The sequence below is a fragment of the Acinetobacter indicus genome, assembly GCF_009914475.1.
Classification (GTDB): Bacteria; Pseudomonadota; Gammaproteobacteria; order Pseudomonadales; family Moraxellaceae; genus Acinetobacter; species Acinetobacter indicus.
On record NZ_CP045198.1, the window covers coordinates 2,132,746 to 2,248,088 of the forward strand.

The following is a 115,343-nucleotide window of genomic DNA, read 5'->3' on the forward strand; positions in this document are numbered from 1 at the left end:
CTCTCCCATACATTTCCAAGCACCACCACTATTTCCACCAGTTAATGGATTTGTCAAATTTGAAGAACTCACATTACAAGAAAAGTTTGTATCCGGCGGATTAAGAACTGGAGATGACAAAGCATTTATCATTTGAGTTTGAGCCGCAGCATCAGAAGAGTCATTAGGTTCCCCATCCGATAAAACATATACACCTTGACCATCACAAGAAACTTTATTCGTTGGTAAAGGAGACTTGTAGTGTTCTATTTCATTAGTTGTAGTTTTGCTATCTAAAACTGAGTTAGAAAAACCACTTGTATTACTCTGATTTTTTTCTACTTTTATAAGTGTCTTGATATTTGTTTTAATGAAGTAGGAACGTGGATTACTTTGGTCAGTATAAAAATCATAGCTCTTACCTTCGAATGCTGTTGCAGTTATTGGCGAAAAATTTAAACACTCTTGATAATAGTACGAACCAATTCTACTTATATTAGAGCTATAAGAAGTACATTCATTATATTTTCTATTAGATGAATTACCAGTTCGTTGTAAATTTTCTCTATACACATCCGCTTGCTGCTCCTCTATATAAGAATTTGTTCTAGTCCCCATTAAATATGATGCAGCTTCTGCATAACCATGAGAAGTTGGTGTACCACCTACCGCTGCAAGCTGGTTATTAACAGCCCAACGAAGAGCTTGGCGCTGTGCAGATTCAGGCTGTCCATTTCGTGCAGGCGCACCAAGTTTTGCAGCAGGAACAAGAATAACTCCCTGCTTACTACCGCTTGCTCTAGGAAACTTACCTAAACCCATCACCACATTTTCAAGTTTTGGATCATCACTATCCAATACTGCACGGATCCCATTTTTTAATTGTGTAATACGCTTTAAACTATCGTTATTAGTCGTGCTACCACCCATGGTCCAGGCCATGCTCCCTGAAACATCCACCATCATTACAATCGTTTTTTGACCTGCTGTTGGCATCGCATAAATCTGTAAATCGCTTGCCTGTACAACTGAACTACACATAAGTGCGGTCAATGCTGCACTCAATACAGATATTTGAATTTTTCTGAGTTGCATTATAATATCCTCAACTTATGGCGCGACAGTTTGTTCAAGAAAAGAAGCCAAGTTAAACTCTTGTACTTGGCTCACTACTGGTACATTAAAATCCATCAAACAGTCTTTTAATGTTCGCTTAGTACTCATTTCTGCGCTTAAATTATCTGAAATAAAAACGTTATTGCTCGATAAACAAGCGGCTTGCAAATTTGTAATTGTAGTATTGGCATAAGCTGGCAAAAATGCCGTAGTGGTTACTCGAATTGCTTGACTTGAAATAAGGTTTTTAGGTAGACCTGAGCCTATGCTTAAATTTGTACCACGCACTAAATGAGATCCTACTTGTTTTGTAGGGTCCCTTTCACGAGGTATGGTAATTGCCACTTGAGTTACTACAGCCTGACGAGCACTACCAAAATCTTGAGTTAAATCACAGAGACCATTGATACCACTATCAACCAATCTAGCCCCATCCTCAGTCTCATTTGCGGCAATGACAGAAGTATCTACAATTGAGCCAAATACCCGCCCTACACGTGGTTTGTAGCAGAAAATGAATTCCCGATTGGGTGCTTTTTCATCAATTGCAGCACCTACTGCAGTTGAATAACTCATTAAGCGTGTTAAATCCACGGTATTGAGATATTTATTTAATGGCGTATCGGCAGCCTGAGTTAATAACTGGTTTATTTGTGCATTAGTTGAGATACGTAATGACGTTATCCCTGTTTTAATTGCATATGTTCCCACAATCATAATGATCAATAACAAAAATAAAACCACTACCAATGTTGAGCCTTGCTCTTTATGAATATTTATATGTATCGTTTGCTCAGTCATCATTTTCCCCTAATCCATTCCGAAGAGCCACCGTTGCGATATAAACCTGTCGAGGAATACGGTTTGCTGCTGTTTGATCTGACAAGGACCCGGAAAATCCACTTAAGCTTTCAATACCGAATAAATTAAACTCCTGAGCAGGATTAATATTTTGACTCGAGACTATATTCTCCGCTCGGACTAAAACACTTAATTTAATTGCTACTGCTTTTAAATTAGGTTTTGTTTTAAAAGTTGGGATATCGTAATAAGCAATAGCCCCATTATTATCCATACCTCCTATCAACACCTTAAACTGGTCAATACGAGGAATAACGACTTGAGCATTTACCCCCAACCCATTCAATATTGTGGGTTTTTTTTGGGGAGGATTATCTATTTTTCTTGATTCTTCACTACCATCACTATTGACAATTATTTCATCTATTTGTGCTGGAGTTGGTATATTCGCATCGCATACTAATGATAAATGTGTAGTATCATCCCGAATAAAATAACGCTGAACAATTAGATCTCCAGCACGAACATTTACCCCCTCACAATTTAACATTTGTATTGGTGCTACAAATTGTATAGTCAGCTGATCACTCTCTATCTCTTCCATATTAGATAGCCCATTAGATTGACTCACTAAATCAGCAACTGGAAGTCCATTCACAGTTGTTGCAACTATATTCGCAGTATTTAAAACTAAACCGCCATTTTCTGTATTTGCTCTAATTTCAAATTTATTATCATTACCATAATTAATTAATTGAATATCTTTAACAATATACTCCAGCCCAAATAAGCCACTATCTTGAATTTGAGCATTCGCATCTTGAAGTTTAGTGGTAATAAAACTACCTAAGATCAGTTGGATAGCTGCCGCTGTAATGATCAACCCTAAAGCCAATGCAATCATTAGCTCAAGTAAAGTAAAGCCTTTTTGTATTTGATTATGGAATATTTTCATTAGTATAGCTCCATCATCAAACAGCTTGATCCAACCACATAGACACCTGTTGCATTCATACATGCTGTTGTATTCGCCGTTATATTTGTTGCTCCCCAAGCTGCATACAGACACATACGTGTCTCTTCACCCGTCACATTGGCTACGCCTGGACATACCTCCATGCGTAACTGCATCCCAAAGTTTCCAGCATTAGCTTGCGCTTGAGCCACATCTGCTCGAGCGAGATTTTCTGCCGTACATAAGTTATTAGAATTAATACATGCTTTCGCATGCACCGATTCCTGAGCTGTATTTACTAAATTTTGATAGGCTGTCCTTCCTGTATTATTTGCACGAATGCTCTCAGCCAACCCTTTAAGTACAAATAAAGCATGAGACCTTTGGGTTGCTTCCGTACTCGCCTCAACCGCACGTACTTGCAATGCGGTATAACCCAACACACCTATTGCTAAGAGGAGAAGGGCTACCAAGACTTCCATTAGCCCAACACCACGTTGATAAGCTGTATTCATGAACATACCCCTTCCTCAATAGAATCAAAAGTCCCAATGACAGAGTAATTAATTGTTTTAGATACTTTTAGTTTTTTAGAACATAAAATAATATTTCTTGAATAACTCTCCAATTGATCGACCATACTGCCATCGATATTGATCTGGTCAGCTACCCAAATTTCGTCACCCTCAGAATTTGTTTCTCGCTTCATTTTGACAAAATGACGAGGCATATATATACCTTGTGCATTAAATACAATATCTGGAGGAGCAATATGGCCATCAGGTATATTCTTAATCAAAATTCCTTCAGATTGAGGCTTCCAAAAATAATTTGTTGCAGTATTCGAAGAAGATGAATTAAGCCCCACCACAATATTAGTTTTTAATAAAACAGCCTGACTTCTTGCCTGACTTAAAATATGGATAAGATCTTTAACTTCACTTTCTAATTTACGTTTTTGCAACATATCTGTAAAAGAAGGCGCCGCCATCATCGCCACAATCGCCAGTACTGCAATCGTGACCATCAATTCAATTAAGGTAAATCCCTGACTTTTTCGCATGCTCTCCCCCTAGGCAAAAATGTTGGCCCAGTTAAAATCATACTTATTAAAGTTACAAAAACTACACAGAACAGATAAAAGGCATAAAAAAGCAGATGACTGTCATATCACAATCATCTGCTTATTTTTAAAAGAAAAATTAGACTGTTATCTACTTCTCAGTTTAAGCCTGAGTTACAGGAATACGTAACTCTTTCGGTAAACTAAAGGTAATGTTCTCTTCACGACCAGCAAGCTCGGCAGGTGCGGTTGCCCCCCAGTCCTGCAAACGCTGAATCACCTGTTTAATTAAAATTTCCGGAGCAGACGCACCGGCAGTCACACCAATTTTCGTTTCAGGATTAAACCAGGCCTGATCCAGCTGATCGGCATTATCGACCAGATACGCCTGTTTACCCATGCGTTCGGCCAGTTCACGTAAACGGTTCGAATTCGACGAGTTTGGCGACCCGACCACCAGCACTACATCACACTGACTAGCTAAATCACGCACCGCATCTTGACGGTTCTGGGTGGCATAACAGATATCATCTTTACGCGGTCCCTGAATCTGCGGGAATTTCTGGCGCAAGGCATCAATCACTTTGGCAGTATCATCAATCGACAGCGTGGTCTGCGTAACAAACGCGACTTTTTCAGGATGACGCACGCTTAAAGCCGCAACATCTTCTTCATCTTCCACCAGATAAATTTCACCACCATTTTTCTTGTCATATTGACCCATGGTGCCTTCCACTTCAGGATGGCCTTCATGTCCAATTAAAATCGCCTCGACCCCTTCACGGGCATATTTGGTCACTTCAATATGCACCTTGGTCACCAGCGGACAGGTGGCATCAAACACTTTCAGGCCACGGCGCTCAGCTTCCTGCTGGACTGCTTTCGACACGCCATGTGCACTAAAAATCACAATATTGTCGTCTGGCACTTCATCCAGCTCATCTACAAAAATCGCACCACGCTGACGTAAATCATCGACCACAAACTTGTTATGCACCACTTCATGACGTACATAAATTGGTGGATTAAAGCATTCAAGGGCACGATTCACAATCGCAATTGCACGGTCCACACCCGCACAAAAACCACGTGGATTAGCCAATACAATTTCCATAGAACCCTCGATATTCATTTCAACTTTTGCAGACAGATGCGAAATTAATGCAAACAAATAGATGCTTAACTATTTTGTTTAAGCCAGCTCTGCTCTAAAATAGAGAAGATATTTTATCATATCAGGAAAAATATCATGTCGGGTCTCTTGTTTGTCGTTTCTGCAGCTTCAGGAACAGGCAAAACATCCCTTGTTAAAGCCCTGCTTGAACGTGTTAACAATCTGCACGTTTCTGTTTCCCACACGACCCGTGGTCAACGTCCTGGCGAACTGGACGGCGTTCATTACCATTTCACCCAGAAACAGGATTTTATTGACCTGGTGCAACAAGGCGGTTTTATTGAATATGCCGAAGTCTTTGGCAATTATTATGGAACAGCCCAAGCCACGGTCAAAGAGCAACTGGCCAAAGGTCACGATGTCCTGCTGGAAATAGACTGGCAAGGTGCGCAGCAGGTGCGCAAACTTTTTCCTGAATCGAAACAGATTTTTATTTTACCGCCAAGCCAGTTTGACTTGCGCCAGCGCCTGTCCAATCGCGGCACCGATGCTGTCGATGTAATTGAACATCGCTTAAGCTGTGCAGTAGAAGATATGCAGCAATATGTCAACTTTGACTATGTGATTATCAATGATGACTTTAATAAAGCCCTGCATGACCTGGAAGCCGTGATTATTGCCAACCGTCTGGTGTTAAGCCAGCAGGCCAACCGTCATCAGGAGTTAATCCAGAAGCTGATTACCCCTACAGCACCCTGATTAAAACTTGAGTCTTCAGGCAAAGCACCTTATACTGCACAGTCTGTTTAAATTTACCATTCAAACGAGAACTCTTATGGCACGCGTCACCGTTGAAGATTGTTTAGACCATGTAGACAACCGCTTTGAGCTTGTACTAGTGGCAAGCAAACGCGCGCGTCAATTGGCACGTCAAGGAATTGAACCTACCGTTGAGTGGGACAACGACAAACCTACCGTTGTTGCTTTACGTGAAATTGCAGAAGGCCACGTTTCTAAAGACATTTTGAAACAACGCGATCAGGACTACCAAGCCTCTAGCCTTGACCTTGCACTTTCAGCAAATAACTTGAATTTAGATGGTTTTTCTTTCCAATAAGAAAATACATCCTGAAAAGCCTAGTTTTTTACTAGGCTTTTTTATTATTTGAACTTTAATATTTGCGCAATAACCGTTATAACATAAGCATCGGAACTCGTAATTACAACGAGCTTTTATTTCGATATTTTCGGTGAAAAAAATTGACAAGTCATGCAATATGTTTTTCATTAGAAGATCAGTTTTTGTGATTGTTACGAGCATTGTAGTTAAAGGTGGTATATGCCAGGCGCAGAGGTCAGCCAAGCCAAACAGCAACTAAATATGATTATCGACGCTTACTTGAGTGAAAGCGATAGCGAGCGCGTGCTTGCGGCCTGTGACTATGCCGATCTGGCGCATGATGGCGTGACCCGTAAAAGCGGCGAGCCTTATATTCTGCATCCGATTGCAGTCAGCTGCATTCTGGCGCATATGCGTCTGGATACCGAAACCCTGATGGCGGCGCTGCTGCATGATGTGATTGAAGATACCGAATTTAGCAAAGAAGATATTACCGAGAAATTTGGCCGAACCGTGGCCGAGCTGGTCGATGGCGTCACCAAACTCAGCCATTCCAGTGATAAAGAATATAATAAAGCCGCGTCCTTCCGTAAAATCCTGCAAGCGACCCTGCAAGACCCGCGTGTGATCATTATTAAACTGGCTGACCGCTATCACAATATGACCACGCTAGATGCCTTGCGTCCAGATAAACGCGCCCGCATTGCCCAGGAAACTTTTGATATTTTTGTGCCGATGGCGCGTATTGTCGGTATGAATGAAATGGCCGACAACCTGGAACATCTGTGCTACCAGAATCTTGACCTAGATATGTTCAATAATGTTCAGGCCGCCCTGCTAGAAACCAAGCCGAAACGCTGTGAATATCAGGCCAAATGGGAAAAGAACCTGGCCGAGCTGCTGCAATATCATCAAATTAGCGGCCGGATTAAAAAGAAAAATAACAATATCGAACTGCTCCGTTATTTCGTCAAAAACGACATCGATCTGCAAGAGCTGACTCACAGCCACGCCTTTGAAATTATTCTGCAAAGCATCGCCGACTGTGACCGCTTAGCCGATATTTTACGTGAACATTTTCAGGTGCTGCATTTTGCCGATCATATTCGCCGGCCCTTACCGGGTGGCAACCAGTCGCTGATGCTGCGGCTGAAAGGTGAAGAAACCACCTTATCCTTAACCATTCAAACCGAGCTGATGCGTAAAGCAGCCCGTTTTGGCGTGGTTCTCGGTGAGAATGCACCGCAAGCCTGCCGCTCGGCGATTCAGGCCTCGATGCAAAACCTAAACGTGCTGATTGATGGCGCCTGTGCCAAAACCACCTTTAGCGAACTGCTGGATTATCTGCATCAGGAAAAAATCTGGGTTTATACTCCGCATGGCCATCTGCATGAATTACCGCAAGGCGCTACCGCAGTTGATTTTGCCTATTCGGCCAGCCTGTTCCTCGGTAACCATGCGGTCGGTGCCAAAATTAATGGAGAAATCAAACCGCTCTCTACTCCGCTGACCAGCGGCCAGGTGGTAGAAGTGATTACCGATGTACTGGCCACCCCAAACCCAGATTGGCTCAGCTTTATTAACACCCAGAAAGCACGCCGTGCCCTGCAAAACATTCTGCGTGATCAGGATATTGACGAGCAGCGTCTGGTGGGTGAGCAGGCCCTTAACCGTGCCTTAAAACTGTTTAACTGTTCGATTAAAGATTTAAGCGAAGACGACTGGATTAACCTGTTGCAATGGCGTCATATCGACAGTAAAGAACGCCTGTTTGAACAGATTGCAGTCGGTGACCTGTTACCGCAACTGGTGGCCAACCATCTCTATTCACAGGACAGCAGCTCGGAAGTTTCGGATCGTCTGATTCAGGGCACCGAAGGCATTGATGTTAAATATGCGCATTGCTGTAATCCGGTGCTTGGCGATCCGATTCAGGGCCATTTATCCCGCCGTGGTTTAATTGTGCATCGCGCGCGTTGCCATAACCTGCTGCATGAACAGCATCTGCATCCGGAAAATATCATGCCGCTACAGTGGAACTCGGATGATGTCGATGACGTCAGCTTCACCGCCTATTTATGCATTGATATTGAAATGAATGATGAGCAGATTTCTGACCTGATCTATCAATGCCGTAAAGCCAAAACCGGGGTGGAAATGGTCCGTAGCCACGATGCCAAGACCTATGTCAATATTGTGGTAAATAACCGTAAGCAGATTGCCCAGATTATTCGCGACCTGCGCATGCATTTTGGTTTCCCGCGGATTATCCGTCTGGAACTGCCGCCCAATATTGCCGAAACATCCAAAGCCTGTTAATCATGATACGATAGGCCTGAGCCTGCCCGGCTAATCGTTTATGCTGTCCATACTTATAAAAGGAGAAATCGATGTCCCGCCAAGTAATCCATACTGAAAATGCGCCTGCTGCCATTGGTACATACTCTCAAGCCATTTTAGTTGGCAATACCGTGTACCTGTCAGGACAGATCGGCCTTGATCCTTACAGCATGGAACTGGTTGAAGGCATTGAAGCGCAAATCCGCCGTGTTTTTGACAACCTGAAAGCCGTTTGTGAAGCCGCAGGTGGCACGCTGGCTGATATTGCCAAACTCAATATCTACCTGACCGACTTATCCAATTTCCAGTTGGTGAACCAGATTATGGGTGAATATTTTGCCCAGCCATATCCAGCACGCGCCGCTTTAGGTGTGGCCAGCCTACCCAAAGGTGCACTGGTTGAAATGGATGGCGTGGTGATTGTTAATCAATAACTTAGCTGCACAAAAAAGATACCATCGATAAGATGGTATTTTTTTATTCAAAAACCCAATCACAACAAATGAATTTTCAAATGATTTTTATTGACAAACGATAATAATTATCAATAATAACACTTATCTTATTTAATTCTTCATGGTTGTATCAATGTACGTTTGCTTGTGCCGTGGTATTACAGATCAAGACATTAAAGACGCCGTAGCGAATGGTGCTGAAAGCTATCGCGAAATTCGTGACCTGCTGGATCTGGGAACCTGCTGTGGCCGCTGTGCCCCTGAAGCACGTGCCATTATTAGTGATGAAGTGGCTGAGCTTGCCGGTCGGCTCGCAGTTGCTGCCTAATTCCAATAAGAATAAATCCTTCGGTCCGTGGGCCGACTCTCCTCCCCCGCTTCTGACTCAGGCGGGTTTTTATTGCCCGACCGGGCATTGCTGCCGAATCGCATTGATGACGATTTTCATTTGCTGTTCAATAAATTACTCGCCATCGTCCATCATCTTGTTTAAGATAAAGCTCTAGATTGCCTTAAAACTGTTTAGGGCAGAAATTGTGAGATGGAGTAGTGCAATGAAAGGCAATCGTGAGGTGATTAATCAGCTGAATCAGGTGCTGTATCATCATTTAACCGCTATTAACCAGTATTTTTTACATTCACGCATGTTTAATGACTGGGGCATTGAGCAACTCGGTTCGGCGGAATACAAAGAATCAATTCGTCAGATGAAACATGCCGATAAAATTATCGAGCGGATTTTATTTCTAGAAGGTCTGCCGAATCTGCAACATCTGGGCAAACTGTATATTGGTCAGCACACGGTTGAAGTGCTGAACTGTGATGTCCGTAAAGTCAAAGAAAATATTGAAGCCATTCAGAAAGCCGTCGTTTTGGCTGAACAGGAAATGGATTATGTGACCCGTGATCTGGTTCAGGAAATTCTGGAAAAAGAAGAAGAATATCTGGACTGGGCGACCACGCAACTGGATTTAACTGAATCTGTCGGTATTGAAAACTATATTCAGAGTCAGCTCTAAGCTCAATTAAAAAGATTAACTGTATAAAAAAGACCGGAAGTCCGGTCTTTTTTATTTCTTGGATTTCTTTAAAATCCCAAACAGCAGCCTTAAAAATCATAAGATGATTTATGGTTCCTGTCTGATTTCTACTCCATCCAGCAAGCTGTCATAATCCACCTCGACCTTGCGCAAGACCTTTAACAGCTCCAGCTGCTGTTTGGCTTCTGCTTCATAGCCATTAAATGCCAGCACCCGGGCATATTTAAGCAGGTCATACTGGGTTGGATAATTCAGCACAATTTCATGAATCTGCTGTAATTGCTGCGGGCTTTGCTGGCTATACGGATTCAGACGAATCCAGGCAATACGACGGTTAAATTCCTCGAGCAGATAAATCTGATCCTGATTGGTGATTTTTTCCGGTGTCTTTTCATAACGCACCGATTGATTCAGCTTTGGCACCATCACTTCATAATCACGATAAATTAGCAGCAGCAGGACTAAGCCCACGCCAAAGCCAACCCGCATGAATATTGGCGATAACTGCACGCCAGCACCTAGACGTTGTGATTGTACAATCCCCAAGATAAAACCGGTGGGGAGCAGAAAATAAGCATAGTTCTGCGGGAATTCCAGCATGGCATGAATCAGGAAGGCACCGAGCATCAACAGGCCAATCACCGAAATAGTTGAATTCACCTGCCGATGTAGCTGATAGCCCCAATAGACCAGATAAGCCAATAATGGCAGGCCAATCAGCAGACCATTCCAGAGCAGAAGATCGAGCACCACATTGTGGGCGCTACGAATCCATACCGGTCCCTGGAAAAATTCACTAATCGTGGTGTAAGCGACACTGGTCTGATGCCAGCCATAGCCAAACCAGGGCTGATGAGCAATTGCGTGTAGCATTTGCTCCCAGATTGCCAATCGTGACATATCACCGGTAGCGCGCTGTACCACATCACGAGATTGTACCGCTATATCTGCGCTTTGTGAGAGTAGCTGACTTACGGAAGGTGCAATAAAGATCAAACCAACAAAAGTTGCAAACCAGAGCACGCTATAGAACCATTTCAGGCGGATATAGCCTTGGTATTGCTGATAACCAAGATAAGCCAGAATACACAGCGAGGCGACCCAAGAGGTACGCGACTGACTCAGCACTACCCCGCTTAAGATCACCAAACCAGCTACAACTAAGAGCATGGTTTTCAGTTTCTGTTTTTCATATAGATATAAACAGGCCATCAAGGACATGACTAGAAAGGTCGCCATATTGTTCGGCTGGGCAAAGTTGGCATAAGGACGCTGATCGGTACGGATATCCACCATAAACGGGAAATACTGGTCGATGGTGAGCCATTGGCAAATAGCCATGAGACCAGTTAGGGTACCGACACCTACAAAGACATAACTTAAACCCGTAAATATTTTTTCTCGCTGCGCGGCATCTAAGGTCAGGTTATAGCCCAATACGATTGCCAGCCAGAATCCAAAAATATACAGACTGCTAAATAGCGCTTTATCAAAAAAGAATAGCAAACCACAAGCCCATTGGATAAATGGGACAGCGGTTAAGGCCAGCAAAGGCAGGCTTATTTTTGGAAGAGTCAGTTTTTCTTTTAGAAAAATAGCCGCTAAAGCGAACAGCGCAAGAAAAGCATATAGCTCGCCGGTATAGGTGACCCAAGGCCTATAATGCACGGGCATGAGCCATGCAATGGAGATAAGAAGTGCTGCGATGAGGGCGAGCGTGAATTTCATGTGGTCAATGAATCATAAAAATTTAGCACATGATAATCAAAAAGTAGATTATTGGGTAATCTGCTTTTTAGTTAACTAACCCATGGTGAGTTCAAAAGGTGTAAGTTAACGATCTTAAAAAACTTAACTCGCTCCCTCTTAATCAACCTGCTTATTCTTTCAATTTTGTGCTATTAAACACCTTAGCTTATTTAACTGTAAGAGAACCGGTTCAAACTTATAGCTTTATAGATCGCATGCTCAGACCTAGTGGCTATTTTACTTGGTTAAGTATTCACTACCCATTCACATTGCTCATCAAGTCAGCCAATATCCAATAAAATCGTGCGCATGCTGATATGCCTCAACTAGTTAGAGTTTAGTTTTATAATACTTTAACAACTGTTTATAAATTTGCTCTCTAGACGCATTTAAACTAATATGTTTTGCAGTAGTCGCACCGCGTAAAATTACCAATACTCCACCACGATCATCGACAAATAGATCATGCCCTACTCCAGGGAAATAGCCAGAACGATGATAGACTGTAAAAGTCTGCCCTGTCGCTTGGTAAGGATCCATAGCATAGCCATAACACCCATCCCAAATATGATTAGCACATGGTATTTTACTATGTTGCAAGATATTGGCATTTTGCTGGTCTAAAATCTTTTTGATTAAACGCAACAATTGTGTTGCGGAACCTGACAATCCTCCTACTGCAGATAAGGAATCTTTAAAGTCAAATTCTGAACGCCAAAACTCAGTATAGAAATTTTCATTGCGATAATCATATTGAATTTCGTCTGGCAAAAAATCATTGTTGATGAATTTCATCTGATACGAAGACAGTTGATACTTTTGCTCGACAGCAGTTCGATACGACAATCCAGTCACTTCTTCGATGATCGCGCCCAACAAACAATAGCCAAGATTAGAATACTTAAATTGGGTATTAGGTTCAAAGTCGAGTTTAACATTTGCCAACTCATTCAACTGTGTTGGGCACCAAGGTTTTTGGCCCATATTCATCATTGGGGTAAGCGTCTTCTGACGATCAAATCCAGCGCTGTGCTGCAATAACATTTCCACTGTAATTTGTTCTATGCGTGGATCTTGTGGTGGCTCTGGTACAGGTAAAATTTCTAAAATTGGTTGATCCAAATGAATTTTTTCTTGATCAATTAAGTCTAGAATCATTGCCGAAGTGACCACTTTCGTGAGACTGGCGTAGAGAAAACGTGAATGATCTGTAATCTTTCTTTCGCCCATAAAACCATCTTCCCAACCACTTTCACAATGATGCAATTGTCCATTCGGACTTAAATATGCCACTTGATTCGACATGGTTTTTTGTTGCTTGATCGTATCAAGCATTATCTCATGCATAAAACTTGGCGCTTGATCTGAACAGTGTATGCTACGTTTGATGAGCGGATATTGCACCCAATACCATGCCCGTTCGACTTTTAATGGGTAATTCGTCCACCAATAAGTACCCACCACCAACAAGATGATTAGCAGCAATAAAATTAGAACATCTTTTTTTTGTAATTTCATCGACTTAGTAGACATCCACTTCCCCTTAAATTGATGCTACTGACTCGGTATGAAACAGCACATCTCAATATTTAAAATATGTATTTAAAAAATCAGTAAAGTGCTCAGTTAAGACAAAAATTTATTTTTCTCACGTTGTAACAATGGCTTTTCAATATAACGATAAGATAAATAAGCACATAAAAAGGTCAGTGGTAGCCCCACACCTACTACGACGTACCACGGATAATCTGCTCTAAGAAATCTTACAACAGGATAATGCCAAAGATACAAACCAAAAGACAATTGTCCGATCCAACGTAGTATTCTGCAGGACAGAATACGATTTACAACCAAATGCTGATCGTACGAAAAGTAAATGAGAATCGCAATCCACAAATTACTCAAAAATGCCCAGTAAAAATTATTTTTATTGATACCGTATAGTGAAATAAGCAGTAAAAGTAAAAATGCTAAGCCTGATAAATAGTGTACATAAACAGGCTTAAAAGGAATTTTGCAGCGGATTTTATCTATATGGATAAAATATAAAATAGCACCTAATAAAAAAGAAGCCATTCTTGTATCAGTACCATAGTAAATCCGTCGAAAAGACCACTCTACATGAAAAAAATGCCATTTATAACAAAAACACAGTATAAAACACAGCAATAAAACTCTTGGATAACGGGCAAAAAGAATCAATAACCAAGGAAAAACAAGGTAAAACTGTTCCTCCACAGCCAAACTCCAAAGATGAGTAAGATAATTACTGGGCTCAATATTGAAAGCAAAGATCCAATTGGAGTAAAAAAATACTGAAGCAAATAAAAAAGGGCTGCTATATGCAATGTTTAATAAATAGCTGACAATCAAAAATACAAAAAGAAAAATAAAGAGTGCAGGTAAAATTCGTAATGCTCTCCTTTTATAAAAGTAGACATAATCGTTATGTTGTAAGAGTGTCCCTGTAATCAAATAACCACTTAAAACAAAAAAAATTTCTACACCTGTCCAAGCCACATGTAAGTAGCTTGAGAAAATATGTCCGATAAAAACAAATAATATTGCAATTGCTCTCAGACCATCTAAGGCTGGATTATGCCTCATTTCTTTTCGATCTCTTTAAGCAACCAATGATAATAAAAGACTTATTTTTTATTCAAAATAAAAGTTTAAACGACGATATAAAACAAAATCTCCCTTTAAAATTTAATAAAGAATGAATAATCCACTCTAAATAGAAAAAAATTATTTCGATAGAAATGAAAAAATTGCAATTATTCTAAAATTATCCATTAAATAAGAATATTTATTTTCAATCGATGCCAATCTTATCCATTCCTCTCACTATGCTTAAATTATTCGGTCTATTTAAACAAATTCAGCACTTATGATTTAAAAGTCTTATTAACTCACTGTAGCTATGCGTCAAATTAGTTCCATGGACGGAGGTCAACGATCTCAAGCACCGCTGCATTTTTTTTATCAATGAGCACCACCATATCAATCCCACCTGTTCTTAATGGCATCCATGCACCTGCATTTGGAAACTGCTTTAAGGTCGTATTAATATCATTGGGTGGATTAAAATGAGTCAGATGCTTTAAATCTTGTGAATATTCTTGTAAACGTGCTGACTCATGTGATAAAGACGTATATCTATACGGCTTTATAGACGTAGGAATACCTGCTATAGCATCTTGAACAAAAGATTCATCTTTCTGAGCAAGTGATTGAATTGCCACCCATTGCGGTCTAAACCATGGAGGGCTTTGATATTCGTCAGCAATCTGATGATCTTCATCTATAAGGATTTGGTTATATCTTACCAATTCAAAGACATCGCCATTTTGCACAATCCACGATGGCCTTGATGAGACAATATTATATAAGCCATAGATAAGTGCTGTGATTTGCAGCAGAATAATAATGAGTAAATCTTTTTTTAAGGTTTTTTTACCAACTTTGTAGACCAAAAGAGACAATAATGGACCAATAATAACATCCACCGTAATCAAAATTAAAATAATCTGTGTCACGCCCACAGCTTTCGCCAATGGGAATGGATACCAAACAAAAAAAACCATTCCGATTAGCATCAAACCTACAAGAGTAGATATGCATAAATGAGCTAAAAAATATCGAATTCGCTGAGACATAGTAAAATTGAACACCTTTATATTATTTACAAATCCTTAAAATAAAAATCATCTAACTGCATCATAGAATGTTTCAATTCATGCTCACTGCAATATTTTTCCTATGTCGAAGCGATTCTATCATGGCAGACCAACCGAGAAAATTCATGGTATTCCCACACAAAAATGCGCTTATGAAAAATGGCACTTAAATTGAACCACTGTGTAGCCATGCAAAATTTATTTTGCAATTTCAAATTCAATTATTGGAATCTGTGACTCAAAAAATGTACTATCCTCGCTCGCAATAATTGGTGGATCATGATCACCTACCACGATCACTTTGGTACCTTTGAATTCTTCTTTTTGTATCAAGTTAGACAGCGTGTCAAAGAATTGAGCTTGTAGTTTCAGGTTTCTGCATGCAGCACTTCGAACGCTTACCCCCATTTCCTTACAATCGAACACATCAACTTCTAGATCTCTTAAGTCAAAAATAGAATGTGTATTTAAGGTCAACCAATATAAAAATAATTTGTCATTTTTTTCAAATTGTTCAGCAACCCTCACTGCAATATCTCGATCACAATTCCCTGGGAAAGAATAGCAATTAGACTCAGGCAAATCTAAATTCACATCTCTAAACATTAAAGTATTAAAGCCCGCTCTTGGGTACCAAAAAGCACGATCATACATAATACTTAGTGCCCCATGTACCGCTACGGTTTCAACACCGCGTTGTTTATAAATATTTGGTAAACAATGTTCAAAACCTTTCTGCTGTTCTCTTAAATTAAAATGTATCGGTGCTTTTTGGCACAATTCTCTTAATTCGCCAGCCAGTGTATAGCCTTCAAAATCTAAGGTTTTATATTGGTAGTTGATGACATTTTTATTTTCACGGATACCTTTCATCATCTGCTGATTAATATTGTCATCAAACGGCACTCCCCAAGATTCATTGACAATGAGTAGTACTTTTTCATGTTTTTGATTTTTAAATAAATCTTGAGTTGCACTTTGGGTTTTACCTTTTTGAAAAGCCTCACCTTCGATATCATAAGTTTCAAGAAAGGCTTTATTGGTATAGTCTCTGTACTGCAACAATTGTGAATAAACCACTCTTTCACCATAAGGTTTCCAGAAGCCATTGGACATATAATCTCTAAAATATTCCTCATAGGCGAATAAAAAAATAAGAATATTAAATGCACACAGCAGAGAGGTTTTCTGTTGCTCTTTGAATAATTTTGTAATCAACCAAATTTCAAGTGCTACAAACACAAATAATAGAACTGAATAGAGCTGATAACTTTTAGAAGATATAAAAGAAAATTTTAATAGGTAGGCAATATCCTCTAAACGAATAAATGGAAAGATTTGCGCAAAAACCATTAAAAAATCAAAGAAATAAACAATTAAAAATAAAACAATATAAATGATTTTTTTTCTAAAAAACAAACCCAATAAGGGTAAAAAATAATCAATATTAATAATTGAACGCTCAGTACCTGTCCACCATGCCAAGGTAGCAATTGAAAAGTTGGCAATGGCAATAATCAGCACACAAATGAGAATATTTTTAAAATTATCGTTCATAATCATCTATAAAAATAAAAGCGAGATAAAAAATAAGAGGGCATATGCCCTCTTATCGATACTTAGGAATTAAGCACCAGCTTTTGCTGCTTCATCACCAGCATCTTGAGCTGCTGCTGCTGAACCAGATGTTGCACAACCTGCTGGACGATATTTTTGGTCTACAGTTGTAGCACAGCTCCAAATACCATCAGAATTACGACCCCAAGAAAGTGTTTCACCACGCACCGCAGACGCTGCACTACCACCGAACTTAGCCGTAATAGCTGCTGTATTTTCATCTAAATCATATTTCGCTGTTAAACCAGTTTGAAGGTTTGTAATCTCACCTTCACCACCTTCAGCAGCAGGAGTGTCTTCACCACCAAGAATATTACTGTTGGTCCAACCTACATTACACGAAGCTGGAGCAACACCATCCATCATACATGTTTCAATCGCAGTTTTGATTGCACCTGTTTCAGACATTACACGGCTTACTTGAGACTTCGCAATGTAGTTTTGGTATTGAGGAATCGCAATCGCTGCAAGAATACCAATGATCGCAACAACGATCATTAATTCGATAAGAGTAAAACCCTTTTGAACTGATTTCATAACATTCTCCACAAATGTTTTTGTTTATTTATAAGCCTAAAGACAAAGCTCATTTAGCTTAATTTTATATTTAGCACTAAGTATGCCAAGTTTTATTATAATAATTTTGAGAGAAAAAACAGCACTTTAAAAAAATATTTTTCTTTTTGTAATTTTTGTGTTTTATTTTGTGTAAATAACTGACAAATTTTGTCAGTTAGTTGACTAAAATCACCCCAGAATAATTGGCTTATTTCCTAATTCATTATTTAAATCATCTATTTTACGATCATAGTACTGATCTAGAACCTCTCCAATCTGCTTAACCCCTTCAATGACACCTTCTTTATACTGCTGCTGAGCCAGATTTTGAATGATGCTTTGACAGATTTCATCCCAGACTTGCTGGGTGGTTGCATTCTTAATTCCCCGATCAATCACAATTTCAACCTTGTGCTCGCACAGATTCAAATAAAGTAATACCCCACTATTATATTCGGTATCCCAAACCCCAATTTCAGCAAAGAGTTGCCGGGCACGACAAAGTGTATCCTGATAATAAGCAGATCGTGAAGGCAAACAGCCTTCAATCACTACCTGAATCTCCCCGACATGTCCATGCTCGGCTTGTTCAACTGCAAGCGCAATTGCATGCTGATCCTGCTTGGAAAAAAAGCGCTTGGTTGCCGGCATATAAAAGAAATGCTTGAGCCAGCGCTTAAAACTCGGCTGTGCATGTTCTACGAGCTTGGGCTGTGTGACAATTTCTGTCGTATCTGTAGTTGTTACCATGAGCCTGATGCTCCTCCCCCGCCAAAACCACCACCGCCTCCACCGAAGCCGCCGCCAAAACCACCACGACCACTACTACCACCCCGGCCGCCACCAGCCAGGAAGGCATGTAAAATCAGCTGGGCAATAGAAGTGATCAATAAAAAGAAAATACCTGCGCCAATCATCAAACTTGCAAGCAGCCCCATGCCATTGACCAGACCTGCAGCCGTCCCTACAACTGCGGCAGTCACAGCGCTCAGTTTTCTGCCGAAAATCATGGATCCCACGACACCTGCGACAATAATAAACAGCACGCTACTGAACGTCGCCTTACTGGCTTTTTGTGCCTGATAAGCCTGCTCCTGACGCTCTTTCAGTTCATCCGCCGCCTGTGCTGCAATTTCAGGATCTAAATTTAAAATTCTTTCAATTTCGGTTAGTCCGGAATCAATGCCCTGAGCATACTGTCCCTGTTTAAAATACGGAGTGATATTGTCATTGATAATCCGACCCGCCACGATGTCAGGCAACACACCTTCCAGACCATAACCGGTCAAAATCTGAATGCGGCGATCATTAATCGCAATGGTCATCAATAAACCATTATCACGTTTGGCCGAACCCAACTGCCAGGCCTCAGCCACGCGCATAGAATAACTAAAGATATCTTCTTGCCCCGTGGTCGGCACAATCACGACTCCAATTTGTCCTTTGCCTTCATTATAAAGTTTTAGAATGCGCTGACTGAGTTGCTGTTTTTCAGCAGTACTAAGCAAGTTCGCCTGATCAATCACCGGTTCATTCAGACTCGGTAAATCGCGCTGAAGCTGCCCTTCTGCCATATCATTGGCAATTTGTGGCTGTGATGCTGCAGTTTCTGTATTTTGAGCCGGAGTATTTTGATTCGTTTTAGGCTGTAAGATTTCACGAGCTACGATGACTTCTTCAGTATCTGTAGCCGTCGCCGTTTCTGCTGAAACAAGTGTTGTCATTCCCATGCCCAACATAAGAATTAAACCAGCACCGTATTTCAGCAGCATCTCAGACATCTGATTCCTCACTTATTTATACGTTATAAGTTATTCAAAAGACACCGTTGGAGCTTTCTGTGCACTTTGCTCGGCGCTAAAGTTCGGTTTGGTGTCCATTCCAATCACTTTGGCGGTCATGACTTGTGGAAACTGACGCGCATAAGAGTTGAAGTCCTGTACTGTGGTAATATAACGGTTACGCGCTACGGCAATCCGGTTTTCTGTACCTTCTAGCTGTACTTGCAAATCACGGAACTGCTGATTAGCTTTCAGGTCTGGATAATTTTCAGTGACCGCCAATAAACGTGACAAAGCACTGGTCATTTGTGACTGTGCTTCCTGATAACGCTGGAATAGTTCAGGATTTTCCAGTACTTCCTGATCGACTTTGAGGCCTGCTACATTGGCTCGTGCCTGAGTGACTTCTGTAAGCACCTGCTCTTCATGCGCGGCATAACCTTTTACGACATTCACCAGATTTGGCACAAGATCGGCACGACGCTGATACTGGTTCTGTACTTCAGACCAGGCTGCCGTTACTGCTTCATCCTTGACTTGCAAAGTGTTATAGCCACAGCCACTCAGGGTTAAGGTACTGGCCAGCATCAAGGCGATAAGAGATTGTTTGAATACACGCATGATATCTTGTCCTCAATTCTTTATTAATATTTATATAATTAATTTGATTTTAAACAGTATTTTCTAAAGTTTTGTTACTTTTTATAATCTTTTTTAATGGCCTCTTTTAAGTTAGACAATATCCAAAAATAAAAAACCCGCCGTAGCGGGTTGTTTGAATGACTTCAGTGAATTTTCAACTATTAAACCTCCAGATAATCCAGGATTCCTTCTGCTGCCTGACGGCCTTCCCAGATTGCTGTCACGACTAAATCAGAACCACGCACCATATCACCACCGGCGAAAATTTTCGGGTTTGAAGTCTGGAATTTAAATTCCTGCTGTTCTGCAGCCACCACACGACCTGAACCATCCAGGTTGATGTTCACATCGGCAAACCAGTCGGCTGGGCTGGTACGGAAACCAAAGGCCAACAATACTGCATCTGCCGGCAGAATTTCTTCTGAACCCGGAATTGGTTCAGGGCTGCGACGGCCACGGCTGTCTGGTTCACTCAGTTGAGTGGTCACGAATTTCACGCCAGTCACTTTGCCATTTTCGCCAACAATTTCAATTGGCTGACGGTTAAACTGGAATTCAACCCCTTCTTCACGCGCATTGGTCACTTCACGACGTGAACCCGGCATATTGGCTTCATCACGGCGATAGGCACAGGTCACCGACTCGGCACCCTGACGGATCGAGGTACGGTTACAGTCCATCGCGGTATCACCACCACCCAGGACAATCACTTTTTTGCCTTCCACAGAGATGTATTCTGATGGATCTTTTTCCCAACCCTGACAACGATTCACGTTGGCAATCAGGAAATCCAGCGCATCATACACACCATCTAAGTCTTCACCGGCAAAACCACCTTTCATGTAGGTATAAGTACCCATGCCCATGAATACCGCATCGTAGTCAGCCAGTAACTGGTCAATGGTGACATCTGTACCAATTTCAGTATTTAAACGGAATTCTACGCCCATACCGGTGAAAATTTCACGGCGGCGTTTCATCACATCTTTTTCCATCTTGAATTCTGGAATACCAAAAGTCAGCAGACCACCAATTTCCGGACGCTTGTCAAACACCACCGGTTTTACACCATTACGCACCAGAATATCGGCACAACCCAGACCTGCCGGGCCCGCACCAATAATCGCGACTTTTTTATCGGTCCATTTGACATGTGACATGTCTGGACGCCAGCCCAGCGCAAATGCAGTATCATTGATGTATTTTTCTGCATTACCGATGGTCACGGCACCAAAGCCATCATTTAAGGTACAGGCGCCTTCACAGAGACGGTCTTGTGGACAAACCCGGCCACAAACTTCTGGCAAAGTATTGGTCTGATGGCACAGTTCTGCCGCCTGAAAAATACGGCCTTCTGAAACCAGTTTTAACCAGTTTGGAATGTAGTTATGTACCGGACACTTCCATTCACAGTACGGGTTACCACAGCCTAAACAGCGATGGGTCTGGTTGGTCGCCACTTCTGCGGTAAATGGCTTATAAATTTCCACAAACTCAGATTTGCGGACGTCAATCTCTTTTTTCTCTGGGTCTTGGCGTGCAACATCCAGGAATTGAAAGTCATTACTTAGGCGTTCTGCCATGTCTTTACTCCGTGGCTAGATGCAAGGGATTCACAGTTGCCTTGCATCTGGCTTCATTTCTGCAGTCGTGGAATTATTGAGGATCAGCTTGAGTTGTCTTTAACAAAGTCAGCAAGTTGGCTGCTTTTGGTTTTACCAGCCAGAACTTGCGGCTGTAGTAATCAAACTCATGGCGGATCTTGTACGCCCAGGCACTACCCGTTTCTTGAATATGCTCATCTAAGATACGTGACAAGAACTCTTTGTGTTCTTCCATCGACTCTGTAGAAATACGGTTTAACTCGATCAGCTCATGGTTGTAATGGTCAACGAAGTCGTTGTCCAAATCAAGTACATAAGCAAAACCACCTGTCATCCCGGCACCAAAGTTGTGTCCGACTTTACCCAGTACCGTTACGATACCACCGGTCATATATTCACAGCAGTGATCGCCTGCGCCTTCAATCACAGCAAAGGCACCCGAGTTACGCACCGCGAAACGCTCACCTGCAGTTCCGGCTGCAAACAGTTTACCGCCAGTGGCACCGTATAGACAGGTGTTCCCAATAATTGCGGTATTCTGGGTCTGGAACGGCGAACCTTTTGGTGGGAAGATCGACAGACGACCACCAGCCATCCCTTTACCGACGTAATCGTTGGCATCGCCTTCCAGCTTGATGTGTAAGCCACCGGCATTCCAGACACCCAGGGACTGACCTGCAGTACCGGTCAGGTTCATTTTCACCGGATGGGCTTCCATACCGAGGTTGCCATAACGGCGGGCAATTTCACCAGAAATACGCGCACCGATTGAACGGTCACAGTTGCCAATGGTGTAATTAAATTCACCACCGGTACCGGCTTCAATGGCTGGCAGCATCTCGCTAACCATCTGCTCGGCCAATACACCTTTATCGAACGGCTCATTGCCCTGTACTTCACAGTACTGCGCCTTACCTTCCGCGGCAGGATGCGATTCCAGCAAGGCACTTAAATCCAGATGGGCATGCTTGTCGGTTTCACCCGGCAGGATTTCCAGCAAGTCTGTACGACCAATCAGGTCTTTCAGACTGGATACACCCAGCGCCGCCAGCCATTCACGGGTTTCTTCAGCAATAAAGGTGAAGAAGTTGATCAGCATTTGCGGCTCACCAATATAGTGTTCCTGACGCAAGTGATCCTGCTGCGTCGCCACACCGGTCGCACAGTTGTTCAGGTGGCAGATGCGCAGGTATTTACAACCTAAAGCAATCATTGGGGTAGAACCAAAACCGAAGCTTTCAGCACCGAGGATGGCCGCTTTCACCACGTCCAGACCGGTTTTTAAACCACCATCGGTTTGTACGCGAACTTTACCACGCAGGTCATTCACACGCAGTGCCTGATGTGCTTCAGACAGACCGAGCTCCCACGGAGAACCGGCATGGTGAATAGAAGAAAGTGGCGAAGCCGCTGTACCGCCATCATAACCAGAAATGGTAATGAAATCGGCATAAGCTTTCGCAACACCGGCCGCAATCGTGCCGACACCTGGCTCAGAAACAAGTTTCACCGACACCATCGCCTGTGGGTTCACCTGTTTTAAATCGAAGATCAACTGTGATAAATCTTCAATCGAGTAAATGTCGTGATGCGGTGGTGGCGAAATGAGGGTTACACCTGGTACAGAGTAACGTAAACGCGCAATGAGACCGTTTACTTTACCGCCCGGCAACTGGCCACCTTCACCTGGTTTTGCACCTTGCGCGACTTTAATCTGGAGGACTTCTGCAGAGGTTAAATACGCAGGCGTCACACCAAAACGGCCCGATGCAATTTGTTTGATTTTCGAGTTACGAATCGTACCGTAACGCGCTGGATCTTCACCGCCCTCACCCGAGTTTGAACGACCACCAATGGTATTCATGGCAATTGCAATCGCTTCGTGCGCTTCAGGTGATAAGGCACCTAAAGACATCCCGGCTGAGTCGAAGCGCGGTAAAATCTCTTCAACTGATTCCACCTGTTCCAGTGGAATCGAATTGTCTGTTTTCAGTTTGAATAAATCACGAATGGTCGCGATTGGACGCTTATTCACAATCTCGGCGTATTCTTTGAAATCGGCATAATTGCCTGAACGTACCGCCTTGTGTAAGGAGTTGATCACATCCGGGTTAAAGGCATGATATTCCTTGCCAAATACGAATTTCAGCAAACCGCCCTGATCAATTGGCTTACGCGCTTTCCACGCGGTATCGGCCAGTTTTTTCTGGTCATTTTCCAGATCAACAAAAGTCGCGCCCTGAATACGGCTTGGTACACCGCTAAAGCAGGTATTCACCACTTCGGCAGATAAACCGACCGCTTCAAACAGCTGACCACCACGATACGAAGCAACAGTTGAAATACCCATTTTTGACAGGACTTTCAGCAGGCCTTTTTCAATCCCTTTACGGAAGTTCGATTGTGCATAGACCGGATCACCGAGCAATTCACCTTTAGCCACCAGATCATTGATCACATCATAAGCCAGATATGGATAGATCGCGGTGGCACCAAAACCAAGCAACACTGCAAATTGATGCGGATCGCGGGCAAAACCGGTTTCCACAATCAGGTTGGCATCGGTACGTAAACCAGTATTAATCAGGTGGTGATGCACCGCACCAGTCACCATCACCGCATTGGCCGGCAGATAGCCTTCACGGATTTTCTTATCGGAAAGTACCAATAAGGTTTTGCCATCACGAATCGCTTGCGCAGACTGCTCGCAAATACGTGTGATTGCCGCTTCTAGACCTTCAGTTTCAGCATAGTTCAGGTCGATATCGGCAATTTCATAGCCTTTACGTCCTAAAGTACGAATCTGGTGCATTTTCGAGTTTGACAGTACCGGGCTGGAAATGATCAGACGATCAGCATGTTCCGGTCCCTGTTCAAACACATTTTGCTCACGGCCCAGACAGGTTTCCAGCGACATCACAATTGATTCACGTAACGGGTCGATTGGCGGGTTGGTGACCTGTGCAAACTGCTGACGGAAATAATCCGATACATGACGCACCTGACGCGACAACACGGCCATTGGGGTATCATCGCCCATCGAGCCAACCGCTTCCTGACCGCTTTCTGCAATTGGACGCAGTAACTGGTCACGTTCTTCAAAAGTGACCATAAACATTTTTTGTGCCGCTTTCAGGCCATCGCCTTTTAAGCCCTGATCACATAAATATTCTTCTAATTCCGGGCTGCCTTGAACGCGAATTGAATTTTCACGTAACCATTCACGGTAAGGACGCATTTTTTTCAGGTGCTGGTTTACATCACTGGTATCCAGCACTTTGCCAGTCATGGTATCCACCACCAGAATCTGACCCGGACCGACACGGCCTTTCGACACCACCTCTTCCGGTTCATAACCCCAAACCCCAATTTCAGAAGCCAAGGTGATGTAACCATTTTTGGTGATGACCCAGCGTGCCGGACGTAAACCGTTACGGTCCAACATACAGATGGCATGACGACCATCCTGAATCACCAGACCTGCCGGACCATCCCAGGCTTCCATGTGTTTCGAGTTAAATTCATAGAAGGCACGCAGGTCTGCATCCAGGGTTTCCACGTTTTGCCAGGCTGGTGGTACCAGCATACGTAGCGCACGGAACAAATCCATACCGCCACCCACCAGAATTTCCAGCATATTGTCCAGGCTGGATGAATCCGAACCGGTACGGTTCACAATTGGATTCAGCTCGGTTAAGCCCGGCAATAACGGGTTTTCAAATTTAGGGGTACGCGCCAGCGCCCAGTTACGGTTTGCCGTAATGGTGTTGATTTCACCATTGTGCGCCAGATAACGGAACGGCTGCGCCAGCGGCCAGCGTGGCAAGGTATTGGTCGAGAAACGCTGGTGGAACACCACGATATGTGACGCTAAACGCTCATCAGCCAGGTCGGTATAGAAGTCAGCAATCGCAGCTGGCATCATCAGACCTTTATAGCTGATCACAGTTGAGCATAACGTGGTCACATAGAAATACGGATCATTGTTGAGTTGCTGCTCGGCACGGCGACGCGCCAAAAATAATTTACGGTTAAATTCAACTTCAGTCACGCCAATCGGGCAGTTCACGATGACCTGTTCAAAGGCAGGCAAAGACTGCATGGCAATTGAGCCTAAGGCATCGTTATTGGTTGGCACTACACGCCAGGCAATGACTTTACAGCCTTCTGCTTCAATTTCTTTGGTCAATGTCTGTTTGGCATGCGCAGCTAAGGCCGGATCGAGGCTCAGGAAAATGGTGCCCACAGCAAACACTTCACTTAAGGTAATGTCACTTAAGCGTTTGGCTTCTTCACGGAAGAACTGCTTTGGCATGGCAAGCAATAGACCGCAACCATCGCCCGTCTTGCCATCTGCGGCAATACCACCACGGTGGGTCATACAACTCAAACTATGAATGGCGGTCTTGACGAGATTATGGCTTGCATCACCCTGCATATGGGCGATTAAACCGAAACCACAGTTATCTTTAAACTCATCCGGTTGGTATAAACCTTGAGCGGGAGCTACAGTATTAGGCGATGGCATGTGCATAGCGTACCCTTCTTTCAACGCGCCCTTGCTGGGCATTAACAATCTACTTTCTTTTGCGACCTGGTCCGACTGACTTAGCTTAAGATCCATGTTGAGCAAGTTCATTTCTCCTGGCTTTGATCTTGAGTGATCAAGATGACAAGCTGAGGAAAACCGTGACTGCCTTTACGCACTTAAATCAAGCATAAACATTTGACGATTTCGCACAATCATTGAATCTTTCTTGCTCCAAAATAGGGACATTAACTCAATTGATGCACCAATAATGCAAAAATGATGCCAACTTTATTGTGCTATTTTTAAATGACTTAATTTGGGCAAGTTTCAGTGAGAGCGGTGCGCTTTCAGGGAAGTTTCGCTTATTTTATACGCACTGTTTTTGTGCATATCTTTATTTTTATACACCAGCCTGCGCTATTTTAGAACGGCAGTTTAATTGAAAGGATCGCTAATTTCTTGTTCTGTGGTGGTGTTATTCGATGCTGGTGCAGGTGGAGCGACACCACTTTGTGATTTTTGCACATCCACTACGTTTCCGTCCTGATCACGGCGGGTTACGGTGGTGGTTGTGGTGGAGCGTTGCGGACTGGTTGCGCTCTGTTTTGGTGCAGCCAGCAGACTTTCATCAATTTTCGGCAGCGCGGCCGGCTTTAAAGCCACTTCATAGAGTTTATTGTTCAGGCTCACTTCCTCTGCACCCAGGTCATTCACAAACGGTAGATAGTCCATAAAGCTGGTCACCACCGGTTTGATCGATGCAGGTAATTGCAGCGCTAGCTGTTCTAAAGCACTTTGCGCCTGACTGGTATTTTTATAATTGCCATACAGCAACACATATTGCTCGGCGCGGTTTTCACCACTCAAGCGAATATAAAGAAAATTCTGGCGATCAGCCTGTTTTTTCAGAAAGCCCTTGATAATATCTTCTTCGCTCACGCGAAACAGCTCAATGGTCTGGTTTTTACGCTGCTCGGAGATAAATTTGGTGCCGCGAAATTCAGGCTCATGCAAACCGGAAGCGGTTAAACGCTTGGTTTGTTCCAGCGGTTTGACTTCGTCGATCAGGGCACCCAAATGCGCGGTTGCCGCGACTTTTGCCGGCTGAATCTGTAATTCAACTTCTGATTCCGGGGCTTTTTCGACTTCAACCAGCTCATCACGATCGTTAATGGCCCAGAAGATAATCGCCAGCAGCAGACACAGCGCACCACACACCAACCAGATGGAATTCTGAACACGTTGTTTGACGCTTTGTGATGCTGCTGCCATGGGATCCCTTATTTATGCTGCCTGATGCGCAAGAATAGACTGTTTCATTAATTCCGGATCAAATTCCCGGGTAATGATGGCCTGTCCCAGACGCTGCATTAATACCAGTCGCAACTGGCCATTCAGCACTTTTTTGTCATGGGCCATAAAACCGAGAAAATCATCCAACGGAATTTTAGGACATACTATCGGCAATTGGGCACGAGAAATGATTCTTTTTGTACGCTCAACATCGTCTGCAGAAATCCAGCCCATCCGATGCGATAAATCGGCAGCCATCACCATGCCGGTCGCAACCGCTTCACCATGCAGCCATTCGCCATAACCGAGATAAGACTCGATGGCATGACCAAAGGTATGACCCAAATTCAGCAATGCGCGTTCGCCCTGCTCTTTTTCATCATTGGCGACAATACGGGCTTTGTGCGCGCAAGAACGGTACACCGCTTCTGCCAGTAAAACCGGATCACGCGCCACCAAGGCATCCATATGCTGTTCTAGCCAGTCCAGAAACTCAATATCACCCAGCAGTGCATATTTAATCACTTCGGCCAGACCGGCAGACAGTTCACGATCGGGCAAGGTTTTTAGCTGTGACATATCGGCCAGCACCACTTGCGGTTGCTGGAAGGCACCAATCATGTTTTTACCTAGCGGATGGTTAATCCCGGTTTTCCCACCCACACTGGAGTCGACCTGAGACAGCAAGGTGGTCGGTACCTGAATAAAATACACGCCGCGCTGGAAACAGGCTGAGGCAAAACCGGCCATATCGCCAATCACACCGCCGCCGAGTGCCAGCACGGTACAATCGCGGTTAAACCCGGCCTCTAGCAGGGCATCAAAAATCAGATTGAGATGCTGAATATCCTTGTATTTTTCACCATCGGGCAAAATACATGTTGCCACCTGTTTACCCAGTGCTTCTATGGCAGTTTGATAGTGCTCTAAATACAAAGGCGCCACGGTACTGTTGCTCACAATCATGACTTGCTTGCCTTGAATATAAGGTTCCAGTAAGGTCTGAGGATTTAAATCACTGCCAATAAAAATCGGGTAACGGCGATCGCCGAGTTCAACATATAAGGTTTGCATGGTTTTAAAACACTATACTCAATTAAATTGATTTCTTCGCCACGATCACATTCAGGATTTTTTGCGCCAGATCACGGGCTGCACCCTGATTGGTTTCAATAATATGATGCGCCACCTCACGATATAATGGATCGCGTACTGCAAGCAAATCTTTCAGTTTCTGTTCAGGATTTTCAACTTGAAGGAGAGGACGGTTTTTATCGCGGTAGGTACGTTGCAGCTGGATTTCCACCGGGGTATACAGATACACCACAATACCACGCTGTTTGAGGAATTCACGATTCGGGGCCTGGGTGACTGCACCACCGCCGGTGGCAAGAACCAGTTGAGTACGAGAGGTCAGCTCGTCAATGACGGTGGTTTCACGGTGACGGAAACCACTTTCCCCTTCTTTTTCAAAAATCCAGGGAATGGTGGCCCCGGTACGACGCTCGATTTCATGATCGCTGTCCAGGAACTCGCGTCCGAGCAGCTCTGCCAAATGTCGCCCTACCGTGGTTTTTCCGGCCCCCATCGGCCCCACCAAATAGATATTTGGCAGGGCGTTAAACTCTTTGCTTGGCAAGGAGTCACCTATTTATTTTGTTAAATTGAAAATATATTAATGATTTCTTGAAACACTGTCATTAACAATTCGTGGTGTCACAAAAATCAGCAACTCAGTTTGAGTATTGGTTTTCACATTATTTCTAAACAAGTTACCCACCACTGGCAATTCCCCTAAAAATGGAACCCGCTCATTCTGGTTCTGCTGAATATCATCAAAAATACCACCGAGCACGACAGTTTCACCATCATTGACTAACACATTGGTTTCCAATTCATTGGTATTGATGAGATAACCTGCTTGAGTCAACTGCCCTACTGTATCTTTTTCAATTCTTAATTCCATTTGGACTTTTCCATCTGGAGTAATGCTTGGGGTCACTTCAAGTTTTAAGTTGGCGTCAACAAAACTTGTGGTTGTTCCAGATTCTGCACTCCAAGTCTGATATGGAATTTGATCACCTCGTAGAATATAGGCTTTCTGTTTATCGCCTGTCAGGACTTTAGGTGCAGACAATACTTCCCCATGCCCATCCGCCTGTAAAGCAGTTAACTCCAGATTCAGCATATAATCTGAAATTTTCAATAACCCAAAGTTAAATGTCCCCGCAGAGCCTGTACCTAAATCTACCCCCAAGTCAAAGCTTGGTTGGAAGTCTCCTCCCCATACCGGGCGATTATTTAATTTATTGGCACTCCAGCGAATCCCCAACTCACGGGAAAAGTCAGTTTGAGCGGTAACAATACGAGCCTCTACCATGACCTGCTTGACCTGAACATCTAGCAAATCCACCATATTTCGAATTTTATCAATAAAGTCTTGAGTATCATTCACAATTAAGGTATTGGTACGGGCATCAATCGAAACTGACCCTCGAGAACTCAATAAACTTTCTCGCCCATCATTACTGCCTGATCCGCTAGAGTTTGAGGCGCCTTTATTCTGAGTAATCAGTTTCTCGATATCAGCAGCCTTGGCATAATTTAACTGAATATATTCGGTTTGCAGCGGCGCCAGCTTGACGCTTTGTGCAATCGCTTTGGCTTCTTCTTCTTCGGCCTTGATCAGCTCTGCGACGGGTGCAATCCAGATCACATTGCCATTACGGCGTTTATCCAGATTTTTGGTTTTTAAAATAATATCCAGCGCCTGATCCCACGGCACATCTTTGAGACGTAAGGTGATATTGCCTTGTACTGTATCGGCGGCAACCATGTTAATTCCGGTAAAATCAGCCAGTAACTGCAGCACACGACGCACTTCAATATCCTGGAAATCTAAAGAAATCTTTTTGCCGGTATAGCTTTGTGCTGCACGCGGTTTGAACGGGTTCTTATCTACCGGACGTTTCAGACTGATGGTCAGTTTATTTTCTGCCTGGTACGCCATGTATTCATAGCTTCCCGCAGACTGAATGGTAATTACCCCATTACCGCCATCATTTTGTGCATCAATGGTAGATACCGGGGTGGCAAAATCATTGACGTTTAAACGGCGTGCCAGATGTGCAGGAATTTTATTGCCCAAGGTACGGACAATAATTTTACTGCCTTGCTGTTGTACATCGACCGGGGTGTTGCTGCCTGCCAGGTCAATTACCACCTGACCTTCCCCTTCTGCACCGCGCTGAAAGCCGATATTCGATACACCTTGAGCCGTCTGCTGTACCGTCACTGGCGTTACGGCTGCCTGAGTGCTGTTAATTTTAAGAATAAAAGTATTGCCTTCAACACGGGTAGTAAAAGCACCCGCTTCAGCCAGATTAACCGTTAAACGTGCACGCTGGGCATCGGAACTGACATCAACCGAGCTGGCTTCCCGAGTCGCAACCGGAATGCTGGCCTGTTTTAAGGTCTGCTGGGCTTTATCAAAATCCAGCACCAAACGTGATGGCTGCTCAAGCTGATAGGCTGCAGGCTGAGGTGGCAAGCCATTGAACATGACACGAATTTCAGTACCTTGTCCTGGAATTTGCATTGGTACAATATTGGTAATGCTGACCTGCGCATTGGCCACTTGCATGACGGCCATCGCAACAGCGCCCATTGAAAACTGACGGAACAAATTGTTCATTGTAATGCCATCCCCAAAAATAAAATCTTTCACAGTATTATTCATTTTTATTCCTTTAATTTATGGCGCCGGCCCAATCAGTACTAGACTTCTTGGACGTTCAACATACCCTTCGCGACCATCTGGAATAATCTCAATTAAGTCAATTTGTGTCGGTGTGATATTGATGACCCGACCATGATTCAAGCCCATATAGCTGCCGCGCTGAATCCGTTCAATTTCCCCATCTGGAGTTTGAATCAGGGCCAGAATCTCGCCGCGTTGCCCGCGCATGCTACCTTTCATGCTTAAGGTTTCCAGTGCATAGCTTTCTAAAGGCTGCAACTGGCGCGACAGGTTTGGATAAACCCGTTTACCCGCCATAATTTTCAGCTCGGCCGCCAGAGAACTTGGCATAAACGGGCTTTTCAGCTGATGTGCTGCATAGTTAAATACAGGTGCCGGCTCAAAAGTCGGTGCCGGTTCAATCGGTAACGGCGGCTGATTACGGATTTCTGCCATTTGTGTATTCACGGCATCAATACGTGAATCACAGCCTGCAGCCAGTAGGCCCAACACCAGAACCAACGAAAGTTTTTCAAATTTCATCATTGTGCTGCTCCTGTGGCTGGAGTCGTGCTATTCCCGGCCTGTGCATCGGTATTCCCGACATAGCGATAGGTCTTGGCTTTCGCGACATAGGTAATTTGTGGAATATCGGTTTTCTTTTCCTTGTTTTCACCGGCAGTAATAGTGAAATCATGCATGGTCACAATTCGCGGTAAAGCGGCTGTACCGCTCACAAAAGAACCAAAAGCATGATAATCACCGGTGGCTTCAATCGAAATTGGCTGCTCGATAAAGAACTCTTGCTTGATTTCATTTTCCAGACGGATATTTTTAAATCTTAAGCCTGAATTCACGCCCGTAACGTTGACATCTTCAACCAGACCTGGAATTTCGGTTTCTTTTGGCAACTGTTGTAGCTGCTGGTTAAAGTTGGCTTCCATTTCCTGTAACTGTGCCTGATATTGCTGCAAGTTACGCAGTTTGGAATCTTTTTCACGAAACTCATTCAGCAGGTTCTGCTCTTGTGCACGCGCATTGGAAATTGCATCCAGCTTCGGCTTGATGGCCAGGAAATAGCCCAGGAAGGCAATTAAAATAATAATAAAGATCCAGATGGTCAGCTTGACGGAAAACGGCCAGCTGCCATAGTTATTCGGATCTAAGGTATTCCATTGCTGCAGGAATTTATCCAGCGTCATTTTTTTCTTTGGCGCAGCAACAGGATCCTGATTCATTTCTTCATATTGATCGAGACTCATTGTACTGCCCCCGCTGTTGCTTGAGTACCAGACGCAGGTGCTGTGCCTGGAAGTGCAATTTCATCCAAATCTGCCGTTACCACGAAGCTGCCATAGCTTTCTTCTACCCGTGGAACAACCGAACTTGGTGCCTTGTTTTTATTTTCTTCAACGGCCAAGAAAGAATTCATGAAGGCGTTACGATACCATGGCGATGCTTCCAGATTACGCAGGAACTCTGCTACCGTGTTTGGACTTTCGGCCTTGCCTTCAAAGGTAAATTTATTGCCAATACGAGCCACTTTGGTCAAATACATGCTACTTGGGGTAACGCGGACCAGCTCATCGACCAAACGTACCGCGACCGGACGCTGACTTTGCAGACCCTGAATCAGCTTCATGCGCTCGACAATGGCATTACGCTGCTCTTGCAGACCCTCCAGCGACTTTAACTGTACATCCAGATTCTGATTGGTACTGATCACCAGCTGATTGGCCTGTTCCTGATCCTGCAGTTTATGGTTGTAATAGAACCATGCCAGCGTGACGGCCAGCACCCCAATTAATGCAGCCCCAATACAAACCGCAATAAATTCTTTTTTTCGTTTTTCTCTTAGCTCATCACGCCAAGGGAGTAAGTTAATTTTTGCCATTAATCAAAACTCCTCAATGCCAAGCCACATGCCACCATCAATGAAGAGGCATCGCTTTCAATTCTTTTAATATCAATTTTGGAGGAGAAACCCATCTGTAAAAACGGATTGGCAATGGTGACGCGGTAACCCAGTTTTTGCTGTAGTAGCTTGGCCAGGCCTGGAATATTGGCATTCCCACCGGCCAGCAGAATATGGTCAATTTCATTAAACTGCGATGAGGAGAAGAAGAACTGCAGCGAACGTGCCGCCTGCTGCACCACCGCCTCAAGGAATGGCTCCAACACTTCAATATCATAATCATCTGGCAAGGTACGGCTTTTCTTGGCGCGGCCGGCTTCTTCAAAGGACAGACCATAACGGTTCTGGATTTCCTGGGTCAGCTGCTTGCCACCAAAGACCTGCTCGCGGGTATAGATAATTTTATTGTCTTTGAGTACCGACAGCGTGGTCATAGTATGACCAATGTCTAACACACCAATGGTATTTACCCCCATCGGCAAGGTATCGGCGAAGACTTTAAAGGCATTTTCAATGGCAAAGCTTTCGACATCTGCCACTTTTGGGGTTAAACCGGCCAGTTCAATCGCTTCACAGCGACTCTCGACATTTTCCAGTCGTGTCGCCACCAGCAAAACATTGACCCGGTTTGGATTGGCCAGACGATCAGGCAGCACCTCAAAGTCCAGGCTAACTTCATCTAATGGGAAAGGAATATATTGCTCTGCATCCATCCGGATTTGAACTTCACGTTCGTCATCCGTCATATCGGCATCCATCTCAATGGTCTTGCTAATTACCATTGAGGTTGGAATCGCTAAAGCGGCAGCTGTTGTCGGTGTATTGGCCAAATTAAAGGCACGCTCGAGCGCATCCCCTACAGCTTCAGGATTCAGAATATTTTTCTCAACCACACTGCCCTCTGGGAGCGGTACCAAGGCGTAACTTTCCACCCAGTAACGATCATTCTTTACAGAGAGCTCCAATAACTTAACAGAAGTAGAACTAATATCTACACCTATTAACCCCTTACTCGGTTTACGATATAACCTGCGCACAATAAGTTTTTCCTATTATTTTTTTATCCCCAAAAAAAATGCCATTCACTAAGTTGCTTTGTGGTCTATATTTTTGTACGGATACAATAACTCATCTAACAATCCGTATGGGTAAAGGCTATACTGACCAGCAATTAGTTTGCCATTAGCTCTTATTAAAACTTACTTGTTATGAAAAAGCTATCTTGTTCGGGCCGTGTTCATCCATTTTTTTTGCTCATAATTATTGTGTTAGTTTCCATTCCGATGGGTTTTTATGGCATGTATCTCTATATTGCCCCATCTTTGCCGGAAATGACCACTCTAAAAAAAGCGCCTCTTTTGAAGCCTTTACAAGTTTATAGCACGGATAATCAGTTAATTGCAGAGTATGGTGGCAAACTTTCTGTACCTGTCGAGTACAACCAGATTCCCGAAAAGTTTATCTATGCCTTTTTAGCGGCTGAAGATTCGGCCTTTTTCGAACATAGCGGCATCAGCTTTAAAGGCCTAGGCCGTGCGGTGAGTGAAGCGGTGACCGGTTCTAATGTGCAAACCGGTGGCTCGACCATTACCATGCAGGTGGCCAAGAACTATTATTTAAGCCCGGAACGCACTTTAAGACGCAAACTGACTGAAATTTTTCTAGCCCGAAAAATTGAACAGAACCTGTCCAAAGAAGAAATTCTGACCCTGTATGTCAATAAAATCTTTCTCGGTAAAAATGCTTACGGGATCGCGGCAGCAGCCAAAATTTACTATAACAAAAGCTTGGAAGAACTGAGTATTGCGCAAATGGCGATGATTGCTGGTCTGCCAAAAGCGCCATCACGTTACAATCCAGTGGTCAATCCGGAACGTGCCTTAGAACGTCGCAACTGGATTCTGGGCCGGATGCTGCAACTCGGTTATATCAACCAGAATGAATATCAGGGTGGGATTGCCGAGCCAATTAACCTGGATATGCCGGATCGCAGTATCAGTAATATTCACCCCTATGTTGGGGAAATGGTCCGAGCTGAACTGGTCAAAAAATTCGGCAAGCAGGCGGTTGATTCTGGTTATAAGGTTTACACCACCATTGACAGTAAACGTCAGGCTTATGCCGAACAGGCGGTGCAAAATGGTCTAGAAGCATATGACCGCCGTCATGGCTGGCGCGGTGCCGAAGCGCATGACCAGCCACTGAGTGACTTTCGTGCCTTTGCCAACACCTATCCCGCACAAGTCACCAAAGTCCTGAACAATTCTTTTGAAGCTCTGATGCAGGATGGTTCTACCGTCACTGTCCCGTGGTCTGGCATGTCCTGGGCGCGTCCCTATCGCAATGCCAATAGTGTTGGCGCAGCACCAAACCGGGCAGCTCAAATTGTCAAAGTTAACGATATTGTCCGTTTACGCCCCAACCAGAACAAAAGTTCCTGGTCACTGGTGCAAGTTCCCAAAGTTCAGGGGCAGCTGATTGCAATTAACCCAAACAATGGCGCGATTGAAGCCATTGTCGGCGGTTATAACTTTTATCAATCGACCTTTAACCGTGCCTTGCAAGGCTGGCGCCAGCCAGGCTCAATTATCAAACCCTTTGTTTATGCGATGGCGCTGGAACGCGGCATGACACCGCATACCATGGTGAATGATGCGCCAATTACCATTGGCAAATGGTCACCACGTAACTCGGATGGCCGTTATCTGGGCATGATTCCTTTACGCCGTGCGCTGTATTTATCTCGAAATACCGTTTCAGTCCGCTTACTTCAAACCGTCGGTCTGGACCGTACCCGCCAACTATTTATGGATTTTGGCTTGCAGGAAGACCAGATTCCACGTAACTACACCATTGCCTTAGGTACGCCACAGGTGCTGCCGGTGCAGATGGCCACCGGCTATGCCACCTTTGCCAATGGCGGTTATCGGGTACAACCGCATTTTATTCAGCGTATTGAAGATGCGTATGGCAAAACCATCTATCAGGCCAATCCTGAATATGCCTGCATTGCCTGTATCAGTGAAGATGAAAAAAATCCTGAAACAGCTGAAGTAAAAACGCCAGATGATGAAGTGATTGAAGTCACCAATCAGTCAATCCAAACTGCAGATGCAGCGCCAGCCAACAAGATTGAACGCAGTCAGTATCGTCAGGCACAGCGTATTTTAAAATCCAGCTCGGCCTATGATATGGCCAATATTCTACATGATGTGATTCAGTACGGTACCGGACGCGCTGCCCTGCGTATTGGCCGTAATGATATTGGTGGAAAAACCGGAACCACCAACGATGCCAAAGATGCCTGGTTCGCCGGCTTTAATGGTAAACTGGTGACCATTTCCTGGGTCGGTTTTGACCAGCCAACGACTTTGGGTCGTCGTGAATATGGCGGTGTCGCAGCCCTGCCGATCTGGACCGAGTTTATGGGTAAAGCCCTGCAAGGTACACCGGAAGCCTGGGTCAGTCTGGACCGTAAAGGCAACCAGCTAAGCCGCGATAGTGCCAGCAATGACAGCATGGACCAGGAGTTGCAGCAGCGCTATCGTTCATCACCGCCATTGGCCCGTCCGCTGTATCGTCCTGCGCCGGCACCGGTCGCGCCTGCGCCACAGCATGATTTTGATGATTTGCCGGGTGAGGAAATCCTGATTCCGGATGAGGCGACTCCACCACCAATGCAGCCTCAGCCACAGCAACCGGCACAGCCGCAACAACCAGCGCAAAATCAGCAGCAGAATTCTCGCCCTGATGCGATTGAAAACCTGATTGATGAAGTCTTATAAACGCACAACAAAAAGCCCTCAGTTGAGGGCTTTTTTAGGACTTACTTTTTCTGAAACAGATATATCTGGTATTGCGCATTCAGCGGGAACTGATCCTGCTGCTCCAGCGCCTGACGGCGTTCCGGTTTGGCCTTATAGGCATATGGCGTCATCGCAATCAGATGTTTTAAATCGCTCTGATTTAAGCACATTGCTGCATCAACCACATCTTCACTGACCAACTCAAACACATCTTTTAGCTGTTCCACAAACTTCTGTGGTTCATGCACTTTAACTTCTTCAAACAAGGCTTCGCGCATCGCAAACAGATGCTGCGGTCCCGGGGTTACCACCATCAGATAAGCTTCCGGTTTCAGCACCCGCAGAATTTCCGCTTTTGGAATCGGGCTAAATAGACTGGTACACAGATCAATTGATTTATCCAAAACCGGCAAAGTCGCACCGGTTCCCACCACCCAGGTCACGTCTTTATTCAGTTTGGCGGCCACTTGTACTGCATTTTTGGCAATGTCGACGCCCACACATTGCAGCACTTCAGCCTGTATGGCGTTGGTGTAATAGCCTTCCCCACAGCCAATATCAAGCAGGTTTTCAATACGCAGGCTGCGAATTTTCTCTACCACCGCCTGCTGCAGCGGTGCATAGTGTCCTGCACTTAAAAATGCCCGGCGCGCCTGTACAGACTCCGGAGTATCGCCCGGATTTTTACTGTGCTTATGTTGCACCACATGCAAATTGACATAGCCCTGTTTGGCCACATCATAACTGTGCTTGTTGTCACAGCGCCATGTTCGGTCGGTCAGGCTTAAGGGCTGACGACAGACAGGACACATCAGCAGGTTCATGTTTTTCTCCCAAGCTTGCTGCCATAAAAAAAGCCGGCAAGCGCCGACTTTTCAGTTCAATTTGCTTAGCGCAATTTTAAGGTCATTAAGCCTAAAACCACCAGCATAATTGTAATAATCCAGAAACGAATCACCACCTGGGTTTCACGCCAGCCTTTCTTTTCATAGTGATGATGCAGCGGCGCCATTAAGAACACGCGTTTATTACGCATCCGCAGTGAGCCGATTTGCAGGAAGACCGATATCGCCTCAACCACAAACACGCCACCCATAATCGCAAAGACGATTTCCTGACGCACCATCACCGCAATTGTGCCGAGCATCGCGCCTAACGATAAAGCGCCGACATCACCCATAAAAACTTGCGCCGGATGCGCGTTGTACCAGAGGAAGGCCAGACCGGCACCAATCATGGCGGCACAGATCACCACCAGTTCAGAGGCGTATTTGACATAAGGAATATGCAGATAATCGGCAAAGCGCACATCACCGGCCAGATAGGCAAATACACCTAAACCGGCCGCAACCAGTACAATTGGCATGATCGCCAGACCATCCAGACCATCAGTCAGGTTCACCGCATTGGAAGCACCATTAATCACCAGATAGGTGAAAATAATAAAGCCAATACCCAGTGGAATCATGGATAACGGAATGCTGAAATCTTTAAAGAACGGAATTAAGACATCCAGCATATCGGCGGTTTGCGCCGGGTTCGGCTGCTGTGTGGCAATATAATACAGCGCAATACCTGCGCCCAAAGAGGCCACCGAAGTCCAGAAGAACTTCTTGCGTGCCGGTAGTCCGGCATTGTCTTTATAGCGGATTTTAATCCAGTCATCGGCCCAGCCAACCGCACCGAAGATCACCATAACCGCCAGCACAATCCAGACATAGGGGTTGGAAAGATCGGCCCAGAGCAGGGTCGAAATCCCAATCGACAGTAAAATTAGCACACCGCCCATGGTCGGGGTACCCATTTTTTTAGCATGCCCTTCTGGCGCAAACGAGCTGACTGCCTGACCGTATTTTAATGCCTGTAACTTACGAATCATCACAGGTCCAAGCAAAAGACCAATCCCGAGCGCTGTCAGGACACTCAGCAATGAACGTAATGTTAAATAACGAACCACCTGAAACGAGCTGTGATAGCCCCCAAGCTGTTCAAACAACCATAACAGCATTTAAAGTTTCTCCATCAATGCAGTCATCAACGTTTCCATATGGGTATAACGAGAACCTTTGAACAGGAAACTCATGGACTGAGGTTGATGTGTTTCGACTAGACTAATTAAAAATGGCAAGGCCTGTTCCTGATTCAGGAAGGCCTGGAGTTTTTTGCCGTATTGGGTACTGCGTGCCCCTTCCTGGCTGGCCGGAGCAAACTCGCCCACCGCCACCACAAAGTTCAGGCCTTTGAGCGACACCAAATCTCGGCCGAGCTTATAATGCTCAATTGCCGCCGATGCACCCAGCTCGCCAATATCACCGATGACCATGACCCGAATCCCCTCCTGCTGCGCCAGCACTTCACCGGCCGCCCGCATTGAGGTCGGGTTGGCATTATAGGTATCATCAATCAACAGATGCGCACCGTGCTGAATAAAATTCAGACGACCTTTGGCACCTTGGGCCTGTTCCAGTCCGACAACAATATCATCCAGACCAATGCCAATCGCCAGCGCAAACGCCGCTGCGGCTGTAGCATTCTGGATATTATGTTCACCAGCAAACGGTAAATCGACTGCACGCACGCCTTGCGGGGTATGCAACTGGAAACGGGCCGATTGGGGTTGGAGTTGAATGTCGGTGGCAAACACATCCCCGCCGTTACCAAAGCTGAGGCACTGTTCAGTGCGAACCGCCTGACGGATTGTGTCAACAAAGTCATCTGCGGCCGGTACAATCGAACATCCATCTGCCACAATATGCGCATAAATTTCAGATTTGGCCCGGCAAATACCCTCACGACCACCAAACTCGCCCAGATGTGCGGTGCCGATATTAATGATCCCGGCTACCTGTGGCTGTACCAGCTGTGAGGTATAATCAATTTCACCCTGATGGCTGGCCCCAAGCTCCATCACCGCATATTGATGTTCCGGACGCAGCTCCAGCAACATCATCGGTACGCCTAAATCATTATTCAGGTTACCGCGGGTAATTAAGGTCGGCGCCAGACGCGATAAAATACTGCCCAGCATTTCCTTGGTGGTGGTCTTACCGCTGCTACCGGTCAAGGCAATTACTTTCAGATCGGGATATTGAGCACGACGATAAGCACCCAAATGACCCAGTGCCAAGCGGGTATCCGGCACCACCAACTGAAAAATATCGGCATCGACCGGCTGGCTGACAAGCGCCACCTGACAGCCGCTGGCCGCCACTTGCGTCACAAAATCGTGGGCATCAAAACGCTCACCTTTCAGCGCCAAAAAGGCATCGCCGGCTTCGGCATGACGGGAGTCGGTTAAAATTCGTTTAATTCCAGTGCTCGGTGCGCGATCATTCAGCCAATAACCCTGGGTGGCCTGTTGTAACTGCGCTGCGCTCCACGGCGTTAGGACCGCAGTACTGGTGGTTGAAGTATGCATAAGAATTCCTGATTAGGCGGGATAGGCAGAGCTGGTAGCATGATGCTGGGCATCAATTGCAGCCTGAACTTCAACGACATCATCAAACCAGTGTCGCACCCCATCAATTTCCTGATAATTTTCGTGACCTTTACCGGCAATCACCACGATATCGCCCGGCTGGGCCTGCTTCACCGCAAACTTGATCGCTTCACGACGATCACGGATTTCATGATAGCTGTGGCCGCTAAAATCAATGCCCTGCTGCATGTCAGCAAAAATCTGGTCAGGCGATTCAGTCCGTGGATTGTCCGAAGTGAGCAAGGCGATATCGGCCTGCTCTAGCGCGGCTTGGGTCATTAACGGACGTTTGCCGCGGTCACGATCGCCGCCACAGCCAAAGACAGCCCAGAGCTGCTGCGATACATGCCGTTTCAGGGTAATTAACACCTGTTTCAAGGCATCTGGTGTATGCGCATAATCGACCACAAACAGACGTTCGCCATCACGAATCACCTGCATCCGTCCCGGTGCACCTTGCAGCTGTGGCGCGCTGGCAATTAAATCCGACAAGTCAAATCCGGCCTGCTCAACGGCAATCAGACTGGCCACCAGATTTTCCACATTAAAATGGCCCAGTAACGGACTGTGTACACGATAACGCTGCTGGGCGCTGATCAGTTCAAACTGCGCACCAGCCAGACTGTATTCGATATTCTGCACCTGATAATCCGCCGCTTGCGTGGTGGAATAAGTCAGGATTTTTGGTTGTGCCGGATTCTGACGCGCGGCGGTCAGCATAACTTCAGCAAAGGCATCATCCAGGTTAATGACCGCCACTTTTAAGCTGGCAAAACGGAACAGCGCGGCTTTGGCTTCAGCATAGGCCTCCAGCGTACCATGATAATCCAGATGGTCACGGCTTAAGTTGCTGTACACGGCAATTTCAATGCTACAGCCATTTAAACGACCCTGTTCCAGTCCGTGCGAACTGGCTTCAATTGCCGCAAATTCAGCGCCTTGCTGGGCATAGCTGTGCAGGGCCTGCTGGAGCTGTAAGGCATCTAGCGTGGTATGCGAAGAGGCTTCCAGATTCGGCAAAATGCCATTGCCGGTGGTGCCCATCACCGCACACGGTTTGCGCTGTAACATCAGCAGTTCTGCCATCAGACGGGCGATGGTGGTTTTGCCATTGGTACCGGTAACCGCCAGAATACGTGCAGCCTGCAGCGGCTGCGTGGCATGCAGATACTGTTGTTGCCACTGCCCCATTAAGTGACGTACCTCCGGTACGATCAGCTGATTCGGCAGACCCAAATCGGTTTCTGCAATAATGGCCAACGCGCCACGTGCCAACGCTGCTTCGGCAAACTGGACGGTTTTTTCAGGCTGCGAAAAACTGGTCAGGGCAATAAAAATTTGCCCTGCTGTAACTTTGCGGCTGTCCAGTTCGAAACCCTGAAAGGATTGTCGCATCCATTCAGCGCTATCTTGAACGGCGTAAAGATCTTCAAATGTTATCGACATTGATCACCTGTTTACTGGACTTTGGGAGATTCTAGAGGTTTGTCCAACGGGACATTGAGCAGGCGTAAAGATTCCTGCATCACACGGGCAAACACCGGTGCAGAGACTGTACCGCCGTAGTAGGTACCTTGCGGATTTTCAACCACCACAAACATGGCCAGACGCGGATCGCTCACAGGTGCCACCCCGGCGAACAAGGCACGGTATTCACTTTGCGAATAACCTTTACGGTCGGCGCGCAGCTTATGCGCGGTACCGGTTTTACCGGCCACGCGATATCCCTGTACAGCAGCACGGGTCGCGGTTCCACCCGGCAAGGTGGCTGCTTCCATCATCAGCAGAACCTGCTCGGCAATTTTTGGATCAATCATCTGTTCGCCTTGTGGCTGCTCTTCCAGCTTGAACAGGCTGAGCGGCATCTTGACGCCTTTATTGGCCAGCATGGCGTAGGCATCGGCTAGCTGCAGCACGGTTGCATTCAGGCCATAACCATAGGACATGGTTGCGACTTCAGAGACATTCCACTTACTCGGCGGCAGAATCAGACCGGCACTTTCACCCGGGAATTTCACAGCCGAACGCTGGCCAAAGCCCAAGCGTTTATAGAAGGTGGGCAAGGTTGGATAGGGCAAAGACAGGGCAATTTTCGCCACGCCGACGTTAGACGATTTCTGGATAATGCCAGCCAGGGTCAAATTGCCATAATTGCGGGTATCACGGATGGTATGGTTACCAACACGCATCGAACCACCCCCTAAATTGACCACAGTATTGGCCGAATATTTACCACTTTCCAGCGCCATGGCCACGGTAAATGGCTTCATGGTCGAGCCCGGCTCAAAGGAATCGACTGCCCCGCGGTTACGCATGGCATCTTTGTTCTCCAGGCCCTTTTTGTCATTCGGGTTATACGATGGCCAGCTGGTCATGGCTAGAATTTCACCGGTTTTCACATCGACTGCAATGGCTGTGGCAGAACGGGCATTATTGGCCACGCCGGCAGCGGTCAGTTCACGATACATGATGTATTGCAGGCGCGAGTCGATACTTAAAGTGATATTTTCACCGTGCTCGACTTCTTTAATCACTTCCGGATCTTTAACTCGGTTACCACGTTTATCACGGATAATTTGCTGTTCGCCATCGACCCCAGCCAGACGGCTGTTCAGCTGCATTTCCAGACCTTCAATCCCGGTGCCTTCACTATTGGTCAGGCCAATAATCTGGGCATTCGGCTGTGGCTGCGGATAATAACGCTTATAGTTTTTCTCGGTATAGACACCCTGGAAGTTGCGCTTCAGGATCAGCTCCGCCTGCTGTGGCGGTACTTCTTTTTGCAGCACCAGATAACGCGAACGCGGACGCTCATGCATTTTCTGATGCAATTCCTGACGGTCCATGCCCACCGCATCGGCCAGTTCATCCAGATTCAGGTTTTTATTGGGCAGTTGACGCTTGAGTTTGCGGTTATTCGGGTCTTTGGCCAGCTCGGCCATGGTGTCGTCATACAGCTCTTTGGCCTCAAAATAATCACGCGGATCAATCACCACTTTCATGATGGGGGTACTAATCGCCAAAGGCACGCCATGCCGGTCGTAAATCACGCCGCGCATGGCTTTGAGTTTTTCAGTTCTTAGAATATTGGCATTGGCCTTATTCTGCAGAAAATCATGATTGATAATCTGCACATAAAAGGCCCGGCAGACCAGCGCCACAAAGACCAGCAGCACCGTTCCCCACATCAGGTAGAAGCGCCACATATCGACATTTAAACTGCTTTTTTGGGTAACAGACTGCTGTTTTTTACCTGTTTGCTTCTTACGCGAATTTACCATGTACAGCCAGCCCTATTGTTTCTGTTCTGAAGTCGTCGGCAATGAAATCACCACAGTTTGTGCGGTGGGTGGTGAATACATGCGTAACTGGGTTACGGCACGTGTCCCGATCTGGGCGGTGGCACCAAAGGTCTGCTGTTCAATCAGCAGACGGCCCCACTCGGCATTGAGATCATCGCGCTCACGCATAAAAGAACTGAGCTGACGATAATCATGTCGATATTCAAACACCTGAAAGACCACCATGAGCGCACTGATAAACACCAGGGCCAACAAAATCAAATAGACGACCATTTTTTTCAGTCGTGACTGTTCTGTATTGTTTTCAACTGCTTTGGTTTTCATTCTTCGCCTGTTCAAGCTAACTTTTCAGCCACACGCAGCCACGCACTGCGTGAACGCGGATTGGCTTTGACTTCCTCTTCACTCGCACGGATACGAGCAATCTTTTTTAAACGGCGGGTATCTTGTTGTACTTGCGGCAGCCCCCAACCGGTATCTTCTGCCAAGCTTGATTCTTTTTGAATAAACTGTTTAATCAAACGGTCCTCTAAAGAGTGGAAGCTAATGACCGCCAGACGGCCTTCTGGCTTCAGCACTTCCACGGCCTGAGGCAAGAAAATATCAATATCTTCTAATTCTTTATTAATAGCAATACGAATGGCCTGAAATGTTCGCGTTGCCGGATGTTTATGCTTTTCCCATTTTGGATGGGCAGTTTTTACAATTTCGGCCAGCTGGCCGGTGGTTTCAATCAAACCGGCGTTTTTAATGGCTTTAGCTATACGGCGGCTATAACGTTCTTCGCCATATTTAAAAATAATATTGGCCAGTGCTTCTTCTTCAATCTGCAGCAGCCACTCTGCCGCGGTTTCACCTTGCGAGTTGTCCATACGCATATCCAGCGGGCCATCCTGCATAAAGCTAAAACCACGTTCAGCCTGATCCAGCTGCGGAGACGATACGCCCAGGTCGGCCATCACGCCATCGACCTGTTCAATACCACGTGCGGCCAGTTCCTGCTTTAAATCGGCAAAGCTGGCATGAATAATTTTAAACCGCGGATCTTGCTGTTCCAGTTCTGCTGCAACCGCTAAGGCTTGTGGGTCTTTATCAAAGGCATACACACGCGCATGTTCATCTAATTTGGACAGCAATAAACGGGTATGCCCGCCGCGGCCAAAGGTGCCATCGACATAAATTCCTGTATTGCGTTCTGCCAGCAAGGCATCAACAGTTTCGTGGAGTAATACAGAAATATGCGACATAGGGATTCAATCAATACAGCCAAAATTTAACTGCACATTATTACCTTGTTTTGACAAAGCTCCAAACGACTTTTTGTACAGAAATATTACTTTTCATAGAGAAAACCGTTTTGTGATTTTGCCAAATATTCAAAAAGCCTCACAAGGAGGCTGTTTGAATTTATTTTTAACCAGTATGCAGACAATTAACGTTTGCTGCTATAAATCTGGTCGAAGATGGCGCCGTTCGCAAAGTGGGTTTGCTGCGCTTTGGCCCAGCCACCAAATACTTCATCAATGGTGAAGGTTTTCAGTTTCGGGAACTGATGCGCATACTTAGCCAGTACCTTTTCATTGCGTGGACGATAGAAATGTTTGGCTGCCATTTCCTGTCCCAGCGGTGAATATAAATAGTTGATATAACCGGTTGCCAGCCACTTGTTGCCATTGCGCTCTACGGTACGGTCAACAATTGCCACTGAAGGCTCGGTTAAAATCGACATCGATGGATAAACAATATCAAACTTGTCTTTACCCAGTGTTTTCAGGGTCACCAGCGCTTCGTTTTCCCAGGTCAGCAGTACATCGCCAATGCCGCGTTCTGCGAAAGTGGTCATTGAGGCACGTGCTGCAGAGTCCATCACTTTAACGTTGTGATACATCTTGCTGACAAAATCTTTGGCTTTGGCTTCATTGCCACCCGGCTGTTTCAATGCATAGCCCCATGCAGACAGGTATACCCAACGTGGCAGACCACCGGTTTTCGGGTTTGGGGTAATAAGCTGTACGCCCGGTTTGGTTAAATCGGTCCAGTCTTTGATGTGCTTTGGATTGCCCTTACGCACTATAAATACGATGGTTGAGGTATATGGTGCCGAGTTATGCGGGAACTCTTTTTGCCAACCCGGCTGGATTTGACCCGATCTGACGATTTCTTCAATATCGTTGGCCAGTGCCAAAGTCACCACATCACCTTTCAGGCCATCGACCACTGAACGCGCCTGTTTGCCTGAACCGCCATGAGACTGCTTGAAATTCACGCTTAAACCGGTGCGCTTTTTCCAGTAATCACCAAACGAGGCATTAAATTCATCATAGAATTCGCGTGTCGCATCATAAGACACGTTTAAAAATTGACGATCTGCTGCCTGGGCAGAATTGACTGTTGCCGCAAGGCCGGTTGCCAGCAAAGCCGCTGAAAATAAAGCTTTAATTTGAGATTTCATGACAGCACAAATAGGTTATCTACATTAATGCTAACTATATGAAATAAAATCATAAATCGCAATTCAGAAAAATTTTTACTTTCGTTTTAAGATGGGCAATTTTTTCTTTTAATCATTTGTTTTTCTTTTAAAAAGCAGCATAACCGATGGGCCAAAATCAGGTTATAGCTTTTTATGGAATAGATATTCAAAAATATGAATAAACCCGGCTTTCAGACGCTTGGCAAACCGTGCTGATTTAAAGCAAGATTAAGATGAGATAGCCCGCACTTGATCCATTCACCAAAACACCCAGTTACATATCAATAAAATGCGAAACTTGCATAATTATATATAAAAAAATATGATATAAGATAAGTTTTGTTGCTGATCTTCACTTTCTCTTCACAGTTATTTGCTAAAACATGTACTCAACAGCGAAATGTGAATAGAAGTAACCAGCAGCCTGACATTTTTTATATTTTTGTAAAAAGTGTGATGCAGTTCTTACTTTTTACATTTTATCTGTGGTTATATAGTAGCCACAACGTAAAAAAATTAAATCCAAAACCAGTTTGGGGGAGTATCAGGATGAAACAGTCAGTCTATGTACTGTGTTTAAGTTTAGGATTGGGCCTGATGGCGCAAACCAGCCATACGGCAGTGGTTAAAAATACCCATACTGCGGTGAAAATGACGCCAGCAAAACCTTCCCTCATTGAAAAAGCCCTGTTGCAGCAAAAAGAACAGTTAGGCACCACCAAAACAGACAAGCTGCAAGCCGATAATGACCTGAAAATGATGACGTCAATTAAAGCAGCGCCAACCCAGAATTTCTTTGCTTCACAAAACCAGCGTTTTAGCCGTTTTGTACAATCCTTCTTCAGCTCGAACCAGTCTTAATTGACCGGATTGAACTGAACCTGCGCGCGACTGACTCCCCCTCAAGCCGCGTGCTGTTGCAGCCTGATCATCGAATGCAGAATAAAGCATTAAGTGATCAGGCTTTTTCGTTATAATAGATTCCAATTTACATTCTGACTCATTACTGATTATGACTGTTCGTACCCGTATTGCTCCTTCTCCTACCGGTTTTCCGCATGTAGGCACTGCATATATTGCCTTGTTTAACCTGTGCTTTGCCAAACAGCACGGCGGCGAGTTTATTTTGCGTATTGAAGATACCGACCAGCTGCGCTCGACCCCTGAATCTGAACAAATGATTCTTGATTCTTTGCGCTGGTTAGGCCTGAACTGGTCAGAAGGTCCAGATGTGGGTGGCCCACATGCGCCATACCGTCAATCGGAGCGTATGGACATCTATAAACAGTATGCCCTGGAACTGGTTGAAAAAGGTCATGCCTTCTACTGCTTCGCGACTGCAGAAGAACTGGACCAGATGCGTGCTGAACAGCAAGCACGTGGCGAATCTCCACGTTATGACGGTCGCGGTTTACAGCTTTCTGCCGAAGAAGTTCAGCGTCGTCTGGCGGCAGGCGAACCACATGTAATCCGCATGAAAATTCCAACCGAAGGCATCTGCAAATTTAACGACATGCTGCGCGGTGAAGTGGAAATTCCTTGGGCGCAAGTCGACATGCAGATTTTGCTGAAAACTGATGGCCTGCCAACCTATCATTTAGCCAACGTGGTCGATGACCATTTAATGCAAATCACCCACGTCATTCGTGGTGAAGAATGGATTCCATCAGCACCAAAACATCAGTTGCTGTATCAATACTTTGGCTGGGATATGCCAGTACTGTGCCACATGCCGCTGCTGCGTAACCCGGACAAATCCAAACTGTCAAAACGCAAGAACCCGACTTCAATCAACTACTATAAAGACATCGGTGTACTGCCAGAAGCCTTGCTGAACTATCTGGGCCGCATGGGCTGGTCAATGCCAGACGAGCGTGAAAAATTCACCCTGGCGGAAATGATTGAACACTTTGACATCAACCGTGTGTCTTTGGGCGGTCCAATCTTTGATGTGGAAAAACTGAACTGGCTCAACGGTCAGTGGATTAAAGCCCTTTCTCCGGCTGAACTGCTGGATACCTTGTTAGCCTGGAAAGCTGATCGTGCCAAACTGGAAGAAATTGCTGCCGCGATTCAGCCACGTATCAACTTATTATCTGAAGCCGTGAACTGGTCTGCGCACTACTTCAACCATTTCCCGACACTTTCAAAAGAACAGTTTGAAAGTAAAAAACTGTGTGAAGAACAGGTTCGTCAAAGCTTGCAGTTTGCCATCTGGCGTCTGGAAAGTCTGTTCACCTGGAACAATGACACCGTGAGCCAGACCTTAATGGACCTGGCCGCACAAATGGAAATTAAACTGCGCGACTTTATGCCGGCATTCTTTATTGCCATTGCCGGTTCAACTGCATCTACGCCAGTGATGCAGACCATGGTTACCATTGGCCCGGATTTAACTTTTGCCCGTCTGCGTCATGCACTGGAAATTGTGGGCGGACCAAGCAAAAAAGAGCTAAAAGCCTGGGAAAAACTCAATGAAAGCTTAAAATTGCCGAAAAATGATGCAGTTGATGCAAGTTAATGCAGTTTTTTGTTGACGTGTGAGCATTATCTTCATAATATAGCGCTCACACAGACTGGGGCCATAGCTCAGTTGGTAGAGCGCTACAATGGCATTGTAGAGGTCAGCGGTTCGATCCCGCTTGGCTCCACCATGGTTTCATAATTGTGTTGCCTCAATAAGTCCCTATCGTCTAGAGGCCTAGGACATCGCCCTTTCACGGCGGTAACCGGGGTTCGAATCCCCGTAGGGACGCCATATTTAAGCTCACTTTTAAAGTGATCTGATAAAAAACCCAAGCATTATGACTTGGGTTTTTTTATTGCCTGTTGTTTTATTTTGCTGTGCTTTTTTGCTTTCTGATGTATTCCGATTAAAATAAACCACAGATTAGAATTTTGGAGTTGTAATGCAATACCGTTGCCCGAAGTGTCAAAGCCCGAAAATCATGCCTGTTGCGCAAGCAGGCCAAGCAGCTCCACGTCCGGTGGTGCCAAAAAGCCTGGTATTTCTGATTCCAGCTATTTTTATTTTATTGCTGCTGGTGCTGATTAGTATTGCCATGTGGATTTTTGGGGATGGTGCGGGCACCACCCTGCAAACAGCAACCGTAATTGTCTTTGTGATCTGTTTAATTGCCGGCTTCATGTTCTATCGTGATTTGCCAGATTTTAAAATTTCAATGCAGGCTTTTATGCAAAACCAGAAGAAATGGAAATGCCGCGAATGCAACCATGAGTGGGAAATCTGATTTTTCTCATTGATTCAAACAAAGCTGCATCTGGCGTTGATCAGGATAGCTCCCAACGCCAGCCCATGATTATAAAAAGATCAAAATCATCTCCTTCAATGAAGTGCTAAAAGTATTGCACCACTTCCTGCGATCGCTGCACGCCTTCCTTCTATATCTATATAGCGCGACCAGGATAATACCCATCTCTTTATAGCTCTCTATTCAAACTACATCAAAAAACCAGCCCGAAGGCTGGTTTTTTATTTAGATGGGATTAACCACCAATTTTGCGATATTTCTGACGCTTGGTAATCAGGTCATCACCATCACGTTTACGACGGTATTCTTCAAATTCAGCATAGTTACCAGTGAAGAATTCAGGAGTTTCACCTTCGAATGACAAGATGTGTGTTGCAATACGATCCAGGAACCAACGGTCATGCGAGATCACCATCACGGTACCCGGGAACACCAGAATTGCATCTTCAAGCGCACGTAAAGTTTCGATGTCCAGGTCGTTTGACGGTTCATCGAGTAAGATGACGTTGGCGCCCATTTGCAGAATTTTCGCCAGTTGTAAACGGTTACGCTCACCACCTGACAATTGACCAACACGTTTTTGCTGATCTTGGCCTTTAAAGTTAAAGCGACCAATATAAGCACGTGACGCAATTTCGTATTCACCAATACGTAAGATGTCTAAACCGCCAGACACTTCTTCCCACACGGTTTTGTTGTCATCGAGCGTGTCACGAATCTGACCCACGTAAGCGACTTTAACCGATTCACCCAGTGTTACCGTACCGGTATCTGGCTGCTCTTCACCAGTCATCATACGAAACAGTGTGGTTTTACCTGCACCGTTCTCACCGACAATACCGACAATTGCTGCAGGTGGTACAGTGAAGGTTAAATCTTTATACAGGGTACGATCACCAAATGACTTGCTGATGCCTTCAACCTCAACCACCTTGTTACCCAAACGTGGACCAGGTGGAATGTAGATTTCAGAAGTTTCGTTACGCTGCTGGAATTCGCGTGAGTTCAGCTCTTCAAAACGCTCCATACGCGCTTTGTTTTTCTTTTGCTGACCTTTGGCATTTGAACGAACCCATTCAAGTTCTTTTTTCAATGCCTTCGCAAAAGATTCTTCCTGCTTCTGCTCTTGCTCTAAACGCGCGTTCTTTTGCTCTAACCAAGACGAATAGTTGCCTTGATATGGAATACCATGTCCGCGGTCAAGCTCCAGAATCCACTCGGCAACGTTATCAAGGAAGTAACGGTCGTGCGTAATCGCCACGATGGTGCCCGGGAAGTCTTTCAGGAAACGTTCTAACCATGCTACAGATGAAGCATCTAAATGGTTCGTCGGTTCGTCCAGTAGCAGCATGTCTGGTTTAGACAATAGCAAACGGCACAGTGCCACACGACGGCGCTCACCACCAGACAGTTTGGTGACATCGGCATCCCATGCTGGCAGGTTTAATGCAGCAGCAGCTTGTTCCAGCTGGTTATTCAAGTTGTGTGCATCCCAAGTCTGAATAATCGCTTCCAGCTTTTCCTGCTCTTTTGCAAGCGCATCAAAGTCTGCATCTTCAGCCGCATATTCAGCGAATACTTCGTCCAGACGCGCTAATGCATCAAGGGCTTCACGCACGCCATCTTCCACGTTACCACGAACGTCTTTGGTTGGATCGAGCGGTGGTTCTTGCTCAAGGTAGCCGATTTTAATTCCTGGCTGTGCACGTGCTTCACCAGAGAAATCTTTATCTACGCCCGCCATAATACGAAGCAAGGTCGATTTACCTGCACCGTTTAGACCAAGCACACCAATTTTTGCGCCTGGGAAAAATGATAAAGAGATGTCTTTTAAGATTTCGCGCTTCGGCGGAACCATCTTCGACACTCGGTTCATCGTATAAATATATTGGGCCACGTAGGACTCCTCAATAGAAAAACCAATTTCGGGGGCAAAACCGCCACCCCTACTCAAATGAGCGAAAAAATAATCGGCTATTATACCTGAAAGCCAGAAAAAGATAAGGGATCGGCCTCATCTTCCACGCTTTGTTACAACTCTTTAAAGTGCCCAAAATTCAGGCATACATTGCAGCCTTATCCGCCGTTGAAATTTTAAAATGAGGGCGTCTTTATGAAATTTAAAGATAATTATTGCAGATATTTCCCTCTTTATTTCATAAATAGACCTGCTACACTTGATCAAAATATAACTCACGCAAGATGAACGAAAAATGACGTATAAAGCTGAAACTTTGGCCATTCATGCTGGCTACACCCCTGAACCGACCACCAAAGCTGTGGCAGTACCCATTTACCAGACCACCTCTTATGCCTTTGACAATACCCAGCACGGTGCCGATCTGTTCGATTTAAAAGTACAAGGCAATATTTATACCCGTATCATGAACCCGACCACGGCAGTGCTGGAACAACGCGTGGCAGCGCTCGAAGGCGGGATTGGTGCGCTGGCACTGGCCTCGGGGATGGCTGCAATTACCTATACCATTCAGACCCTGGCCGAAGCCGGCGATAATATTGCATCGGTTTCAACCCTGTATGGCGGTACCTACAACCTGTTCGCACATACGTTGCCCAAACAGGGCGTCGAAGTCCGTTTCTTTGATTATCAGAACCCGGAAGCCTTACGCGAACTAATTGATGACAAAACCAAACTGGTTTTTGTGGAATCCATTGGTAATCCGCTCGGCAATATTATTGATTTAGAAGCCATCTCCCAAATTGCGCATGAATATGGCATTCCGGTGGTGGTGGATAACACGGTGGCCACACCGGTGCTGCAAAAATCCTTTGATTTTGGTGCCGATATTGTGGTGCATTCACTGACCAAATATATTGGCGGCCATGGCACTTCGATTGGTGGAATTATTGTCGATAGCGGTAAATTCCCGTGGGGTAAATATCCTGAACGTTTTAAATCTCTAAATACCCCTGACCCAAGCTATCATGGGGTGAATTATGTCGAAGCCTTGGGCGAAGCGGCCTTTATTGCCCGCGCCCGCGTGGTGCCACTACGCAATACCGGTGCAGCGATTAGCCCGCATAATGTTTTCCTGATTCTGCAAGGACTGGAAACCTTGAGCCTGCGCATGGAACGTCATACCGAAAATGCCCAAAAAGTAGCGGAATATTTGCAGCAGCATCCTAAAGTAAAATGGGTCAATTACGCCGGCTTAAAAGATCATCCACAACATACGCTGGCGCAAAAATATGTCAAAGGCAAACCGTCTGCGATTCTATCCTTTGGTGTGCAAGATGGCCGTGAAGGCGGCACCCGCTTTATTGATGCGCTGCAACTGTTTACCCGTTTAGTCAATATTGGCGATGCCAAGAGTCTGGCCTGCCACCCGGCTACCACCACCCATCGACAATTAAATGATGAAGAGCTGAAAGCGGCGGGTGTAAGTGAAGATATGGTACGCCTGTCAATTGGTATTGAACATATTGATGATTTGATTGCCGATCTGGAGCAGGCGCTGGCTAGCGTTTAATTATTGCAATTTCACGACAAACGGTCTGCTTTTGCGCTGCAATGGCAGACTTTTTGCTTTTTAAACATAGAAACAAGGACTTGCTTTGTCGAAAAATTTTAAGCAGAATTTACCAATCCACCAAAACACCCCATTAGAGCAATTACTCTAAAATAACTTTCAATTTCAATCACTTATTTTATAGCTTTTTTTTAAACTTCGGTTATTATAATGCCCATCATAACAGCCCGAACCAATGAGATTGGGCGCAAAAATTCAAATAACAAAGACCATTGAGTCTGATCTTTTAATCAAGCAGGGATACGAGTGTGAAGGCAAAACTAGAGAAACTTTTCAAGAAAAAAGTAAATGGAAAAACCGTACTGATTACCGGTGCATCCAGTGGTATCGGACTGAACACCGCTTATCGTCTGGCAGAGGCGGGAGCGCATGTGCTGCTGGTGGCACGTACCCAGGAAACCCTGGAGCAGGTCAAAGCAGAGATTGAAGCCAAAGGCGGCAAAGCATCTATTTTCCCATGTGACTTAAACGATTGGGAAGCCATTGACCAGACTTCAAAAGATATTTTAGCGTCTGTCGATCATATTGATATTTTGGTTAACAATGCCGGACGTTCAATCCGTCGTGCCGTGCATGAATCTTTAGACCGTTTCCACGATTTTGAACGCACCATGCAGCTGAATTATTTTGGTGCCGTGCGTCTGGTGATGAATATCCTGCCACAAATGATGGTACGTCGTAGCGGCCAGATTATTAACATCAGCTCGATTGGCGTATTGGCCAACGCGACCCGTTTCTCGGCTTATGTTGCCTCTAAAGCCGCATTGGATGCTTTTAGCCGCTGTCTATCGGCCGAAGTACATTCACACAATATTGCAATTACCTCCATTTATATGCCGCTGGTGCGCACTCCAATGATCGCACCGACCAAGATGTATAAATATGTTCCTACCCTTTCACCGGAACAGGCGGCCGATTTAATCTGCTATGCCATTGTGAAACGTCCGAAGAAAATTGCCACACATTTAGGCCGTTTGGCTTCAATTACTTATGCGATTGCACCGGATATTAACAACAAGCTGATGTCGATTGGTTATAACCTGTTCCCAAGTTCATCGGCTTCGGTGGGTCAGCCACAAAAGCTGAACTGGGTACAAAAAGCGTATGCCCGTTTGTTCCCGGGTGAACACTGGTAAAATAATCCTTTTTAAAGACCTGTCTAATGACAGGTCTTTTTATGTTATAAAACCCCTCATTTTGAACAGTTAAAGTAAGACTATGCGGACCTTTTCCCTTATTCTGCAATATGGGTGTTTTGCCTTTGCCCTGTTTCTGGGCTATCAGGTGGCGATGGCGCTATATCATCAGGATTATGAGCTGATGGAATTGATTGCCGATGTGGGCACGATTCTGATCTGTATTGATTTAGGTGTGTTTTTATTTTCCAGTAAAGCTGCCAATAAGCTGAGTTTGCAGGAATATGCCAAACAGCTGGAACAGCCGCCTACGCCACTGGTGAGTTTTACCCGCAAGCTGGGGCATTTGGGTATTATGCTGATTTTATGTAGCTGGATTGTGCCGATGGTCAATTAAATAGGGCAATAAAAAAACCTCCCAATTGGGAGGTTTTTTCAGAGCTAAAGATTACTTCGAACCTTTAATCCCGGCTTGCAATAACAATGCACCCAAACCACCAATCTTATTGTCTTGTGGTTTTGCCGCTTGTGGCTTTTTGCCCTGCGGACGATCACCCTGCGGACGCGCCTGTTGCGGACGTTTACCCTGCGGCTTACGTTCAGTACGCTGTTCGTTTTGGTCACGGCGTGGCTGACGTGGTGCTTTCGCTGCTGCAGCACCTTCCGGACGCATCGACAGGTTCACACGGTTACGCTCAACATCTACCGTTAAAACACGCACCTGAACAATTTGACCCGGTTTCACCACTTTATGCGGATCAGACACGAATTCATTGGCCAGTTCAGAAATATGGACTAAACCGTCCTGATGTACACCGACATCTACAAAGGCACCGAAGTTGGTGACATTGGTGACCACACCTTCTAGCTGCATGCCTTCAGACAATTGTGATACTTCAGTAATATCATCACGGAATTTAGCGGTACGGAATTCCGGACGCGGGTCACGGCCCGGCTTTTCAAGTTCGCTCAGCACGTCCTGAATGGTTGGTAAACCAAACTGGTCATCTACAAATTCTTCTGCATTGACCTGACGGATAATTTCAGTATTGCCAATAATATCTTTGACTGTGGTCGCTTTGGCTTCGACAATTTTAGACACCAGCGCATACGACTCCGGGTGCACCGCAGAGGCATCTAAAGGCTCAGAACCATTTTGAATACGCAAGAAACCTGCCGCCTGTTCAAAAGTACGCTCACCTAAACGTGGCACTTTTTTCAGGGCCTGACGATTATCAAAACGGCCATTTTCCTTACGGAAGTCCACGATTTGCTGGGCAATTGATTTGTTCAGACCAGCGATATAACCCAGAATTGCTGCAGATGCCGTATTCACATCCACACCCACCGAGTTCACACAGTCTTCCACCACCGCTTCCAGGGTTTTGGCCAAACCAGTCTGGTTCACATCGTGTTGATACTGACCCACACCAATTGATTTCGGATCAATTTTCACCAGCTCTGCCAATGGATCTTGTAAACGACGGGCAATGGATACTGCACCGCGAATCGACACATCCAGTTCTGGAAGTTCTTGTGAAGCCAGTTCAGAAGCTGAATAAACCGAAGCACCGGCTTCAGACACTGATACACGGGTCAGTTTCAGGTCGCTGTTCGCGGCCATCATTTCAGCCACTAACGCTTCAGTTTCACGGCTTGCGGTACCGTTACCAATCGCGATTAAATCGACGTTAAATTCACGGCAAAGACGCGCCAGTTCCGTTAATGAACCGGCTTTATCATCTTTTGGTGCAAATGGATAAATAGTGCTGTGTGCCAATACATCGCCTGATTCATTCACTACCGCCAGTTTCACACCGGTACGGATGCCCGGGTCAACGCCCAGCGTCGTACGTGCGCCAGCAGGTGCAGACAGCAGCAGATGACGGAGATTTTCAGCAAACACCTGCATTGCTTCTGCTTCAGCCGCCAGACGTTTTTCAGTCAGTAAGGAATGCTCAATGGTCGGGCGAACTTTACCCAGCCAGAACAGTTTTGCGGTCTGCTTTAAATAGTCCTGACGCGCTTGTGGCTGCACGGTATCTAAGTTGTATTCGGTTTCAATACGTGCCAGTGGCGCTTCATCTTCACCATCAACTTTTAAGCCCAGCACGTTTTCCTGACGGCCGCGCAGCATGGCCAGCAAACGGTGTGATGGCACTTTGTTTAGGCTTTCAGAGAAATCGAAGTAATCACGGAATTTTTTACCGACTTCTTTTTTCTCATCACTGGCCACCAGACTTTTCAGCACAGCGGTTTTGGCGAAGGTTGCTTTCAGTTCTGTGGTGAGTGCAATATTTTGCGCCCAGTCATCAATTAAAATGTGCTGAATGGCATCGAGCTGGCTTTCCAGGTCTGGATAATCTTCATGGCTAAAGCCTGCAAGCGCTTCTACTGGATCAATCGCTTCTGCAAAGATTTTCTCTGCGATTGGACCCAAGCCGGCTTCTTTGGCTTTAAAAGATTTGCTGGTACGTTTTGGACGGTACGGCGCATAAATTTCTTCTAAGGCATTTTTAGTTTCAGCCGCATTCACACGTGCCAATAAATCATCAGATAATTTATTTTGTTCTTTTAGTGATTCAATCACTTTTTCACGGCGTTCAAACAAATCACGCAAATACGCTAAACGTGTATCGAGCTGGCGAAGTTGCGTATCGTCTAAGCCCTGCGTTACTTCTTTACGGTAACGTGCAATAAAAGGAACACTGGCACCTTCATCAATGAGTTTGATGGCAGCTTCTACCTGATTTGGACGTACGGCAAGTTCTTTTGCCAACTGCTGAACTAAGTCAGTCATCGTGTTTGATCCCACAAGGATAAGTACTAAATGGCATGATTATAAAGACCAGGCCCATAAAATCCACAATTGTTTTATGAAATTTACAGATGGCGATTCTTGCCAATTCGCAGATATTTCACATTTTTGCGGTAAATTCATCATTTCAGGGCCTTTTCTTCCCCAAATTGTGGGATTTATCTTCTATCATAGATGTATATATTTGGTATCTATGTCTTGATTTTAACTGCAATATTTGTTGCTTTAGAGCATAGTCAAGGCATACAGATGAATCGTATACTCAAAGTCAGTGAAAGCTTTGCATACGACCACAATAAAGAATAAAGGAGCACATCATGAGTTTAGTTGTACCTGCTGAAAATACAGATGCCGTACATACCGAAACTGACCGCGTTGAACGCATTCTGGTTGTCGATGATGATGTGCGTTTGCGTACGCTGTTACAGCGTTTTCTGGAAGATAAAGGTTTCGTGGTCAAAACTGCCCATGATGCTACGCAAATGGATCGCCTGTTACAACGCGAGCTGTTTTCCCTGATCGTGCTCGATTTCATGCTGCCGGTTGAAGATGGCCTGAGCATTTGCCGCCGTTTACGCCAGTCCAGTATTGATACGCCAATTATCATGCTGACCGCACGCGGCAGCGACTCAGACCGTATTGCCGGCCTTGAAGCAGGTGCCGATGACTATCTGCCAAAACCGTTTAACCCGAACGAACTGTTAGCGCGTATTCGTGCCGTATTACGCCGTCAGGTACGTGAAGTCCCAGGCGCACCAAGCCAGCAGATGGAAGTGGTCAGCTTTGGACCGTGGGCGCTAGATCTTTCGACCCGTACCCTGACCCGTGAAGGTCAAGTCGTGACTTTAACTACAGGCGAGTTCGCAGTGTTAAAAGCGCTGGTACAACATCCTCGTGAACCGCTGACCCGCGATAAACTGATGAATCTGGCGCGTGGCCGTGAATGGGGCGCAATGGAACGTTCGATTGATGTGCAAGTGTCTCGTTTACGTCGCCTGATTGAAGAAAACCCGGCACGTGCGCGTTATATTCAAACGGTGTGGGGTGTGGGTTATGTCTTTGTTCCAGATGGTGCGGAATAAGTCTGCATTTCAATAGTTGATTAGACCAATACCTGACCTCACCTATTGTTCCTAAAGACTATTCATGTTATTGAATTACGTGACAAATCATTCGCAACTGTCTGAGGCAGGAGGTATCAATCTCTAATGTTTCTGCGATCTATTCATCACGTGCAGATATTTGACGAGTTTTGCGAATGAAAATGGTTTTGCCTACTTTTGCCAAAACAAAAGTAGGTCGAACCGAAGGTTAAACCCGGCATCTAAACCTAAACATATATGACGCCGCAGTGATAATTCCAGCTATAGATTATTAGCTTAGTAGGTCACAGCATAGGATTGCTTAGTGAAACTCGACCCCATCGATCCACAAGACTTTACCGACTATGAAACCTATTCAGAACGCAAACGCACACCGTGGGAACGCTTTCTGGATAAAATCAAACCGCGCTCGGCTGCCATGCGGACCACCGTGCTGGTGCTGTTTGTGGTGATTTTCAGTCTGTTTATGTCACTATGGTTCTTTTGGCGTACCCTGTATCTGCCGGAAATCCAGCAACATGCCCGTTATCTGGCGGTTGAACTGGAAATTCTAAACAATCCGGAATTACGGATTTTCCATAATGATGCCGAAGTCGATGTCGATGCCTGGCTAAAAAACCGCGTCGGGATTGAATACATTACCGATCCCAAGGAATATCCAAATGTCCGCGACAAAGTTATTGCCGAATTCTTTACCCGACAAATCGAGAAAAAACTGGCCAATGAACTCAAAGCCGATGATGTAACCGTGTATTTCCAGTTCAAGCCCAGCCCACGCATCTGGATTCAAACCCCGGAAATGAACGACCACTGGGTTCGTGAACCATTAAAAACCTATGCCAACTACAGTCCGGAACTGGTGTTTGGCTGGCTGCTCGGCATTCCGCTGCTGTCTGCGATTATTATTCTGACCCTAGTACGACAGCTAAACCGGCCGTTACGCCGCCTGCAGGAAGCGGCCAACACCTATAGTCAAACCGGCAAAGCGCCTTATTTAGAAACCAATCATGGCCCACTGGAAATCCGTCAGGTGAACCAGGCCTTTAACCAGATGATTTTCACCCTGGAGCAGACCGAGCGCGACCGCCGGATTATGCTGGCCGGAATTTCGCATGACCTGCGCACCCCCCTGACCCGGATTCGGCTGAGTGCAGAAATGATGCCGGATGAAGACTTTTTAAAAGAAGGCCTGATTTACGATGTTGAAGATATGGACGCCATTTTGGACCAGTTCATTTCCTATATGCGTGATGGCTCGGATGAAGAACTGCAAGATACCGACTTAAATGCACTGTTACAGGAACTGGTGATTCAGTTTAAACCGCTGGACATTCGCTTTAGCCCGGAAGAATTACCAATTCTGCAGGCACGCAGCCTGTCGCTGAAACGTTTAATTGGCAACCTGATTAACAATGCCAAACGTTATGGCACCGAACCGATTGAGCTGTCTGCCAAGGTGCAGGAACAGTTTATCTGCATTAGTGTGGCCGATCATGGTGAAGGTATTCCTGAAGATCAGATTGAATCTTTAATGCAGCCTTTTGTGCGTGGGAATGCCGCACGTACCGTCCAAGGTAGCGGTTTAGGTCTGGCCATTGTGAAACGGATTGTCGATATTCACCAAGGCGAGCTGATTATTCGCAATCGCGAGCACGGTGGACTGGAAGTCATCATCTCTTTACCGCTGCCCGAACAGCCAGATGATGAAAAAAACAACAGCAGCACCTTGGAAAAAATTAAGCAAAGTATTACAGAACATTTCTAAATCATGCTTAAACATTGATCAATCAGTTCTTGGTGAAGATTTGGCTTTTAATTTTTATTATTGAATTTTCAACAAGATAAAAAGCATCAAATATATTTATACCTGCATTTTTTGAAAAAATTAGACCTTAGCCTAACAGGTATGCAAAATGGCTTTTTTGATGGGTACAATCGCCATCAGTTCTGATTTTTCAAACGAGAGTAAACCATGTCCCTAGATCGCATCCGTTTAGCTTCCCTACATGACAAGGTTATGAGTGCGGAGCAAGCTGCTCAATTCATCCAAGACGGTATGACTGTTGGTATGAGTGGCTTTACACGTGCCGGTGAAGCGAAAGCTGTTCCTTTGGCTTTAGTGAAACAAGCACAAGCGAATCCTCTAAAAATTACATTAATTACTGGTGCGAGCTTAGGGAACGATCTCGACAAACAACTGACTGAAGCCGGTGTACTGGCACGTCGTCTGCCTTTCCAAGTGGATAACACTTTACGTAAAGCCATCAACAAAGGCGAAGTCATGTTCATCGATCAGCACTTGTCTGAAACAGTTGAGCAAATGCGTAACCAGCAGCTGAAAAAGCCAGATGTAGCGGTAATTGAAGCCGTTGCGATTACTGAAGATGGCGGCATTGTGCCAACCACTTCTGTAGGTAACTCTGCAAGCTTTGCAATTTTCGCTGAAAAAGTCATTGTTGAAATCAACACCAACTTAAGCCCGGCATTTGAAGGCTTACACGACATTTATATCCCGACCTATCGTCCAACCCGTCAACCAATTCCATTGACCAAAGTTGACGAGCGTATCGGTACTCAAGCAATTAACATCGATCCTGCAAAAATCGTTGGTATCGTATTTAACAGCGAATTACATGACTCTCCATCAACTGTCACTGCACCAGATGACGAGACTCAATCGATTGCCAACCACTTGATCGCATTCTTTGAAAAAGAAGTAGCTGAAGACCGTTTACCGAAAAACCTCGGTCCTTTACAAGCAGGTATTGGTTCAATCGCTAACGCAGTATTGACCGGCTTGAAAGAATCAAACTTCGAAGACCTGATCATGTACTCAGAAGTACTGCAAGACTGTACTTTCGAACTGATTGATGCCGGTAAAATGAAGTTCGCTTCAGGTTCATCTATTACCCTGTCTGCGAAATACGGCGAAAAAGTATTTAACAACCTAGAACAGTACAAAGACAAATTAGTTCTGCGTCCACAGGAAATTTCAAACCATCCTGAACTGGTACGTCGTTTAGGTATTATCGGCATCAACACTGCGCTTGAGTTCGATATCTACGGTAACGTGAACTCCACTCACGTATGCGGTACCAAAATGATGAACGGTATTGGTGGTTCAGGTGACTTCGCGCGTAACGCTCACCTGGCCATCTTCGTGACCAAGTCTATTGCCAAAGGCGGTGACATTTCATCTGTCGTTCCATTTGCATCGCACATTGACCATGCAGAACACGACGTTGACATTCTGGTGACTGAACAGGGTCTTGCCGATCTTCGTGGTCTGGCACCGCGTGAGCGCGCTCGTGCGATTATCGACAACTGTGCACACCCAATGTACCGTGATGCATTAAACGACTACTTCGACCGCGCATGTGCAAAAGGCGGCCACACTCCTCACCTGTTACGTGAAGCGTTGGCTTGGCACAGCAACTTCGAAGAAAACGGTCACATGCTGGCCCAAGAAGCAGCGGTAAAAACGGCTTAATCTCGGCCTGAATCAGATCTAAAAAAACGCTCCTCTGGAGCGTTTTTTTATGGCTGGACAGTTTCCCCTGTCACGTCATCTATTATCGGGTCGGGTTGCGTAACTGTGAGCTAATATCGGGGAACAAGCTATTGCCCAGATTCATCTCATAATCGACCACGCCTAACGAAACATTGGGTAAATCAAGCTGGATCTGTCCATCCGGGCCACGAAATGGCGCCAGCAGGGTTTCCAGGCCACGTAGCGGGTTATCCGACTGCAGACCGGCGGCAATCGCCAGAATATGCTGCTGCAACGCGGGAGAAAGGTGATCCATATTGACCGGTTCTTTGGCCGGCATGGTAATGAGAACAGGCGGGTCCGGGTCAATGACCCGGTTTTGAGTGTCCTGCTGAATTTGCATGATCCGGTGCTGTAATGCCTTACGCTTTGCACGATCTTCCTGATACGGAATAAAGCCCACTTCCTGACGTAGTTCAGGTTCTGCCATGACCTGAAGCGTTGCTAGACGCTCGGGTTGCGCCCAGACCGACGTTGAGCCGATTCCCAGCATAATCATTACAGTCGAGGAGAACATCTGAAAGCGCGTCATACACGGCCTCCTGAACAGTAATGAAACATGTCTCTCTATTAAGCGCCAGAATGCAATCTTATTCAGCAGGATTCGTGTTATTGAGCTGTTATTAGCGTAACTGTGTTCCCGATCTGATCAGACCCAGTGAATCTTGAAGATGAAAGATGAAAGATGAAAGATGAAAGATGAAAGATGAAAGATGAAAGATGAAAGATGAAAGATGAAAGATGAAAGATGAAAGATGAAAGATGAAAGATGAAAGATCATGCTGCCATTTTTAAATGCCATAAAAAAAAGCCCCTGCAATGCAGGGGCTTTTTGAATATGGTGGCGAGACCCAGGATCGAACTGGGGACACACGGATTTTCAATCCGTTGCTCTACCAACTGAGCTATCACGCCGATGCCGTGTATTAAGCCGCATCTGGGGAAATTAGTCAATATAAATCATGACATTTTTATTTAATCGAGTATTTTTTATCCAAAAAAAATCCCTGATGGGATCAGGGATTGAAAACGTTTAAACGTTTGAATATGGTGGCGAGACCCAGGATCGAACTGGGGACACACGGATTTTCAATCCGTTGCTCTACCAACTGAGCTATCACGCCGATGACGCGTATTAAACAATCTCCGCCCGGTGCCGTCAAGCAGCTTTTGCATAAATTCAAGTATTTGTTTACTTTTACAGCATTTTGTACGCTGTCTGCTTATTTTTTAAGTGAAACGCCCATGATTCCAGTCATTTGCAGGCCAGCAGATAAAAAAAGAGAGGCAATTAGCCTCTCTTGAATTTCATTTTAACTCGCTTAGAGCTTGTCCAGATGTGCCAGACAGCGGTGAATTGCGCCACAGCCCGGTTCAAACTGATTCACGCCTTTGGCTTCTTCCATGCGGCAGACTTCACTGACCAGACGCTCGGCCACACCGCGACCACGATTGGCCGGATGCACCACAATATATTCCAGGGTCCTGCTTTCGCCCTGCCCGGTACACCAAATTGCACCAATTAATTTTGTATTAAATTCTGCGGTATAAAGTAGGGTATACTGGTTCAGATGTTGCTCGAGTTGCTCTACCGCATCCTGGCCATCACCAAACTCTGGACTGGTGTCATACAGTCGCTCAAGCTGGCTGCGCACTTCATCATTTTCCAGTGAAGTATAAGCATGTACGGTAATAGGCATTGATTAACCCTCCTGAGCAATCTAATATGCTGGGACTTCGTCGCAGCGAAACATTTTTACATCCATCATTTTTAACGTTTTTTGAGGAACGTGTCCATGACAGAGCGTATCAGTGAAGTGGTAAGAAACACTAACGAAACCAAAATTCGAGTTCGTTTAAACCTCGACGGTACCGGTCAAGGCACACTCAACACTGGTATTCCATTTTTAGACCATATGATTGATCAAATCAAGCGACACGGTTTGTTTGATATTGATATTCATTGTGATGGCGATCTGGAAATTGATGACCACCATACCGTAGAAGACTGTGGTATTACCCTGGGTCAGGCCTTTGCACAGGCACTGGGCGATAAAAAAGGCTTAAAGCGTTATGGTCACTTCTATGCCCCACTCGATGAATCCTTAAGCCGTGCCGTGGTGGATTTATCTGGTCGTCCGGGCCTGTTTATGGATGTGCCATTTACTCGCGCCACCATTGGCCGTTTTGATGTCGATTTATTCTCTGAATTCTTCCAGGGCTTTGTGAACCACTCGCTAATGACCGTACACATCGACAACCTGAAAGGCAAAAACAGCCACCACCAGATTGAAAGCGTGTTTAAAGCCTTTGCGCGCGCACTGCGTATGGCCTGTGAAATTGATCCACGTGCTGCAAATACTGTGGCATCGACCAAAGGTACCCTGTAATGACCCGTATTGCCCTTCTTGATTATGGCATGGGGAATTTGCACTCTGCCGCCAAAGCTTTGGAACACGTCGGTGCTACGGTGGATGTCACCAATGACCCGAAACTGATTGCCCAGGCCGATAAAATCGTGTTTCCGGGTGTCGGCGCCATGCGCGACTGTATGCAAGGCATGCATGAAGCCGGGATTGATGACGTGGTACGTCAGGCGGTGTTTAATAAACCGGTACTGGCCATTTGTGTGGGTATGCAGGCGCTGATGCAACATTCCGAAGAAAATGGCGGTGCCGATGCACTGGGTATTTTTGAAGGGGTGGTAAAACGCTTCCCGGAGGTTGAAGGTCTAAAAGTGCCACACATGGGCTGGAACCAGGTGCATCAGGTTGACCCGAGCCATCCAATGTGGAACAACATTGAACAGGATGCACGTTTCTATTTCGTGCACAGCTTCTATGTCGAGCCGAAAGACAGCACAATTGTGGCAGCGACCTGTGACTATGGGCTGCAATTCTGTACCGCCCTGCACAAAGACAACCTGTTCGCGACCCAGTTCCACCCGGAAAAAAGCCATACTGCTGGTCTGCAACTGTTAAAGAACTTTGTCGACTGGAAGATTTAACACCCTTCCTCTGTTGCGCAAGATGTATAGAGCCGGGTTCGTCCCGGCTTTGTTTTTAGCTATTTTTTATTTCTTTCTTTTTTAAGCAATTTTTAGTAATATTTGACTGCTTTTTATACAACTCAATAAAAATAAAACAGGTAATTCAAAAATGCATAGCACCACTCATACCCAACACATCACGACACAAGATTCGGCACTCAGCGCGGCGGGGCGTTTTGGACGTTTCTCCTATCTGGCCTGGAACTGCCTGATTGCACTGTTAATGATTCCGGTTTTTCTGGTTTTGACCCTGCTCTTTCCCGGGCTGATGAATATTGACCCTGCTGGCGGTATTCCGCTCACCCCACTGGTGCTGGGCGCACTGATTTATCTGGGGGTGTTATATCTGATGTTTATTTTCACCATCCGCCGTCTGCATGACCGTAACCATACCGGCTGGCTATCGTTACTGATGCTGGTTCCGGTGGCCAACCTGCTGCTGATGCTGTATCTGTTTTTCGCCCCGGGTGATCAGCGTGTTAACAGCTATGGCCCACCACGTGCCACGGCTGGCTGGGAAGCGGCGCTGGCCTGGATTTATATTATCCTGTTGGTGCTGCTATTTGCTTTCGCCATTTTTGGTGCAGTACTGGCCTAAAAGGTCTCACTTGCTTAAAATAGGGCCTGACAATTCAGGCCTTATTTTTTATCGCCAGCCCAAGGAAAAGATGGCATGAGCTTATCTTCAACATCACCCCATATGCCCTCTTCCAGCCAGCTGGAACAGCTGCCGCGCTTTCAAAGTCTGCCACCCTCTAAAATTCATCTGATTCAAACGCTGGCCGAATGTCAGCACTATGCGCATGAACTGAATATTGCAGCGGTACTCGGCTTTGATTCGGAATCCAAACCAATTTTTAAAAGCGGCGAAGTGTCGGATGGCCCGCACCTGATTCAGCTGGCCACACTAGATCGGGCCTATCTATTTCAGATGAATGAGGAAATCTGGAACTTTCTTAAGCCAATCTTCGCCAACCGTGACCAGATTAAAGTCGGCTTTGGCCTGAAAAATGATGCCCATCTGTTTCGCAAAAAAGGCGTAGAACTGAACAGTGTGCTGGAACTGTCCAAATGCTTTCACAGCTTTGGCTTTAAAAACCCGGTCGGATTAAAACATGCCATGGCGCTGCTGTTTCAGGTCTATTTTCCCAAAAGCAAACGGCTCAGCACCTCGAACTGGGCCAATCCGGTATTAAGCACAGCACAAATGGAATATGCCGCCGCCGATGCCTATGCCCCGGTTCTGGTCTTTGAAGAATTGTTGCGTTTGGGCCTGTTGCCGAAACAGATTCCCAATACCTCGCTCAAACTCAGAATCCGGCCATCTAAAACCCCGCCCTAAACCGCTTTGAAGATCAAGCTGCACAGACAGCCGGATTTTCTTCATCGAACCTTTGTTGACCGCCTGACACAGCACAGGCTGTTTTTATTTTTGCATGCAAATATGGCATTTAGAAAATTTTCGTTTATTGCTAAGATGGGCGGCAAGAAATTTAACCGATGAAGCAAGGAGCGAAAGCATGCTGATCATCCCTGCAATTGACCTGAAAGATGGAAAATGTGTCCGTTTAAAACAAGGTCGTATGGAAGACGATACCGTATTTTCTGATGATCCGGTGGCCACTGCACAGCATTGGGTCAATGAAGGTGCGCGTCGCTTGCATCTGGTCGACTTAAATGGCGCTTTTGCAGGTACCCCAATCCATAAACCGGTGGTCGAGGCCATTGCCAAGGCACAGCCAGACCTGCCAATTCAGATTGGTGGCGGTATTCGCTCATTTGAAACCATTGAACATTACCTCGATGCAGGCGTATCTTTTGTGATTATTGGCACCAAAGCCGTTCAAGAGCCAGAATTTGTCGAACAAGCCTGCAAAAAATTCGCCGGGCATATCATTGTGGGCATTGATGCCATGAATGGCATGGTCGCGACCGATGGCTGGGCCAACGTGACTGAAGTGAAAGCCACCGATCTGGCCAAACGTTTTGCCGATGCCGGTGTCTCAAGCATTGTGTATACCGATATTGCCCGTGACGGCATGATGCAAGGGGTAAACGTCGAACAGACTGTCAATCTGGCGCAATATTCCGGTTTACCAGTGATTGCTTCAGGCGGCGTAACCAATCTGGATGATGTCCGTAATTTAAAAGGCCAGCCGGGCATTTTAGGTGCGATTACCGGTCGTGCCATTTATGAAGGCAGCCTGAATTTGCGTGAAGCGCAATTGCTGCTGGATGAGCAAGCCCTCTAAGTGCTGCTGTCAGAAAGAGGTCTTCGGGCCTCTTTTTTTATGCCCTCACCGGGTTGATGTCTTTTTTCGAATACTCGCTGATCTGCCATGTCTGATGCCCCTGTGAACCTTAAAACCACACTTAACAGCAAAGCGCCACAACTGGCCCTGATCATGATTACCATGCTCTGGGGCGGTACCTTTGTGGCAGTCAAGCTGGCGCTGAATTATGCCAGCCCGATGTTTTTTGTCGGCTGCCGTTTTGCCGCCGCTGCACTGGCAGTCGCACTAATTTCGCTGCCGCATTTACGCGCTGTGCAAGCCAAAGAGCTCTGGGCCGGCGCATTGATTGGGGCCAGCCTGACCGTTGGTTATGGTACGCAAACCGTGGGGCTGCAAACCATTAGCAGTAGTGAGTCGGCATTTTTAACCGCATTATATGTGCCGCTGGTGCCGATCTTACTGTGGCTGCTGTTCCGGAAACGGCTGCATATCATGATCTGGCTGGGCGCTAGCTGTGCCTTTATCGGGCTGGTTTTACTGACCGGCAATGGTTTGGGGCAGCTACAGCTGAGTTTTGGTCAGCTGATTACCCTGCTCGGCGCCATTGCGATTGCACTGGAAATTATCCTGATCAGCCATTTTGCCGGACGGGTCAATCTGCAACGGGTCACGGTGATTCAACTGCTGTTCGCCTCCCTGTTTGCCTTTCTTGCCATGCCACTGGTCGGTGAGCAGCAACTACCACAATTTTCCTGGATGCTGCTGCTCTTGGCGGGCGGTTTAGGTCTGGCCAGTGCACTGGTTCAGCTGGTGATGAACTGGGCGCAGCGTGCAGTCAGCCCGGCACAGGCGGCAATTATTTATGCTGGCGAACCGGTATGGGCGTCGCTGTTTGGCCGTCTGGCCGGCGAGCGTTTACCGTTTATGGCTTTGGTCGGTGGTTTTCTGGTGGTGCTGGGCGTGATTATCAGTGAATGGAAACCAAAATTTCTGCGTCAGAAACAGCAGCACACCCCAGCAGCGAGCGATCTTCCGGACTAAATTTCGGGAAGATCGGTCTGATGATTCAGATATTTAAGAATACATCGGCTCATTGTCATTCAGGCGCATAATACCGCGAATAGCCCGATAGACAATCCACAGCCAGGACAGGCCAATCACCGCCAGACAGAAGGCCGAAGCACCAAAAACTACTTGGGCAAAGCGGGTCGGGTCTTCATCAATAAAGAAAATAAAAAAGAACGGTACAAAGGCCACAATATTCCAGAACAGATACCACCAGAAGCTGCGAATTTGCCAAGTAAAGTGGCTTTCAAAAATCGAACCGCGTACCGCGCCGCGTTTTACATAATTGATGATTAGCGCGACGATTGCTAGCAAGCCGGCACTAAAAATCGCCACGATATACAGAAGATACAGAATAAAAGTCAGACTACGATTCGGGTCACGGTCAATGGAAGTATTCATATTGTTGTCCTGCACTCCCCGCCCCGCTATGCTCAGAGCGTCAACAGATTAAAAGGAGAAATAAACCATAAAATCAAAAGAATGTTTAAGCCGATTGTACAAAAATAAATTTTACGAAAAGGTTGTTTTTGTGTTTTATGTCGCATTTTTTCCTGTGCCAGCCAGGCCGCCGGCCAGCCCCCCAGAGCCGAAACCAGATGCAGGCTCTGTTCCGGAATCCGGCGGTAACCGAGTTGGGCCGCTTCCTTGTCTTGTGCATACAGCCAATAGCTGAGTGCATTCATCAGGCTGATCAATAACAGCAGCAGGCCGTGCAATAAACCGGTCAGGGTCAGTACCGCCAGCACGAGAATATAGGCCACACACAGGATTTGCATGGCCGGACGTTTGGCCGCAGGACGCTGCCGCGGCTTGCTCACCACATCAGCACGCGGCTTGACCTGCGAGGCTTTTAAATACACCACCTGCTGGGCCCGATAGCGGCCGCGTTCATCTAAAATGACCTGATAATCCAGTGCACAACCGACAATCGGGCGCGGCCCCGGACGGGCAAAATCCTTGATATGCAAAAATACGCGGTCTTTGTCCGGATCATTGGGCTGAATAAAGCCATAGCCCTTGTCATCAAACCATTCAATTAACCGGCCCTGATCGCGCATTTCCCTACCCTTTATGTTTAAGCTGTGACGAACTTTAAGCGTTCAATCAACATATTACGCATCTCGAGCGGATTTTTCTGCAAAATTGCGTCACCGCTGCGTCCTTGCAAAGCATTTTTTTGTGCCACCTGTAAACGCATCATCCAGAAACGGCCAGCAGCCATTGCCAGATACAGCTCCAGACAGGCTTTTTCATCTTCGGTTAAAGGACGAATGCGGTCATAGGCTTTTAAAAAGGCCATGGCTTTGTCTTCATTCAGGCTGACTTCGGGATACTCGGTACAGAAGTCATTTAAGGTAATGGCAATATCAAACAGCCATTCATCCTGATTCAGCTCGTAAAAATCCAGAATGCCCTGCAGCTGATCGCCTTCAAACAGGGTATTATCGCGGAATAAATCAGAATGGATAAACCCTTTTGGACGGTCCGGATAAATCGCGGTAAGCGCTTCATACAGTCCCAGCAATTTGCTGAGCAGGACTTTATCGGCCTCGCTCAAGCTGGGTTTAATTTCCTGGGATACCGCCAGCCAGTACGCATGATCGCGGACAAAAGCGCGTTTTAAAGGAAAATCTTTTAAGGCCACATGCATTTTGGCCTGTGCCACGGCAATCGCTTCCACCTGAGCGATGCTGGCCGGCATTGGATGCTCGCCGATTAAACGCGGCGCAATCTGGGCCGGTTTCTGTTTAATCGAGTGGATGGCCTTGCCAGCATAACTGAGCGGCACCGCCACAGCCAGACCTGCCTGACCCAAATGTTCCAGTACCGGCACCAGTTCACCGGCTGCCTGTTCATCCATGTCTTCAAACACGGTCAACACATAGTGTGTACCGTCCTGAGCCACCAAAAAGTAATTGGTATTTTGAATACCGCCTTGAATCGGAATCAGATCGACCACCTCAAGTCCATAAGGGGCTGCAAAATCCTGAACTTCCTTTAAAGTCAAAGGCGTATAAACCGACATAGAAAACCTGCGAAAAATCTTACATAAGTTTGATAGAATAGCGTGTCCATCTGCCAAGGTGTAGCGCTTGTGTGGGTGAGTTTCATAATCAGCTGAAATGACTGGAAAAAATTATGCTTGCTAAACGTATTATTCCTTGCCTAGACGTAGATAACGGCCGCGTGGTGAAAGGTGTGCAATTTCTGGATATTCGTGATGCAGGTGATCCGGTTGAAGTGGCGCGTCGTTATAACGAACAGGGCGCTGATGAAATCACCTTTTTAGATATTACCGCTACCCATCATGGCCGTGACACCACCTACCGTACCGTTGAGCGTATGGCAGAAACCGTGTTTGTTCCACTGACTGTGGGCGGCGGCGTGCGTAAGGTCGAAGATATCCGTTTATTACTGAATGCCGGTGCCGACAAGGTCAGCATTAACTCGGCTGCGGTGTTTAATCCGGAATTTGTGCAGGAAGCCTCACAACGTTTTGGCGCACAATGTATTGTGGTGGCGATTGATGCCAAAAAAACCGGCGACAACAAATGGGAAATTTTCACCCACGGTGGCCGCAAACCGACCGGGATTGATGCGATTGAATGGGCCGTGAAAATGGCCGATTACGGCGCGGGTGAACTGCTGATTACCTCTATGGATGCCGATGGTACCAAAGCCGGTTATGACCTGGCACTAATGCGAACCATTAATGACCACGTCAATATTCCAACCATTGCTTCTGGCGGTGTTGGCAATTTACAGCATCTGGCAGACGGAATTTTACAAGGCGGCGCCGATGCAGTTCTGGCGGCCTCAATTTTCCACTTTGGTCAGCACACCATTCCGGAAGCCAAGCAATACTTGGCGGCACAAGGTATTGAAATGCGCCTTTAAGCCCGCTGGCTCAAAAATTTCAGAACTGAAAAAGAGTGTAGTCATACACTCTTTTTTTATGCGGCAAAGCAAAACAAATAAAAAATGAAGATAAAAAAAAGGAGTCCTGAAGACTCCCTATAAACCAAGAATTGCTACAGCGCTTGGCATTAAAACGTACATATTTCAACAGAATCACCTTCGATGTAGGCAGAAGTTCTGCCGCTATCTTCAGCTTCTTTACTATAGAAAACTTCCCTGAACAGATATTGACCATCAACGCCAATTTTATTGACAATTCACGACAACAGCTTGCAAAGCAGTTGTTTTCAATCAGTTTTATTTGATCTCTATCACATAATTGATCCAGTATTATTGTTCCGCGAATATACTGACTTTGGGCCAATCAACGATGAATTTGCTCAGCAGATAAACAACCCTCTCATTAACTGGCTTTAGGTAGTGGCTCAAGATCTGGGGATGGCTTTTCATTCCGGTCGACCCATTTGGCCGGGAAGAATTTTTCCGCGCCGCGGTTTAACAGTGCTGACAGCGGCTGTGGCAAGGCAATCCCGAGCGGATTCTGCTCCTGCAAATCCGGTGAAGATATAACCCGGGTGCCCAGAATATAGTCAAACCAGGGCTTGGTCACACACCAGTTGGCGTCCTGATTGCTGTTCATATGGTGGTCATAGTGCCAGGGAATTTTTGTTCTGGCCCACTCTGGCTCCAAATGGGCACGGCGGTGAATATAGTAATAATTCAGGGCACTATACATGCTGCCGGCCATCATGCCTTTGGAAATCGGGAAGAACACCAGCCCAAACACACCCGCGGCAGCAGCCAGCGAGATAATCTCGTTTTTATTGCGCCAGTGCGACCAGCCAATCACATAGCTTTCATCATTAAACTGATTTTTCCGCACCTCACGATGATGCTCCCAATGCGAACGCATACTGCGTGGCACCGGACTGTGACGCGGCTGCCCCGGCCGATGGGTACCATGTAATACATATTTATGTGCCACCCATTCAAAGGCATTGGCCACCAATAAACCTGCAATAAATCCTTTTAACATGCTCCAGTCCTCCTGTGCTTTTCCTTCACTATAAGCGTCGGCACAGGCTAGATATTGACGGAAAAATTGAATATGATTGACAAATCACGACAAGAATAAAATGACAAGCTATGCAACGGATAAAGGATTATACCGGCTCGATTTATGGCGGCTTGGCCCAGTTGCTGTACGACTTTTATCAAGCACAACAGCTGCCGGTTCCAGAAAAATTACAGCAGGTTCAACATCAGGAACGTTTTGATTATATTCTCTGGCGCGACTTGCTGACCGAACTGGAACAGCAGCTACAGCGTCCGGCGTTGGGACTAGAAATTGCCGCGCTGGTGCAGCCCAAACATCTGGGCATTATTGCCTATATTGCCCTGTCCTGTGACAATCTGGGTGAAGCGTTGCAACGCTATCATGACTTTCACCGGCTGGTGTATGACGGCAGTCCGTTACAGGTGGAAGTGCAAGGCAATTATCTCTCCATTCGCTGGGCTGATCTGCCGCCGACCATGACCACGCAACTGACCAATGAAATTGCCATTGCGCTGATGGTGGAATTCCTGAAACATTTTATGGAGTTTCAGGATATTTGCCTGCATGAAGTACATTTCCAGAATCCGGCGCCACGGCATGTGGCGCTGTATGAGCAGTATTTTCATTGCAAGGTACGTTTTTCCCAGGAAAAAACCCAGGTGCTGATGCCATTGCAGGAACTGTCGAAACCCTTTTATCAGGGAGATCAGACCTTACAGCATTTATTGCTTCAACAGGCCAAGGCACTGCTGGAAAAACTGCCAAACTCCACCCAGATTGATCACCGTTTACAGCAAGCGATTCTGACCGGTTTACAACGCAATATGTACCAGATTGAGCATATTGCCCAACAGCTGAATTTGTCAGTACGGCAGCTACAACGGCATTTACAGCAACAAGGCACCACCTATCAGCAACGGATTCAGGAAGTGCGCTGCTTACTGGCCGAACAATATTTAAAAGATCCACATTTAAGCCTGCAGGAAATTGCCCTGCTGCTCGGCTATTCGGAACAGAGTGCCTTTCAGCGTGCCTTTAAACAATGGACCCAACACACTCCACAGCAATGGCGTCAGAACAACTTAATCAATCTTTCATCTTTTTAGTTTAATTTGAAGCGTATAAAAAAAGAGTATTTTACAAAAATAGTGTGATATATTTCACACTTTATAATTTTCATCACATAAATAAAATTCTGAAGACATGAAAATGAATAAATATTGTGCAGAATTTCTGGGGACCTTCTGGCTGGTATTCGGCGGCTGTGGTAGTGCCGTGCTGGCTGCAGCCTTCCCCTGAACTGGGCATTGGCTTTGTTGGCGTATCGATTGCCTTTGGTTTAACCGTTTTAACCGCGGCCTATGCCCTGGGGCATATTTCAGGCGGTCACTTTAACCTGGCGGTGAGTCTGGGCTTATGGGCCGGCGGCCGTTTTGAAGCCAAAGAACTGCTCCCGTATATCGTTGCCCAGGTATTGGGTGCTGTCGTCGCGGCCTGGATTTTATACCTGATTGTCCAGGGTCAGGCCGGTTTTAGCGGCACCGGTGGTTTTGCCAGCAATGGTTTTGGTGAATTATCCCCGGGGCAATATTCACTCGTTTCAGCACTGATCATTGAAATTGTCTTAACCGCCTTTTTCCTGATTATTATTTTAGGCGCTACCGATCAGCGTGCGCCGGCCGGTTTTGCGCCAATTGCAATTGGTCTGGCCTTAACCCTGATTCACTTAATCAGTATTCCGGTCACCAACACCTCAGTCAACCCGGCCCGTAGTACCGGTGTAGCGTTCTTTGCAGAAACTGCAGCCTTAAGCCAGCTCTGGTTATTCTGGGTTGCACCAATGATTGGTGCGGTAATTGGCGCGGTGATTTATAAAGTGGTTGGCAAGAAGGACTAATCTTGCTGCACGTCCTACAAGCTCACTTCGGTGGGCTTTTTTATATTTTAAATGAACAGTTTATTAGTTAGAGCGTAAAAACCCTGTCCTCTAAGACAGGAAGAATGTCAAAGAAAAGGATTTTCGATTTCCCGTACTTCGGTACGCTGGACTTTTTCAGGCAGATTTGGCTCTTTTTCCAGAGCCGCAACCACCTCATTCAGCAGTGCCTGCAAGGCTTTAGCCGCAGCCAGACCCGCCTGGTCCTTGGTGAGCTGTAAATTGCCATAGACATTCACGCAGTCCAGATCATTCTCGACAGTCAGATCATGAATGGCATGAGATTCTGTCCCATGTTGAAACGGTTTAAACATACCCACCTCGGCCGTAATGCTGGTTGTTGTGGCAGGATCAATTGCTCATCCTGCCGTTTATATGTGCTGATCAGCTTTTATTCATTAACTGTAAGATATAGTGCAACAAGGCCTCAATCAACTGCTTAATGATGGCATCCTGGGTTTCGGCATCCAAGGTTGTACCACTGGCAGTGGCCGTGCTACCTCCCGATTTAAACTGACGCTGTAAGGCCTGTAGCTGCTCCGGAGCAACATCTTCAGCACACTGGCTTTCTGCATCCCAATGCGAATATTCCAGTGGTTTATTGGCTTTTACCGCGTTGGCGGTCAGCGGCAATTTATAGGTATTGCGTTTTTGCTCTTCGGTCAGCTGCGGAAACAGGTTAATGCCCAACTGTTCTTCTAAATAACAGACGCTGACCACCTTGACCTGCAGGGAATTGTCATTCGGTGCATAGTAGGCGCCAATTGCGCCGGTTTTAGGTAAGTAAATGGCTTTATACACCGAGGTTGGAACAATCACCCCATTACCAATCGCTTTCAGTTTTTTGCCACTAAAAGTCGGCCCGGTAATGACATACACATCCTGTTTATGCTTGGTCACCAGCGCACGGGTGGCTTCTTCCAGTTCACGCCAGACCTGCTGATTATTCTTCGGCGCTTGCGGCACCATATTGGCCAGCGAGAAACTGTCGTATTGCGCCGCTTTATTGGACATATCGGCATTTGGCGCCATATGTCCGCGGTCATAGCCTGAACCGCGATAATCCGCTAAGGTCGCGCGGTGCTGCTCTCTCACCCGCTCTTCTTCATGGAAACTGTCTTCACGGGGAATTTTCTGGCTTAAACGCGCCGGGGTCAGACTTTCAGCCACCCACAGCGGGGTTTTGGACACGCCGGAATACATCACGTTAAAACCATTAAAGCACAGCGGATAACTGTCTTTGCGCAGGCTGTCTTTAATTAAATACGGCGGCACATCACGGTAAAATTGTTCCAGACAGGCACTATTCGAAGTGCTTGGTGTCAAGGACATCCACTGGCTGATTTTTTCCTGTCCAAAGGCAATCGCGAAACTGCCAGCGGCCACCACACCTAAAACAACTTTTAAACTTCCTTGATGAAAAAAGGGAAAGAGAGGCGGATTTGTACTGCGCTTTTTTCTGGCCATTACACTGCTAAAAACTATAAGAATCACATATTGGCCGAGCTTAACAAGGGGTCTGCAGCTTGTATATGTTCTGGCTGTTGTTCGCTTAACAATTAGACAATAAACCGCTGTACAGGCGGTGACTGTGTAACAGTCTGTCAGAGTTTTAACACAGTTTATGATAAGTCTGGATGGCTTTCAGTGTGCTGCGTTGCGTCAGGCCAGTGTTATATGCCAAGGTAGTTCACGAAAAAATCGTGTGATAAAAATTTGATGGAGGAATCTATGTATTCCAAATTACTGGGTGCCGGCCTGATTACCGGTTTAATGAGTGCAACTGCCTTTGCCGAACCTCCCATTCAACCGGGTGATACCCTGGAAAGCTTATCGAAAGCCAAAGTGGTGACCACGGTTAATGGTCAGCCGGGTTCATTGCAGGATATCGTGGCCAGCGGTCAGGTGCGCATTGTCTCTGAAGCCAATCCGCAAGTGGTTCAGCCGATGCCGACCAATCCGCAGCTGGATGTGATTCCGGCAGATGCACCCGCCCAGGTACCAGGCCATGATGCTCCGGTACAAGCGGTTGCACCCGATGCATCAGCGCTGACCTCACAACCGGTACCGGCTGGCCAGTCAACTGATCCGTTGGCCCAGGGCGCACAGCCTATTACTGAACCACCCGCAGCAGAGTTGACTGCACCTGCAGCGGAAGCCGCCCAGAATGCAGCGCCCATGATGGACTCCTCAGCTGAAGCGCCGGTGAATGGTATAGAAGCCGAAACCGATGTTACCCAGGAAGCCTTAGCCGCTGCACCAGAAGCAGCACCAATGGCAGACCCTGCTATTCAGGCCGCACCTGAAGCTGGCGCCGAGCAAATGCAAGCGCCTGTTCAAGCCTTACCTGAAGCCCCAAGCCTGAATGAAGCCAATTAAAGACCTGTTTTAGGCTTTTATCCTCCAAAAAAACCAGAGCTATGCTCTGGTTTTTTTATTGCAGTTGCGTTGAGACCACGCCGTTGCATCAGATCTGGATTTGACTGCCCAGCTCCACAACCCGGTTGGTCGGAATCTGGTAGAAGTCACTGACCGGACTGGTATTGCGCTGCATCGAAATAAACAGCTTTTCCCGCCACGGTGCCATGCCTTCGCCGACTGTGCTGATAATGCGTTCACGTGAAATAAAGAAGCTCATTTGCATCATGTCGAATTCAAAGCCCAATTCATCATAGGCCTGCTTTAACGCGCGCGGAATATTTGGCTGATCTTTAAAACCGTAATAGATAAAAATCCGGTAAAAACGTTCATCCAGCCGTTCAATCTGTACCCGCTCTTCTTGCGGCACATACGGAATATCACGTGTCACCACCGTGACCATAATATTACGCTCATGCAGCACCTTGTTGTGCTTGATGTTATGCAACATCGCATGTGGCACGATATTCGGCGTACCAGTCAAGAATACCGCTTCACCCGGCACAAATTTGGTGTCATTGCCCATGCTGATACTTTTAATAAACAGCTCAATCGGCAAGGCATCTTTTTCCAGATGATGAATCAGCAAGGCACGGCCATCTTTCCAGGTCATCAGGAGGGTAAATACAATGGCACCAATTAAAATTGGTACCCAGCCACCGGCGACAATTTTCAGTGAGGTTGAACCGACAAAAATCAGATCCAGAATTAAAAAAGGCAGTGCAAACAGCAGCACTTTCCACACCGGCCAGCGCCAGAAACCATAGGCCAGAATGGAAATTAAAATGGTGCCGCAGAGCATGGTCATGGTCACCGCCACGCCATAGGCACTGGCCAGATTGGCACTGTTTTCGAACAGCAGAATCAGAATCACCACCGATACAAACAGTACCCAGTTAATGAACGGCAAATAAATCTGGCCCTGTTCCACTTCTGAGGTATGCTTGACCGATAAACGCGGCAAATAACGCAGCTGAATAGCCTGATTGACCATCGAAAATACACCGGTAATTACCGCCTGTGAGGCAATCACCGCCGCAGCCGTGGCCAGCGCAATCATCGGATACAGACCCCAGTCCGGCACCAGCAGATAGAAAGGATTGGTAATCGCATCCGGATCACGCAGCAACAAGGCGCCCTGTCCGGCGTAATTCAATAACAGACATGGCAGCACAATCACAAACCAGGCCATCCGGATCGGCAAGCGGCCAAAATGCCCCATATCGGCATAAATCGCTTCACCACCGGTCATGGTCAAAATGACTGCGCCCATGGTTAAAAAGGCCACATAAGGCTGTTCCAGCACAAAGTTAATGGCCCAGTGCGGACTAACCATCGCCAGCACATACGGCGTCTGGATAATACTCCACAGCCCCATCCCACCAATCGACAGGAACCAGAGCAGGGTCAACGGCCCAAAGAAGGTGCCCATGATGCCGGTACCATGACGCTGCACCAGAAACAGTCCGGCCAGAATCCCGATAGATAAGGGAATCAGCCACTGGTTAAACATCGGGGTGGCAATACTCAGCCCTTCAATCGCCGACAGCACCGAAATGGCCGGGGTAATAATCCCATCACCAAAAAACAGCGATGCACCAATAAAGCCCAGTGCAATCAGGTAGATTTTCTTCTGTTCAGAAATACGGGTGGTACGCAGGTTTAAGGCCAGCAGCGACATGATTCCGCCTTCGCCGTTGTTGTCTGCGCGCATAATGATGGTGACGTATTTAAAGCTGATGGTCAGCATCATGCACCAGAAAATCAGCGATAAAATCCCCAGAACACTACCTTCAGAAATGGCCAGATGTGCGGTCAGGAAACATTGACGCAAGGCATAGAGTGGACTCGTTCCAATGTCACCAAAAACTACGCCCAGTGCCGCGAGGGTAATCACAGGCAGGGCGGCTTTTTTTGCAGTACTTTGCATAGAATGTCTTCATGGATAGAGCGTATTTTTGCGCATAATAGCACCAGCCCAAAAGTTTTTCCGCAAATCAATTGTTTCAGCTTGGCAGAGTGACTTTTTTTGGGTATTATCCACGGCCTATGGTGAGGTGTCCGAGTGGCTGAAGGAGCACGCCTGGAAAGTGTGTATACGTTGACGCGTATCGAGGGTTCGAATCCCTCTCTCACCGCCAGAATGTTTAAAAAGACTCAAATTGTAAAATTTGGGTCTTTTTTTATGCTTCGACTTTTCTGCTTTTTCAAAATTATTCAGTTCCAGACAGTGAAATTATCTGATTGTTTCTGGATTAGATTTTAAAATAACAACAGTACTTTTATTTTTTTGAATTTAAAAACTTGAGCCTGAATACATCCGCTAAGTTTTAAATTCATCAGCTTTTGAATTTAAATTTATAGTTGAAAAAGCAGAGCCTCTATCGCATCTGCTTCCCTAAAATTTAAATGGATGGTCAAGTTTTTAACACAGATAAAATAGGAAACCTGAGATAGACTTTTTCTATCAAATTCAAAACTATATTGATAAATTCATTGACTTGTAGCGCTTATTTTTCCAGCACCATCTCAGGCTTTGCTGAAAATAGCATCAATTTTTCTGACTCCCCGTTCATCTCTTGGGTTGTTAAGCATGATCTTCGGGTTATGCCATCCTGCCCGCATATATGTGAAAGTTACAGCCTGCCACAGTTCCAACCTGTTTTTAAACCACAGATGTCAACAAAAAGTCATCATCTCATGCTAAAACAGTAAAAAGTGGCATAGAATTCGCAAGCTTTACAGCAGCAAGCATTGTGCTATGTTAAACACAGACCTAAACAGAACAAGGAGAACAATAGGCAAAATAAACAACTGTTTAAAACTATTAACTTAAAAAATATTCTTCATTTAATCGTGCCAAAAAAGATGTTTAAAGCCAATCAGTCAAAAAACTGCTATTCGGGAGCGAGCATGAATAACAGCGCAAATTATGTCAAACAAATTAAAAATGCCAAACGTGGTGGTTATACCCCCACCATCGCCAAAGACCTCAATCGACATAAAATTCAAAAAGCCCTTAAACTTATTGAGCAGTGGAGATCTCTCGCCAACGAACTCAAACCACAAATGCAACTCGATATGGCTTTTACCCTTGAAGAATGTGCACAAGATTTAGACCGTATTTTAAGGAGCAAGTAGCACGCCTCTGCGGCACTTAACCCCCCTTTATTTTAAATTCAAAACAATAGCTCGCCCTGAACGTGAGCTATTGTTGTCTTGAGCAGAAACTTGCCTCTTCCACGATGTTTAAGCGCGAAAACAAGAGCTGGATAAAAATAAAACAGCGCCTGTCGCCTACTTTTAATTGCTTATTTTTTCGCTTGCGCCCGAATTAAAAATCTGTAAAATGCAACTCCACAATGCCGGCATAGCTCAGTTGGTAGAGCAACTGACTTGTAATCAGTAGGTCCACAGTTCGAATCCGTGTGCCGGCACCATTTTCTTAGGCTCGCTATTTTAGTGGGCCTTTGTTGTTTTTATGGCGCTATTTTTTCTGCTTTATTGCGTGTGTGCGGTCACTTGCACATATCTCACCCAGCCATCTTTATATAAACGTCGGCACAGCTTTGCGGTCATGGCAATCTTGATCCGGTCCAGACCTGGACTGTGCTGCGGCCAGTGCAGCTGCTGGATATATTCGGCAAATCCGTTTAACACTGGTGCAGATAAATCTTCAATCTGAATCTGGGTAAAACCACGTTCCTGCAAACACTGCTCCAGTTGTACTGCGGTTTTCAGTTCCGGCAACGACACATCCGCCGCCTTTAATAAAGCGCGATAAGAATGCTGTTGTAATGTATTTGATTTTAAAAACTGCGGTGACAATATCAGGGTGTGAAAACCCAGACGGCCTTTTGAATTTAAAACCGGTTGCACGGCATCCAGAAATGAATTCAAAGCATGATGATAGGCCGCATCAATACACAGCACCACATCAAATGGCGCCAGAGGTATGAGATTTTTTAAATTTAAAAAAGACTGCGCATAGATGGGCAGCTCTGGCCAGCGCGCTTGAATCTGCTCGACACAGGTCGTTTGCAGTTCAACGGCGGTAATATTTGAAAGTTGATAATGCTGTTGCCAGTGCAACAGGCTGGCGCCCTGTCCACAGCCTAAATCGAGCAGACGATCTGTGGATTGCAACTGAACGGCTTCGGCCAAATGATCGGCCAGCTGCTGGCACGCCGCCGGATAGTCCTGTGCAGATGAGTGCCAATAGCCCAGATTGCTCCAGGGCAACTCGGCAGGATCTCCCAAAAGCGCTGCATTGATTGCATATTTATGGGAAGGAGCCTGTCGAAAAATTGCCTGAAGCCAGCGCATAGATTAGTAGCCGAGTTGGGGAGCAACCTCTACTTTAGGTTTTAAGCCCACAAACGGCAACGGTGCACCAAAAATTTCTGCAATATGCATGGCTGAAGTCACGGCTGATTCTAAAATTGGCAAGCCGTCACATGACCATGAACCACAGAAGAACACCTTGCGATCAGCCACTTTATGACGCTGTTGCAATTCTTTGTTCAATGCCACGGTTTTTGAATCCACCACCGCACGGGTCAGGGTGACAGAAGAAATAACTTTCTTCGGATCAATAGGCGTGACCGGACGCCAGGTCTGGAACACCGGCGTTTTACCGACCAGCGATGGCTCAATCGAGTTTAGCCAGACAGTAAATTGCTGACGGGTAAACTTGCGGTCCATCATATAGCTCAGTACCGACCAGTCTTTGCGTTTTGGCGGCATCACTGTGCTATCGGTATGAATCACCAGTTCGCCCTGTTCAAACTTGAACTGCTTTAACAAGGCAATATCTTCGGCAAACTGTTCACGATCGAGGAAGTTCTCGATATTGGTGGTTGGGGTGGCCACCACCACACGGTCAAATACCGCAGTTTCGCCTTCGGCATTTTTGACATAGACCTGATCATCTTGCTGGCTAATATGGGTGATGGGTGAACCACTCTTGATATGAATACCTTCAATCAGCTTATTCACCAGCGCCGGAGTGCCACCCTGAATACGCAACAGCGCATCACCATCGGTCAATTGACGCAAGAAGGTCAACAGCGGCTTCGCTGGCCATTCGCCAATGGTTTTCGGGTTACAGGTACAGATGGTGTACAGCACCGGCATTACCGCGCCATGCCAGAACACTTCTTCAATTTCATTCTGGTTGATGAACTCAGCCAGGGTAATGTCCTGATTCTTCGACCGGAAGAATTTGGCAATTGCCGTTTTTAACTGCAACATGCCTTTAACCAGACGCCAGCCGTATTGCTGCAAGCCTTTACGGTTATTGATAATCGGGAAATTCCCGATACGCGTACGCGAGGTGGTTAACCAGGTTTCGGTCCGGTCTTCAAATAACCAGCTACAGGCCATATAGGTCCGTACCGGGAAGGTCGGAATACCCAGATAGGTGGCTAAACTGAGTGTGTTTTTCCACAAATGCGGATTCATGACCCGCAGCGGTGCGTCAATTAAACCGCCTTCAAACTCAGTACTGTGGCTGTCCATTCCACGTCCAGGCAGAGCTTCAAAAATTGTAATGTTATGCCCTGCATCTTTAAGAATTCTTGCGGTAGCTAGCCCAGCCATGCCACTACCGATGACTGCAATATCCAAAACGTCTTATCCGTTAATGAAAACATTGACCGAAATTATGAACCATGCCTTGCCAAAATGAGCTATTAAAAACTACCAGATTCACCCTTTTTACAAAGTGTAATAAAGTTCTAAAATGCCACTTCTGTTACATTTTTTAACGTATTTTCAAGCCCCGTGTAAATATAAGAAATACCTGAAATTTTATTTATTAATTTTTAAAAATCATTTAAAAACAATAGGTATAAATTAACCAGTTTTAGAATAGTTGTTTTACAAAGTGCGTGCTTTCCGCTAGTATACGCTCCACACAAGAATGACAACCACATCACATAAAATCATTACAGATAATGATACAAATGAGATAAAACAAGAAACTTAACAGCGCAATAACAAGAAAGCCTCTGATTTTTATCAGAGGCTTTTTTCTTTTCGCAGCAGGATCGCTGAATGCTTAGCTTTGCAGCGGAATTTGGCCAAACTTACCAGAATGAAAGTCCTCAAAGGCCTGAATAATTTCCTGTTTGCTGTTCATCACAAAAGGACCATGGCCTTGAATTGGCTCATTTAATGGCTCACCGGTCAGAATTAAAAACTGTGTTTCCTGCTGCGCCTGCAACTGAATGATCGGCTCGGCATCGCGGGCAAACATCACGATAGAACTGTCCTGCACCTGTTGAGTGCCATTCACCAGCAGCTCGCCTTTTAGCACCACCAGCAGGACATTGTGAGTCACCGGAACATGCACAAAGGTTTGCGCATCTTTGTGCAAGCTACCATCCCAGACATTGACCGGACTAAAGGTCTGTGCCGGCCCGGTGTGACCTAAATAGTTCCCGGCAATCACCCGGAGGTGCCCGGCGGCATCGTCCAGTTCAATTCGGGGAATATCGGCAGCGGCAATGGCCTGATAACGCGGCGTGGTCATTTTGTCTTTGGCTGGCAAATTGACCCAGAGCTGGACCATTTCAAACAGTCCACCGGCTTCGGTAAAATCGGCAGAATGAAACTCTTCATGCACCACGCCGGCACCGGCTGTCATCCACTGCACATCACCCGTCTGAATGGTGCCCCCGCCACCGGCCGAATCTTGATGGGTGACGGCGCCCTGATAGGCCAGAGTCACGGTTTCAAAGCCACGATGCGGATGTGAACCCACACCACGCTGCGCTGTCGTTGCCTCAAACGGATAAGGCGCAGCATAGTCGAGCATTAAAAACGGGCTGATGGCCTGACCTAAACGGTCATAAGCAAACAGGTTCTGTACCGGAAAACCATCACCGACCCAGTGCATGTTTTTATTTCGATATAAACCAATTATTTTTTTCATACTGTCCTGCGCCTGCAAGGAGAATTGATCGTTTCATGTTAAGCCTTTGCGGTGCGGCCAGCTAGCGCAAATCTGGCATACTGCATTGCAAGAATAGAATCATCCAGGCGCATCCGGATTCTGCTTGGTTTCTCTTTCAACAGACAAAAAAAATCCAGAAGCGGAGTTCTGGATTTTCATCAGAAGATAAATGCAACTGGATTAGATTTTACCGACCAGGTCGATTGACGGTGCAAGCGTTGCTTCACCTTCTTTCCATTTTGCCGGGCAAACTTCACCTGGGTGTGCATGGACATATTGCGCTGCTTTGACTTTACGTAGCAGTTCCTGGGCATCACGGCCAATACCGCCAGCGTTAATTTCAACGATCTGGATGGTACCTTCCGGATCAATCACGAAAGTACCACGGTCAGCCAGACCTTCAGCCTCAATTAACACTTCAAAGTTTTTTGCCAGAGTCCAGGTTGGATCGCCAATCAGCGGATACTGGATTTTACCAATCACGTCTGAAGTATCGTGCCAGGCTTTATGGGTGAAGTGGGTATCAGTGGATACGCCATAAATTTCAACGCCCATTTTCTGGAATTCAGCATAATGATCAGCCAGATCGCCTAATTCGGTTGGACAGACAAAGGTAAAGTCTGCAGGATAGAAAAATACCACCGACCATTTACCGATCATGTCCTGCTCAGACACTTCAATGAATTGACCATTCTGGTAAGCAGTAGCGTTAAAGGCTTTCACTTGGGTATTGATTAAACTCATTTTGTATTCCTCAGTGCGTTGTGGGGATTGCTTATCTTGTGAAGCTAGAATACAAAACTGATGTAAATCGGTAAAACAGTACTTTTTTATAAAAATAATCGGAAATACAGATTTAAATATTCTATCTCCATTGAAGTTTTTATCGTTTTCCTCAATTGATCTATCCTACTTTTCACACAGGCAATAAAAAACCCTTTGCCAAAACAAAGGGTTTTTATCAATTTCTGCTTTAGAGTGTGTCAAAACGGATATACATACCAAATTATAATTAATATATATATTTCAAAAACTTAATGTATTATGTATTGTATTTTGTAAAAATTCAATAAAAAATACTTAAAAATTTACACTTTTTATCTCACTGAAATTTAGTGTTAATTCGGAAGCTATGAAAAATAAATATACTAAACTGGAACATAAGCCTGAGCTAAACGCTTTTCTGTAGATGCTTGTGTTGTGTAAAAACGCTCTTGGATGGCATATACAAAATTCTTTAAGGACTCTTCGTCTGTAATCGTGTATTTACCATTTGCATCCATAGGTAAGCCCAAGGTTTGGATATAGCTATGTAAGTTTTTTTTAACTTGAGGGCTATACGCATTGTAAGTATCTAATGCTTTAGCAATATTCTTACGATTTGGAATGCCTACTTTATCTACAGTATATGAGGGGTGGTAATCCTCCCATAAATAACCGAAGTTAAAAGTAGAGGTTAAGCAGCCATTAGAGGTGGCCTTCCTTTGTTTGCTTGGTGTGGTCTTTCATGGTTGTAATGCCACAACCAGTTTGTTGCATAATCTTGTACTTCATCCAAAGTATCAAATAAATGCTTGCTCAGCCAACTATAACGTATGGTCCGATTATAGCGTTCAATATACGCATTCTGCTGTGGCTTACCCGGTTGAATATATTCAATACGAATACCGTGCTCAGTCGCCCAGCGCACAAATTCGTGACTGATAAATTCGGGACCATTATCGCATCGGATCACTAACGGTTTTTCTCTCCACTCCAGCAATTGATTCAACGTACGAATAACCCTGATTGTGGGCAATGAGAACCCTGCTTCAATGGCTAGGCCTTCGCGGCGGTAATCATCAATCACATTCAATAATCGAAACTTGCGACCATCGGAAAGCTGATCATGCATAAAATCTAATGACCAAACCTGATTTTCTCGGATTGGTTCCTTCAATGGTTCAGGCGCATGCCGTTTTAGTCTTCTTCTCGGTTTAATACGCAGATTCAGTGCCAACTCACAGTAAATGCGGTAAACCCGCTTGTGATTCCAGCAGCAACTCTCAACATGCCGTAAATACGAGAAGCACAAACCAAAGCCCCAATCGGAATTTTCCTCAGTGAGTTCAATGAGCTGTTCAGCAATGAGTGCATTGTCATCGCTGAGTTTGGCTTGATAGCGGTAGCAGGTTTCACTAATGCCAAATGCTTTACAAGCCAAACGAATACTAATGGCATGCTGGGCAACTGCCTGTTGTGCCATCTTACGCCGGCAAGATGGCTTTACCCTTGCGCAGCAGTGCTGCTCATTGCCATCGCTTCCTGGATGATTTCGGCCTTTAATCGCTCTTCCGCATACATCTTTTTAAGTCTGGTATTTTCGGCTTCTAGCTCTTTCAGTCGAGCCATTAATGATGTATCCATACCACCATATTTGGCACGCCATTTATAAAAGGTAGCATTACTCATGCCGTGTTCACGGCAAAGGGTCGCTACAGGTGTGCCAGATTCTGCCTGTTTCAAGATGGACATGATCTGACTGTCAGTAAATTTAGATGTTTTCATGCAGAATCTCCTGCTCGTATCTTAAGAGAAAATTCTACTTTTAGATCCTATTATTTTTAGGGGGGATTACCCTATCCTAATTAAAAACAGTTTTTTAATAATTTGGAATATAAATAAGATTTAGGTAAAATTAACATTATTCATATAAATTAACATTATGTATTACATTTACTAATAATTTAAAATAATTAGTAGAAAAAAATTATGTTTTAATTATTTCTTTGATTATATAAATTGAGAGTAAAAAATGATTAATACGGAATTTTCAGAGTGTATTTCTGCATGTACAAACTGTTCACTTATTTGTACTGAATGTGCAACTTCTTGTTTAAAAGAAAAAGATTTAGAGATGATGCGTGAATGTATTCAACGTTGTCTAGAATGTGCAGATATTTGTCAGTTATGTGTGCGTATGCAACAACATAACTCACCTTTCCTCAAAGAGATTTGTGAGCTTTGTGCTAAGATCTGTGAATATTGTGCGGAAGAGTGTGAAAAACATTCACATGATCATTGTAAAAAATGTGCTGAGGCTTGCCGTCAGTGTGCAGAAGAATGTCGAAAAATTGCCATGTAAAATACTTCAATAATGTTAATTATATGGCTCTAGACTAACATAATCATTCTGCTAGTCTAGAGCCTTTCCTAAAATTAACATAATACACCTTATACGAAGCCAAAAATGGGAGCTTTAAGCTCCCATTTTTAGTCTTTAATTCGCTTTTTCGCTTCGTCATAAACTATGCTATCAGCTCGTTTTCCGACGGTAATGAGCAGGATAACTACCTGATCATCTTTAACTTGATAGACAAGTCGGACACCAGCTTTTAATAATTTGATTTTATAGCAACCTGCAAGATCGCCTCTAAGCATATTCTTTGGAATATGTGGCTGCTCTATGACTTTGGCTAGTTTCTTTTTAAATTGATCTCGTATAGCAACAGGGAGTTTTTCCCATTCTGCTGTAAAGTCCTTGTGACGTAAAAGCTTATAAGTCATCTAATGTGACTTCCTCAAACATCTCTTTAGGATCATTAATGCGCTTACGGACAAGAGCTAATAATTCTTCATCTTCTTCTGAAAGCAAAGCTTTTTTGACAGGCAGTTTCCCAGTCGTAGCAACATACTCAAGAATACTAGTGAAGAAATCCGTAGGTGTAATACCTTGCTCTTTAAGGATTGAATAAGATTTTTCTTTAAGGGCTTCATCGATCCTGAAGTTAACAGTAGCCATCATATTTCCCAAGTATTTAATGTACTAGGAATATTGTAATGCAAATTGCATTACAAGTCGACTTCGCATAACAGCCATTATGTTAAATGGAAGGAAGCAAAATAAGTTAACATTTTGCTTCCGGCCACATTAAGCTAGAGTTTTATTTAAATAAAGCTATTTAGTAATCATTAAATTAATTAAAATCTAAATCTAACACCAGCTCCATATAACCAACCTTTCTCAGAGTTTGATTCTATTTGCCACGACGTTTCATCATTACCTTTTGAATACTCATAGGCAATGTCGATATACGGCATGATCTTTTTACTGATTTCATAGCGAGTTTCAAACCCTGCGGTTGCACTGCTTAAACCAGTTTTTTTCGCATATTTAGAGTCATCACTAAAGATAGCATCCAACTCTAAATAAGGTTGAATAATCAACTTTTGCGTAATCAGAAAATCACGTTCCGTTTCTAGGCTAAAGCCCGCATAATTGTCTTCTCCCGCATAGAGATAAGCATCAGTTTCAAAGAAATATGGCGCCATACCATGTAAGCCAATCACCGCATCAACATTTTCTTCGGTGTCTTTGCGATGATCATTGAGTTCAACTTTTTCACTACGATAACGTGCACCAATCTGTGCATCCCAAAAGTCTGAAATCATACGGCTATATAAAAGTTTGGCATCATAATGTGCATCATGCGATTCTTCTTTATCGGCATGAATTTTAATAAAAACCTTATTTTCATCTGTGCCAATACGGGTTTCAAACTCTGACTTTAAATCACCTGTGCCATCTTCATTGACAAGCCACTTATTGTCCACTGTCGTAATCGCATAAATTTGCGCACCGTGTTCTGAGCGATGATCATAATGCGAACTCTGCTGAGCATTCGCATCTGGTACATGATGTAAATGATTAACCGTAGATGTTGCCTGATGTTGTGCCTGATTCATTTGGCTATGGTTCATTTGAGAGCGATCCATTTGCATCGGCTGATTTTGACTAGAAGATGTAGCAACTGTCATTTTTTCAGGCGCACTATGATCTTCACCATTATGTGCCAAACTCACTGCACTGACCATCAACAAAGAGCTTGCTAAAACAGTTTTAGAAAAAAGATTAATGGTGCGCATGTTGATCTCCTTTCTGTACTTTTTGATCTTGCTGTTTCTCTGTTGATTTGTGATGCATTGGCTGATGACCTGCATGTTGATGGTTCATCGGTGCTGAATGTGCAGTATGATTCATTTTCCCCATCATCTGCATGTGTTGTGCATGCTCTTGTGGAGAATGCTGTGAATGATCCATCTCAGACATCGCTTGATGATTCATTGATGGTACATTTTTTCCATCAGTCTGAGCAGTTGAATGATGCCCTTCGTGCGCCAAACTTAAGCTTGTTAAACTCAATACCGCAACAGAAAAAAACGCTTTAAATACAAAATTAGTGATGTGCATGTCCAGCTCCTTTTTGCTCAGTTACTTGGTGAGTTTGAGTCGAATTTGTACCTTGAATTGGCGTTGTAGACACTTGTTCATCGCTAACATTTGCCACGATCAACTTGTTCATCATTCCTGCACTCATGTGATACAACAAATGACAATGGATTGCCCATTCGCCCAACTCATCCGCAGTTAATAAAGCAGTCACTGTTTTACCCGGTGGTACAATCAATGTGTGTTTATTCGGCATATCTACCGACTCTTGACCATTCTCCAACTGCATAAACATGCCATGTAAATGCATGGGGTGCGCCATCATACTATCATTAATAAATTTGATACGGATACGCTCGCCATACTTCACTTTTAATGGCTCAGCATCGCTGAATTTTTTACCGTTAATCGTCCAAATATAACGCTCCATAGTACCGCCCAAACGCACTACTAATTCACTGCTAGCTTCACGAGTATCTTTTTGCGGTTCTAAAGATTTTAAATCACTATATTGCAAGGCTTTATTGCCCGCAGGTGTAGATGCATTTGCCCAACCATAAACCACTTGATCATTTTCTTGTGGTTTTGCTGTGCCATGCTGTGAATGATCCATTTTCGAGTGATCCATGCCTTGCATATCGCCATGGTTCATTTTTGAATGATCCATTTTCGAGTGATCCATGCCTTGCATATCGCCATGGTTCATTTTTGAATGATCCATTTTCGAGTGATCCATGCCTTGCATATTGCCGTGGTTCATTTTCGAATGATCCATTCCTGCATGATCACCGCCACCATGTCCCATATCTTCCATGGTCAAAAGTGAGCGTGGACGTGGTGCAGGCATATGAATGCCATGTGTCATAGGATTTAGTTCATTGTGCAGTGTACCAATCGCATAGCCTGAACGGTCAATTGACTCAGCTTCAATTTGATAATGTCCGCCTTTTGGCTCCACAATCACATCATAAGTTTCAGCTGTGCCAATACGAAACTCATCCACAGCAACAGGTTTTACAGGCTGACCATCAGCACTGACCACAGTCATTTTCAAGTTAGGAATACGGACATCGTAGAAAGACATCGCAGATGCATTCACAAAACGTAGGCGAATTTTTTCATTCGGTTTAAACATTCCTGTCCAATTTTGTTCAGGTGTTTTGCCATTAATGAGGAAGGTATAACCTGTAACATCCGACATGTCGGTTTTTAGCATACGCATCTGATTCCACATTTTGCGGTCAGACCATGTCGCTTTTATGCCATCACGTTTAACCTGCTTCCAAACATCACCCAAGGTTTCACGCTGATCTTGATAATATTCAGCTGAAATTTTAAGATCTTTCTGAATTTGATCACTGGTTTTTTCATGAAAATCTGACAACATCACCACATAGTCACGTTCAGCTTTTTCATGTGCTGCCAATGGTGTTTTACCTTTTGGATAAATCACAAAAGAACCATATAAGCCGTCCTGTTCCTGTCCTTTAGAATGAGCGTGATACCAATAAGTCCCGCTTTGGCGAATCTTGAATTTATAAACATACTCGCTTTGAGGCTTAATACCGTTAAAACCATTAAATCCCGGTACACCATCCATAATGCCCGGCAACAACAGTCCGTGCCAATGAATAGAAGAATCTTGGTTTTTTAAATTATTTTTCACGCGAATGATGGCTTCATCACCCTCTTCAAACTCAAGCAAAGGCGCAGGAAATTGACCATTTACGGTAATGCGCTTTACAGGCTTTCCAGTTGGGCTGACCACTGCTTCATCAATAACAAGCTGATATTCACGCACTTCGGCAAAAACCAAAGGCGACGATGCAAAACAAATACCTGCTAATAGGTACGAACTAATTTTATGAGACATAACTTAACCTTAATTTTTGAAAAATAAATAAATTTTAAAAAAATTGGTTAAGCTTTAGGGGGACGTGAAATTTCTTGCCAATACCCATTTAGATATTGGTTGGGGTAATAAAAATTAGGCTGATCTATAGAATAGAAGGTATCTAGGGGATCTAGCGAGCTTTGCAAAGAATGAAGACATGAGATCTGTGTCTGGCAGGATAAGCTAGAACATTCCTGACACTTTTTGTGATCTATATTCTGATTAAGAGCTAAATGATTATGGCAATCGGTATTCGTCTGTACTTCGTGATTAATACCATGTTGAGTGACTTGCTGTGCTTGATCTAAACAATGATCTTGGCTCATTTCAGTTTGCATATTGATATGCATTATCTTTACTGATGCAACAGACACACTACTCCATCCTATGGCAAAAATCATAAGAAAACAAAACCAAAGTTTTTTGGAGAGATGAGTCAACACGAATGCTATCTAGCAATAGAATTTAATCCAAAATATCTTAACGGAATTTTCAAATATTTACAACTCAATATAATTTAGTAGTTTCTCTAAAATTAACATAATACACCTTATACGAAATTCTTATATTTTTTCTTTATTTTTCAATGGTATAATACAATCTTTAAAGCCCCTTTTCTCCAATCTGGGCTTTTTTATGATTTATTACGTTCCACGCTTACTATTTGATCAATGTTCCACGATTTTAATAAGTCAAGGTGAACAATCAGATCAGCCATATGGCCTTAAAGGATAAATTTCGTCATTTTATTATGGCCAACATCAGGGTGAAGTGTGTCTAAGCTTTTTTGAAGCGAATATCATCGACTTAGGTCCCTATTTGCAACAGTACCCTCTTTCTACCATTTTTATAGATCGCTGGTATTAGCCTTCCACCCTCTGCTGTTGAAATTCACTTGACCCAGTCTGTTGTTGTGCCTTGAAGGCTAAAACCAGGGCTATAAGTTTAAATTCTTCCAAACGTAACTTTAAAAATGATTCATGAATTCGGGTATGACCGAATGCTTCTCCATAATGATTGATCAGGATAAAGTCATCTTGTAGTGCCTGAATAAACAGGTCCACAGTGTCATGGTCTAATTGGGATAAATACAGATCAGCTTTACTGTTAAACACATGAGTAACCAGAGCGATGGCAGAAAGTTGGCGATTTTCTTCGACATACTCACATTGCCCCCCGTGCTTGCTGCAATGGCATTTTTTATTTTACAGCGGACTTCTTTTAACTGCCGCGCGGCATGAATCTCCCCATAGCCCGAGAGATTTTATGTTAAATAATAAAAATATCCTTGTAGTGACTTATATCTAAGGCTTAGGGAGATTTCTAATATATTCATAGGCAATGTAACACTCCCCTGTTTCAGATGCATGTCTTAGCTTTGCCTCCAATAAGACAGGAAAAGGTATCTTTGATTTCAGACATTGATGTATATCTCTACCTGAAATACAAACAATTCTATTACCATTTCCAAAAGCAGTTAAACCATCACTACTAAAACCTTGCCAACTGATAAAAACACCTCTAGTCCATGAAGCCTTTCCATTAAGCTTACCTTGGAATGCGTGTAGATCACTAGCTGGCGTTTCTTTACTATGCCATTTTGCTTCCATTAAATAGTAAGCCCCATCCACTCTAAAACTACCGTCTATTTGTTCCCCTGTATTTCTAAAGCTCCCTTTTGGATCCATTTTGAATACTTTAAATAGCTCATTTAACCATAGTTCAAATGCATATCCACGAGGATGAGGGGGTAACAGTTTAATCCTATCCATTTCGGATATTAAATGTGTGTAATCAATGTCACTGAATGAGTTTTTGGGTGGAATTACCGATGGCAATCTAGCTGATAAATTTTTATCTAAAGATTTTATACTTACGATCAGAGCATTGTATTCAGCTAGATCTCTAGTTGCACTAGACGGATCTAAAGACATACGGTATGACCATAATTTATCTAAAACATGCAAAGCGGTATCTGCATCGACTTTTTTGAGAAGACAGCGCACACGCTTAGCTTTACTTGTCCCATCTTCTTTGTACTGTTCATTATCAATGTCAATATTTAACTCTTCATCAAAGAAATGGATAAGGGTTCTATCACTAAAATCTAGAAGATATCCACCTTCTGCACCAAATATACGATTAAATATCGTTATGTCTCTAAGTTTTAACTTCATAAATATCCGTAGTTGAGCTAAAAGCCACCTTTTACTATATTTTAAAAATTCATATAACTACCATTATTTTAAAGGAAGCTAACTTATAATTAACTCTAATCTATAAGTGGTTTAATATCAGAAATATTTAAATATCCTTTTATATCAATATTATCTTTATTTAATTTTACTAATACCCATCCTGTAGGTAAATTATCAGTTTTATATACTTCAATTAATGTATTTTTTTCAATTTCTAAAATATTTTCTCCATCGGGTGTCGCTCTTAAGAAGCTGTTAGATGTTAATACCGCATGACCTTTAATATTATTTATGGAATTTACTATCTGATTTTTATTAGATTGAATAAGTTCTATTTCTGATGAGATCGACATAGCTATTGTTAAAATTATTGGTATAACAAAATTAATAAAAATATTATTTCTTTGTGGTTCAGGTGTGTTTTTAAAATAATCATAAATAATTGATCCACTTGATGTATCAAAAATTCCTATATCAATTAGTTCAGACGCTATATTTAGTGCATCTGTATCATGGATAACTGAATCTATAGCTTGAGCTGCATCTTTATCTATATGGAGTTCTTGTCCGTATAACTGGTTAAAATTATCAGTAATGTTTTTATTATTCTGAATAAAAGTAGAATCTCTATTTATTAAATTTTGTCTTTCTAACCATAAATCATTTGAAATTTTATGATGAAGACTTTGAATTTTAGTTTTTAAATCTGGCATTAGAGTAGTTGCTGCTAGAATTTTTTGTGTATCCGCTTCTAGACCTAATGATTCATTAATTGTTATAGATGAGGCATATTTTTTTATAGCTTCCATGGCAGCACTTTTATGATCCCACGGTCCTGCTACGTTGGCCATAGCAGCGCCAATAACACTGTTTCTGTTCCAAGGCTGAGTAGCTTTCTCAAGAGCTTCCATAGCAGAACTTTTATGATCCCACGGTCCTGCCACGTTGGCCATAGCAGCGCCAATAACACTGTTTCTGTTCCAAGGCTGAGTAGCTTTCTCAAGAGCTTCCATAGCAGAACTTTTATGATCCCACGGTCCTGCTACGTTGGCCATAGCAGCGCCAATAACACTGTTTTTGTTCCAAGGCTGAGTAGCTTTCTCAAGAGCTTCCATAGCAGAACTTTTATGATCCCACGGTCCTGCCACGTTGGCCATAGCAGCGCCAATAACACTGTTTCTGTTCCAAGGCTGAGTAGCTTTCTCAAGAGCTTCCATAGCAGCACTTTTATGATCCCACGGTCCTGCTACGTTGGCCATAGCAGCGCCAATAACACTGTTTCTGTTCCAAGGCTGAGTAGCTTTCTCAAGAGCTTCCATAGCAGCACTTTTATGATCCCACGGTCCTGCTACGTTGGCCATAGCAGCGCCAATAACACTGTTTTTGTTCCAAGGCTGAGTAGCTTTCTCAAGAGCTTCCATAGCAGAACTCATAGCACTATATTCATTCCTAGGTTTTGTAATTCTAGTGATAGTTTTATGGAGCTTTTCTATTCCACAAGGATCTAATAATTTATCTAAGTCGTATTTGAATGACATGATTTTTTAATCCCCTTATGGATTAGTAATAACTTTTAATTTTCCTAAAAAACATAATACATTCTATTAAAAATAAGATTAATATCAATAACTTATATTTTAAGGTATCCAAACTATAACCGATTGACGTCTTTTTAGGATATTTCACCTATAGGTTATTGGAGGTAATCTAACTTATCAATATTTGCAAAATGGTGCCTGTAAAAAAAAAGAGTTTTCACAAAAATTCTGCATTACAAAATATATTATTAAGAAAAATATGACACCTACAATCAGGAAGGTAAGGCCACTTAACTTCCAATCAGTAACATCATCATTACCGCACTTACCGCAGTAGTAATAGTAACCCTTGATTCTTGCCCCACATTCGGGACAGTTTTTATGATTAATAAAGAAACTACTCATTTGCATTCCCTCAATTGTAATAATGTCGTTTTGAGAGAAATCTATCACAGTTTTTAATAAATGTCTTTTTTTAAACATCAAATGATGTTATAAAAAGGTCATTCGCTACTCTTTAGGATATTTCCGTTATGAATTTTAATCTTCTTGATGAAGAATCGATCCAGCCGTCTGAACCCACACCATGTGACTTCTTTACTGGTACAGAAGCAAACCTTATAGTGAAAAATCTCGGTTTACCTGATCTTGATTTAGTAAGAGAAGCTATTATGATTGGTGATGCTGACTTTAGAACCAATACAGTTTTCAATAAAGCCAGATTTATTAGCCGTTGGGGTAAAATTGGTGAACAGCTAGCTCTACTACTTAGAAAATCTGATCCGGGTTGGGTTTTCCATAACGAAAGCCAACCTCGTATTGAGAATACAGCCAAGAAGATACAAATTATCTTTATGACCGGTAACCTAGCATTAGGTCATCAAGATCAGGTTCTATCAGCCTATTGTGAAAAAGGTTATATGACCTTAAAAAATATAAAAGATAACTATTCTACCTACGATGACGAGACAAAATTACGCACCTGGATTGTTTACTTTCCTTCAGCTTCGCATCCAGCATATAAAGATAGTGATCTTCCAACAATTCCATTTGAGATCGCCTACCCTACGAGTTTTGTACAGACCCCAACCAAGTCAAAAATTTCAATTTTGCCAAGCAACCACACTTGCAGAATCGCATTTGAAATAGATAATACTCTCCCAATCAAAACTGATCCAAAGCCAGTATTGGAGCCATCTGATGAGATCAAACCAGATGATTTCGATATTCAGCTTGTAGTTTAATCTGAGGTTAATGTGTTTAATAAAGATCGTTTACGTATTGCTAAAGAACTGCGTGGACTTAGCAATATCGATTTCGCAGAAAAATTAGGTTGCTCTATCTCTAAGGTAAAGCAACTTTTAGATGTGGATAAAGAAATCAATGACAATGATCAGCTCGAAATTAGCAGCACATTAAATTTGCCTATGTCATTTTTCATGAGGAATGACACGCAACCTCATGAAACCGATCAAATATTTTATAGATCCGTTGCTCGCATTAAAGCACAGCATAAAAAATCCAATGAGGCATATACTCTTTTGGCTGTAAATATTAATAAGTATTTAACTCAGAAAGTTAAGTTGCCTTCATTCCAGCGCCCGGACCTAGATATTACGGAGTGCTTGGGGCAGCATAAATATGCAGAATATTTAGCATCTGAACTAAGAGGCTTATGGGCTTTAGGTAATCAGCCTATTAATAATGTGGTTTCTTTGTGTGAACTAAAAGGAATCCGTGTCTTTAGATTGCCTACAGAAATTAAGGAAATCGATGCACTTTCATTTTTTGATGATGAAACTGGCAGTCCTTTCATATTTCTTAATACATTTAAGTCAGCTGAAAGAGCACGTTTCGATTGTGCGCATGAACTTGGACATATTGTTATGCACACGCATAATAAGAAAATTCGTGTTGAAAAGGACAACAGAGTTCTTGAAACTGAAGCAGATCAATTTTCTTCAGAGTTCTTAATGCCAACAGATGCATTCTTTGCAACGGCCCCTCGTTATTTGTCACTTGAAAATATGATTGAATATAAAAAGGTTTGGCGAACTTCTTTAAAGGCAATTAACTATAAAGCTCATAAATTGGGCTTAATTAGTGACTGGGTTAATCGAAGTAATTTAATGAAAATTAACTCTTTAGGTTTCAACATTAATGAACCAGAAGAAACTCACCGTGATGAGAGTTTAATGCTTCCAAAAATTATGTCTGTCCTCGCCTCTCACCCCTCATTTGATAAGAATAAAATGCTTGATGAAATCGGAATCTCTGAAGATGATTTCAATCAATTAACATTTGATTCTTTAGCTAAAATTGATATACCAAAGAAAAAATCTAAATTGTATATTCTTGAATGATAACTATGCTGGCCACTACCAGCATAACTTCTTGTAGGATTATGCTAGCGGTCCAGTGAACTTTAATTTATTTCATCACTTGCTGCATTTAAAAATCCGTTTTGCAAATAGCGATACACAGCCTGCCGGCTGATACCAAATGCTTTTGCCAGCTCAACTTTGGATGAATACTTCTTTTCGTCCCAAGCTTGTCGCAGGGCTTGAGCCTGATCAGGATTTAATTTATGGACACGACCTTTATATTTTCCTTGAGCAGCTGCGATCTTAATCCCTTCTTTCTGACGTTCTAGGATAATCTCTCGCTCAAATTGGGCAAAAGCACCCATTAACTGCAACATCAGGTTATCCATCGGAGTAGCCTGAGCGGTGAAGGTAATATTTTCTTTGACAAACTGGATGGCAATTCCCCTCTTTATGAGCTGATCAACTTCAGTAACTAAGTCTTTCAGACTACGAGCGAAACGATCCATGGAATGAACAACAATCATGTCTCCTTCACGAACATAGCTGAGCATTTCCTGAAATTTCGGTCGGACAGTGTTTTTTCCAGAAGCCTTATCAACAAAAATCCGGTCAACGTCAATTCCTTCAAGTTGTCGCCCAATATTTTGGTCAACAGAGCTCACTCTGACGTATCCCACCTTATGACCTTTCATTTTGCACTCTACCAGACGTTTATTTCTATTTATTGTAATAAATAAATTTAATATTTAAAAGTTACATGTAACGTATGGTCACTTTTCATTTAAATGAGACACAAATTCTGGGGCATTTCAAATGTTACTTTAGGGTGTACTTTAAAGTTACACAAAACATCTATATGAAGACTAAAGTCCAAATTAGTGTTTATGTTGGTTCAATGTATTACATTTCGTATTTTCTATTTGTAACGTAATTTCAGTAATATTATGATTATGTTTTAGAACTTCTAAGGCCTTTTGATAGAGTTGATCTGTATTGCTATTCGGAGCAACCAAATGAGCAGTTAAATGAATATTTCTTGAGGATATAGCCCAGACTTTCAACTGATGAATCCCTTCAACGCCCTCTAGCTTCAATAAATCATTTCTTAACGACTCAATATCAATCTCATCAGGAACTCCTTCAAGCAGAATATGAATACTTTGTTTTAATAAAGTCCAAGTTCGAGGTAAGACCCAGAAGCCAATTAACACAGCGATTACGGTATCAACCCACATCCACTGGGTAAAATAAATAACTAAGAGATGGATCCGTAAATTTGAACAACTCCTATAAGTGATATTCTGCTCCTCAAATGATGTTATAAACATCAATATATGGAGTATTTTATGGCACGTAGACCAAGAAGAAATCATTCAAATGATTTTAAAGCTAAGGTAGCACTTGCTGCGATTAAAGCAGAAAAAACACTTGCTGAATTGAGTGCTGAGTTTGATGTTCATCAAAACCAAATTATTGACTGGAAAAATCAATTGATCTCAGCTTCCTCGCAAGCTTTCGATCAATCAAAAGCTCCAACAGAACCACCCATCGATCTAAAAAAACTACATGCAAAAATCGGTGAGCAGGCATTAGAAATTGATTTTTTAGAAGGTGTGTTGAAGAAACTGGGCCGCTTCAACCACAAAAGTTAATCGACGACTCACTTCAGATTTCAGTATCTAAGCAAGCTAAGCTGCTGAAAGTCTCCCGTGGTTGTTATTACTATCGCCCAAAACCTGTGAGTGCATCAGATCTGAAGCTGATGCGATGTATTGATGAATTACATATGCAATATCCTTTTGCAGGCAGTCGTATGATGCGTGATTTGTTGAATCGTCAAGGACATCATATAGGACGACGTCATACACGTACTTTAATGAAGAAAATGGGTATTCAGGCGTTATATTGCAAACCAAATTTAAGCCAGGCTAATCAAGCTCACCGTAAATATCCATATCTGCTCAAAGGGTTGGCTATTCAGCGCAGTAATCAAGTGTGGTCTACGGATATAACGTATATCCCTATGGCAAAAGGCTTTGTTTATTTATGTGCTGTGATTGATTGGCATAGCCGCAAGGTACTTGCGCATAGGGTATCGATTAGTATGGAGGTGGATTTTTGTATTTCGGCTTTAAATGAAGCGATTGAAAAATATGGTCGACCTGAAATATTTAATACAGACCAAGGCAGCCAGTTTACCAGTGATGCATTTATTGATGTATTGAAATCAAATGGCATTCAAATCAGTATGGATGGTAAAGGTCGATGGGTAGATAATGTGATGGTTGAACGATTATGGCGGAGCGTTAAATATGAAGAGGTGTATCTCAAAGCTTATAGCAGTGTCACAGATGCGAAAAAGCAATTAAGTGCATATTTTGAGTTTTATAATTTGAAACGACCTCATTCGAGTCTAGACAAAATGACACCAAATGAGTTTTACTATGATCAGCTACCCCAACAAAACAAGGTGGCTTAACTAGAGCGGAATATCACTTATAAATACGCTTTTAGTTGTTCAAACAAGTGGGACCACCTCTCTATTCCTCCGATAATCACGCCTATCGATCCTAGAGCATCACTAAGAACTTCTAAATATGCACCTTTTATATTTAGACTTCCTTCAGCACTAGCAGAAAGGATTTTCATTGAAATCAAATTTATGACCAAACCAATGACCGCGACAATCATCATTCCAACACTTTGAATTTCAGCAGGATTCGTAAAACGTTGATAAGCTTCATATACAATATATATTGCTACCACAAAAAGCATCACCGCATTAAACAGAGCCGCTAAAATTTCAAATCGCTGATAGCCAAAAGTTCTTTTATCATCTGCGGCTTTTTTACCAATTTTGATAGCGGCAAGAGCAATAGCTAAAGCGGCTACATCAGTAAACATATGAGCTGCATCAGATAACAAAGCCAAACTTTGGGTAATAAAAGCAGCGACAACTTCTACTATTAAAAAAGTAGTCGTTAAACCTAAGGCAACCATTAACTTCTTACTATTTTCTTCAGTAACAACCGCATGGCTATGATCATGATGTTCTGACATAAAATATTTTCCTTATTCTATTTATGATGAGCAGAGATATTGGATAACAGCCAATATCTCTGCTGTAAATCGACTAATCTATTGGATTAAGAAACTTTCTTTTCATTTATCCAACGATAAAGCACGGGTAACAGCACCAAAGTTAGTAATGTTGAAGAGATAATCCCGCCAATCACTACGGTTGCCAGTGGCCGTTGAACCTCAGCCCCTGTTCCGGTTGCCAGCGCCATTGGTACAAAACCCAGTGAAGCCACACAAGCTGTCATCAACACTGGTCTTAAGCGCAAAATAGCCCCTTGCCACACGGCTTTATGCACTGGATATTTGTACCTTAATTCCTTAATAAAGGTCAGCATTACCAGTCCATTGAGGACTGCAACACCAGATAAGGCAATAAAGCCAATTCCAGCTGACATCGATAATGGAATATCCCTTAGCCAAAGGAACAGCACACCACCGGTCAAGGCAAAGGGTACCCCGGTAAAGACCAATAGACTTTCTTTGACATTGTGAAAGACCGCCATCAGTAAAATAAAGATAGTGATTAAAGCCAGTGGAATCACGATTTGCATCCGTGCTTTGGCTGAAGCCAAATTTTCAAACTGACCGCCATATTCTATCCAATAACCACTTGGCAAAGTGTATGCTTTGAGCTGTGTCTGTACATCAGAAACAAAAGACCCTAAATCACGCCCTTCAACATTCGTTGTAACCACAACTCGGCGTTTACCATTTTCTCGACTGACTTGGTTGATTCCTTCAATGGTCGAGACTTGCGCGACATCCGACAATAAAATACTGCCACCATTTGGAAGCTGAATAGGTAACTGGGAAACAGATGCGACACTACGGTCTTGCTCTCCAAGACGGATAACAAAATCAAAACGACGATCGCCTTCTAAAATCTCTCCCACGCTTTGTCCACCAATACTTGCAGCCACCACATCCTGAATAGATTTCACACTCAAGCCATACTGGGCAGCTAAAGCTTTATCAATCTCTACATTGAGTAAAGGCAGACCCGAAGTTTGTTCAACTTTCACCGCACTGCTACCTGCGACTTGCTGAATGATTTTCGCGATTTTTGCAGCCTCAGTATTCAAAACCTGCATGTCATCACCAAAAACCTTCACCCCCACATCACTGCGTATACCTGAAATCAGTTCATTAAAACGTAGCTCAATAGGCTGAGAAAACTCACTGTTATTGCCGGGAATTGTCGCAAGATAAGCTTCCATTCGGGTTCGAAGTGCATCTAGGCTTTCTTTTGAATCTGGCCATTCCTCACGTGGTTTCAGCATGATATAACCATCGGAAATATTCGGTGGCATCACATCTGTCGCCACTTCAGCAGTCCCGGTACGGGCAAATATAGCTTTAATTTCGGGAAAGTTTTTCAGTAAAAGCTTTTCGGTATTTTCCTGAATACGTAAAGACTCTTCCAAGCCTGTGCTTGGAGAACGTAATTGCTGTACCGCAAAATCACCTTCACTCAGCTGGGGTGCAAACTCACTGCCAATCTTCGTGCTGAGCAGACCCGTAATGACCAGGAGACAAATGGCAAAAGTTAAAACCACCGCTTTGTAATGATAGGCTCCATCCAATATCTGTTGATATCGGGTTTTGAGCCAGATCATCCAACGGCTTTCCGTTTCTTTGATCTCCCCTTTAACCCATAAAGCAACTGCAGCGGGCACAAAGGTGATCGATAAAATAATAGCTGCCACCAGTGCGAGAACAACGGTTAAAGCCATCGGATGAAATAGTTTTGCTTCTACACCACTTAAAGCAAAAATCGGCAAATACACCACCAAAATAATAAGCTGACCAAAAATAAGAGGACGACGTGCTTGGCGGGCAGCCAGAAAAACTTCCTTAAAGCGTTCACTTTGTGTGAGAGGTCGTTTTAACAGTTGCTGTGTATGGGCTAAACGCCGGATACAGTTTTCGACAATCACCACAGCACCATCGACAATGATGCCGAAATCGAGTGCACCTAAACTCATCAGATTGGCACTGATATTTTTCTGTGCCATCCCGGTTAAGGTAAACAGCATAGAGAGTGGAATGACACAGGCAGTAATCAAGGCAGCACGGATATTCCCTAAAAACAGGAACAGAATGATGATGACCAGGATTGCTCCCTCTACCAAGTTTTTCTGAACGGTTTTAATCGCCTTCTCAACCAAGGTAGTACGGTCGTACACCGTTTCAATCACTACCCCTTTAGGCAAACTATTCTGAATATCTTGAAGCTTGGCATCCACAGCTTTAGAAACAGTCCGGCTATTTCCACCCATCGCCATCATGGCAATCCCTAAAACGGTTTCTTTGCCGTTATAGGTTGCCCCACCGGTTCTTAAATCATGCCCAATAGAGACTTGCGCAATATCACCAACCCGAATTGGGCTGCCATTTGGGCTACCCAGCATGGTGTTCTCAATATCAGAAAGCCCATTGAATGTACCCGGTACACGTACCGTCAGTTGCTGACCATTGTCTTCAATATAACCTGCACCTCGGTTCTCATTATTTTGCGCTAAAGCCTGTTGCAGTTGTTCTAATGAGATATTCAGTTGCTGCATCCGGTTTAAATCGGGAGAGACCACATAGGTTTTTTCAAAACCACCAATACTGTTGACCTCTGCAACTCCCTTAACACGTTGCAGTTGAGGACGCACAATCCAGTCCTGAATCTCACGCAAATCCATCGGCGTGTATGCAGTTCCATCCGGCTTTTTCGCATTCGGATCTGCCTTCAGTACCCATTGATAAATCTCACCGAGACCCGTAGAAACGGGGGACATCGTCGGTGCGATTTGTGCAGGCAACTCAGATTGCGCCTCCTGTATCCGTTGGTTAATCTGCTGACGGGCCCAATAAATATCAGTCCCATCTTTAAAGACAATGGTGACTTGAGAGAGTCCATAACGGGATATGGAACGGGTAAGCTCCAGATCCGGAATGCCAGCCATGGCATTTTCAATGGGATAGGTAATCCGCTGTTCGACTTCAAGCGCAGTAAAACCCTTGGCTTGAGTATTAATCTGGACTTGGGTATTGGTAATATCGGGTACAGCATCAATCGGGAGTTTCTGATAGCTATACACCCCGACCGCAATCCAGGTACAGACAAAGAGCAACACCCAAATCGCATTTTGTATGGAAAACTGAATGATTCGTTCGAATAAACCTTCTGGTTTTGGCAGATCAGAATTAATGTTCATGGCCTGCCTCGTCTTTTTCTAATTCAGATTTCAACAAGAAACTGCCTTGAGCGATATACTTCTGCCCTTCAGTCAGCCCAGAAATCACTTCAAGCCATTGTCCATCACTTGAAGCCTGCCCCAATTGCACTTTCTGTGCTTTTAAGTGGACTTGACCTTTTTGTTCTGAATCTACGATGAAAATACTGTCTTCACCTTCAATACTTTGCAGCGCAGACTTTTGAATCCGAAGGGCTGATTTTGCTGTAGCTTCCGGAATCAACACTCTCACTAACACATTAGAACGCAACTCAGTAGCTTGCGCATCGAGTTTTGCGCGCACCACCAGACGCCCTGTTTGTACATCTGCCTGAGAGGTTAAGCTTTGTACAGTAGCTTTATAGATTTGATCTGAATCATTCACTTTAAAGTCAATTTTTTGCCCGGCTTGCAGTTGACCTGAGAATTGATTCGGCAAATTAAACTCAAGCCATAAATCTTTCAGCTGTTCAATGACAAAGAGCTGATTAGCCAGTTGCACATTTTCACCGACCACAATATCTTTTTGACTGATCACCCCAGAGATCGGTGCTTTAATCAGAAAACGCCCATTGTTATTGCCACTTGCACCTAATGCATTTAAACGTGCTTGTGAGGACTGGACAGTAATCTGCGCTTGACGGTAGGCATTTTCGGCACGCTGGTAATCCTGTTTGGCAGAAATCCCCTGTGACCAGAGTTGCTGTTCGCGCTGGTAATCTTTACGGGCCAAATCCAGATTCACCTGTGCCATACGCAGATTTGCCTGTTGGTCGATCAGTTCAGGCACGATTAGTACAGCCAGCGTTTGTCCTTTTTGCACGCTCTGTCCTAAAGCCACATTGACCTGCTCGACATGACCACTAAAATTAGGCGATATATGCGCTTGTTGATCGGTATTCACCACCAATTTACCTGGCAGGGTTGTCAGCTTTTCAACCAATCCTGTGGATGCAACAGCAACTTTTAAACCTTGTTCAACCATTTGTTGGCTGGTCAGTTGTATTTCGCCTTCTTCAGCATGTCCTTCTTCAGAACTATCTTCATCAGAATGTTCGGCATTTCCCTCATCATGACCATGCCCCTCAGATTCAGTTTTTTTTGAACTTAACCAAATAACCAGACTGACCAAGACCGTAATCAGAATCAAAATTGCAATCATGAGAGACTGGGATATTTTTCCGTTTTGCTTGGCGTTCATTTTATCGTGCTCCCCCATTGATTAAATTTTGCGATGCTTCGACTGCCTTTTTATTCAGTTGTGTATAGGCATCCGAACGGCTAATTTCTTCATAACTTGTGCCAATACTGAGTGCCTCAGCTGCGAGGGCAGTTTGCCAAGCTTGACGTAGAATTTGTAATTGACCCAATCGAAGATTCTGCAGTTGGGTGGTTGCTTGCTGAACGTCGGTAATGGACAGTTTCCCTGCCTGAAACCCTTGTAAAGTACGGCTCTGAACTTTGGTCGCCAAAGTAACTTGTGCTGTTGTGGCATCGAACTGGCTACGTAAACCTTTGAGCTGATGCATGCTGTTGGCAATATTGAGTATTTGTTGCTTCAGCTCACGCTGCTGCTGTTGGTTCAGCAATATTTGCTGTTGCTGGACCATCGGGATCGCATATTGCTGGCGGTTGAAAATATTCAGTGGAATAGCCACGCCGATTGCCAAAGTCGTATCGTTGCTTTCATTAGGGGTTTTGCTACGTTTCATGCCTACATTTAAAGTCGGATTGGGACGTGCCTGAATTCTTAAATTTTCAATTTGATGATCCGATTGCTGAATGTTCAAGGCATAGAATTTTTCTAGCCACCCTTCAGCAATATACCGTTGCACAGTTTGGAGACTTTGCTCTGGCCAAGGGATAGCGGTTTTATTCAATTGAAGATGTGAAGATGTTTCTCCCCCCCACAAATTAGACAGCTGACGACCGGCAGCTTGTTTATTCAGCATCGCTTGCTGATAAAGTCGTTGGATTTCTAGCGCTTCAATTTGGGTACGCTCAAAATCAACCAGGGCAATACTGCCTGCCTGATAGCGTTTCTGGGCACTGTCCAGATTGGCTTTACTTGTTTTTAACTGTACTGAATAAGCAGACTGCTCAACCTCAGCAAGTGCAAATTGCGACCATGCAAATTTAACAATCAGTTGGCTTTGTGCCTTCCATAATTGCTGTTGCAATTGGATTTGTTGATTCGAGGTATTGGCAATCACCCGGTTCAGCTTACGCTGACCAAATAGATCTAGAGGTTGACTAACGCCAACATTGAATTCCTGTTCTTGACCTGAGCCAAAGCCAGACTGTTCTAAACTTATACTTGGATTCTGCCATAACCGACTTTGCTGAATATTCAATTCAGATATTTGCTGAACTTGTTGCCACAGCTTGTCTTGAGTCTGGTAACTTTGTACTTTTGCTAAAGCGGATTCAAAGCTGGTAACGTTTTCAGCATAGCTATATTGCATAGCCGCTGTACATATACAAGCAACCAAGCTATGACGCAAGAGTATAATTGATTGTGAAGACATGATTTTTCCCACTTATTTAAATAATAAAAGTGGTGGGAATGTTTTAGGCTACCCCACCATGAGCGGGGAAAATTCGGGAGGTGGGCTTTGTTGAAACAGGTCAGGAGCCTGATAGCTGTTTTTCCAATGAAATTGTGGATTCACTTTAACTTCAGAGCTTGGATGAAACACATCTACTTTTTCATTTTGTACAATCAAATGCGTCATCGATGGTAGATGATCTTGATGATCTTCACCGATTTCTAAATCGCTACTGAATGTTTTTATGTTTTCTGACTGTCCATTATGATCGTGTTGACGACTATCGCTGGCACACAAGGTATTTTGGTGATGACCAAAATGATAACTCTGCTGTGATTGAGGCTGTTGTTCATGGACACAAAAGGCCGCCGCCACATTCCAAAAGCTTTGGAACATGAACAATCCAACCAAGACTGTAATCCATGTAGTAGAACGCATCATCATAACAATCGAAAAATTTGTACCAAGTATAAGGCTTAGAGCCACTCCAAGGTCAAGCTTAATAAATTAAATTAAACATTCAATGAACACTGAATAGCCGGCACTTTTGCAAATTTACCTTGTCTCTATAAGCTCACATCAATTTCAGGTAAGAATAACAATAGATAGTGAACCGTACCGGGTTTGTCGGAGACTTTTTATTTAAGTTAGGCCACCGGTAATCCCCCCTAAAAATAATAGGATCTAAAAGTAGAATTTTCTCTTAAGATACGAGCAGGAGATTCTGCATGAAAACATCTAAATTTACTGACAGTCAGATCATGTCCATCTTGAAATAGGCAGAATCTGGCACACCTGTAGCGACCCTTTGCCGTGAACACGGCATGAGTAATGCTACCTTTTATAAATGGCGTGCCAAATATGGTGGTATGGATACATCATTAATGGCTCGACTGAAAGAGCTAGAAGCCGAAAATACCAGACTTAAAAAGATGTATGCGGAAGAGCGATTAAAGGCCGAAATCATCCAGGAAGCGATGGCAATGAGCAGCACTGCTGCGCAAGGGTAAAGCCATCTTGCCGGCGTAAGATGGCACAACAGGCAGTTGCCCAGCATGCCATTAGTATTCGTTTGGCTTGTAAAGCATTTGGCATTAGTGAAACCTGCTACCGCTATCAAGCCAAACTCAGCGATGACAATGCACTCATTGCTGAACAGCTCATTGAACTCACTGAGGAAAATTCCGATTGGGGCTTTGGTTTGTGCTTCTCGTATTTACGGCATGTTGAGAGTTGCTGCTGGAATCACAAGCGGGTTTACCGCATTTACTGTGAGTTGGCACTGAATCTGCGTATTAAACCGAGAAGAAGACTAAAACGGCATGCGCCTGAACCATTGAAGGAACCAATCCGAGAAAATCAGGTTTGGTCATTAGATTTTATGCATGATCAGCTTTCCGATGGTCGCAAGTTTCGATTATTGAATGTGATTGATGATTACCGCCGCGAAGGCCTAGCCATTGAAGCAGGGTTCTCATTGCCCACAATCAGGGTTATTCGTACGTTGAATCAATTGCTGGAGTGGAGAGAAAAACCGTTAGTGATCCGATGCGATAATGGTCCCGAATTTATCAGTCACGAATTTGTGCGCTGGGCGACTGAGCACGGTATTCGTATTGAATATATTCAACCGGGTAAGCCACAGCAGAATGCGTATATTGAACGCTATAATCGGACCATACGTTATAGTTGGCTGAGCAAGCATTTATTTGATACTTTGGATGAAGTACAAGATTATGCAACAAACTGGTTGTGGCATTACAACCATGAAAGACCACATCTAGCTAACAAAGGAAAGCCACCTCTAATGGCTGCTTAACCTCTACTTTTAACTTCGGTTATTTATGGGAGGATTACCATATGAAAGAACTGCGTGTTCAACATCGCGGTAGACCCTTAAGAGCTTTCTTCGCATTTGATCCCTTACGACAGGCTATTGTTCTATGTATTGCTGATAAAGGCGGTAAAAAGCGTTTTTATAAAGACATGCTGGATATTGCAGATGAACAATACCAACTTCATCTCACTACCCTAGGAGATAAATCTAATGGCTAAGACTCTGCAAGAATTGTTAGCTAGCCGCTCTCCAGAGAGCCAAGCCCGTATTCAAAAAATGGCTGATGAATTACTGCTAGAAAATCAGCTTCATCTTATTCGTGAAGAACTCGAAATTTCTCAAAAAGAGCTTGCTGAAACTTTGGGAATAAAACAGCCATCGCTTTCAGCAATAGAAAATCGTGGCAATGATCTTAAGATTTCAACCATGAAAAAGTATGTTGAGGCAATGGGTGGGAAGCTCCGTATTGATGTAGAGCTTCCAACAGGAAAACATATAGGATTCAACGTTTAACAATAAAAATGGGAGCTATAGGCTCCCATTTTTAGATTCGTATAACGTTGAACCCAACGGTAAATAGTCGTGTGATCAACATTCACACCCCGTTCGGCCAGCATTTCCTGCAGTTCACGATAGCTAATGCCATATTTACAATACCAGCGCACAGCCCAAAGAATGATTTCGCCCTGAAAATGCCGACCATGGAAAGGATTCATATGCTGCACCTTTAGCTAAAACAGTCTTCAGCTTACCATTCGTGGTTATTTGCAACAGTGCCGATTTTTTGAAAAAAGCATAGGTCTAGATAATCAAGCTAGATTTTTTAAAACTCCACATTGGTCAATTGTACATAAACCATCACAAGTACCTCTTAAATCAGATAGTTGTTCAATAAGCTTTTGTTGCTTGATTATATTTTCTCTGATAGCACTGACATGTAAGTCAATTAATTCATTCACATCTGAACAATTTTTCTCAGGTTTGTCTTTATAGGTAAGTAATTGACGAATTTCATTCAAACTCATATTTAAAGTTCGGCAATTCAAAATAAATTTAATTCGCTCAACATAGCCTACATCGTAAAGGCGGTAATTTCCTTCCGTTCTTTCCGGTTCCGGAATTAAACCTTCCTTTTCATAAAACCTAATTGTTAATACTGAACATGAGGTTTTTTTAGAGAGTTCACCAATTTTTAAATGCATTGAGTTAGTATTTCCAAAGATTCTTGACTCTATAGTAACTATAGGGATTCTAATATTCAAAGTTTATAATTTTTTTAATGGGTATAATTATGAGTGGTTGTGGATGTAGTAAAGAAACACCATGCGAAGATAAGAAATCTCAACAAGAAAATCATCCATCAATTGCAGAAGCAAACAATTCAAAGAATTGTGATAATACGCTTAGCTGTTGTGGTGAAGAGGAAGAAAAAAAATCTTCATCTCCTTGCTGTAACACTTCAAACAGTTGTGAAGATACCGCTCAATCCTGTTATGGTTCTGATCCCAAAGAAAATTTAAGCACTGAAGATATTTTAAAAGATTCGCACTACATGAGTGAATACTTAGTTCCCAAAATGGATTGTTCTGCGGAAGAACAGATGGTTCGTATGGCGCTATCTTCAATTGATGGTGTTCAAAAACTCATCTTTGATTTACCTAACCGTTCTTTAAAGGTTCTACATAATCAAAAAGATGAAAATATAACCACCAAACTTGAAGCTTTGGGTTTTGGTGCAAAGCTTGTGAAGACTGAAACTTATATAAGCAATCAACAGGCTAAGCAAACAAGTACCTACACCATTCCTAAAATGGATTGCTCTGCTGAAGAGCAAATGGTCCGTATGGCTCTTGCAGATATTGAAGCAGTTAAAGGTCTTACTTTTGATCTTCCCAATCGAAAACTGAAAGTCTTCCATAATGAAGGGATTCAGCAAATTACGGCTAAACTCGAAGGACTGGGTTTTGGGGCGAAACTTGATGAAAAGAGGTGGTCCCACTTGTTTGAACAACTAAAAGCGTATTTATAAGTGATATTCCGCTCTAGTTAAGCCACCTTGTTTTGTTGGGGTAGCTGATCATAGTAAAACTCATTTGGTGTCATTTTGTCTAGACTCGAATGAGGTCGTTTCAAATTATAAAACTCAAAATATGCACTTAATTGCTTTTTCGCATCTGTGACACTGCTATAAGCTTTGAGATACACCTCTTCATATTTAACGCTCCGCCATAATCGTTCAACCATCACATTATCTACCCATCGACCTTTACCATCCATACTGATTTGAATGCCATTTGATTTCAATACATCAATAAATGCATCACTGGTAAACTGGCTGCCTTGGTCTGTATTAAATATTTCAGGTCGACCATATTTTTCAATCGCTTCATTTAAAGCCGAAATACAAAAATCCACCTCCATACTAATCGATACCCTATGCGCAAGTACCTTGCGGCTATGCCAATCAATCACAGCACATAAATAAACAAAGCCTTTTGCCATAGGGATATACGTTATATCCGTAGACCACACTTGATTACTGCGCTGAATAGCCAACCCTTTGAGCAGATATGGATATTTACGGTGAGCTTGATTAGCCTGGCTTAAATTTGGTTTGCAATATAACGCCTGAATACCCATTTTCTTCATTAAAGTACGTGTATGACGTCGTCCTATATGATGTCCTTGACGATTCAACAAATCACGCATCATACGACTGCCTGCAAAAGGATATTGCATATGTAATTCATCAATACATCGCATCAGCTTCAGATCTGATGCACTCACAGGTTTTGGGCGATAGTAATAACAACCACGGGAGACTTTCAGCAGCTTAGCTTGCTTAGATACTGAAATCTGAAGTGAGTCGTCGATTAACTTTTGTGGTTGAAGCGGCCCAGTTTCTTCAACACACCTTCTAAAAAATCAATTTCTAATGCCTGCTCACCGATTTTTGCATGTAGTTTTTTTAGATCGATGGGTGGTTCTGTTGGAGCTTTTGATTGATCGAAAGCTTGCGAGGAAGCTGAGATCAATTGATTTTTCCAGTCAATAATTTGGTTTTGATGAACATCAAACTCAGCACTCAATTCAGCAAGTGTTTTTTCTGCTTTAATCGCAGCAAGTGCTACCTTAGCTTTAAAATCATTTGAATGATTTCTTCTTGGTCTACGTGCCATAAAATACTCCATATATTGATGTTTATAACATCATTTGAGGAGCAGAATATCACTTATAGGAGTTGTTCAAATTTACGGATCCATCTCTAAACACAGCTTTCTTCAGGCGATATACCTAATGAACCTGATCCTGTGAGACAAGCTAAAGTACTTAAACTGTTATTAGGTATTAATGCTCTACTTTTCTTTATAGAATTCATCAGCGGTATTATTGCTGCGTCTACAGGATTGATTGCTGATTCTCTAGATATGTTTGCCGATGCAGCCGTTTATGGTATTGCGCTATATGCCGTCGGAAAAGCTGCGAAATATCAAATAAAAGCAGCCCATTTCGCAGGTTGGATTCAGTTATTACTTGCTGTTATCGTGATTGTTGATGTCATTAGACGATTCATGTTTGGAAGCGAGCCAGAATCAACGCTCATGATTGTTATTGGCCTGCTCGCACTTATAGCTAACGTGACATGCTTATATCTTATTTCTGGTCATCGAGAAGATGGCGCACATATGAAAGCCAGTTGGATTTTCTCGGCGAATGACGTTGTCGTAAATATGGGCGTTATATTTGCCGGTGTACTCGTGGCGTGGACGGGATCAGCTTATCCAGACTTAATCATTGGCATACTGGTTTCTTTATTCGTACTTAATGGTGCCCGAAAAATTTTGGCTTTGAAGTAAGGGCACTGTTGCAAATAACCACGAATGGTAAGCTGAAGACTGTTTTAGCTAAAGGTGCAGCATATGAATCCTTTCCATGGTCGGCATTTTCAGGGCGAAATCATTCTTTGGGCTGTGCGCTGGTATTGTAAATATGGCATTAGCTATCGTGAACTGCAGGAAATGCTGGCCGAACGGGGTGTGAATGTTGATCACACGACTATTTACCGTTGGGTTCAACGTTATGCTCCTGAAATAGAAAAACGTTTACGCTGGTATTGGCGTAATCCTACAGATCTGAGCTCGTGGCATATTGATGAAACCTATGTAAAAGTGAATGGACGATGGTCTTATCTGTATCGTGCAGTCGATCAACGTGGCGATACCATTGATTTTTATCTTTCTTCTAGACGTAATACCAAATCAGCATATTGTTTTCTTGGAAAAATTTTAAATAATGTGAAGAAGTGGCAAATTCCACAAGTGATCAACACGGATAAAGCACCCACATATGGACGTGCTTTATCACGGTTAAAACGGGAAGGTAAATGTCCACCAGACCTTGAGCACAGGCAGATTAAGTATAAAAATAACGTGATTGAATGTGATCATGGCAAGCTAAAGCGGATCATCAGGGCCACATTAGGATTCAAATCTATGAAGACGGCTTATGCCACAATTAAAGGTATTGAAGTCATGCGTGCACTACGTAAAGGACAAGCATCGTCATTTTATTATGGTCAGCCTCAGGGTGAAGTGTGTCTAATCAACAGGGTTTTCGGTCTCTAAGTACTTTTTAAAGGGAACATCATCGACTCAAATCTCTATTTGCAACAGTGCCATAATAAGTGCAGAAAGCAAAGAGTTACTAATTTTATACAATATAAGTTTCTGATTTATAATTAATTAACTCGATTGCAATCTAGCTTTTTCAGCAACGATTTATCTTTTTTAAAATAGTATTAATTTATTTTTTTGAGAACAAACCTTAACAAAATTACAAGTTTGTAATTTTGTTGTCATTCTGATGTATATATTTACTCATTATTATAAGTAAAGATTTTTTTGCTCAGTTCTATGTTGTAAATTCCAGCAATTATCATAGCCACGCGGCTGTTACTGAAGAGAATAGTAAGAAGTTAATATTTGCTGTAGGTTTGACCACTACTTTTTAATCGTAGAAATTATAACCGTTTTTATTACTCAAAGTTTAACTTTTGTGATTGTCTAAAAACACATAGCGGTCGAATGGCCATATTAACTGACTTAAAATCAGTCGCATACTTTAATGTAGCGGTTCTGATAGCACAAAAGTTCGCAGCATGAAAACGGAACCGGCATAATTGATTTATAGTGAACCCATACACTAAGCATAATGATTTAGAGGACGATAATCCCAATGAAAAAATTCCTTTTAGGAGCTGTTGCCGCATCTGTTTTGGCCTTTTCAGGTAGTGCTATGGCCAATTTTGTGGCAGGTCAGGACTATCAGGTGGTCGCAAAACCAGTCAAAGTCGAAAAACCGGGCAAAATTGAGGTACGTGAATTCTTCTGGTATGGCTGTGGTCACTGTTTCGCGCTTGAACCACATATGCAGGGCTGGTTGAAAAAATTACCAAAAGATGTACGTTTTGTACGTACACCTGCTGCAATGAACCCGCTTTGGGAACAGGCTGCACGTGCTTATTATGTTTCAGAAGCCCTGGGTGTGCGTCAAAAAGCACATTTACAATTATTCCATGATATTCATGATAAGCAGCGTCCAATTTTAGAACAGGCGCAATTGGCCAAGTTCTATACCCGCTATGGTATTCCTGAAGCGAAATTTAACAGCACTTATAAATCTTTCCCGATCACTTCGAAAATTGCCCAAGCCAAAAATCTGGCTGCTCAGTATCAGTTAAGTGGTGTTCCGGCAGTGACCGTGAATGGTAAATATATTGTGCAGGGCAATGATGCCAAAGTAATTCAGGTGGTGAATTACCTGATTGAAAAAGAGCGTAAAGCCAAATAAGACGCGATTGATTATCTCTAAAAAAAACCTGCATCGAATCTGCAGGTTTTTTTATTTAAACTGGAGGAATGGTTATTTACGTCCTGACTGCCGGATCTGGTGTTTCTATCGGCGGGCGATACCAGTGTAAAATTCCTCGGAATAAGAGCTGCATCTGCAACACGCTTTGCGCTTTAAAGTCATGGGATTGAATATGAATCGTGGATTGTATCTTTACCAGTTCATACCTGATATCTTCATTCAGAAAATGAATTTTCCTTTCTATTTCAACACGCAGAATTGCCGAGGCGCCCCGACGCTCTAAAACAAACAAAGGTGGTGTTTCAAAAAGTATGCTGAAAAAAACAATATGGCTTTTGATAAAATAGAGGTATGAAAATAACGCTACAAATCAAATGTCCTACCTGTCTAAGTAACAATATTGGGATAGTTTTATCACAGCATTTCAATGTTGCAAGCAAGTGATCGGTAAGTTTTTTACCGTCGGTATTGAAGGTAACAATTGTAGAATTCGTCATCGAATCAGGCGTGGATTTAGGAGAAGTTGCAACTTTTCTAAAAAGCTCGAAAATCATTTTAAAGCCTTTGATTTGACTTTCTTTTACCTTAATAACGGATTTGTTTAACGCTAGCATACTTTTTGAAACACCACCAAAGTGGTAAGGAATTCCCACTGTTACTCTAACAGAGATTAAGCAGGATCAGCTGTAAATCCACGCTCACTGAGAGTTGCAATGACTTTATCCTGACTCACTGTTGTGTTGATTTCAACGATACGGTTTTGTAAATCAATATCGAGTGAGGCATTCGAGTCGAGCTCTTTAATTGCGGTAGTAATGCCGCGTGCACAACCACCACAAGTCATATTAGCGATGTGAAATTTCATATGTTGCTCCTTTTTAACAAAACATTTGTTTAAAACATTAGAACAGTAACTCTAAACTTTCACCATACAACCAGCCTTTTTCTGAATCAGTTACTCGCTGTAACTTGGTCTGTTTACAACCTTACAGTTTTCTTCAGAGTATTCCAAAGAAGAGTGTTCTAATGACTACAGTAAAAGTACTTAACCAACATTAATGTGACTTTAAAATGACATTTTTGTCATCTACGATCACTCTGAAATTTATAAGATTAGTTATTTCAATCAATGGTAGTGAACTGAATAGATGAGACCGTTATGGGTTGAAGATAAGCTAAAAACCGGTGACTACCTTTATGTATAATGCCTCATGATGCGATTTTACTGTTCTGATTGTCGTAAGTTGACAGTCCAGTAGAAACTTTATTGCTCAGCTACAAAAGATAAATGCAGTAATGTTAAATTTCCTCAATTCCCTTATTTTGAAATTCTCTTATTCAATACCCACGACAGTGGTTATATAGCCTGTTGTTAATAGAATTGATAGACCTAATAACATCTCAAATAAAATGGCATGACTAAGGTGTTTAGCAAATTTAGGATGTTGAAGATGCGGGGTGAAATACCATTTGTTGAAGGCAGCTAAAAGTAGAATACTTATAACAAAAAACATTTTAACCATGAAACCATAGCCATATGCAGTATTGATTAAGGTATTAAAATCTTTAATTAAAAGAAGAGCTACACTAGCGCCACAGGCGATTAATATCCCAACAATGAAAGCAGCAATACGTCCAAATACATGCATGCGATCTTTTAAAGGTAAACCACTTATTTCCCGGCTGGTTTTCCATAACGGATATAAAGACCCCATCCATAACGACATAACTAGAATATGGATTGATAATAAAATTTGAGCAAGTAAGGTTAAATTAGCGACATGTCCGAGCTGGGAAAAACTAAAAATAATCGGGAGAAGTAAAACACAAAATATTGAACTTTCAATTATAGAAAAATGACCTTTGTTCCTGTTAAGTTTAACCACCATGAGAAGAAGTAAAAGAGCAAAACTAATAGAACGAAGAACGTATATATACCCCGTCGGAGTATTAACCAATATATTAATATACGTGGGGTCCACCATACCTGTAATACCAGTATTGGCAAAACTACCAATCAGAATAAAAAATCCCAAGGTACTGGAAATTAGGCCTAATCCAGCGCCAATTGTAATATATTTAAGAATCGATTCTTTTAGTTCAAGATATTGTCTAAGTAAAAAATAGCAAAAGGCTCCACCAACGACAAAAGCTACACTTAAATATAAAATAACCTTAGTTAACCAAGTGGCCCACATCCAATATTCAGAAATCATTATTTTTGTCCATTCTAGAACAACATGCCAGCACCTCACTGACATGTTGAAAGGTAATCAATTCTTATTTAGTTGATTTGATAGTGAAACTATATTCACCATTCATGTTGTGACCATCTTTCCCCATTGTTGTCCAGACAACGGTATATTTACCTTTTTTCAGTTTCGGAAGAGCGACA

General features: G+C 43.9%; 100 protein-coding genes, 6 tRNA genes and 10 pseudogenes (2 of these 116 only partly in view). 43 read left to right on the plus strand and 73 right to left on the minus strand.

What is annotated here, in order from left to right; genetic code table 11:
- From GA693_RS10590 to ispH, 6 genes are all read right to left on the minus strand, one after another.
- On the minus strand, positions 1 to 1,074 hold the beginning of the coding sequence (locus tag GA693_RS10590; RefSeq protein WP_160240918.1) for a PilC/PilY family type IV pilus protein. It extends 2,796 nt beyond the left edge of the window; the window shows 1,074 of its 3,870 coding nt (coding positions 1-1,074); the start codon lies at positions 1,072 to 1,074; its stop codon lies beyond the left edge, outside the window.
- Positions 1,075 to 1,089: 15 nt separating this feature from the next.
- A complete protein-coding gene (locus GA693_RS10595) occupies positions 1,090 to 1,896 on the minus strand; it encodes a PilX N-terminal domain-containing pilus assembly protein (RefSeq protein ID WP_160240917.1) in 807 nt (268 codons plus the stop codon).
- Positions 1,889 to 2,851, minus strand: a complete 963-nt coding sequence (locus tag GA693_RS10600) for a prepilin-type N-terminal cleavage/methylation domain-containing protein (protein ID WP_160240916.1) — start codon at positions 2,849 to 2,851, stop codon at positions 1,889 to 1,891. Before GA693_RS10600 ends, GA693_RS10595 begins: the two co-directional genes overlap by 8 nt.
- Entirely contained in the window at positions 2,851 to 3,366 is a 516-nt protein-coding gene (pilV, locus tag GA693_RS10605) for a type IV pilus modification protein PilV (RefSeq protein WP_104472464.1), read from the minus strand. Before pilV ends, GA693_RS10600 begins: the two co-directional genes overlap by 1 nt.
- Entirely contained in the window at positions 3,363 to 3,914 is a 552-nt protein-coding gene (locus GA693_RS10610) for a pilus assembly FimT family protein (protein WP_160240915.1), read from the minus strand. The genes pilV and GA693_RS10610 overlap by 4 nt, the downstream gene beginning before the upstream one ends.
- A 163-nt stretch (positions 3,915 to 4,077) precedes the next feature.
- The gene (gene ispH / locus GA693_RS10615; RefSeq protein WP_045795274.1) at positions 4,078 to 5,028 is read right to left on the minus strand and encodes a 4-hydroxy-3-methylbut-2-enyl diphosphate reductase; all 951 of its coding nucleotides are present in this window, start codon (positions 5,026 to 5,028) and stop codon (positions 4,078 to 4,080) included.
- Positions 5,029 to 5,163: 135 nt separating this feature from the next.
- Here ispH and gmk point away from each other — a divergent pair, with 135 nt between their 5' ends.
- From gmk to bfr, 6 genes are all read left to right on the plus strand, one after another.
- Complete coding sequence (gmk, locus tag GA693_RS10620) at positions 5,164 to 5,787, plus strand: guanylate kinase (RefSeq protein ID WP_045795273.1); 624 nt, start codon at positions 5,164 to 5,166, stop codon at positions 5,785 to 5,787.
- Between the two features lie 76 nt (positions 5,788 to 5,863).
- Entirely contained in the window at positions 5,864 to 6,145 is a 282-nt protein-coding gene (gene rpoZ, locus GA693_RS10625) for a DNA-directed RNA polymerase subunit omega (protein ID WP_005013174.1), read from the plus strand.
- A gap of 222 nt (positions 6,146 to 6,367) precedes the next feature.
- Positions 6,368 to 8,467, plus strand: a complete 2,100-nt coding sequence (locus GA693_RS10630; RefSeq protein WP_160240914.1) for a RelA/SpoT family protein — start codon at positions 6,368 to 6,370, stop codon at positions 8,465 to 8,467.
- Between the two features lie 71 nt (positions 8,468 to 8,538).
- On the plus strand, positions 8,539 to 8,922 hold the full coding sequence (locus tag GA693_RS10635) for a RidA family protein (protein ID WP_104513240.1): 384 nt from the start codon (positions 8,539 to 8,541) through the stop codon (positions 8,920 to 8,922).
- A 154-nt stretch (positions 8,923 to 9,076) separates the two neighbouring features.
- Positions 9,077 to 9,271 carry a bacterioferritin-associated ferredoxin gene (locus GA693_RS10640; RefSeq protein WP_034597991.1) on the plus strand — a complete coding sequence of 65 codons (195 nt, stop codon included), beginning with the start codon at positions 9,077 to 9,079 and terminating at the stop codon, positions 9,269 to 9,271.
- 226 nt (positions 9,272 to 9,497) lie between these two features.
- Positions 9,498 to 9,962: a heteropolymeric bacterioferritin subunit Bfr gene (gene bfr, locus GA693_RS10645; protein WP_005180468.1), complete on the plus strand. Its 465-nt coding sequence runs from the start codon at positions 9,498 to 9,500 to the stop codon at positions 9,960 to 9,962.
- Between the two features lie 108 nt (positions 9,963 to 10,070).
- Here bfr and GA693_RS10650 read toward each other — a convergent pair whose 3' ends face one another.
- The 19 genes from GA693_RS10650 to GA693_RS10740 form a co-directional block, all read right to left on the minus strand.
- Complete coding sequence (locus GA693_RS10650) at positions 10,071 to 11,711, minus strand: O-antigen ligase family protein (protein WP_160240913.1); 1,641 nt, start codon at positions 11,709 to 11,711, stop codon at positions 10,071 to 10,073.
- A 351-nt stretch (positions 11,712 to 12,062) separates the two neighbouring features.
- Positions 12,063 to 13,265 (minus strand): serine hydrolase domain-containing protein, encoded by a 1,203-nt coding sequence (locus tag GA693_RS10655; protein WP_160240912.1) that lies wholly within the window; start codon positions 13,263 to 13,265, stop codon positions 12,063 to 12,065.
- 93 nt (positions 13,266 to 13,358) lie between these two features.
- Entirely contained in the window at positions 13,359 to 14,339 is a 981-nt protein-coding gene (locus tag GA693_RS10660) for an acyltransferase family protein (protein WP_160240911.1), read from the minus strand.
- A 326-nt stretch (positions 14,340 to 14,665) separates the two neighbouring features.
- Entirely contained in the window at positions 14,666 to 15,391 is a 726-nt protein-coding gene (gene tfpZ / locus GA693_RS10665) for a TfpX/TfpZ family type IV pilin accessory protein (RefSeq protein ID WP_160240910.1), read from the minus strand.
- Between the two features lie 219 nt (positions 15,392 to 15,610).
- Positions 15,611 to 16,969 carry a sulfatase-like hydrolase/transferase gene (locus GA693_RS10670; protein WP_160240909.1) on the minus strand — a complete coding sequence of 453 codons (1,359 nt, stop codon included), beginning with the start codon at positions 16,967 to 16,969 and terminating at the stop codon, positions 15,611 to 15,613.
- Positions 16,970 to 17,038: 69 nt separating this feature from the next.
- Positions 17,039 to 17,566, minus strand: coding sequence for a pilin (locus tag GA693_RS10675; protein ID WP_160240908.1), 528 nt, complete (start codon positions 17,564 to 17,566; stop codon positions 17,039 to 17,041).
- 210 nt (positions 17,567 to 17,776) lie between these two features.
- Entirely contained in the window at positions 17,777 to 18,337 is a 561-nt protein-coding gene (locus GA693_RS10680) for a TPM domain-containing protein (RefSeq protein WP_160240907.1), read from the minus strand.
- Entirely contained in the window at positions 18,331 to 19,368 is a 1,038-nt protein-coding gene (locus tag GA693_RS10685; protein ID WP_160240906.1) for a TPM domain-containing protein, read from the minus strand. Before GA693_RS10685 ends, GA693_RS10680 begins: the two co-directional genes overlap by 7 nt.
- A gap of 30 nt (positions 19,369 to 19,398) precedes the next feature.
- Positions 19,399 to 19,989, minus strand: a complete 591-nt coding sequence (locus GA693_RS10690; protein WP_160240905.1) for a LemA family protein — start codon at positions 19,987 to 19,989, stop codon at positions 19,399 to 19,401.
- A 182-nt stretch (positions 19,990 to 20,171) separates the two neighbouring features.
- Complete coding sequence (locus GA693_RS10695) at positions 20,172 to 21,593, minus strand: FAD-dependent oxidoreductase (RefSeq protein WP_160240904.1); 1,422 nt, start codon at positions 21,591 to 21,593, stop codon at positions 20,172 to 20,174.
- Between the two features lie 73 nt (positions 21,594 to 21,666).
- A complete protein-coding gene (gene gltB, locus GA693_RS10700; RefSeq protein WP_160240903.1) occupies positions 21,667 to 26,142 on the minus strand; it encodes a glutamate synthase large subunit in 4,476 nt (1,491 codons plus the stop codon).
- A 438-nt stretch (positions 26,143 to 26,580) separates the two neighbouring features.
- On the minus strand, positions 26,581 to 27,417 hold the full coding sequence (locus tag GA693_RS10705; RefSeq protein WP_160240902.1) for a hypothetical protein: 837 nt from the start codon (positions 27,415 to 27,417) through the stop codon (positions 26,581 to 26,583).
- Between the two features lie 12 nt (positions 27,418 to 27,429).
- Positions 27,430 to 28,512 carry a 3-dehydroquinate synthase gene (gene aroB / locus GA693_RS10710; RefSeq protein ID WP_016658450.1) on the minus strand — a complete coding sequence of 361 codons (1,083 nt, stop codon included), beginning with the start codon at positions 28,510 to 28,512 and terminating at the stop codon, positions 27,430 to 27,432.
- A 22-nt stretch (positions 28,513 to 28,534) separates the two neighbouring features.
- The gene (gene aroK / locus GA693_RS10715) at positions 28,535 to 29,077 is read right to left on the minus strand and encodes a shikimate kinase AroK (protein WP_075167858.1); all 543 of its coding nucleotides are present in this window, start codon (positions 29,075 to 29,077) and stop codon (positions 28,535 to 28,537) included.
- A 36-nt stretch (positions 29,078 to 29,113) separates the two neighbouring features.
- Positions 29,114 to 31,177 (minus strand): type IV pilus secretin PilQ, encoded by a 2,064-nt coding sequence (locus GA693_RS10720; protein ID WP_160240901.1) that lies wholly within the window; start codon positions 31,175 to 31,177, stop codon positions 29,114 to 29,116.
- A gap of 15 nt (positions 31,178 to 31,192) precedes the next feature.
- Positions 31,193 to 31,720 (minus strand): pilus assembly protein PilP, encoded by a 528-nt coding sequence (locus GA693_RS10725; protein WP_104489345.1) that lies wholly within the window; start codon positions 31,718 to 31,720, stop codon positions 31,193 to 31,195.
- Entirely contained in the window at positions 31,720 to 32,439 is a 720-nt protein-coding gene (locus GA693_RS10730) for a type IV pilus inner membrane component PilO (protein ID WP_005180513.1), read from the minus strand. The genes GA693_RS10725 and GA693_RS10730 overlap by 1 nt, the downstream gene beginning before the upstream one ends.
- Positions 32,436 to 33,071 (minus strand): PilN domain-containing protein, encoded by a 636-nt coding sequence (locus GA693_RS10735; protein ID WP_005180516.1) that lies wholly within the window; start codon positions 33,069 to 33,071, stop codon positions 32,436 to 32,438. The genes GA693_RS10730 and GA693_RS10735 overlap by 4 nt, the downstream gene beginning before the upstream one ends.
- On the minus strand, positions 33,071 to 34,129 hold the full coding sequence (locus GA693_RS10740) for a pilus assembly protein PilM (protein ID WP_104505685.1): 1,059 nt from the start codon (positions 34,127 to 34,129) through the stop codon (positions 33,071 to 33,073). Before GA693_RS10740 ends, GA693_RS10735 begins: the two co-directional genes overlap by 1 nt.
- Positions 34,130 to 34,300: 171 nt before the next feature.
- On the opposite strand from GA693_RS10740, the gene ponA reads away from it, so the two are divergent.
- On the plus strand, positions 34,301 to 36,877 hold the full coding sequence (gene ponA, locus GA693_RS10745) for a penicillin-binding protein PBP1a (protein WP_160240900.1): 2,577 nt from the start codon (positions 34,301 to 34,303) through the stop codon (positions 36,875 to 36,877).
- Positions 36,878 to 36,918: 41 nt separating this feature from the next.
- Here the strand turns inward: ponA and GA693_RS10750 are convergent, their stop codons facing one another.
- From GA693_RS10750 to GA693_RS10785, 8 genes are all read right to left on the minus strand, one after another.
- Entirely contained in the window at positions 36,919 to 37,722 is an 804-nt protein-coding gene (locus tag GA693_RS10750; RefSeq protein WP_160240899.1) for a putative RNA methyltransferase, read from the minus strand.
- A gap of 65 nt (positions 37,723 to 37,787) precedes the next feature.
- Positions 37,788 to 38,906 (minus strand): phospho-N-acetylmuramoyl-pentapeptide-transferase, encoded by a 1,119-nt coding sequence (gene mraY / locus GA693_RS10755; RefSeq protein WP_160240898.1) that lies wholly within the window; start codon positions 38,904 to 38,906, stop codon positions 37,788 to 37,790.
- Positions 38,907 to 40,316: a UDP-N-acetylmuramoyl-tripeptide--D-alanyl-D-alanine ligase gene (locus GA693_RS10760; protein WP_160240897.1), complete on the minus strand. Its 1,410-nt coding sequence runs from the start codon at positions 40,314 to 40,316 to the stop codon at positions 38,907 to 38,909.
- Between the two features lie 12 nt (positions 40,317 to 40,328).
- Positions 40,329 to 41,822 (minus strand): UDP-N-acetylmuramoyl-L-alanyl-D-glutamate--2,6-diaminopimelate ligase, encoded by a 1,494-nt coding sequence (locus tag GA693_RS10765; protein ID WP_160240896.1) that lies wholly within the window; start codon positions 41,820 to 41,822, stop codon positions 40,329 to 40,331.
- An 11-nt stretch (positions 41,823 to 41,833) separates the two neighbouring features.
- Complete coding sequence (ftsI, locus tag GA693_RS10770; protein ID WP_160240895.1) at positions 41,834 to 43,657, minus strand: penicillin-binding protein PBP3; 1,824 nt, start codon at positions 43,655 to 43,657, stop codon at positions 41,834 to 41,836.
- Between the two features lie 12 nt (positions 43,658 to 43,669).
- A complete protein-coding gene (ftsL, locus tag GA693_RS10775; protein ID WP_005180539.1) occupies positions 43,670 to 44,002 on the minus strand; it encodes a cell division protein FtsL in 333 nt (110 codons plus the stop codon).
- A gap of 11 nt (positions 44,003 to 44,013) precedes the next feature.
- Positions 44,014 to 44,925 (minus strand): 16S rRNA (cytosine(1402)-N(4))-methyltransferase RsmH, encoded by a 912-nt coding sequence (gene rsmH, locus GA693_RS10780; protein WP_005180541.1) that lies wholly within the window; start codon positions 44,923 to 44,925, stop codon positions 44,014 to 44,016.
- A gap of 185 nt (positions 44,926 to 45,110) precedes the next feature.
- Positions 45,111 to 46,130, minus strand: coding sequence for a sulfate ABC transporter substrate-binding protein (locus GA693_RS10785; RefSeq protein ID WP_160240894.1), 1,020 nt, complete (start codon positions 46,128 to 46,130; stop codon positions 45,111 to 45,113).
- Between the two features lie 570 nt (positions 46,131 to 46,700).
- Between GA693_RS10785 and GA693_RS10790 the strand changes: the two genes are divergently transcribed.
- The 5 genes from GA693_RS10790 (at position 46,701) to GA693_RS10810 (ending at position 49,402) form a co-directional block, all read left to right on the plus strand.
- Positions 46,701 to 47,012: a hypothetical protein gene (locus GA693_RS10790; RefSeq protein ID WP_005180544.1), complete on the plus strand. Its 312-nt coding sequence runs from the start codon at positions 46,701 to 46,703 to the stop codon at positions 47,010 to 47,012.
- A gap of 151 nt (positions 47,013 to 47,163) precedes the next feature.
- Entirely contained in the window at positions 47,164 to 48,672 is a 1,509-nt protein-coding gene (gene gltX, locus GA693_RS10795) for a glutamate--tRNA ligase (RefSeq protein WP_160240893.1), read from the plus strand.
- Positions 48,673 to 48,729: 57 nt separating this feature from the next.
- Positions 48,730 to 48,805, plus strand: a tRNA-Ala gene (locus tag GA693_RS10800).
- A gap of 28 nt (positions 48,806 to 48,833) precedes the next feature.
- A tRNA-Glu gene (locus GA693_RS10805) sits at positions 48,834 to 48,909 on the plus strand.
- A 151-nt stretch (positions 48,910 to 49,060) separates the two neighbouring features.
- Positions 49,061 to 49,402, plus strand: a complete 342-nt coding sequence (locus GA693_RS10810; RefSeq protein ID WP_005180548.1) for a hypothetical protein — start codon at positions 49,061 to 49,063, stop codon at positions 49,400 to 49,402.
- Positions 49,403 to 49,658: 256 nt separating this feature from the next.
- Here GA693_RS10810 and ettA read toward each other — a convergent pair whose 3' ends face one another.
- A complete protein-coding gene (ettA, locus tag GA693_RS10815; RefSeq protein ID WP_005180550.1) occupies positions 49,659 to 51,320 on the minus strand; it encodes an energy-dependent translational throttle protein EttA in 1,662 nt (553 codons plus the stop codon).
- 316 nt (positions 51,321 to 51,636) lie between these two features.
- Between ettA and GA693_RS10820 the strand changes: the two genes are divergently transcribed.
- The 3 genes from GA693_RS10820 to GA693_RS10830 all read left to right on the plus strand — a co-directional run bounded on the left by GA693_RS10820 (position 51,637) and on the right by GA693_RS10830 (position 54,507).
- Positions 51,637 to 52,914 (plus strand): O-acetylhomoserine aminocarboxypropyltransferase/cysteine synthase family protein, encoded by a 1,278-nt coding sequence (locus GA693_RS10820; RefSeq protein ID WP_160240892.1) that lies wholly within the window; start codon positions 51,637 to 51,639, stop codon positions 52,912 to 52,914.
- A gap of 308 nt (positions 52,915 to 53,222) precedes the next feature.
- Positions 53,223 to 54,110, plus strand: coding sequence for an SDR family NAD(P)-dependent oxidoreductase (locus tag GA693_RS10825; RefSeq protein ID WP_160240891.1), 888 nt, complete (start codon positions 53,223 to 53,225; stop codon positions 54,108 to 54,110).
- An 82-nt stretch (positions 54,111 to 54,192) separates the two neighbouring features.
- A complete protein-coding gene (locus tag GA693_RS10830; RefSeq protein ID WP_005180556.1) occupies positions 54,193 to 54,507 on the plus strand; it encodes a hypothetical protein in 315 nt (104 codons plus the stop codon).
- 51 nt (positions 54,508 to 54,558) lie between these two features.
- Here GA693_RS10830 and GA693_RS10835 read toward each other — a convergent pair whose 3' ends face one another.
- Positions 54,559 to 56,910, minus strand: a complete 2,352-nt coding sequence (locus tag GA693_RS10835; RefSeq protein WP_127800049.1) for a Tex family protein — start codon at positions 56,908 to 56,910, stop codon at positions 54,559 to 54,561.
- A 335-nt stretch (positions 56,911 to 57,245) separates the two neighbouring features.
- Here GA693_RS10835 and ompR point away from each other — a divergent pair, with 335 nt between their 5' ends.
- The 3 genes from ompR to GA693_RS10850 all read left to right on the plus strand — a co-directional run bounded on the left by ompR (position 57,246) and on the right by GA693_RS10850 (position 61,521).
- Positions 57,246 to 58,010: an osmolarity response regulator transcription factor OmpR gene (ompR, locus tag GA693_RS10840; RefSeq protein WP_005180561.1), complete on the plus strand. Its 765-nt coding sequence runs from the start codon at positions 57,246 to 57,248 to the stop codon at positions 58,008 to 58,010.
- Between the two features lie 325 nt (positions 58,011 to 58,335).
- Positions 58,336 to 59,796 (plus strand): ATP-binding protein, encoded by a 1,461-nt coding sequence (locus GA693_RS10845; RefSeq protein WP_160240890.1) that lies wholly within the window; start codon positions 58,336 to 58,338, stop codon positions 59,794 to 59,796.
- A gap of 207 nt (positions 59,797 to 60,003) precedes the next feature.
- A complete protein-coding gene (locus GA693_RS10850; RefSeq protein WP_005180567.1) occupies positions 60,004 to 61,521 on the plus strand; it encodes an acetyl-CoA hydrolase/transferase family protein in 1,518 nt (505 codons plus the stop codon).
- Between the two features lie 82 nt (positions 61,522 to 61,603).
- On the opposite strand, the gene GA693_RS10855 is transcribed toward GA693_RS10850, so the two are convergent.
- From GA693_RS10855 to GA693_RS10870, 4 genes are all read right to left on the minus strand, one after another.
- Positions 61,604 to 62,113, minus strand: a complete 510-nt coding sequence (locus tag GA693_RS10855; protein ID WP_005180572.1) for a hypothetical protein — start codon at positions 62,111 to 62,113, stop codon at positions 61,604 to 61,606.
- A gap of 307 nt (positions 62,114 to 62,420) precedes the next feature.
- A tRNA-Phe gene (locus GA693_RS10860) sits at positions 62,421 to 62,496 on the minus strand.
- Between the two features lie 133 nt (positions 62,497 to 62,629).
- Positions 62,630 to 62,705: transfer RNA gene (locus tag GA693_RS10865), tRNA-Phe, on the minus strand.
- Positions 62,706 to 62,903: 198 nt separating this feature from the next.
- Positions 62,904 to 63,281, minus strand: coding sequence for a GNAT family N-acetyltransferase (locus GA693_RS10870; RefSeq protein WP_016658426.1), 378 nt, complete (start codon positions 63,279 to 63,281; stop codon positions 62,904 to 62,906).
- Between the two features lie 96 nt (positions 63,282 to 63,377).
- Between GA693_RS10870 and hisB the strand changes: the two genes are divergently transcribed.
- From hisB to GA693_RS10900, 6 genes are all read left to right on the plus strand, one after another.
- Positions 63,378 to 63,971, plus strand: a complete 594-nt coding sequence (hisB, locus tag GA693_RS10875; protein WP_005180581.1) for an imidazoleglycerol-phosphate dehydratase HisB — start codon at positions 63,378 to 63,380, stop codon at positions 63,969 to 63,971.
- Positions 63,971 to 64,588, plus strand: a complete 618-nt coding sequence (hisH, locus tag GA693_RS10880) for an imidazole glycerol phosphate synthase subunit HisH (RefSeq protein ID WP_104491710.1) — start codon at positions 63,971 to 63,973, stop codon at positions 64,586 to 64,588. The genes hisB and hisH overlap by 1 nt, the downstream gene beginning before the upstream one ends.
- 151 nt (positions 64,589 to 64,739) lie before the next feature.
- Positions 64,740 to 65,228: a DUF805 domain-containing protein gene (locus tag GA693_RS10885; RefSeq protein ID WP_016658424.1), complete on the plus strand. Its 489-nt coding sequence runs from the start codon at positions 64,740 to 64,742 to the stop codon at positions 65,226 to 65,228.
- A 75-nt stretch (positions 65,229 to 65,303) separates the two neighbouring features.
- On the plus strand, positions 65,304 to 65,972 hold the full coding sequence (locus tag GA693_RS10890) for a 3'-5' exonuclease (protein WP_016658423.1): 669 nt from the start codon (positions 65,304 to 65,306) through the stop codon (positions 65,970 to 65,972).
- A 178-nt stretch (positions 65,973 to 66,150) separates the two neighbouring features.
- On the plus strand, positions 66,151 to 66,882 hold the full coding sequence (hisA, locus tag GA693_RS10895) for a 1-(5-phosphoribosyl)-5-[(5-phosphoribosylamino)methylideneamino]imidazole-4-carboxamide isomerase (RefSeq protein ID WP_005180591.1): 732 nt from the start codon (positions 66,151 to 66,153) through the stop codon (positions 66,880 to 66,882).
- 87 nt (positions 66,883 to 66,969) lie between these two features.
- Positions 66,970 to 67,905 carry a DMT family transporter gene (locus GA693_RS10900; protein ID WP_160240889.1) on the plus strand — a complete coding sequence of 312 codons (936 nt, stop codon included), beginning with the start codon at positions 66,970 to 66,972 and terminating at the stop codon, positions 67,903 to 67,905.
- Between the two features lie 33 nt (positions 67,906 to 67,938).
- Here GA693_RS10900 and GA693_RS10905 read toward each other — a convergent pair whose 3' ends face one another.
- From GA693_RS10905 to GA693_RS10915, 3 genes are read right to left on the minus strand one after another with little or no spacing between them, the layout of a single operon-like run.
- Positions 67,939 to 68,331: a DUF4870 family protein gene (locus GA693_RS10905; protein WP_160240888.1), complete on the minus strand. Its 393-nt coding sequence runs from the start codon at positions 68,329 to 68,331 to the stop codon at positions 67,939 to 67,941.
- Between the two features lie 32 nt (positions 68,332 to 68,363).
- Positions 68,364 to 68,990: a DUF1294 domain-containing protein gene (locus tag GA693_RS10910; protein WP_160240887.1), complete on the minus strand. Its 627-nt coding sequence runs from the start codon at positions 68,988 to 68,990 to the stop codon at positions 68,364 to 68,366.
- Positions 68,991 to 69,007: 17 nt separating this feature from the next.
- On the minus strand, positions 69,008 to 69,958 hold the full coding sequence (locus GA693_RS10915) for a homoserine kinase (protein ID WP_075167326.1): 951 nt from the start codon (positions 69,956 to 69,958) through the stop codon (positions 69,008 to 69,010).
- A 113-nt stretch (positions 69,959 to 70,071) separates the two neighbouring features.
- Here GA693_RS10915 and hisF point away from each other — a divergent pair, with 113 nt between their 5' ends.
- A complete protein-coding gene (gene hisF / locus GA693_RS10920) occupies positions 70,072 to 70,830 on the plus strand; it encodes an imidazole glycerol phosphate synthase subunit HisF (protein WP_005180605.1) in 759 nt (252 codons plus the stop codon).
- Between the two features lie 424 nt (positions 70,831 to 71,254).
- On the opposite strand, the gene GA693_RS10925 is transcribed toward hisF, so the two are convergent.
- On the minus strand, positions 71,255 to 71,887 hold the full coding sequence (locus GA693_RS10925; RefSeq protein ID WP_075175519.1) for a sterol desaturase family protein: 633 nt from the start codon (positions 71,885 to 71,887) through the stop codon (positions 71,255 to 71,257).
- 110 nt (positions 71,888 to 71,997) lie between these two features.
- On the opposite strand from GA693_RS10925, the gene GA693_RS10930 reads away from it, so the two are divergent.
- A complete protein-coding gene (locus GA693_RS10930; RefSeq protein ID WP_005180609.1) occupies positions 71,998 to 73,014 on the plus strand; it encodes an AraC family transcriptional regulator in 1,017 nt (338 codons plus the stop codon).
- Positions 73,015 to 73,117: 103 nt separating this feature from the next.
- Positions 73,118 to 73,805, plus strand: a pseudogene (gene aqpZ / locus GA693_RS10935) (aquaporin Z).
- A 107-nt stretch (positions 73,806 to 73,912) separates the two neighbouring features.
- On the opposite strand, the gene GA693_RS10940 reads toward aqpZ, so the two are convergent.
- Both GA693_RS10940 and GA693_RS10945 read right to left on the minus strand, forming a co-directional pair.
- Entirely contained in the window at positions 73,913 to 74,158 is a 246-nt protein-coding gene (locus tag GA693_RS10940) for a hypothetical protein (protein WP_005180612.1), read from the minus strand.
- A gap of 70 nt (positions 74,159 to 74,228) precedes the next feature.
- Positions 74,229 to 75,311 carry a DNA/RNA non-specific endonuclease gene (locus tag GA693_RS10945; protein WP_005180613.1) on the minus strand — a complete coding sequence of 361 codons (1,083 nt, stop codon included), beginning with the start codon at positions 75,309 to 75,311 and terminating at the stop codon, positions 74,229 to 74,231.
- Positions 75,312 to 75,575: 264 nt separating this feature from the next.
- Here GA693_RS10945 and GA693_RS10950 point away from each other — a divergent pair, with 264 nt between their 5' ends.
- Complete coding sequence (locus GA693_RS10950; RefSeq protein ID WP_104513219.1) at positions 75,576 to 76,223, plus strand: hypothetical protein; 648 nt, start codon at positions 75,576 to 75,578, stop codon at positions 76,221 to 76,223.
- 88 nt (positions 76,224 to 76,311) lie between these two features.
- On the opposite strand, the gene GA693_RS10955 is transcribed toward GA693_RS10950, so the two are convergent.
- Positions 76,312 to 78,192 (minus strand): potassium transporter Kup, encoded by a 1,881-nt coding sequence (locus GA693_RS10955; protein WP_160240885.1) that lies wholly within the window; start codon positions 78,190 to 78,192, stop codon positions 76,312 to 76,314.
- 121 nt (positions 78,193 to 78,313) lie between these two features.
- Here GA693_RS10955 and GA693_RS10960 point away from each other — a divergent pair.
- From GA693_RS10960 to GA693_RS10970, 3 genes are all read left to right on the plus strand, one after another.
- Positions 78,314 to 78,403: transfer RNA gene (locus GA693_RS10960), tRNA-Ser, on the plus strand.
- Positions 78,404 to 79,175: 772 nt separating this feature from the next.
- Complete coding sequence (locus tag GA693_RS10965; protein WP_005180651.1) at positions 79,176 to 79,403, plus strand: hypothetical protein; 228 nt, start codon at positions 79,176 to 79,178, stop codon at positions 79,401 to 79,403.
- 223 nt (positions 79,404 to 79,626) lie between these two features.
- Positions 79,627 to 79,702, plus strand: a tRNA-Thr gene (locus tag GA693_RS10970).
- Between the two features lie 61 nt (positions 79,703 to 79,763).
- Here GA693_RS10970 and GA693_RS10975 read toward each other — a convergent pair.
- From GA693_RS10975 to GA693_RS10995, 6 genes and pseudogenes are all read right to left on the minus strand, one after another.
- The gene (locus GA693_RS10975) at positions 79,764 to 80,588 is read right to left on the minus strand and encodes an SAM-dependent methyltransferase (protein ID WP_160240884.1); all 825 of its coding nucleotides are present in this window, start codon (positions 80,586 to 80,588) and stop codon (positions 79,764 to 79,766) included.
- Between the two features lie 3 nt (positions 80,589 to 80,591).
- Positions 80,592 to 81,890, minus strand: coding sequence for an FAD-dependent oxidoreductase (locus tag GA693_RS10980; protein ID WP_034598019.1), 1,299 nt, complete (start codon positions 81,888 to 81,890; stop codon positions 80,592 to 80,594).
- Between the two features lie 433 nt (positions 81,891 to 82,323).
- Positions 82,324 to 83,199, minus strand: a complete 876-nt coding sequence (locus GA693_RS10985) for a pirin family protein (protein WP_160240883.1) — start codon at positions 83,197 to 83,199, stop codon at positions 82,324 to 82,326.
- A gap of 201 nt (positions 83,200 to 83,400) precedes the next feature.
- Positions 83,401 to 83,964 carry an alkyl hydroperoxide reductase subunit C gene (gene ahpC, locus GA693_RS10990; protein ID WP_005180661.1) on the minus strand — a complete coding sequence of 188 codons (564 nt, stop codon included), beginning with the start codon at positions 83,962 to 83,964 and terminating at the stop codon, positions 83,401 to 83,403.
- A 404-nt stretch (positions 83,965 to 84,368) separates the two neighbouring features.
- The gene (locus tag GA693_RS14970) at positions 84,369 to 84,503 is read right to left on the minus strand and encodes a hypothetical protein (protein ID WP_257221849.1); all 135 of its coding nucleotides are present in this window, start codon (positions 84,501 to 84,503) and stop codon (positions 84,369 to 84,371) included.
- Positions 84,504 to 84,676: 173 nt separating this feature from the next.
- Positions 84,677 to 85,767: pseudogene (locus tag GA693_RS10995) on the minus strand (IS3 family transposase).
- A gap of 247 nt (positions 85,768 to 86,014) precedes the next feature.
- On the opposite strand from GA693_RS10995, the gene GA693_RS11000 reads away from it, so the two are divergent.
- Entirely contained in the window at positions 86,015 to 86,344 is a 330-nt protein-coding gene (locus GA693_RS11000; protein WP_004641881.1) for a four-helix bundle copper-binding protein, read from the plus strand.
- Positions 86,345 to 86,472: 128 nt separating this feature from the next.
- Here GA693_RS11000 and GA693_RS11005 read toward each other — a convergent pair whose 3' ends face one another.
- From GA693_RS11005 to GA693_RS11040, 8 genes are all read right to left on the minus strand, one after another.
- The gene (locus GA693_RS11005) at positions 86,473 to 86,766 is read right to left on the minus strand and encodes a type II toxin-antitoxin system RelE family toxin (RefSeq protein WP_000221358.1); all 294 of its coding nucleotides are present in this window, start codon (positions 86,764 to 86,766) and stop codon (positions 86,473 to 86,475) included.
- Positions 86,756 to 87,001 carry a type II toxin-antitoxin system RelB/DinJ family antitoxin gene (locus GA693_RS11010; protein WP_104988060.1) on the minus strand — a complete coding sequence of 82 codons (246 nt, stop codon included), beginning with the start codon at positions 86,999 to 87,001 and terminating at the stop codon, positions 86,756 to 86,758. The genes GA693_RS11005 and GA693_RS11010 overlap by 11 nt, the downstream gene beginning before the upstream one ends.
- A gap of 179 nt (positions 87,002 to 87,180) precedes the next feature.
- Positions 87,181 to 88,125: a copper resistance protein B gene (locus tag GA693_RS11015; protein WP_004668309.1), complete on the minus strand. Its 945-nt coding sequence runs from the start codon at positions 88,123 to 88,125 to the stop codon at positions 87,181 to 87,183.
- Complete coding sequence (locus GA693_RS11020) at positions 88,112 to 88,450, minus strand: hypothetical protein (protein WP_104988059.1); 339 nt, start codon at positions 88,448 to 88,450, stop codon at positions 88,112 to 88,114. Before GA693_RS11020 ends, GA693_RS11015 begins: the two co-directional genes overlap by 14 nt.
- Positions 88,437 to 90,302, minus strand: a complete 1,866-nt coding sequence (locus GA693_RS11025; protein WP_104988058.1) for a copper resistance system multicopper oxidase — start codon at positions 90,300 to 90,302, stop codon at positions 88,437 to 88,439. Before GA693_RS11025 ends, GA693_RS11020 begins: the two co-directional genes overlap by 14 nt.
- Positions 90,303 to 91,186: 884 nt before the next feature.
- On the minus strand, positions 91,187 to 91,438 hold the full coding sequence (locus GA693_RS11030) for a DUF4041 domain-containing protein (protein ID WP_104988057.1): 252 nt from the start codon (positions 91,436 to 91,438) through the stop codon (positions 91,187 to 91,189).
- A gap of 189 nt (positions 91,439 to 91,627) precedes the next feature.
- Positions 91,628 to 92,500, minus strand: coding sequence for a restriction endonuclease (locus GA693_RS11035; RefSeq protein WP_104988056.1), 873 nt, complete (start codon positions 92,498 to 92,500; stop codon positions 91,628 to 91,630).
- Between the two features lie 95 nt (positions 92,501 to 92,595).
- Positions 92,596 to 94,059: a hypothetical protein gene (locus GA693_RS11040; RefSeq protein WP_160246262.1), complete on the minus strand. Its 1,464-nt coding sequence runs from the start codon at positions 94,057 to 94,059 to the stop codon at positions 92,596 to 92,598.
- Positions 94,060 to 94,592: 533 nt separating this feature from the next.
- Here GA693_RS11040 and GA693_RS11045 point away from each other — a divergent pair.
- Positions 94,593 to 95,303, plus strand: coding sequence for a hypothetical protein (locus tag GA693_RS11045; protein ID WP_104988053.1), 711 nt, complete (start codon positions 94,593 to 94,595; stop codon positions 95,301 to 95,303).
- 12 nt (positions 95,304 to 95,315) lie between these two features.
- Positions 95,316 to 96,422 carry an ImmA/IrrE family metallo-endopeptidase gene (locus tag GA693_RS11050; protein WP_104988052.1) on the plus strand — a complete coding sequence of 369 codons (1,107 nt, stop codon included), beginning with the start codon at positions 95,316 to 95,318 and terminating at the stop codon, positions 96,420 to 96,422.
- A gap of 62 nt (positions 96,423 to 96,484) precedes the next feature.
- Here the strand turns inward: GA693_RS11050 and GA693_RS11055 are convergent, their stop codons facing one another.
- Together GA693_RS11055 and GA693_RS11060 are read right to left on the minus strand one after the other, a co-directional pair.
- Positions 96,485 to 97,078 carry a recombinase family protein gene (locus tag GA693_RS11055; RefSeq protein ID WP_104988051.1) on the minus strand — a complete coding sequence of 198 codons (594 nt, stop codon included), beginning with the start codon at positions 97,076 to 97,078 and terminating at the stop codon, positions 96,485 to 96,487.
- Between the two features lie 183 nt (positions 97,079 to 97,261).
- Positions 97,262 to 97,645: pseudogene (locus GA693_RS11060) on the minus strand (cation diffusion facilitator family transporter); the annotation flags it as partial.
- A gap of 87 nt (positions 97,646 to 97,732) precedes the next feature.
- Here GA693_RS11060 and GA693_RS11065 point away from each other — a divergent pair.
- A protein-coding gene (locus GA693_RS11065) for an IS3-like element ISAba14 family transposase (RefSeq protein WP_223155595.1) occupies positions 97,733 to 98,865 on the plus strand; the annotation gives its coding sequence in 2 pieces (ribosomal slippage) (positions 97,733 to 97,985 and positions 97,985 to 98,865; 1,134 coding nt in all).
- Between the two features lie 62 nt (positions 98,866 to 98,927).
- Here GA693_RS11065 and GA693_RS11070 read toward each other — a convergent pair.
- The 5 genes and pseudogenes from GA693_RS11070 to GA693_RS11090 form a co-directional block, all read right to left on the minus strand.
- A pseudogene (locus GA693_RS11070) lies at positions 98,928 to 99,446 on the minus strand (cation diffusion facilitator family transporter); the annotation flags it as partial.
- 86 nt (positions 99,447 to 99,532) lie between these two features.
- Positions 99,533 to 102,673 (minus strand): efflux RND transporter permease subunit, encoded by a 3,141-nt coding sequence (locus GA693_RS11075; RefSeq protein WP_160240879.1) that lies wholly within the window; start codon positions 102,671 to 102,673, stop codon positions 99,533 to 99,535.
- Complete coding sequence (locus tag GA693_RS11080) at positions 102,663 to 103,892, minus strand: efflux RND transporter periplasmic adaptor subunit (RefSeq protein ID WP_016658777.1); 1,230 nt, start codon at positions 103,890 to 103,892, stop codon at positions 102,663 to 102,665. The genes GA693_RS11075 and GA693_RS11080 overlap by 11 nt, the downstream gene beginning before the upstream one ends.
- A gap of 1 nt (position 103,893) precedes the next feature.
- Positions 103,894 to 105,219 (minus strand): TolC family protein, encoded by a 1,326-nt coding sequence (locus tag GA693_RS11085; protein ID WP_160240877.1) that lies wholly within the window; start codon positions 105,217 to 105,219, stop codon positions 103,894 to 103,896.
- Between the two features lie 48 nt (positions 105,220 to 105,267).
- The gene (locus GA693_RS11090; protein ID WP_005096107.1) at positions 105,268 to 105,636 is read right to left on the minus strand and encodes a cation efflux protein, CzcI-like; all 369 of its coding nucleotides are present in this window, start codon (positions 105,634 to 105,636) and stop codon (positions 105,268 to 105,270) included.
- A gap of 332 nt (positions 105,637 to 105,968) precedes the next feature.
- On the opposite strand from GA693_RS11090, the pseudogene GA693_RS11095 reads away from it, so the two are divergent.
- From GA693_RS11095 to GA693_RS11105, 3 genes and pseudogenes are all read left to right on the plus strand, one after another.
- A pseudogene (locus tag GA693_RS11095) lies at positions 105,969 to 107,059 on the plus strand (IS3 family transposase).
- 38 nt (positions 107,060 to 107,097) lie between these two features.
- Positions 107,098 to 107,295: pseudogene (locus GA693_RS11100) on the plus strand (type II toxin-antitoxin system RelE/ParE family toxin); the annotation flags it as partial.
- Complete coding sequence (locus GA693_RS11105; RefSeq protein ID WP_001140620.1) at positions 107,288 to 107,590, plus strand: helix-turn-helix domain-containing protein; 303 nt, start codon at positions 107,288 to 107,290, stop codon at positions 107,588 to 107,590. The pseudogene GA693_RS11100 and the gene GA693_RS11105, both read left to right, overlap by 8 nt.
- 41 nt (positions 107,591 to 107,631) lie before the next feature.
- Here the strand turns inward: GA693_RS11105 and GA693_RS11110 are convergent.
- Positions 107,632 to 107,793, minus strand: a pseudogene (locus tag GA693_RS11110) (IS6 family transposase); the annotation flags it as partial.
- A 93-nt stretch (positions 107,794 to 107,886) separates the two neighbouring features.
- Positions 107,887 to 108,279 carry a Cd(II)/Pb(II)-responsive transcriptional regulator gene (gene cadR / locus GA693_RS11115; RefSeq protein ID WP_000550240.1) on the minus strand — a complete coding sequence of 131 codons (393 nt, stop codon included), beginning with the start codon at positions 108,277 to 108,279 and terminating at the stop codon, positions 107,887 to 107,889.
- Positions 108,280 to 108,368: 89 nt separating this feature from the next.
- Here cadR and GA693_RS11120 point away from each other — a divergent pair.
- Positions 108,369 to 109,073, plus strand: a pseudogene (locus tag GA693_RS11120) (cation transporter); the annotation flags it as partial.
- Between the two features lie 50 nt (positions 109,074 to 109,123).
- Here GA693_RS11120 and GA693_RS11125 read toward each other — a convergent pair.
- Positions 109,124 to 110,256 (minus strand): IS3-like element ISAba14 family transposase gene (locus GA693_RS11125; RefSeq protein ID WP_223155595.1). Its coding sequence is split into 2 segments (ribosomal slippage): positions 109,124 to 110,004 and positions 110,004 to 110,256, totalling 1,134 coding nucleotides; the frame shifts between segments, so codons are not numbered across the junction.
- Positions 110,257 to 110,346: 90 nt separating this feature from the next.
- Here GA693_RS11125 and GA693_RS11130 point away from each other — a divergent pair.
- The 4 genes and pseudogenes from GA693_RS11130 to GA693_RS11145 form a co-directional block, all read left to right on the plus strand.
- A pseudogene (locus GA693_RS11130) lies at positions 110,347 to 110,934 on the plus strand (cation transporter); the annotation flags it as partial.
- Between the two features lie 63 nt (positions 110,935 to 110,997).
- Positions 110,998 to 111,702 carry an IS6-like element IS1006 family transposase gene (locus GA693_RS11135; RefSeq protein WP_001067784.1) on the plus strand — a complete coding sequence of 235 codons (705 nt, stop codon included), beginning with the start codon at positions 110,998 to 111,000 and terminating at the stop codon, positions 111,700 to 111,702.
- A 610-nt stretch (positions 111,703 to 112,312) separates the two neighbouring features.
- On the plus strand, positions 112,313 to 112,927 hold the full coding sequence (locus GA693_RS11140) for a thiol:disulfide interchange protein DsbA/DsbL (protein ID WP_045796002.1): 615 nt from the start codon (positions 112,313 to 112,315) through the stop codon (positions 112,925 to 112,927).
- A gap of 419 nt (positions 112,928 to 113,346) precedes the next feature.
- A pseudogene (locus GA693_RS11145) lies at positions 113,347 to 113,553 on the plus strand (IS1 family transposase); the annotation flags it as partial.
- Positions 113,554 to 113,618: 65 nt separating this feature from the next.
- On the opposite strand, the gene GA693_RS11150 reads toward GA693_RS11145, so the two are convergent.
- From GA693_RS11150 to GA693_RS11160, 3 genes are all read right to left on the minus strand, one after another.
- Positions 113,619 to 113,813 carry a heavy-metal-associated domain-containing protein gene (locus tag GA693_RS11150; protein WP_004733233.1) on the minus strand — a complete coding sequence of 65 codons (195 nt, stop codon included), beginning with the start codon at positions 113,811 to 113,813 and terminating at the stop codon, positions 113,619 to 113,621.
- A gap of 469 nt (positions 113,814 to 114,282) precedes the next feature.
- A complete protein-coding gene (locus GA693_RS11155) occupies positions 114,283 to 115,164 on the minus strand; it encodes a CopD family protein (RefSeq protein WP_045796003.1) in 882 nt (293 codons plus the stop codon).
- Positions 115,165 to 115,228: 64 nt separating this feature from the next.
- Positions 115,229 to 115,343 carry the 3' end of a copper resistance CopC family protein gene (locus GA693_RS11160; protein ID WP_004681441.1) on the minus strand. 266 nt of this gene lie beyond the right edge of the window, so only the last 115 of its 381 coding nucleotides appear in the window; its start codon lies off the right edge, out of view; its stop codon occupies positions 115,229 to 115,231.

Excerpts from the sequence above, each read along its gene's own strand:
- GA693_RS10945 (WP_005180613.1), bottom strand. The coding sequence starts at position 75,311 with ATGGCCAGAAAAAAGCGCAGTACAAATCCGCCTCTCTTTCCCTTTTTT.
- GA693_RS10835 (WP_127800049.1), bottom strand. The coding sequence starts at position 56,910 with ATGACTGACTTAGTTCAGCAGTTGGCAAAAGAACTTGCCGTACGTCCA.
- GA693_RS10725 (WP_104489345.1), bottom strand. The coding sequence starts at position 31,720 with ATGAAATTTGAAAAACTTTCGTTGGTTCTGGTGTTGGGCCTACTGGCT.
- gltB (WP_160240903.1), bottom strand. The coding sequence starts at position 26,142 with ATGCCATCGCCTAATACTGTAGCTCCCGCTCAAGGTTTATACCAACCG.
- GA693_RS11105 (WP_001140620.1), top strand. The coding sequence starts at position 107,288 with ATGGCTAAGACTCTGCAAGAATTGTTAGCTAGCCGCTCTCCAGAGAGC.
- GA693_RS11150 (WP_004733233.1), bottom strand. The coding sequence starts at position 113,813 with ATGAAATTTCACATCGCTAATATGACTTGTGGTGGTTGTGCACGCGGC.
- GA693_RS10650 (WP_160240913.1), bottom strand. The coding sequence starts at position 11,711 with ATGAAATTCACGCTCGCCCTCATCGCAGCACTTCTTATCTCCATTGCA.
- GA693_RS11045 (WP_104988053.1), top strand. The coding sequence starts at position 94,593 with ATGAATTTTAATCTTCTTGATGAAGAATCGATCCAGCCGTCTGAACCC.
- gltX (WP_160240893.1), top strand. The coding sequence starts at position 47,164 with ATGACTGTTCGTACCCGTATTGCTCCTTCTCCTACCGGTTTTCCGCAT.
- gmk (WP_045795273.1), top strand. The coding sequence starts at position 5,164 with ATGTCGGGTCTCTTGTTTGTCGTTTCTGCAGCTTCAGGAACAGGCAAA.
- GA693_RS10925 (WP_075175519.1), bottom strand. The coding sequence starts at position 71,887 with ATGTTAAAAGGATTTATTGCAGGTTTATTGGTGGCCAATGCCTTTGAA.
- GA693_RS10890 (WP_016658423.1), top strand. The coding sequence starts at position 65,304 with ATGAGCTTATCTTCAACATCACCCCATATGCCCTCTTCCAGCCAGCTG.
- GA693_RS10765 (WP_160240896.1), bottom strand. The coding sequence starts at position 41,822 with ATGTCGATAACATTTGAAGATCTTTACGCCGTTCAAGATAGCGCTGAA.
- GA693_RS10975 (WP_160240884.1), bottom strand. The coding sequence starts at position 80,588 with ATGCGCTGGCTTCAGGCAATTTTTCGACAGGCTCCTTCCCATAAATAT.
- hisB (WP_005180581.1), top strand. The coding sequence starts at position 63,378 with ATGACAGAGCGTATCAGTGAAGTGGTAAGAAACACTAACGAAACCAAA.
- ompR (WP_005180561.1), top strand. The coding sequence starts at position 57,246 with ATGAGTTTAGTTGTACCTGCTGAAAATACAGATGCCGTACATACCGAA.
- GA693_RS11035 (WP_104988056.1), bottom strand. The coding sequence starts at position 92,500 with ATGAAGTTAAAACTTAGAGACATAACGATATTTAATCGTATATTTGGT.
- ahpC (WP_005180661.1), bottom strand. The coding sequence starts at position 83,964 with ATGAGTTTAATCAATACCCAAGTGAAAGCCTTTAACGCTACTGCTTAC.
- GA693_RS11075 (WP_160240879.1), bottom strand. The coding sequence starts at position 102,673 with ATGAACATTAATTCTGATCTGCCAAAACCAGAAGGTTTATTCGAACGA.
- mraY (WP_160240898.1), bottom strand. The coding sequence starts at position 38,906 with ATGCTGTTATGGTTGTTTGAACAGCTTGGGGGCTATCACAGCTCGTTT.
- cadR (WP_000550240.1), bottom strand. The coding sequence starts at position 108,279 with ATGCATTTAAAAATTGGTGAACTCTCTAAAAAAACCTCATGTTCAGTA.
- GA693_RS10690 (WP_160240905.1), bottom strand. The coding sequence starts at position 19,989 with ATGCGTGTATTCAAACAATCTCTTATCGCCTTGATGCTGGCCAGTACC.
- bfr (WP_005180468.1), top strand. The coding sequence starts at position 9,498 with ATGAAAGGCAATCGTGAGGTGATTAATCAGCTGAATCAGGTGCTGTAT.
- GA693_RS10670 (WP_160240909.1), bottom strand. The coding sequence starts at position 16,969 with ATGAACGATAATTTTAAAAATATTCTCATTTGTGTGCTGATTATTGCC.
- ftsI (WP_160240895.1), bottom strand. The coding sequence starts at position 43,657 with ATGGTAAATTCGCGTAAGAAGCAAACAGGTAAAAAACAGCAGTCTGTT.
- GA693_RS11025 (WP_104988058.1), bottom strand. The coding sequence starts at position 90,302 with ATGTCTCATAAAATTAGTTCGTACCTATTAGCAGGTATTTGTTTTGCA.
- GA693_RS10900 (WP_160240889.1), top strand. The coding sequence starts at position 66,970 with ATGTCTGATGCCCCTGTGAACCTTAAAACCACACTTAACAGCAAAGCG.
- GA693_RS10985 (WP_160240883.1), bottom strand. The coding sequence starts at position 83,199 with ATGAAAAAAATAATTGGTTTATATCGAAATAAAAACATGCACTGGGTC.
- GA693_RS10855 (WP_005180572.1), bottom strand. The coding sequence starts at position 62,113 with ATGACGCGCTTTCAGATGTTCTCCTCGACTGTAATGATTATGCTGGGA.
- GA693_RS10950 (WP_104513219.1), top strand. The coding sequence starts at position 75,576 with ATGTATTCCAAATTACTGGGTGCCGGCCTGATTACCGGTTTAATGAGT.
- GA693_RS11055 (WP_104988051.1), bottom strand. The coding sequence starts at position 97,078 with ATGAAAGGTCATAAGGTGGGATACGTCAGAGTGAGCTCTGTTGACCAA.
- GA693_RS10705 (WP_160240902.1), bottom strand. The coding sequence starts at position 27,417 with ATGGCAGCAGCATCACAAAGCGTCAAACAACGTGTTCAGAATTCCATC.
- GA693_RS10595 (WP_160240917.1), bottom strand. The coding sequence starts at position 1,896 with ATGACTGAGCAAACGATACATATAAATATTCATAAAGAGCAAGGCTCA.
- GA693_RS11020 (WP_104988059.1), bottom strand. The coding sequence starts at position 88,450 with ATGCACATCACTAATTTTGTATTTAAAGCGTTTTTTTCTGTTGCGGTA.
- GA693_RS11000 (WP_004641881.1), top strand. The coding sequence starts at position 86,015 with ATGATTAATACGGAATTTTCAGAGTGTATTTCTGCATGTACAAACTGT.
- GA693_RS11015 (WP_004668309.1), bottom strand. The coding sequence starts at position 88,125 with ATGCGCACCATTAATCTTTTTTCTAAAACTGTTTTAGCAAGCTCTTTG.
- GA693_RS10660 (WP_160240911.1), bottom strand. The coding sequence starts at position 14,339 with ATGAGGCATAATCCAGCCTTAGATGGTCTGAGAGCAATTGCAATATTA.
- GA693_RS10830 (WP_005180556.1), top strand. The coding sequence starts at position 54,193 with ATGCGGACCTTTTCCCTTATTCTGCAATATGGGTGTTTTGCCTTTGCC.
- hisH (WP_104491710.1), top strand. The coding sequence starts at position 63,971 with ATGACCCGTATTGCCCTTCTTGATTATGGCATGGGGAATTTGCACTCT.
- GA693_RS11155 (WP_045796003.1), bottom strand. The coding sequence starts at position 115,164 with ATGATTTCTGAATATTGGATGTGGGCCACTTGGTTAACTAAGGTTATT.
- GA693_RS10910 (WP_160240887.1), bottom strand. The coding sequence starts at position 68,990 with ATGCGCGATCAGGGCCGGTTAATTGAATGGTTTGATGACAAGGGCTAT.
- GA693_RS14970 (WP_257221849.1), bottom strand. The coding sequence starts at position 84,503 with ATGGATGCAAATGGTAAATACACGATTACAGACGAAGAGTCCTTAAAG.
- GA693_RS10655 (WP_160240912.1), bottom strand. The coding sequence starts at position 13,265 with ATGTCTACTAAGTCGATGAAATTACAAAAAAAAGATGTTCTAATTTTA.
- GA693_RS10640 (WP_034597991.1), top strand. The coding sequence starts at position 9,077 with ATGTACGTTTGCTTGTGCCGTGGTATTACAGATCAAGACATTAAAGAC.
- GA693_RS11135 (WP_001067784.1), top strand. The coding sequence starts at position 110,998 with ATGAATCCTTTCCATGGTCGGCATTTTCAGGGCGAAATCATTCTTTGG.
- tfpZ (WP_160240910.1), bottom strand. The coding sequence starts at position 15,391 with ATGTCTCAGCGAATTCGATATTTTTTAGCTCATTTATGCATATCTACT.
- GA693_RS10635 (WP_104513240.1), top strand. The coding sequence starts at position 8,539 with ATGTCCCGCCAAGTAATCCATACTGAAAATGCGCCTGCTGCCATTGGT.
- GA693_RS10685 (WP_160240906.1), bottom strand. The coding sequence starts at position 19,368 with ATGTCTGAGATGCTGCTGAAATACGGTGCTGGTTTAATTCTTATGTTG.
- GA693_RS10915 (WP_075167326.1), bottom strand. The coding sequence starts at position 69,958 with ATGTCGGTTTATACGCCTTTGACTTTAAAGGAAGTTCAGGATTTTGCA.
- GA693_RS11080 (WP_016658777.1), bottom strand. The coding sequence starts at position 103,892 with ATGAACGCCAAGCAAAACGGAAAAATATCCCAGTCTCTCATGATTGCA.
- rpoZ (WP_005013174.1), top strand. The coding sequence starts at position 5,864 with ATGGCACGCGTCACCGTTGAAGATTGTTTAGACCATGTAGACAACCGC.
- GA693_RS10610 (WP_160240915.1), bottom strand. The coding sequence starts at position 3,914 with ATGCGAAAAAGTCAGGGATTTACCTTAATTGAATTGATGGTCACGATT.
- GA693_RS11010 (WP_104988060.1), bottom strand. The coding sequence starts at position 87,001 with ATGGCTACTGTTAACTTCAGGATCGATGAAGCCCTTAAAGAAAAATCT.
- GA693_RS10810 (WP_005180548.1), top strand. The coding sequence starts at position 49,061 with ATGCAATACCGTTGCCCGAAGTGTCAAAGCCCGAAAATCATGCCTGTT.
- GA693_RS10760 (WP_160240897.1), bottom strand. The coding sequence starts at position 40,316 with ATGCATACTTCAACCACCAGTACTGCGGTCCTAACGCCGTGGAGCGCA.
- hisF (WP_005180605.1), top strand. The coding sequence starts at position 70,072 with ATGCTTGCTAAACGTATTATTCCTTGCCTAGACGTAGATAACGGCCGC.
- pilV (WP_104472464.1), bottom strand. The coding sequence starts at position 3,366 with ATGAATACAGCTTATCAACGTGGTGTTGGGCTAATGGAAGTCTTGGTA.
- GA693_RS10730 (WP_005180513.1), bottom strand. The coding sequence starts at position 32,439 with ATGAGTCTCGATCAATATGAAGAAATGAATCAGGATCCTGTTGCTGCG.
- GA693_RS11140 (WP_045796002.1), top strand. The coding sequence starts at position 112,313 with ATGAAAAAATTCCTTTTAGGAGCTGTTGCCGCATCTGTTTTGGCCTTT.
- GA693_RS10965 (WP_005180651.1), top strand. The coding sequence starts at position 79,176 with ATGAATAACAGCGCAAATTATGTCAAACAAATTAAAAATGCCAAACGT.
- GA693_RS10790 (WP_005180544.1), top strand. The coding sequence starts at position 46,701 with ATGAAACAGTCAGTCTATGTACTGTGTTTAAGTTTAGGATTGGGCCTG.
- GA693_RS10720 (WP_160240901.1), bottom strand. The coding sequence starts at position 31,177 with ATGAATAATACTGTGAAAGATTTTATTTTTGGGGATGGCATTACAATG.
- GA693_RS10735 (WP_005180516.1), bottom strand. The coding sequence starts at position 33,071 with ATGGCAAAAATTAACTTACTCCCTTGGCGTGATGAGCTAAGAGAAAAA.
- GA693_RS10940 (WP_005180612.1), bottom strand. The coding sequence starts at position 74,158 with ATGTTTAAACCGTTTCAACATGGGACAGAATCTCATGCCATTCATGAT.
- GA693_RS10785 (WP_160240894.1), bottom strand. The coding sequence starts at position 46,130 with ATGAAATCTCAAATTAAAGCTTTATTTTCAGCGGCTTTGCTGGCAACC.
- GA693_RS10870 (WP_016658426.1), bottom strand. The coding sequence starts at position 63,281 with ATGCCTATTACCGTACATGCTTATACTTCACTGGAAAATGATGAAGTG.
- ftsL (WP_005180539.1), bottom strand. The coding sequence starts at position 44,002 with ATGAAAACCAAAGCAGTTGAAAACAATACAGAACAGTCACGACTGAAA.
- GA693_RS11085 (WP_160240877.1), bottom strand. The coding sequence starts at position 105,219 with ATGTCTTCACAATCAATTATACTCTTGCGTCATAGCTTGGTTGCTTGT.
- GA693_RS11005 (WP_000221358.1), bottom strand. The coding sequence starts at position 86,766 with ATGACTTATAAGCTTTTACGTCACAAGGACTTTACAGCAGAATGGGAA.
- GA693_RS10750 (WP_160240899.1), bottom strand. The coding sequence starts at position 37,722 with ATGAACCTGCTGATGTGTCCTGTCTGTCGTCAGCCCTTAAGCCTGACC.
- rsmH (WP_005180541.1), bottom strand. The coding sequence starts at position 44,925 with ATGTCGCATATTTCTGTATTACTCCACGAAACTGTTGATGCCTTGCTG.
- ispH (WP_045795274.1), bottom strand. The coding sequence starts at position 5,028 with ATGGAAATTGTATTGGCTAATCCACGTGGTTTTTGTGCGGGTGTGGAC.
- GA693_RS10885 (WP_016658424.1), top strand. The coding sequence starts at position 64,740 with ATGCATAGCACCACTCATACCCAACACATCACGACACAAGATTCGGCA.
- GA693_RS10675 (WP_160240908.1), bottom strand. The coding sequence starts at position 17,566 with ATGAAATCAGTTCAAAAGGGTTTTACTCTTATCGAATTAATGATCGTT.
- ponA (WP_160240900.1), top strand. The coding sequence starts at position 34,301 with ATGAAAAAGCTATCTTGTTCGGGCCGTGTTCATCCATTTTTTTTGCTC.
- GA693_RS10930 (WP_005180609.1), top strand. The coding sequence starts at position 71,998 with ATGCAACGGATAAAGGATTATACCGGCTCGATTTATGGCGGCTTGGCC.
- GA693_RS10600 (WP_160240916.1), bottom strand. The coding sequence starts at position 2,851 with ATGAAAATATTCCATAATCAAATACAAAAAGGCTTTACTTTACTTGAG.
- GA693_RS11040 (WP_160246262.1), bottom strand. The coding sequence starts at position 94,059 with ATGTCATTCAAATACGACTTAGATAAATTATTAGATCCTTGTGGAATA.
- GA693_RS10905 (WP_160240888.1), bottom strand. The coding sequence starts at position 68,331 with ATGAATACTTCCATTGACCGTGACCCGAATCGTAGTCTGACTTTTATT.
- aroB (WP_016658450.1), bottom strand. The coding sequence starts at position 28,512 with ATGCAAACCTTATATGTTGAACTCGGCGATCGCCGTTACCCGATTTTT.
- hisA (WP_005180591.1), top strand. The coding sequence starts at position 66,151 with ATGCTGATCATCCCTGCAATTGACCTGAAAGATGGAAAATGTGTCCGT.
- GA693_RS10680 (WP_160240907.1), bottom strand. The coding sequence starts at position 18,337 with ATGGTAACAACTACAGATACGACAGAAATTGTCACACAGCCCAAGCTC.
- GA693_RS10955 (WP_160240885.1), bottom strand. The coding sequence starts at position 78,192 with ATGCAAAGTACTGCAAAAAAAGCCGCCCTGCCTGTGATTACCCTCGCG.
- GA693_RS10695 (WP_160240904.1), bottom strand. The coding sequence starts at position 21,593 with ATGGCAGAACGCCTAAGTAATGACTTTCAATTCCTGGATGTTGCACGC.
- GA693_RS10850 (WP_005180567.1), top strand. The coding sequence starts at position 60,004 with ATGTCCCTAGATCGCATCCGTTTAGCTTCCCTACATGACAAGGTTATG.
- GA693_RS10820 (WP_160240892.1), top strand. The coding sequence starts at position 51,637 with ATGACGTATAAAGCTGAAACTTTGGCCATTCATGCTGGCTACACCCCT.
- GA693_RS11090 (WP_005096107.1), bottom strand. The coding sequence starts at position 105,636 with ATGTTCCAAAGCTTTTGGAATGTGGCGGCGGCCTTTTGTGTCCATGAA.
- GA693_RS10630 (WP_160240914.1), top strand. The coding sequence starts at position 6,368 with ATGCCAGGCGCAGAGGTCAGCCAAGCCAAACAGCAACTAAATATGATT.